General features: G+C 36.6%; 110 protein-coding genes and 2 pseudogenes (1 of these 112 running past the window's edge). 75 read left to right on the top strand and 37 right to left on the bottom strand.

Annotation, left to right across the window (positions count from 1 at the left end; translation table 11 throughout):
* Positions 1-90: the 3' end of a rod shape-determining protein RodA gene (gene rodA, locus BLS89_RS03005; protein ID WP_092736055.1), read on the top strand. The gene continues 1140 nt to the left of window position 1, outside the view; 90 of the gene's 1230 nt are visible here — the last part of the coding sequence; its start codon lies beyond the left edge, outside the window; the stop codon is at positions 88-90.
* A gap of 352 nt (positions 91-442) precedes the next feature.
* On the opposite strand, the gene BLS89_RS03000 is transcribed toward rodA, so the two are convergent.
* The 6 genes from BLS89_RS03000 to BLS89_RS02975 form a co-directional block, all read right to left on the bottom strand.
* Complete coding sequence (locus BLS89_RS03000; protein ID WP_092736032.1) at positions 443-937, bottom strand: DNA-deoxyinosine glycosylase; 495 nt, start codon at positions 935-937, stop codon at positions 443-445.
* Positions 938-1015: 78 nt separating this feature from the next.
* Complete coding sequence (locus tag BLS89_RS02995) at positions 1016-2251, bottom strand: bifunctional folylpolyglutamate synthase/dihydrofolate synthase (protein ID WP_092736031.1); 1236 nt, start codon at positions 2249-2251, stop codon at positions 1016-1018.
* 10 nt (positions 2252-2261) lie between these two features.
* On the bottom strand, positions 2262-3218 hold the full coding sequence (locus BLS89_RS02990) for a hypothetical protein (protein WP_092736030.1): 957 nt from the start codon (positions 3216-3218) through the stop codon (positions 2262-2264).
* A gap of 1 nt (position 3219) precedes the next feature.
* A complete protein-coding gene (locus tag BLS89_RS02985; RefSeq protein ID WP_092736029.1) occupies positions 3220-3621 on the bottom strand; it encodes an ExbD/TolR family protein in 402 nt (133 codons plus the stop codon).
* A gap of 9 nt (positions 3622-3630) precedes the next feature.
* Positions 3631-4302: a MotA/TolQ/ExbB proton channel family protein gene (locus tag BLS89_RS02980; RefSeq protein WP_092736028.1), complete on the bottom strand. Its 672-nt coding sequence runs from the start codon at positions 4300-4302 to the stop codon at positions 3631-3633.
* A gap of 39 nt (positions 4303-4341) precedes the next feature.
* Positions 4342-4797, bottom strand: a complete 456-nt coding sequence (locus BLS89_RS02975) for a hypothetical protein (protein ID WP_092736027.1) — start codon at positions 4795-4797, stop codon at positions 4342-4344.
* 245 nt (positions 4798-5042) lie between these two features.
* Between BLS89_RS02975 and BLS89_RS10395 the strand changes: the two genes are divergently transcribed.
* The 23 genes and pseudogenes from BLS89_RS10395 (at position 5043) to BLS89_RS02860 (ending at position 27260) form a co-directional block, all read left to right on the top strand.
* Positions 5043-5366 carry a hypothetical protein gene (locus tag BLS89_RS10395; RefSeq protein WP_143017714.1) on the top strand — a complete coding sequence of 108 codons (324 nt, stop codon included), beginning with the start codon at positions 5043-5045 and terminating at the stop codon, positions 5364-5366.
* Between the two features lie 209 nt (positions 5367-5575).
* Positions 5576-7627, top strand: a complete 2052-nt coding sequence (locus BLS89_RS02965; RefSeq protein WP_092736025.1) for a TonB-dependent receptor — start codon at positions 5576-5578, stop codon at positions 7625-7627.
* Positions 7628-7644: 17 nt separating this feature from the next.
* A complete protein-coding gene (locus tag BLS89_RS02960) occupies positions 7645-8592 on the top strand; it encodes a hypothetical protein (protein ID WP_092736024.1) in 948 nt (315 codons plus the stop codon).
* 287 nt (positions 8593-8879) lie between these two features.
* Positions 8880-9233 (top strand): transposase, encoded by a 354-nt coding sequence (locus BLS89_RS02955; protein ID WP_092736023.1) that lies wholly within the window; start codon positions 8880-8882, stop codon positions 9231-9233.
* Between the two features lie 325 nt (positions 9234-9558).
* A pseudogene (locus tag BLS89_RS02950) lies at positions 9559-9816 on the top strand (transposase); the annotation flags it as partial.
* A gap of 196 nt (positions 9817-10012) precedes the next feature.
* Positions 10013-11926, top strand: a complete 1914-nt coding sequence (locus BLS89_RS02945) for an acyltransferase family protein (RefSeq protein ID WP_092736022.1) — start codon at positions 10013-10015, stop codon at positions 11924-11926.
* Positions 11927-12222: 296 nt separating this feature from the next.
* Entirely contained in the window at positions 12223-12759 is a 537-nt protein-coding gene (locus BLS89_RS02940; RefSeq protein WP_092736021.1) for an IS1096 element passenger TnpR family protein, read from the top strand.
* Positions 12760-12846: 87 nt separating this feature from the next.
* A complete protein-coding gene (locus BLS89_RS02935) occupies positions 12847-13410 on the top strand; it encodes a hypothetical protein (protein ID WP_092736020.1) in 564 nt (187 codons plus the stop codon).
* 125 nt (positions 13411-13535) lie between these two features.
* Complete coding sequence (locus BLS89_RS02930) at positions 13536-14168, top strand: peroxiredoxin (protein WP_092736019.1); 633 nt, start codon at positions 13536-13538, stop codon at positions 14166-14168.
* 50 nt (positions 14169-14218) lie between these two features.
* Positions 14219-14524 (top strand): thioredoxin family protein, encoded by a 306-nt coding sequence (locus tag BLS89_RS02925; RefSeq protein ID WP_092736018.1) that lies wholly within the window; start codon positions 14219-14221, stop codon positions 14522-14524.
* 15 nt (positions 14525-14539) lie between these two features.
* Positions 14540-14791 carry a DUF6952 family protein gene (locus BLS89_RS02920; protein ID WP_092736017.1) on the top strand — a complete coding sequence of 84 codons (252 nt, stop codon included), beginning with the start codon at positions 14540-14542 and terminating at the stop codon, positions 14789-14791.
* A 449-nt stretch (positions 14792-15240) separates the two neighbouring features.
* Positions 15241-16200: a PhoH family protein gene (locus tag BLS89_RS02915; protein ID WP_092736016.1), complete on the top strand. Its 960-nt coding sequence runs from the start codon at positions 15241-15243 to the stop codon at positions 16198-16200.
* A gap of 22 nt (positions 16201-16222) precedes the next feature.
* On the top strand, positions 16223-17074 hold the full coding sequence (locus BLS89_RS02910) for a diacylglycerol/lipid kinase family protein (RefSeq protein ID WP_092736015.1): 852 nt from the start codon (positions 16223-16225) through the stop codon (positions 17072-17074).
* Between the two features lie 67 nt (positions 17075-17141).
* Positions 17142-18338: a C1 family peptidase gene (locus tag BLS89_RS02905; RefSeq protein ID WP_092736014.1), complete on the top strand. Its 1197-nt coding sequence runs from the start codon at positions 17142-17144 to the stop codon at positions 18336-18338.
* 492 nt (positions 18339-18830) lie between these two features.
* Positions 18831-19685 carry a polyphosphate kinase 2 gene (gene ppk2, locus BLS89_RS02900; RefSeq protein ID WP_092736013.1) on the top strand — a complete coding sequence of 285 codons (855 nt, stop codon included), beginning with the start codon at positions 18831-18833 and terminating at the stop codon, positions 19683-19685.
* A gap of 20 nt (positions 19686-19705) precedes the next feature.
* A complete protein-coding gene (gene ppk2, locus BLS89_RS02895) occupies positions 19706-20521 on the top strand; it encodes a polyphosphate kinase 2 (protein WP_092736012.1) in 816 nt (271 codons plus the stop codon).
* Positions 20522-20692: 171 nt separating this feature from the next.
* Positions 20693-21331, top strand: a complete 639-nt coding sequence (locus tag BLS89_RS02890; RefSeq protein WP_092736011.1) for an OmpA family protein — start codon at positions 20693-20695, stop codon at positions 21329-21331.
* Between the two features lie 105 nt (positions 21332-21436).
* A complete protein-coding gene (locus tag BLS89_RS02885; protein ID WP_092736010.1) occupies positions 21437-22825 on the top strand; it encodes a dipeptidase in 1389 nt (462 codons plus the stop codon).
* 54 nt (positions 22826-22879) lie between these two features.
* Positions 22880-23281, top strand: coding sequence for a hypothetical protein (locus BLS89_RS02880; RefSeq protein WP_092736009.1), 402 nt, complete (start codon positions 22880-22882; stop codon positions 23279-23281).
* A gap of 22 nt (positions 23282-23303) precedes the next feature.
* Entirely contained in the window at positions 23304-24011 is a 708-nt protein-coding gene (locus BLS89_RS02875) for an SDR family oxidoreductase (RefSeq protein ID WP_092736008.1), read from the top strand.
* Between the two features lie 101 nt (positions 24012-24112).
* The gene (locus BLS89_RS02870) at positions 24113-24859 is read left to right on the top strand and encodes an electron transfer flavoprotein subunit beta/FixA family protein (protein ID WP_092736007.1); all 747 of its coding nucleotides are present in this window, start codon (positions 24113-24115) and stop codon (positions 24857-24859) included.
* Between the two features lie 39 nt (positions 24860-24898).
* On the top strand, positions 24899-25846 hold the full coding sequence (locus BLS89_RS02865) for an electron transfer flavoprotein subunit alpha/FixB family protein (protein ID WP_092736006.1): 948 nt from the start codon (positions 24899-24901) through the stop codon (positions 25844-25846).
* 133 nt (positions 25847-25979) lie between these two features.
* Positions 25980-27260 (top strand): MFS transporter, encoded by a 1281-nt coding sequence (locus tag BLS89_RS02860; RefSeq protein ID WP_092736005.1) that lies wholly within the window; start codon positions 25980-25982, stop codon positions 27258-27260.
* Between the two features lie 210 nt (positions 27261-27470).
* On the opposite strand, the gene BLS89_RS02855 is transcribed toward BLS89_RS02860, so the two are convergent.
* Positions 27471-28124: a YceI family protein gene (locus BLS89_RS02855; protein ID WP_092736004.1), complete on the bottom strand. Its 654-nt coding sequence runs from the start codon at positions 28122-28124 to the stop codon at positions 27471-27473.
* 242 nt (positions 28125-28366) lie between these two features.
* On the opposite strand from BLS89_RS02855, the gene BLS89_RS02850 reads away from it, so the two are divergent.
* The 5 genes from BLS89_RS02850 (at position 28367) to BLS89_RS10915 (ending at position 33301) form a co-directional block, all read left to right on the top strand.
* Positions 28367-30958 carry a TonB-dependent receptor gene (locus BLS89_RS02850; RefSeq protein WP_092736003.1) on the top strand — a complete coding sequence of 864 codons (2592 nt, stop codon included), beginning with the start codon at positions 28367-28369 and terminating at the stop codon, positions 30956-30958.
* Positions 30959-31035: 77 nt separating this feature from the next.
* On the top strand, positions 31036-31473 hold the full coding sequence (locus BLS89_RS02845; RefSeq protein ID WP_092736002.1) for a hypothetical protein: 438 nt from the start codon (positions 31036-31038) through the stop codon (positions 31471-31473).
* Between the two features lie 23 nt (positions 31474-31496).
* Positions 31497-32504, top strand: coding sequence for an aspartate-semialdehyde dehydrogenase (locus tag BLS89_RS02840; protein ID WP_092736001.1), 1008 nt, complete (start codon positions 31497-31499; stop codon positions 32502-32504).
* A 37-nt stretch (positions 32505-32541) separates the two neighbouring features.
* Complete coding sequence (locus tag BLS89_RS10920; RefSeq protein ID WP_245688802.1) at positions 32542-32811, top strand: patatin-like phospholipase family protein; 270 nt, start codon at positions 32542-32544, stop codon at positions 32809-32811.
* A gap of 1 nt (position 32812) precedes the next feature.
* Positions 32813-33301, top strand: a complete 489-nt coding sequence (locus tag BLS89_RS10915; protein WP_245688800.1) for a patatin-like phospholipase family protein — start codon at positions 32813-32815, stop codon at positions 33299-33301.
* On the opposite strand, the gene BLS89_RS02830 is transcribed toward BLS89_RS10915, so the two are convergent.
* Positions 33291-33713 carry an NUDIX domain-containing protein gene (locus BLS89_RS02830; RefSeq protein ID WP_092736000.1) on the bottom strand — a complete coding sequence of 141 codons (423 nt, stop codon included), beginning with the start codon at positions 33711-33713 and terminating at the stop codon, positions 33291-33293. The genes BLS89_RS10915 and BLS89_RS02830 overlap by 11 nt on opposite strands.
* Positions 33714-33749: 36 nt before the next feature.
* On the opposite strand from BLS89_RS02830, the gene BLS89_RS02825 reads away from it, so the two are divergent.
* The 11 genes from BLS89_RS02825 (at position 33750) to BLS89_RS02780 (ending at position 46068) form a co-directional block, all read left to right on the top strand.
* On the top strand, positions 33750-34670 hold the full coding sequence (locus BLS89_RS02825; RefSeq protein WP_092735999.1) for a hypothetical protein: 921 nt from the start codon (positions 33750-33752) through the stop codon (positions 34668-34670).
* Positions 34671-34717: 47 nt separating this feature from the next.
* Positions 34718-35695, top strand: coding sequence for a polyprenyl synthetase family protein (locus BLS89_RS02820; protein WP_092735998.1), 978 nt, complete (start codon positions 34718-34720; stop codon positions 35693-35695).
* Positions 35696-35783: 88 nt separating this feature from the next.
* Entirely contained in the window at positions 35784-37718 is a 1935-nt protein-coding gene (gene gyrB, locus BLS89_RS02815; RefSeq protein WP_092735997.1) for a DNA topoisomerase (ATP-hydrolyzing) subunit B, read from the top strand.
* Between the two features lie 215 nt (positions 37719-37933).
* Positions 37934-38284, top strand: a complete 351-nt coding sequence (locus tag BLS89_RS02810) for a hypothetical protein (protein ID WP_092735996.1) — start codon at positions 37934-37936, stop codon at positions 38282-38284.
* A 2-nt stretch (positions 38285-38286) separates the two neighbouring features.
* Complete coding sequence (locus BLS89_RS02805; RefSeq protein WP_092735995.1) at positions 38287-39009, top strand: hypothetical protein; 723 nt, start codon at positions 38287-38289, stop codon at positions 39007-39009.
* Between the two features lie 49 nt (positions 39010-39058).
* A complete protein-coding gene (locus tag BLS89_RS11275; RefSeq protein ID WP_092735994.1) occupies positions 39059-39880 on the top strand; it encodes an RHS repeat domain-containing protein in 822 nt (273 codons plus the stop codon).
* A gap of 239 nt (positions 39881-40119) precedes the next feature.
* Positions 40120-40272 carry a hypothetical protein gene (locus tag BLS89_RS10560; protein WP_176763227.1) on the top strand — a complete coding sequence of 51 codons (153 nt, stop codon included), beginning with the start codon at positions 40120-40122 and terminating at the stop codon, positions 40270-40272.
* A gap of 238 nt (positions 40273-40510) precedes the next feature.
* Positions 40511-41221: a UMP kinase gene (gene pyrH, locus BLS89_RS02795; protein WP_092735993.1), complete on the top strand. Its 711-nt coding sequence runs from the start codon at positions 40511-40513 to the stop codon at positions 41219-41221.
* Positions 41222-41280: 59 nt separating this feature from the next.
* The gene (gene frr / locus BLS89_RS02790; protein ID WP_092735992.1) at positions 41281-41835 is read left to right on the top strand and encodes a ribosome recycling factor; all 555 of its coding nucleotides are present in this window, start codon (positions 41281-41283) and stop codon (positions 41833-41835) included.
* A gap of 262 nt (positions 41836-42097) precedes the next feature.
* Positions 42098-45589, top strand: coding sequence for a glycosyltransferase family 117 protein (locus tag BLS89_RS02785; protein ID WP_092735991.1), 3492 nt, complete (start codon positions 42098-42100; stop codon positions 45587-45589).
* Positions 45590-45714: 125 nt separating this feature from the next.
* Complete coding sequence (locus BLS89_RS02780) at positions 45715-46068, top strand: BlaI/MecI/CopY family transcriptional regulator (RefSeq protein ID WP_092735990.1); 354 nt, start codon at positions 45715-45717, stop codon at positions 46066-46068.
* A 31-nt stretch (positions 46069-46099) separates the two neighbouring features.
* Here the strand turns inward: BLS89_RS02780 and nhaA are convergent, their stop codons facing one another.
* The 3 genes from nhaA to BLS89_RS02765 form a co-directional block, all read right to left on the bottom strand.
* Complete coding sequence (gene nhaA, locus BLS89_RS02775) at positions 46100-47299, bottom strand: Na+/H+ antiporter NhaA (protein ID WP_092735989.1); 1200 nt, start codon at positions 47297-47299, stop codon at positions 46100-46102.
* A gap of 4 nt (positions 47300-47303) precedes the next feature.
* Positions 47304-49514, bottom strand: coding sequence for a RelA/SpoT family protein (locus tag BLS89_RS02770; protein ID WP_092735988.1), 2211 nt, complete (start codon positions 49512-49514; stop codon positions 47304-47306).
* Positions 49515-49790: 276 nt separating this feature from the next.
* Complete coding sequence (locus tag BLS89_RS02765) at positions 49791-51710, bottom strand: ABC-F family ATP-binding cassette domain-containing protein (RefSeq protein WP_092735987.1); 1920 nt, start codon at positions 51708-51710, stop codon at positions 49791-49793.
* Positions 51711-51989: 279 nt separating this feature from the next.
* Here BLS89_RS02765 and BLS89_RS02760 point away from each other — a divergent pair, with 279 nt between their 5' ends.
* From BLS89_RS02760 to BLS89_RS02745, 4 genes are read left to right on the top strand one after another with little or no spacing between them, the layout of a single operon-like run.
* Complete coding sequence (locus tag BLS89_RS02760) at positions 51990-53978, top strand: KUP/HAK/KT family potassium transporter (protein WP_092735986.1); 1989 nt, start codon at positions 51990-51992, stop codon at positions 53976-53978.
* 11 nt (positions 53979-53989) lie between these two features.
* Entirely contained in the window at positions 53990-54463 is a 474-nt protein-coding gene (locus BLS89_RS02755; RefSeq protein WP_092735985.1) for a Fur family transcriptional regulator, read from the top strand.
* Positions 54447-56204, top strand: coding sequence for an OstA-like protein (locus BLS89_RS02750; protein ID WP_092735984.1), 1758 nt, complete (start codon positions 54447-54449; stop codon positions 56202-56204). Before BLS89_RS02755 ends, BLS89_RS02750 begins: the two co-directional genes overlap by 17 nt.
* 46 nt (positions 56205-56250) lie before the next feature.
* Positions 56251-56763, top strand: coding sequence for an SPOR domain-containing protein (locus BLS89_RS02745; protein WP_092735983.1), 513 nt, complete (start codon positions 56251-56253; stop codon positions 56761-56763).
* 236 nt (positions 56764-56999) lie between these two features.
* Here the strand turns inward: BLS89_RS02745 and BLS89_RS02740 are convergent, their stop codons facing one another.
* Positions 57000-58922: an outer membrane beta-barrel protein gene (locus BLS89_RS02740; RefSeq protein ID WP_092735982.1), complete on the bottom strand. Its 1923-nt coding sequence runs from the start codon at positions 58920-58922 to the stop codon at positions 57000-57002.
* Between the two features lie 1150 nt (positions 58923-60072).
* On the opposite strand from BLS89_RS02740, the gene BLS89_RS10555 reads away from it, so the two are divergent.
* Positions 60073-60225: a hypothetical protein gene (locus BLS89_RS10555; RefSeq protein WP_176763226.1), complete on the top strand. Its 153-nt coding sequence runs from the start codon at positions 60073-60075 to the stop codon at positions 60223-60225.
* Between the two features lie 81 nt (positions 60226-60306).
* A complete protein-coding gene (locus BLS89_RS02735; RefSeq protein WP_092735981.1) occupies positions 60307-60819 on the top strand; it encodes a DUF2480 family protein in 513 nt (170 codons plus the stop codon).
* 10 nt (positions 60820-60829) lie between these two features.
* On the opposite strand, the gene coaD is transcribed toward BLS89_RS02735, so the two are convergent.
* Together coaD and BLS89_RS02725 are read right to left on the bottom strand one after the other, a co-directional pair.
* Positions 60830-61288 carry a pantetheine-phosphate adenylyltransferase gene (coaD, locus tag BLS89_RS02730; protein WP_092735980.1) on the bottom strand — a complete coding sequence of 153 codons (459 nt, stop codon included), beginning with the start codon at positions 61286-61288 and terminating at the stop codon, positions 60830-60832.
* Positions 61289-61300: 12 nt separating this feature from the next.
* Positions 61301-62296, bottom strand: coding sequence for a D-alanine--D-alanine ligase (locus BLS89_RS02725; RefSeq protein WP_092735979.1), 996 nt, complete (start codon positions 62294-62296; stop codon positions 61301-61303).
* 217 nt (positions 62297-62513) lie between these two features.
* On the opposite strand from BLS89_RS02725, the gene BLS89_RS02720 reads away from it, so the two are divergent.
* From BLS89_RS02720 to BLS89_RS02705, 4 genes and pseudogenes are all read left to right on the top strand, one after another.
* Positions 62514-63023 (top strand): ferritin, encoded by a 510-nt coding sequence (locus tag BLS89_RS02720; RefSeq protein WP_092735978.1) that lies wholly within the window; start codon positions 62514-62516, stop codon positions 63021-63023.
* Between the two features lie 117 nt (positions 63024-63140).
* On the top strand, positions 63141-64634 hold the full coding sequence (hutH, locus tag BLS89_RS02715; protein ID WP_092735977.1) for a histidine ammonia-lyase: 1494 nt from the start codon (positions 63141-63143) through the stop codon (positions 64632-64634).
* A 362-nt stretch (positions 64635-64996) separates the two neighbouring features.
* Positions 64997-66541 carry a T9SS response regulator signal transducer PorX gene (gene porX, locus BLS89_RS02710; protein WP_092735976.1) on the top strand — a complete coding sequence of 515 codons (1545 nt, stop codon included), beginning with the start codon at positions 64997-64999 and terminating at the stop codon, positions 66539-66541.
* Positions 66542-66669: 128 nt separating this feature from the next.
* A pseudogene (locus BLS89_RS02705) lies at positions 66670-67360 on the top strand (IS1595 family transposase).
* 92 nt (positions 67361-67452) lie between these two features.
* On the opposite strand, the gene BLS89_RS02700 reads toward BLS89_RS02705, so the two are convergent.
* The 10 genes from BLS89_RS02700 to gyrA all read right to left on the bottom strand — a co-directional run bounded on the left by BLS89_RS02700 (position 67453) and on the right by gyrA (position 81894).
* Positions 67453-68499 (bottom strand): Cj0069 family protein, encoded by a 1047-nt coding sequence (locus BLS89_RS02700; protein WP_092735975.1) that lies wholly within the window; start codon positions 68497-68499, stop codon positions 67453-67455.
* A 279-nt stretch (positions 68500-68778) separates the two neighbouring features.
* A complete protein-coding gene (locus BLS89_RS02695) occupies positions 68779-70899 on the bottom strand; it encodes a TonB-dependent receptor (RefSeq protein WP_092735974.1) in 2121 nt (706 codons plus the stop codon).
* 249 nt (positions 70900-71148) lie between these two features.
* Positions 71149-72483, bottom strand: coding sequence for a trigger factor (locus BLS89_RS02690; protein ID WP_092735973.1), 1335 nt, complete (start codon positions 72481-72483; stop codon positions 71149-71151).
* Positions 72484-72643: 160 nt separating this feature from the next.
* Positions 72644-73387, bottom strand: a complete 744-nt coding sequence (gene deoC / locus BLS89_RS02685) for a deoxyribose-phosphate aldolase (protein WP_092735972.1) — start codon at positions 73385-73387, stop codon at positions 72644-72646.
* A 120-nt stretch (positions 73388-73507) separates the two neighbouring features.
* The gene (locus tag BLS89_RS10550; protein ID WP_176763225.1) at positions 73508-73666 is read right to left on the bottom strand and encodes a hypothetical protein; all 159 of its coding nucleotides are present in this window, start codon (positions 73664-73666) and stop codon (positions 73508-73510) included.
* Positions 73667-73682: 16 nt separating this feature from the next.
* A complete protein-coding gene (rpe, locus tag BLS89_RS02680) occupies positions 73683-74333 on the bottom strand; it encodes a ribulose-phosphate 3-epimerase (RefSeq protein ID WP_092735971.1) in 651 nt (216 codons plus the stop codon).
* Positions 74334-74392: 59 nt separating this feature from the next.
* Positions 74393-75259: a sigma-70 family RNA polymerase sigma factor gene (locus BLS89_RS02675; protein ID WP_092735970.1), complete on the bottom strand. Its 867-nt coding sequence runs from the start codon at positions 75257-75259 to the stop codon at positions 74393-74395.
* Positions 75260-75353: 94 nt separating this feature from the next.
* Positions 75354-77888, bottom strand: a complete 2535-nt coding sequence (locus BLS89_RS02670) for a heavy metal translocating P-type ATPase (protein WP_092735969.1) — start codon at positions 77886-77888, stop codon at positions 75354-75356.
* Between the two features lie 79 nt (positions 77889-77967).
* Positions 77968-79350, bottom strand: a complete 1383-nt coding sequence (locus BLS89_RS02665; protein ID WP_092735968.1) for a tetratricopeptide repeat protein — start codon at positions 79348-79350, stop codon at positions 77968-77970.
* Positions 79351-79371: 21 nt separating this feature from the next.
* Complete coding sequence (gyrA, locus tag BLS89_RS02660; RefSeq protein ID WP_092735967.1) at positions 79372-81894, bottom strand: DNA gyrase subunit A; 2523 nt, start codon at positions 81892-81894, stop codon at positions 79372-79374.
* 135 nt (positions 81895-82029) lie between these two features.
* On the opposite strand from gyrA, the gene BLS89_RS02655 reads away from it, so the two are divergent.
* Entirely contained in the window at positions 82030-82338 is a 309-nt protein-coding gene (locus BLS89_RS02655; protein WP_092735966.1) for a DUF4286 family protein, read from the top strand.
* A 54-nt stretch (positions 82339-82392) separates the two neighbouring features.
* Here BLS89_RS02655 and gap read toward each other — a convergent pair whose 3' ends face one another.
* The 3 genes from gap to BLS89_RS02645 all read right to left on the bottom strand — a co-directional run bounded on the left by gap (position 82393) and on the right by BLS89_RS02645 (position 84936).
* Positions 82393-83397 (bottom strand): type I glyceraldehyde-3-phosphate dehydrogenase, encoded by a 1005-nt coding sequence (gap, locus tag BLS89_RS02650; RefSeq protein ID WP_092735965.1) that lies wholly within the window; start codon positions 83395-83397, stop codon positions 82393-82395.
* 543 nt (positions 83398-83940) lie between these two features.
* A complete protein-coding gene (locus BLS89_RS10545) occupies positions 83941-84090 on the bottom strand; it encodes a hypothetical protein (RefSeq protein ID WP_176763224.1) in 150 nt (49 codons plus the stop codon).
* Between the two features lie 9 nt (positions 84091-84099).
* The gene (locus tag BLS89_RS02645; protein ID WP_092735964.1) at positions 84100-84936 is read right to left on the bottom strand and encodes a 1,4-dihydroxy-2-naphthoyl-CoA synthase; all 837 of its coding nucleotides are present in this window, start codon (positions 84934-84936) and stop codon (positions 84100-84102) included.
* A 240-nt stretch (positions 84937-85176) separates the two neighbouring features.
* Here BLS89_RS02645 and gldJ point away from each other — a divergent pair, with 240 nt between their 5' ends.
* The 3 genes from gldJ to BLS89_RS02630 all read left to right on the top strand — a co-directional run bounded on the left by gldJ (position 85177) and on the right by BLS89_RS02630 (position 89587).
* Positions 85177-86790, top strand: coding sequence for a gliding motility lipoprotein GldJ (gene gldJ / locus BLS89_RS02640; RefSeq protein WP_092735963.1), 1614 nt, complete (start codon positions 85177-85179; stop codon positions 86788-86790).
* 60 nt (positions 86791-86850) lie between these two features.
* Positions 86851-88125 (top strand): UDP-N-acetylmuramoyl-tripeptide--D-alanyl-D-alanine ligase, encoded by a 1275-nt coding sequence (locus BLS89_RS02635; RefSeq protein WP_092735962.1) that lies wholly within the window; start codon positions 86851-86853, stop codon positions 88123-88125.
* 139 nt (positions 88126-88264) lie between these two features.
* Entirely contained in the window at positions 88265-89587 is a 1323-nt protein-coding gene (locus BLS89_RS02630) for a dihydrolipoamide acetyltransferase family protein (protein ID WP_092735961.1), read from the top strand.
* A gap of 70 nt (positions 89588-89657) precedes the next feature.
* Here BLS89_RS02630 and BLS89_RS02625 read toward each other — a convergent pair whose 3' ends face one another.
* Positions 89658-90203 (bottom strand): TlpA family protein disulfide reductase, encoded by a 546-nt coding sequence (locus tag BLS89_RS02625; protein WP_092735960.1) that lies wholly within the window; start codon positions 90201-90203, stop codon positions 89658-89660.
* A gap of 276 nt (positions 90204-90479) precedes the next feature.
* Between BLS89_RS02625 and BLS89_RS02620 the strand changes: the two genes are divergently transcribed.
* A complete protein-coding gene (locus tag BLS89_RS02620; protein ID WP_092736054.1) occupies positions 90480-91025 on the top strand; it encodes a SanA/YdcF family protein in 546 nt (181 codons plus the stop codon).
* On the opposite strand, the gene lipB is transcribed toward BLS89_RS02620, so the two are convergent.
* From lipB to BLS89_RS02590, 6 genes are all read right to left on the bottom strand, one after another.
* Positions 91022-91744: a lipoyl(octanoyl) transferase LipB gene (lipB, locus tag BLS89_RS02615; protein ID WP_092735959.1), complete on the bottom strand. Its 723-nt coding sequence runs from the start codon at positions 91742-91744 to the stop codon at positions 91022-91024. The two genes, BLS89_RS02620 and lipB, sit on opposite strands and share 4 nt — an antisense overlap.
* A 14-nt stretch (positions 91745-91758) precedes the next feature.
* Entirely contained in the window at positions 91759-92568 is an 810-nt protein-coding gene (map, locus tag BLS89_RS02610) for a type I methionyl aminopeptidase (protein WP_092735958.1), read from the bottom strand.
* A 15-nt stretch (positions 92569-92583) separates the two neighbouring features.
* Positions 92584-93015: a BT0820 family HAD-type phosphatase gene (locus BLS89_RS02605; RefSeq protein ID WP_092735957.1), complete on the bottom strand. Its 432-nt coding sequence runs from the start codon at positions 93013-93015 to the stop codon at positions 92584-92586.
* Positions 93016-93151: 136 nt separating this feature from the next.
* Positions 93152-93994 (bottom strand): T9SS type A sorting domain-containing protein, encoded by an 843-nt coding sequence (locus tag BLS89_RS02600; RefSeq protein ID WP_092735956.1) that lies wholly within the window; start codon positions 93992-93994, stop codon positions 93152-93154.
* A 118-nt stretch (positions 93995-94112) separates the two neighbouring features.
* Entirely contained in the window at positions 94113-95165 is a 1053-nt protein-coding gene (gene thiL, locus BLS89_RS02595) for a thiamine-phosphate kinase (RefSeq protein ID WP_092735955.1), read from the bottom strand.
* Positions 95166-95171: 6 nt separating this feature from the next.
* Positions 95172-95666, bottom strand: coding sequence for an acyl-CoA thioesterase (locus tag BLS89_RS02590; RefSeq protein WP_092735954.1), 495 nt, complete (start codon positions 95664-95666; stop codon positions 95172-95174).
* 483 nt (positions 95667-96149) lie between these two features.
* On the opposite strand from BLS89_RS02590, the gene gcvP reads away from it, so the two are divergent.
* The 10 genes from gcvP to BLS89_RS02540 all read left to right on the top strand — a co-directional run bounded on the left by gcvP (position 96150) and on the right by BLS89_RS02540 (position 107231).
* A complete protein-coding gene (gene gcvP, locus BLS89_RS02585) occupies positions 96150-99008 on the top strand; it encodes an aminomethyl-transferring glycine dehydrogenase (RefSeq protein ID WP_092735953.1) in 2859 nt (952 codons plus the stop codon).
* Between the two features lie 313 nt (positions 99009-99321).
* Positions 99322-99702, top strand: coding sequence for a 30S ribosomal protein S12 (rpsL, locus tag BLS89_RS02580; RefSeq protein WP_018675299.1), 381 nt, complete (start codon positions 99322-99324; stop codon positions 99700-99702).
* 25 nt (positions 99703-99727) lie between these two features.
* Positions 99728-100204, top strand: a complete 477-nt coding sequence (rpsG, locus tag BLS89_RS02575) for a 30S ribosomal protein S7 (RefSeq protein ID WP_092735952.1) — start codon at positions 99728-99730, stop codon at positions 100202-100204.
* Between the two features lie 6 nt (positions 100205-100210).
* Complete coding sequence (gene fusA, locus BLS89_RS02570; protein WP_092735951.1) at positions 100211-102328, top strand: elongation factor G; 2118 nt, start codon at positions 100211-100213, stop codon at positions 102326-102328.
* A 19-nt stretch (positions 102329-102347) separates the two neighbouring features.
* Entirely contained in the window at positions 102348-102653 is a 306-nt protein-coding gene (rpsJ, locus tag BLS89_RS02565; protein WP_092735950.1) for a 30S ribosomal protein S10, read from the top strand.
* A 1054-nt stretch (positions 102654-103707) separates the two neighbouring features.
* The gene (locus BLS89_RS02560; RefSeq protein WP_092735949.1) at positions 103708-104109 is read left to right on the top strand and encodes a hypothetical protein; all 402 of its coding nucleotides are present in this window, start codon (positions 103708-103710) and stop codon (positions 104107-104109) included.
* A gap of 77 nt (positions 104110-104186) precedes the next feature.
* Positions 104187-104774 (top strand): PD-(D/E)XK nuclease family protein, encoded by a 588-nt coding sequence (locus BLS89_RS02555; protein ID WP_221403645.1) that lies wholly within the window; start codon positions 104187-104189, stop codon positions 104772-104774.
* Positions 104775-104786: 12 nt separating this feature from the next.
* Positions 104787-105602 (top strand): PD-(D/E)XK nuclease family protein, encoded by an 816-nt coding sequence (locus BLS89_RS02550; protein WP_092735947.1) that lies wholly within the window; start codon positions 104787-104789, stop codon positions 105600-105602.
* Between the two features lie 137 nt (positions 105603-105739).
* Positions 105740-106576 (top strand): RecA family protein, encoded by an 837-nt coding sequence (locus BLS89_RS02545; RefSeq protein ID WP_092735946.1) that lies wholly within the window; start codon positions 105740-105742, stop codon positions 106574-106576.
* A gap of 4 nt (positions 106577-106580) precedes the next feature.
* Positions 106581-107231, top strand: coding sequence for a hypothetical protein (locus tag BLS89_RS02540; protein WP_092735945.1), 651 nt, complete (start codon positions 106581-106583; stop codon positions 107229-107231).
* Positions 107232-108131: 900 nt separating this feature from the next.
* Here BLS89_RS02540 and BLS89_RS02535 read toward each other — a convergent pair.
* Positions 108132-108698 (bottom strand): ORF6C domain-containing protein, encoded by a 567-nt coding sequence (locus BLS89_RS02535; protein WP_176763223.1) that lies wholly within the window; start codon positions 108696-108698, stop codon positions 108132-108134.
* A complete protein-coding gene (locus BLS89_RS02530) occupies positions 108688-109080 on the bottom strand; it encodes a hypothetical protein (RefSeq protein WP_092735943.1) in 393 nt (130 codons plus the stop codon). Before BLS89_RS02530 ends, BLS89_RS02535 begins: the two co-directional genes overlap by 11 nt.
* A gap of 84 nt (positions 109081-109164) precedes the next feature.
* On the opposite strand from BLS89_RS02530, the gene BLS89_RS02525 reads away from it, so the two are divergent.
* The 6 genes from BLS89_RS02525 to BLS89_RS10540 are packed head-to-tail and all read left to right on the top strand — an operon-like array spanning position 109165 to position 110881.
* Complete coding sequence (locus tag BLS89_RS02525) at positions 109165-109374, top strand: hypothetical protein (RefSeq protein WP_092735942.1); 210 nt, start codon at positions 109165-109167, stop codon at positions 109372-109374.
* 3 nt (positions 109375-109377) lie between these two features.
* Positions 109378-109611 (top strand): antA/AntB antirepressor family protein, encoded by a 234-nt coding sequence (locus tag BLS89_RS02520; protein WP_092735941.1) that lies wholly within the window; start codon positions 109378-109380, stop codon positions 109609-109611.
* A gap of 2 nt (positions 109612-109613) precedes the next feature.
* Complete coding sequence (locus BLS89_RS10385) at positions 109614-109772, top strand: hypothetical protein (protein WP_245688798.1); 159 nt, start codon at positions 109614-109616, stop codon at positions 109770-109772.
* 3 nt (positions 109773-109775) lie between these two features.
* The gene (locus tag BLS89_RS02515; protein ID WP_092735940.1) at positions 109776-110384 is read left to right on the top strand and encodes a BRO-N domain-containing protein; all 609 of its coding nucleotides are present in this window, start codon (positions 109776-109778) and stop codon (positions 110382-110384) included.
* 18 nt (positions 110385-110402) lie between these two features.
* The gene (locus tag BLS89_RS02510) at positions 110403-110735 is read left to right on the top strand and encodes a hypothetical protein (RefSeq protein ID WP_092735939.1); all 333 of its coding nucleotides are present in this window, start codon (positions 110403-110405) and stop codon (positions 110733-110735) included.
* A complete protein-coding gene (locus tag BLS89_RS10540) occupies positions 110732-110881 on the top strand; it encodes a hypothetical protein (RefSeq protein ID WP_176763222.1) in 150 nt (49 codons plus the stop codon). The genes BLS89_RS02510 and BLS89_RS10540 overlap by 4 nt, the downstream gene beginning before the upstream one ends.
* A 30-nt stretch (positions 110882-110911) precedes the next feature.
* On the opposite strand, the gene BLS89_RS02505 is transcribed toward BLS89_RS10540, so the two are convergent.
* Positions 110912-111211 carry a hypothetical protein gene (locus BLS89_RS02505; protein WP_092735938.1) on the bottom strand — a complete coding sequence of 100 codons (300 nt, stop codon included), beginning with the start codon at positions 111209-111211 and terminating at the stop codon, positions 110912-110914.
* Between the two features lie 173 nt (positions 111212-111384).
* Between BLS89_RS02505 and BLS89_RS02500 the strand changes: the two genes are divergently transcribed.
* The 4 genes from BLS89_RS02500 to BLS89_RS02485 are packed head-to-tail and all read left to right on the top strand — an operon-like array spanning position 111385 to position 115301.
* Positions 111385-113430 carry a hypothetical protein gene (locus BLS89_RS02500; RefSeq protein ID WP_092735937.1) on the top strand — a complete coding sequence of 682 codons (2046 nt, stop codon included), beginning with the start codon at positions 111385-111387 and terminating at the stop codon, positions 113428-113430.
* Positions 113431-113441: 11 nt separating this feature from the next.
* On the top strand, positions 113442-114335 hold the full coding sequence (locus tag BLS89_RS02495; protein ID WP_092735936.1) for an AAA family ATPase: 894 nt from the start codon (positions 113442-113444) through the stop codon (positions 114333-114335).
* Positions 114332-114949: a hypothetical protein gene (locus BLS89_RS02490; protein WP_092735935.1), complete on the top strand. Its 618-nt coding sequence runs from the start codon at positions 114332-114334 to the stop codon at positions 114947-114949. Before BLS89_RS02495 ends, BLS89_RS02490 begins: the two co-directional genes overlap by 4 nt.
* Positions 114950-114959: 10 nt before the next feature.
* Entirely contained in the window at positions 114960-115301 is a 342-nt protein-coding gene (locus tag BLS89_RS02485; RefSeq protein ID WP_092735934.1) for a hypothetical protein, read from the top strand.
* The last annotated feature ends 42 nt before the right edge of the window (positions 115302-115343 follow it).

The following is a 115343-nucleotide window of genomic DNA, read 5'->3' as shown; positions in this document are numbered from 1 at the left end:
AGCTACGGCGGAAGTTCGCTTTTGGCATTCTCTATAATGACTGCCATATTCTTCAAACTTAATTATAGCGATAAGAGAAGTTTGATGTAATTATAGAAAAATAATCCCTCCGCCTCTCAATTTTATTCAATTAGAATATTCTAATAAACAAGGGATTATATTACCTTAATACACAACAATTTACAATGTGTGTAGCAGATTATTTCTTATCATCTACAGCATTATTCTATTCATATTAAGTTCTCTTGTATAACCACTATACTGATCATTATAGTATAGGTATAAGTTTAATGCAAATACTACTAAAAAGTAAAAAAGGGTTGAAGCTATTATTAATTATTTTCGTTTTTTTTCATTTTTATGAGTTTGAAATAATTTACACGACTAACTAAAAATTAAACCAAGAAGCCAACCTAAAATTAGCTTTTACCTATAACAAAAGTTATTTTATATAATCCTTAATGACGCTCCATTCTCGTTTTTTATTATCATACGGAACTGCATGTGCAGATGAAGTTGAAGGAAGTGAGATAATAGAAATATTAGAATTTTCAGGAAATATTTTATTCAGTAATTTAAAAGATTTTTTTCCATTACAAAAAATGACTTTTATGGTAGGATGCTCTTCCAAAAAATTTAAGATACTGAAATTATAGTTTTCATTTTTAATATCTTTATCGAGACTACTACTACGTTCGCAAGAGTCTATGATATCCCATAATGCAATATGATACCGTTTCAAAAGCGATACTCTTTCTCTGTAATCAGTAGTAAAATTTTCATTAAAAAGCTCAAATATCAATTTCCAGAAACAATTACGCGGATTTGCATAATACTGTTGCTGTTCTAACGATTTATTCCCTGGAATAGACCCTAATATTAGGATTTGAGAATCATTGCTTACTATTGGATCAAATAAAGAAATACGATTATTCATTTTCTAAAAATAGTTTTAACATTAAATTAACATTACAAATCTACTAAAAATTCAAATCTATTACAAATACTTATTTGATTATTGTAAAATTCCCAATAATTCTCCTACCACAAAATTGCTGCCGCCCACAAAAATCATCTCAGAATCTTTACAATGTTCTTTTGCCATTTGGTAACCCTCTGCTACGCTATCCAAAATTTCAAACGATATCCCCGCTTCCGAAAGTAAATTTAGATAATCTTTAGGATGACGACCTCTGTTAATCTTTGGTTTTACAAAATAGAATTGTGCATTTTTCGGTAATATTCTCAATACTTGGTCTATTTTTTTGTCTTCTACAAAGCCTAACACTATATGCTTGTACTGTGGTAATTCTTCCAATTGAGAAAAAACTTGTTCCAGTCCGGCTTGGTTATGTGCCGTATCACAGATGAGTAAAGGACTATCCGATATTTTTTGCCATCGTCCCATAAAACGGGTATTCTGCTGAACCCTCTGCAACCCTTGTTCCAAAGCATCCGAAGAAATACCGGTACCTTGCTTCCTCAGTATCTCTACAATCCCCAACACAACACGCTTATTTTTCTTTTGGTAATGCCCTTTCAGGTCTGTTTCCAAATTACATTTTAGTTCCGAAGCATCAATAAATTGAGCATTCTTTTCGGCAGCCGTTTTTTGTATAATATCTTTTACGGCAGGGTTTTCGTCTCCCGAAACAATGGGAATTTCGGTTTTAATAATACCGGCTTTTTCTTTTGCTATTTCCTCTATGGTGTTTCCTAAAATATTCTGGTGGTCCAATGCTATATTGGTAATGGCACAGACCATAGGCATAATGATATTAGTAGAGTCGAGCCGACCGCCTAATCCCACTTCTATGATAGCGAAATCCACCTTTTGCTCCAAAAAATAACAGAATGCCATCACCGTAGTAAACTCAAAAAAAGACGGACGAATGTCCTGTGGCAATGTCTTCAGCCTTTGGATAAAATCATAGACAAAAGATTGGTTAGCATTTTTACCATTTACCTTTATTCTCTCGGTGAAATCCACCAAATGCGGCGAATTATAAAGCCCTACGCTATAGCCCTGCTCCTGCAATACCGATGCAAGCATATTACTCGTAGAGCCTTTGCCATTAGTCCCCGCAATATGAATCATTTTCAGGTTTTTCTGTGGGTTTCCAAAAAAATCACAAAGTTTTCGGATATTATCCAGCCCGGGTTTATAGGCTTTCTGACCATCCACTTGGTAGTTTGGCATTTGTACAAAAAGCCAATCGAGAGCTTTTTGATAATCTTCTTTACTAAGCATTTACTGATTTTTAGAATGTTATCTGATAGACACCTTTGGAGAATGTATTGGCTTTTTCTGCCTTTACATAATATTTTACCCAGCCCACGGAAGTAGAAACGATACAAGGGTCTGAAACACCGCCTATTCTATGTGCAGAAACCACATTGCCGGCTTTGTCCACCGTATAAAGTATAGAGATAGTCCCCGAGGCTTTGCATTGATGGTTAGGCTGTGCTCCGCCCTTGCCCATAGTCCCGGGAATGAATTTGAGCAATTTGCGGTCCACCCCTATTTTGCTATCACCATTACCTCTGCCTCCCAATGGGTCTCCTGCATTACCATCACTTTTACCTGTGCCTTGTCCTCCCTTAGTCTCTCCTTTTCCTTTGAGCAGATTACCTATCGCTGCATTGCCGCGTCCGTCTCCAGTACCGTTTTTAGAAGTAAAATCTTTAGATGCGGCTTTTGGCTTTGCCTTGTCGGATTTGGCACCTGTAGTCTTGGAATCAGAAGCTGTATTTTTAGATGATGTTTTAGCTTTCGCAGAAGACTTAGTTTCTTTTTTTACAGATGATTCTTTCTTGGTATCGTCTGCCTTTGAAGTTTTATGTTTTGGATTATTTCCGGTAACTACCGGTGTTTTTAGAGGAACTTGTTTTTCAGGCTGAGCTTTTGGTTTAGAAGGTGCCGGCTCTGGCTTTACTACCTCCGGTGCTGTGGGTTTTACCTCTTCTTTAGGTTCTATTATCGCCTCAGACGAAGCCTGGCTTCCCTCTTGTGGTTTGGGTTCTTCCTCACCGCTGCCATTTTGATTATCCCCAAAATTAATGAGCATAGTAGAAATAACCTCTTCCTTTGGAATATCCCGAGTAAATTGATAGTAATACAAAATTAAAAACAAAAGAAAACTGATAAGAAGTGTAAGGACAACACTCTTGATACGGTCTTTATTTTCAGCCGATTTATGTTCTACTGCGTAGTTCATTCTATTGGGTCTCTTCTACTGTTGCTATGGCAATATTGTATTTGTGTTTTTCTGCAATATTCATTATGAAAACGACATCTTTATGTTTGGCATCTCCATCTGCACGAATGGTAAACGACGGATTTTTATCGTCTTTAAAGGTATTAACCAACACATTTTCCAAGTCTTCCGGTGCTATCTCTTTATCCTTAATGAAAAACTTACCGTCTTTACTTATCGTAACGGCAGCAGGATCTTGAGCAGAAGCATCCGATGCTGATGCCTCCGGAAGTTTTACTTCTATAGCACTCTGGCTGATGGCGGAAGAAGTAATCATAAAAAAGATTAGCAATAAGAATATAATATCCGTCATAGACGCCATACTAAATTCTGCACTTACTCTATTTCTTCGTTTCAGTTCCATGGTGCGGGATTATAGAGGTTTGTTCAATGTATCCAAAAACTCGTTTGCATGTGTCTGGATTTTTAGTACTAATCTATCTACTTTCGTTACCAAAATATTATAGAAAAAATAAGCCGGTATCCCTACGAACAACCCCACCGCAGTGGTTGCCATAGCCGTATAAATACCTGATGCCAAGAGTTTTGGACTTACCGTCCCCATAACATTTGATATCTCAAAGAACGCCATTATCATCCCTACTACCGTTCCCAAAAACCCCAGCATAGGGGCAGCTCCGGATGCCGATGCCAAAATATTAAGATTTTTCTCTAATCTTGAAACCTCTATCTGCCCTTGATTTTGCATCGCATTACTGATATCGCTTATAGGGCGTCCTATTCTGCTAAGTCCTTTTTCTATCATACGGGCTTCAGGAGAATTGGTGATTTTACAGAGATCCACAGCTGCTTCTATTTTGCCTTCATAAACAAAGTCTTTGATGTTATCAATAAAATCAGACGGCGTCTTTGATGCTCTTCTGATAAAGAAATACCGTTCAAAAAAAATATAAAGTGCCAAAATCCCCAACAAAAATATCGCACTCATAACGACACTGGAAACGATCCCTCCTGAAAATAATATATCCCACAAGGAAAATATATGCTGCGTGGTCTGGCTAACGGTTTGTGCTTGTAATTCCATAATAAACAATGTTGTTTTGCTATATGCGTTATTAAAATATTATTCCTCTATATCTATTATTTCTTCTTTGAAATGGCATTTTAGTTTGAATGGGATAAGCTCTTCGGAGCCTGTATAGAAATCCTGTATCTTACCGCTCCATACCACTTGCAAAATGCCTTCTTCATTTTTGGTAAAGCACAACTGGTTCTCATAGATTTCAGCTTCCTCATCATCAAATAGATTTACGACAGTATAGTCTTCTCCGTCATCTGGGACAGTAACAGTTTGTCCCTCCAACTTTTTATTTTTCAGCGGAAAGTCTGTAATTGCAAGAGCAATCTGAGGAAAATTGTATTGCAAAGAGTCATCCTCCACATGGTCCAAATCATCACTAGTACCCACTTCTACCTCAAGATGAGTTTCATTATTGCTAAAAATAGCTTTACAATAAGAATTTACGATAAAGTACTTCAGAGTCTCATCAGGGTGATAGATTTTTAAAATCCCTTTCATTTTTTTAATTAAATAAAATATTTTATTTTTCCATTAAACTTACAGAGCAAAGATAAAAGTTTTATTTGATATGACTATGTTATATTTTCAAAAAAAAATTATACCTAATTTAATAATGTGTTTTAAGAAATCCCCCTAATATTTTTTTTCGCCAAATTATAGGTTTTATAAAAATAAAATTTATAAATTTGTGGCGTTACTTTATGAGAAAATATCGTTTTATAAAAAATAACTTTTGCTTAGTATTGCTCGCATTACTGGTGAGATTGTTTTTTGATGGTAGCGATGTCTCTCTAAAAGAAGTTTACTTCAATAATACAGAGGTAACAACAATCACAAAATTAGACAAATGTTCTTTGGGGCTATGCCATCACCATAACGGGCATTTTAGTAGGGCAAAAAAAGTCTATAAAATAGTCTATCATTTTTCTCCTTATGTATTACCTAACTACATAAAGAAGATTAAGAGCTTTAGCAACGGCGTACAAAATGTTTCATTCGCTATAGAGACTTTTTTTTCGTCTAAATCTATTCTATCAAAAACCTATAGGGGACCTCCTTCTTTGTAGACTTTTTTACATACAATATACTTTACTGCTAAATTTTTATTTTTCTCTTTTGATATATTTATATTTAAAGATTTGTTCTGTAGTAAAACCTTTTTTTGTATGATAAATCGTATAAACATTTTTTCAATTAATAATTGCAGACAATGCTTTTGTAATGCTGTGTAGCGTTTCATTAGGCTTTTGTGAAAATTTAACTTAATAATCTTTACATGAACTTTATAAAAAACTTACTTCTGATATTTTCAGGGTTACTATCTTTTTGTTTTTATTCGCAATTACCCAAAAACAAACTAATAGACACCGTTCTCATAGAAATAGAACGCCCAGCAGAGAATATCTTAAAGTATAACAATTCAAAGCAGTACACAGGCGGAAGCTTGGCAGATGTCATTAGTTCCCAAGCTGGAATAGGAATTGTACAATCCGGAGCCAATACCTCCAAACCAATCATAGAAGGACTAAGAAATAATAGGATTCTTGTAATTACAGACGGGGTACGGCTGAGTGGGCAAGATTGGTCCGATCAGCATACTACAGAGGTAGATATGTCTGCTTTTCGGAATATTAAAATTATAAAAGGAGCTAAAAGTGTACGTTATGGTGCTGGAGCATTGGGTGGAGTTATTTTATTAGAACCTAAATCTCTATCTTTTACTGACAATTTTAGAGGAAATATCAGTCTTTCTGGTAGTTCTAATGATGGAAGAACATTGCTAAATTCCTTTCTACAAGGAAGTTTTAAAAATAAATGGGCATGGCAGGTGCAGCAAAGCTATCAGCGTTCAGGAGACTACAAAACCAGCGATTACTATGTTAATAACACAGGGCTCAAACAAAATAACATCTACATTGCACTAGGGTATAAGAGTAATACTCTGAAAGCCAAACTATCGGCAAGCCGATTTACTCTGGAAAACGGCGTATTTTATGGTTCATTAAACGGAAATATTGAAGATTTTAAAGACAAAATATTATTAGGTCAACCACCTGAAATCAATCCTGCATCTTACAATATCAAACCTCCCAAACAAAATGTGGAGCACTTAATATTAAAATCTGAATTTGATGTTAAATTAAATAACCAACATACCGTAGAACTAAATTACAACATTCAGAAAAACATTAGGAAAGAATTTGATATCAGGAGATTGGACAAAACCAGCGTCCCTACTCAAGACATGCGGCTTGTATCTCACTCGTTAGAAGGGATTTGGCATTATGATATAGATGAAAATTTTCATACCAAAGTAGGTTTGCAATATCTTTATCAAAACAATTATAATATTCCCGGTACCGGTGTGGCCCCTACAATCCCAAATTACAAACTGAATAATTATGCCTCTTTTGTAATATCAGAATACCAGCGACCTAAATGGAGGGCTTCCATAGGGCTGAGATATGACCATAGAACTACCAATGCTCTCGGCTACGACTGGCTGGGACAGCTATATGGTAGCAAAAGAAATTTCTCTAATATATCTTACAATGCTGTATTTAACTATCACATTAGCAATCACTGGCATTATTTAATTGATTTTGGTATGGCCTGGCGTAGTCCGGAACCTTACGAATTATATGTCAATGGGAAACAGCACGGAATTCCTATATACTATATCGGAGACAAAGATTTAGACTCCGAGAGAGGAATGAAAATCAGCAATAAATTAGAGTACAGAACTCCTTCTTTTGGTTTTGTAATTTCAGGTTTTGTACAGCCTATCAAGAATTATATTTATCAAATTCCTGGTCAACGATACTTATATCTATTTTCGGGACCAACAGCAGTATTTAAAACCTTACAGACAGACGCTTTCTTCAGAGGTGGAGATTTATCCTTAGATTGGAAGCCTACTAATAGAATAAGTTATACTGCAAATACAGCTATCGTATTTGCAAATAACTCTAAAACAAATGGATACCTCCCTATAATACCTCCATTTTCTCTATATCAGAATATAAAATGGGATATTCCTTCTTCTGTACTCAATAAGTTTTATATCTTACTGGAACATAAGTATTTTGCAAAGCAAAAGAGATTTGACCCATCACTTGACCTTATCCCCGATACACCCGACGCATACCATTTATTTGGTACTCAGATAGGGGCAGAGCTATACTACAACAGGCGGAACACTTGTGCTTTTATGCTAAAAATAGATAATCTCACTAACCAACTTTATAAAAACTATACCGACCATTTCAGGTATTTTGTTCATGGCAAAGGCTTGGACATTCAACTTAAAACAACAATTAATTTTTAACCTTATATTTTTTTATTATGATTAAAACAGTTTCTTTAAACAAAGTTTTAGCAGCGCTTCTTTTAGTGCTGAGCATGTTCGGACTACAATCTTGTAGCCGAAACGATGATCCCGTTACTCCTACAAACGAAACCACAGACAAGGGACACGATGAATGGGAAAAAGTGGAATTTATTTTCAAAGAAGGACACCTGCACGGGCGTAATTTCCACGGAGATCCAGACTACCCAGAGTCTGTAAAATACTTCAACAGAAGCCAGAAAATCACTTTCTCCCGCGATGCTAACGGCGAAGTAAAAGCCAATAGAAATGAGCCAATCTATTTATTAGGCGGGAACTCGTATGCTATCATCATCAATTATTACAACACTAAAGGAGAACTGATGAATAAAGAGTTTGTAGAAGGCGATATGGTGAAAATCCACCAGCACTTCTTCTATGCAGAAAATATAAAGGCTACTAAAAAGGAAGCAAGTAAAGCCCCTAATTCACTTTATCTCTTCGACTATGTATACAGAGATACAGACCCTTATGATTACAAGCAAGAGGGTTTAATCAAAAATCTAAGAAAGAGAACTTGGGACCCTTCTAATCCGGAAGGAGAAGATCCGGTAGGATTAAAAGGATACATAACTATTCCTAATAAAACTTACCGTCAAAAATTTGATTTAAAAGTGATTTTAGCACACTTCAAAGTAGAGAACAAACTGAATAAAAACACAAAAAAACCAGAACCATACAAATTTAATGACAAGCCGGCACCTGGAATATATGCTACAGATCTTTCTTTAAAAATTCCAATAGTAATATACTCTACTATTGATTTTCAAGAAACTGAAGAAAAGAAAGAAAATGATTTCTTCCCTGATGCAGCAGAAGCATTCCATACAACCGTAGATGAGATTAAAAAAATGTATGATTTAATCTTCGAATTAGACTCAGAAGGCAGCACATTTTGGTTGTAATAAATAGATACAAAAACACTCTATTTAAATATTGAATAGAGTGTTTTTTATTTAGTATGTATGTCGTCAAACTAAAGTTTACTGAGGCAAATATAGTAAACAATTAAATAAGTCCCAAACAATAAATTAATTTTCGTTGATTTAAAGTATTTATTTTCATTTGTTTTCTTAGTTTTAAGATTTGATCTTGTCTACTGTAAATCGTCAGCAAAAAGTTTACCAGTTTAGGTTAAAAATAGTATAGTTAAAAAAAAGAAAAAACTAACTTTACAAAAACCACTTAGCACATGGTAAAAAAAACAAACAAAAAGCTTATCAAGGAAGTTCGGCGTAACACACGCCAAGTGTACAATGCAGAACAAAAGATTTTAATCGTCATGGAAGGCTTGCGTGCAGAGCTCAGTGCAGCAGAACTGTGTAGAAAATATAGCATCAGCAAAGCCACTTATTACAAATGGAGCAAAGAGTTCATTGAAGCAGGAAAGAAACGTCTTTCGGGTAACGAAACAAGAGAAGCTACCAGTGAGGAAGTCAAAGATTTACGCAGAAATACCGTATTGAAAGAGTCTTTGGCCGATTTGGTTATTCGTTATGATATTGTAAAAAAAGCTTACATCTGTTGGATTAACCCCTCAACTTAAAAAATATATGAGACTAACGGCAGAAGAAAAGGCAGAGATTATAGAGGTGGTAAAAAACTCTGAATTAATCGTTAACAGGGCTTTAAAGCAATTAGGCATTCACAATTAATAAATTTGTGTGCAATATTACAACTCGCAAAGATATCACGAAGCTTTAAATAATTTAACCTCTGAAGATGTTTACCTAGGTAGACAAGACCAAATCTTAAAACTAAGAAAACAAGTGAAAATAAATACTTTAAATCAACGAAAATTAATTTATTGTTTGGGACTTATTTAATTGTTTACTATATTTGCCTCAGTAAACTTTAGTTTGACGATGTGCACTTCCTATATTGATATATCTAATTATGTTGAAATATACGTGACTGAAAAATCAAGCAAAGAAACCACAAAAGAAACTTTGCGATGAGTTCATATATTTATAAGTAATGCGAAACGAAACTTGTTAGGTAATTACCATAAAATCAAAGGCAAATATCTTCAATTATACTTAAATGAATTTGTATATAAGCTAAACAGGCGATATTTTGGAGAACGATTATTCGATAGGGTGATTATTGCTGCTATAACAGAAAATTAGGTATAAAAACGGATATTCGAAAATAATATTAACTAAATACAAAAAAGCATACCTTTATATTCGCAAATAAGCAACAAATTAAAAAAAAAAAAAAAAAAAAAAAAAAAAAAAAAAAAAAAAAAAAAAAAAAAAAAAAAAAAAAAAAAAAAAAAAAAAAAAAAAAAATCATTTTAATAAAAACCTCCAAACAAAATCTATGAATTTCAGAGAAGACATCAATGGATTAAGAGCATTTGCAGTAATTGCCGTAATGATTTTTCATTTTAACGAATCCTGGCTTACCGGAGGATTTGCCGGCGTGGATGTGTTTTTCGTTATTTCCGGATTTTTAATGACCAAAATCACGCTCAATGGAATAGAAAAAGAAAACAGCATTTTTCTTTTTCTGAAAAAATTTTATGCCGCCAGGGTAAAAAGAATTGTTCCGGCATTGCTCGTTTTGGTAATATTGCTAAGCGTAACAGCATTTTTATTCTTCGAACCATCAAGAAATTTATTGCTCTCTTCTCAGGGAATTCCTGCGTTAGGATTTTTCTCCAATTTTTATTTTTGGCAGCACAGCAACGGCGGCTATTTCGCTACTTCCCCTTCCGAAAAGGAACTGCTCCACACTTGGTCTCTATCGGTTGAGTGGCAGTTTTATATGCTGTATCCTTTTATAATTTGGATTGTGAGTAAATTATTCAAGAAAAAACAAATACGCCGGGTAATTTTAGCTCTAACCATTTTGGCTTTGTCCGTTGGGCTCATAATAGCCTATAATACCGTAAACGCAGGGTATTTTGTACTGCCTACCCGTATGTGGGAAATGATGGTGGGAGGCATAGCCTTTTTATTTCCTTGGAAGATGTCTTCCCCTGTAAGAAAATCGGCAGAATATATAGGAATAGGGCTTATGAATGTTTCTTTTTTCATAATTTCCAGAGATTTTGTATGGCCCGGGATCGGAGCTTTACTTCCTGTTTTTTCTTCATTTTTAGTTATTCAGGCGGCGAACAATTCTTCGTGGATTACTGCAAATCCGGCAGTCCGCTATATAGGGAAATGGTCTTATTCTTTATACCTGTATCATTGGCCTATTGTAGCTTTAAACAATTCCTACCACTTGGAAATGAGTTTTTGGATTTATCTATTTTTAAGCTTTGTTTTCGGAGCAGCTTCTTATTATTTGGTAGAGCAAAAAAAGTGGAAACTATGGCTTATTGCAGTACTGTGGGGTGTTACCATTTTGGGATTATATGCCTCCAAAAGAACCGGAGGATTTAAATTCAGGATTCCCAAAGAAGTTCTCTACCAAGATAATCCGAGAGGAGTAATTAAACCGGATGGAACCCAATACACAAATATGAAAAAGTCCGTTGTAGGCGGTGCCGATTTCTCCAACTACGACTATATGATAGTTTCTGACAGCTACGGACAACAATACGCCCGATTCTTAGACGAAAATCATATAAAAACACTTACCTGGTTTTCTCGCAATTGTATGAAACTACCCCACTACTCGCAAGCAGTTAAAAGAGACGGCGGAGTATTTCAAAAAGAATGTGCAGAATGCTATCCCTCTTTGTCAGCAGACTTAAAAGCAAACACTCGACCTGTCTTGTTCATATATTCGTGGGACTCTTATCATCTTAGACAAAAAGATGATTTTAGCAGCTACCCTGTTACATACAAAGAAAATAAAAAGAAATATCTCGATATATTGGAAAAAGAATGGGATGAGATCATTGCCAATCGTCCAAATCCTAAATCCTACAATATTTACTTTGTAGGCGTTCCGAATAAACCAGGCTTCCCCGTAAGAAGAAGACAGATAGAGGGCTGTCTGCCGCTGAGCCGCCTACTTTTCGGAGAATGCCCCCGCGAAGTAGAAGAAAAACCTCTTGACATCAATAATGAAATGAAATCTTTGGCAGAAAAATTCGCTAAGAAATATTCCAACATTTACTACATAGACCCCGAGGAATCCCTATGTAAAAATCACAAATGCAAAGTACTGATAAACGGGCATCCGGTATATGAAGACATACATGGGCATCTTTCCCATTATGGAGCAGAATACATAGGAAAAAATATCATGGATCAAGTCAGAAAAAATGAAAAAAAATAATCCTGCCGAAAAGTGAAAAGTCATATAAAGCCGAGTAAAAATCCTCTGATATCTCGATAGTAAAATTATTTAACAACAAAATAAAACTTTAGAATGTTTCTATTTTTTCAAAGTCGGCATAACTGTATTTTTCTCTTTACTTAAAGTGTATGAATCAATTAGAAGATTTTACACAAAATAAACCCTCTGATAAAACTCAAATTTTAAAACTAAAAACAAAAAAAAATTTTCATCAAACATCATTTGTTTTATATTTGCCGAAAATTTAGTGACCAAAAAATTAAAATTATCATTTTATGATTTACAAAATCAGAGTAATTTTAGATTCAAAAGACAATGTCTTCAGAGACATAGAAATTAAGGAGAAGCAAACGCTTTGGAATTTGCACAATGGAATAAGAAGTGCGTTTAGTTTACAGGAAGATGAGCTTTCATCATTTTACTTTTCGGATGATGAATGGACGGAAGGAAGAGGAGTCCCTTTAGAGGACATGTCTGATGAAGGCGACGGCGAAGTGATGTCTGATATCTATATGTCTGAAGCATTTCCTGAAAAAGGAAGCAAGATGCTGTTCAAATACGGTTTTTTGGATTTGTGGGAATTCTATTGCGAGCTTTTGGATATTCAGAAAGAAAAACCCTCTGTCAATTACCCGATTACCGTGTTCAGATATGGAAAGGTACCTTTGAAGGCCCCTAAGAAAAGTACTCAGAATATACCTCATATCCCTTTGGATTTTGATGACTTCGAGAGTGAAAGATTTGATGATTTTGAAAACTTTAGCGAAGATGATTTTGAGGAGCATAGTAACTATATAGATGATGATGAATAAAAATCTCTAAATTCCATAAAAAATCCTTTCATTCTAAAATGGAAGGATTTTTGCATTAGAAAACTATAATCAAGTAAAATAAAAACTATGAAAAATTTTACATTAATATTATCATCAATATCTCTTTTGAGTATAAGTGCTTGTTCACCCGGCAACGACTTATCCCAAAGCAAAGCACAGTCTATCATAGAATCTTATATAGAAAACAATCCCATCTACGAGACCGGAAATTTTGAAACCGATAAGCTCAAATTAACACTAAACAAAGAAAAAGATAAAGTAGAAGAACTCCAAAACCTCATCAACGAGGGCTATATAAAATTATTGCAAGAGAAAAAAAGAAAACAATTCTTATCCCGTGACAGCGTCTGGATAATACAGCCTTCACTTACAGAAAAAGCCCTACCCTATGTGGTACAGCAGAATAAAAACTACACCAAAGTCGTTACCCTCAAATATAAACTAAACAGAAACAAAGATTTAATTTTTAATTCCAAAGGAAAATCTACAGCTACTTGTACAGTAATTTTGGATAAAGAAAAAACACCATTTTATAAGTTCGGAAAAGACAAACAGCCGCAAAGCAATTTTATCACAGAAGAATTTAAGCTGAAATACAATGAGAAGGAAGGTTGGTTTATTCGGAAATAATCATATCTATCCATTGAGAAAATAATTTTAATATATAGATTTTATCAATCGTATTTTTTACTTTTGATTGATAATAGCACTGTATCTTTGCAAAAGAAAAATTAACCCATAAAATATAAATCATTATGTCATTAGTAGGAAAACAATTTCCAAACATCACAGTAGACGCCATTACAGAGATGGGCGACAACCTAAGAATCAACGTATTAGAAGAAGCTACAAAAAATAACCAAAAAGTGCTTTTGTTCTGGTATCCTAAAGATTTCACTTTCGTATGTCCTACAGAGCTTCACGCTTTCCAGGAAGCTGCCGAAGAATTCAAAAAAAGAAATACTATCGTGATAGGTGCGTCTTGCGATACAAACGAAGTTCACTTTGCTTGGCTTAACACTCCAAAAGATAACGGCGGTATAGAAGGTGTTGCTTATCCGCTTTTAGCAGATACGCATAGACAGCTTGCCAATGCATTGGACATTGTGGATCAAGATTTTGATTACGATGATGAAGGCAACGAAACTCTTTCCGGATCAAATGTAACTTACAGAGCGACTTTCCTTATCGACGAAACCGGAAAAATTTTTCACGAAAGCGTAAACGATATGCCCCTAGGCAGAAATGTAAAAGAATTTTTAAGACTGATAGATGCCTATACCCATGTACAAAAACATGGTGAAGTATGCCCAGCAAACTGGGAAGAAGGTAAAGAAGCAATGAATGCTGACAGAAAATCCACTGCAGAATATTTAGCTAAACATTAATCTATATCGCGGGGAGTGATTCCCCGTTTTTTTCACTAAAAAACAATAATATGTACCAAGAAATTACAGAAGATAATCTGCACAATATCATCAATGAGAATGATAAAGTAATGGTTCAGTACGGTGCTGCATGGTGCGGAAACTGCCGTATAATGAAGCCTAAGTTCAAAAAATTAGCCTCTGAAAACGATAGCGTCCCTTTCATCTATGTAGATGCTGAAAAATTTCCCGAAAGCAGAAAATTAGCCAAAGTGGATAACTTGCCTACTTTTGCAGCTTTCAAAGGCGGAAATCTCGTAAATCAAGTACAGACAAACCAAGCAGAAAGCCTAAACACTCTTTTCAAGGAGCTATAATTAAATCTATCAAAAATGAAATTACCAATTATAAGACAATTTTATCAAAATAATTCCTCTGAAGATTTAGAAAAAACATTAGATGTTTTGGAATCTTTCACAGAGTTCAGAGGAGTTTCGGATGAAGAGCTTAATATAGTAGGCGAAATGATTACAAACATTTGCGGTGCATTGGAAGTTCATAAAAGCGTAGCCAAAGGACAACCTGAAAAAGACGCCTTGAATGGTTTTGCTCAAAAAGTAATGGGCTCTATCGACAGAGCTTAATTTTATAAAAGCCATTTATAAATCTACTAAACGCTTTTTCTATGCATATTATAGACATTATATAATAGCAATCCGAAAAACAATATTGAATAGTAACTCGACGACAACAGCTGCTTATTTCTTAATACAACCATTGGTAAAAGAATGAACAGACAGATTGATTTTTAATCCTCTATTTTTGAGTTTTCTATTCCCAAAAAACAATCCGTTTTTATATTCGGATTGTTTTTTTGTTTAAGTTACCCCTGCAAAGAGCGTCAATAATAAAATCATCAGCTGCAATAAAACGCTCCTATAAACCACAAAAAAGAGCAAATTAAAATTACGCCTAAAAGTGATGGAAATTAGTAAATCCAACATAAAGAATATACAGCCAAAAAGTTTGAAAAATTATTTATAACTTAGCAGATATTATTTATAGAGATCTGCTCTGCTAATATTTTGATGATATGGAACTAACTTACGAACTTTCCGATATTGATGTAAAATTATTTTATGGTACTCAAAACCAGTTTTTTAATCTAATAAAATCTTCTTTTCCTACACTAAAAATAACAGGAAGAGACCACTTTGTTTTTGCAATGGGAAACCCGGAAACTCTCGAAGTACTAAAAGAAAAATTAGACAGTATTGTTAGTTTTATATCTAAATACAATGCCATTACGCTAAAAGATGTAGAGAGTATTCTCAGTATAAAAGATGAAAGCGAAAAACAGTTGGTTTTTGACCAAGATATTATCGTAAAAGGCGTTAATGGCAAAGTAATAAAAGCAAAAACCACAAATCTGAAAAAACTCACCAAAGAAAGCGAGAAAAAAGACATGGTATTCGCTATAGGTCCTGCCGGAACGGGAAAGACTTATACCAGTGTTGCCTTAGCTGTAAGAGCATTGAAAGAAAAACAAGTCAAGCGGATTATACTCACAAGACCCGCCGTAGAAGCAGGAGAAAGTTTGGGCTTTCTGCCCGGAGATCTTAAAGAAAAATTAGACCCTTATCTACAGCCTCTTTATGATGCTCTTAGAGATATGATTCCTCACGAGAAACTGGAAAGCTTTATAGAGAAAAGAGTGATAGAAGTAGCTCCATTGGCGTTTATGAGGGGGCGGACTTTGGATAATGCCTTCGTTATTCTCGATGAGGCACAAAACACCACACACGCTCAGATGAAAATGTTTCTTACTCGTATGGGAATGAATGCAAGGTTTATAATCACAGGAGACCCCAGCCAAGTGGATTTGCCACTGAAACAAAAATCAGGGCTGAAAGAGGCGATGCGTATTCTGAAAGATGTGAAAGAAATAGGTTTTGTAAACCTTGATGAGTCTGATGTGGTAAGGCACCCTGTCGTTAAAAAGATAATTTTGGCTTACAATGATGAGGAAAAACGCCAAAGAGACGAAAACTAATAAAATGAAATATACTTTGTGAATGGAGAAAACAGCCTTTATCATCAATCCCTTTTCTGCAAAGAAAAATCACAAACCTTTTTTGGACAGTCTTCTGAAGAGAGTTCCCAATGCTTTATATTACATTTCGGAGTCCATAGAGGGGACAGAACAGTTCATCAAAAACAATATGGAGCATATAGAAACCTTCGTAGCTGTGGGAGGAGACGGAACTATTTCCAATATGGCAAAAAGCATCATTAATACCGATAAAATTTTGGGAATTTTCCCTGCCGGTTCGGGGAATGGATTTTCCAACGAAACCAATTTTAGTAAGGATATAGACCAGCTTTTGGACAAGATAAAAGCGAATAAAACTCGGAAAATAGATACACTTATGATTAATGATAAGTTTTCTATTAATGTTTCGGGAACAGGATTTGACGGAGAAGTAACAAAAGAATTCGAAAAAACTTCCAGAGGATTTTTAAACTATATAAAGGTTTCTATAAAAACTTTTTTTAGCTACAAACCGATTAGAGCGGATTTTAAGACGGCGGCATTCAAGCCTTATAGCGGGGAATATCTTATGCTTAACTTTGCTAATACAAGGCAGTTTGGGAATAATGCCTATATCGCGCCACAGGCAAGTAAGAGCGATGGGAAGGTGGATATCGTTTTGGTGAAAAAGTTTCCGATTTACTATTCACCGCTGTTTGCCATTAGGATGTTTACTAAAAAATTAAAGTCCGACCGCTACATTACTTTTCTTCAAGCATCGGAGGTAGAATTTTCGGTAAATACTGAGAATTGGCACATAGACGGAGAATACAACAAGCTGCCGTCACCGATAAAAATAAAAGTATTACCAAAAAGTTTGAGAATATTAATATAAATTTTGTAACTTTCGCTCTATATAAAACACTTATCAAACAAAGAAATAATTTAAACTATAAAATCTTATGAGAAAAACTAAAGTCGCTATTCTAGCATTTTTATCTTTCGGAGTGATGGGATTTGCACAAGACAATCTTATCAAAAAAATTCAAAATAACAAATCGGATAAAGCAGGTTTTGAGTTCACTGTAGTGAAAGAAAATGGAGTCACTTCTGTAAAAGACCAAGGTAACTCCGGTACTTGCTGGAGCTATTCTGGAAACTCTTTTTTGGAATCTGAAATGATAAAAGCCGGTAAAAAACCGGTGGACTTAGCAGAAATTTTTACAGCAAGAAATTCTTACCATGACAAGGCTTATCTTTATGTTCTAAATGGTGGTGCTATCAACTGGGGAGACGGAGGCGAGCTTCACGATGTGGTAAATATGTATGCAAAATATGGGGCTGTACCGCAGTCTGCATATACGGGGCTTGTTTTAGGACAAAAAAGAAATGATTTCACAGAGATGCAAGCCATTTTAAAATCTATGCTTGAAGTCTATGTAAAAAATCCTTCGGGAAAAATTGCTCCAAACTGGATTTCAAATATAGATGCCATTCTGGACGACTACTTAGGCAAGTACCCAAGCGAGTTTACTTATAACGGAAAAAAATATACCCCAAAATCTTTTGCCAAAGAAGTAGTAGGACTCAACCCATCTGATTATGTAGAAATTTCTTCTTATAAAGGCTATCCTTTTTATAAAAAATTCGTTTTGCCTGTGGGGGACAATTGGAGCCACGAAAGCGTTTGGAATGTACCAATGGAAGACCTTACCAAAATCATTGATTATGCTTTGATGCACGGCTATACCGTAGGCTATGCTACCGATGTTACAGAACCTTATTTTTCATATAAAAACGGGGTAGCCTATGTACCAGACATTGATTTGGACAATATTACACGCGAAACGAGAGCAGAGCTTTTTACAGAGCCAAAACCAGAGAAAAAAATCACGCAAGATATGAGACAAGAGGCTCTTGAAAATCTTACAACCACAGACGACCACGGTATGCAAATCGTAGGATTAGCAAAAGACCAAAATGGAAAAGAATACTATATGGTAAAAAACTCTTGGGGAGCTACCAATGATTATTCCGGATACCTCTATGTCACCAAAGCTTATGTAATGTACAAATCTACCGCTATTCTGCTAAATAAAGGCGGAATACCTGCAGACATACTTAATAAGCTAAAACCAGATACCAACATAGGTCTATAACAAATTAAGAATAGTTAGGACCAACTTAAATAGTACCTGCATTCAGATTATATTTAAGCGTTGCTAATCAACTGTAAAACAAAAAGACGCTTAGAAAACTGAATGCAGGTATTTTTGCAAAAAAGCCCAAAACATCTTTAGAAAAACAAGAGATTAAAATAATGCATTTAGGGATTCGATTCATATCTAATAAAATTATCCATAACGATAGCAACACTGATATTAGGCTTAAAACAGTAATTTGACACCACCTATAAATAGTAACAAAAACATATTTCTATCTTGTACTATTAACACTAAAAAGCCTTTACTTTTCATCAATATTTAATACCTACAAACATTCTTGATAACAAAGACTAATAAGCAGACATTCTAACAAAAACCAAATTCACTTTTCTCCATTTCCTCCCAGTACTGATAAATATCATATAATGCTAATGCTGTGTTTTATGAAAAAGTTGTAATTTTATACAAGGAAATAAATCTTTTTTTATGATAAAAATTTCGGACTTAGAAAAAATGAATGACAGAGGTGAGCTGATGAATTACCTCTACAAACACAGAGCTGAAAATCCAAAATTTGACTCACTTATTGAAAAAGTAGAGTACGAAGAAGAGCTCAAATTACTACAAGCTGAACTCGTAAACCTCCAAAATTGGATTAAAAATAATGGTAAAAAATTAGCCATTATCTTTGAAGGTAGAGATGCCTCCGGAAAAGGAGGAACCATCAAGCGTTTTGCAGAACACCTTAATCCAAGAGCTATGAGGATCGTTGCCCTGAACAAGCCTACAGAGGTAGAGCGTGGACAGTGGTATTTCCGCAGATACATCAAAGAACTGCCTAATGCAGGTGAAATGGTATTTTTTGATAGAAGCTGGTACAATCGTGCCGTAGTAGAGCCTGTAATGGGATTTTGCACCCAAGAACAATACGAAGAATATATGGTACAAGTCCCGGAATTTGAGCATATGCTTTACGAGTCCGGTACTCATATTATCAAATTTTGGTTTTCTGTAAGCAAAGACGAGCAATTAGCACGCTTCAATAGCCGTCTGCAAGACCCTCTCAAGAAATGGAAATACAGTCCTGTAGATGAAAAAGGACAAGAGCTTTGGGATGAGTTTACCTTCTACAAAAATCAGATGTTCTCCCGTACTCACAATGCTTTCAGTCCTTGGGTTATCGTAAAATCGGACAACAAGAAAAAAGCAAGATTGGAAGCCATTAGGTATGTACTGAGCCAGTTCAATTACGACGACAAAGGGAAAAACGAAATCGCACTAAATCCTGACCCTACTGTGGTGCAGAGATATTTCAGAATGGTAAAACAAATCGATTTTTAATTTATTTAATGTATTAATGTATGGAAATTTCTAAAGAACAACATCATAAACTAAATAGTAAAAAAGGACTCTACGCCTTATTACAAAACCAGACTCTGGCACCCGAAAAAGCATTGCGTCTCATTAAATACGAAAAAAGATTAGCAAAACTACAAGAAGAATTGATAAAAATGCAAAACTGGGTAGTCGCTAATAAAATGAAAGTAGTCATCATCTTCGAAGGTAGAGATGCCGCAGGAAAAGGCGGTGCCATAAGGAGAATCACAGAGCATCTAAATCCGAGAGAACACAGAGTGGTAGCCTTACCGAGACCCGATGAAACAGAGCAAGGACAGTGGTACTTCCAAAGATATATCAATCAACTACCAAAATCCGGAGAGATTGTATTCTTTGACCGCTCTTGGTACAACCGTGCTGTGGTAGAGCCTGTAAACGACTTCTGTACTCAAGAAGAATACAACATCTTTATGGATCAAGTGAACGAGTTTGAAAAAATGCTCGTAAATTCAGGAATTATTTTGCTTAAGCTCTATTTTTCCATATCAAAAGACGAACAGAAAAAACGCTTTGCAGACATCATCAATAATCCTCTGAAAAAATGGAAATATAGCCCCGTAGATGAAAAAGCATTAGAGCTTTGGGATAAATACACCGAGTATAAAGAGAAAATGTTTATGGTTTCGGATACAGATTTAGCTCCTTGGAAAGTATTAAAAGCCAATAAAAAATCCAAAGCAAGAGTAGAAGCCTTAGAATACATTTTAAACAAAATCCCTTATCAGGTGAAAGACGATCAAGTCATTTCCCACCAAGAAATAGAAGATATAGATGAATAATTGCATAGAAAGCCGTTCTTTTTTGCACGGCTTTCTTTTTTTAATTCTACCTATTAGATGCTTTTATGCTGCCTGCAATTATTTCTAACACAAAGACATGGAGTAAAAACATTGAGAAATGTTTGGAACATATATAGTAAAGTTAGTAATTTTGGGCATAATTTTTGAAAAATGAAAAAATATTTTATAGCAATTGCAGTAGCTACTTTAGCAGTTTCTTGCCAAAAAATCCAACCAGAAGGAAACAAATCCATAATCAAAATGGAGCCGAACGAGACAAACTATATGGATTTAGAACAAAAATCTTCAAATGAAAAAGCTTCCCACTCAGAAGCCTCCAACGAAGAAGTAAACATAGACCTTAATGGGCAAGCTATCAAAGCTTTCAAAGGTGGGTTAGAAGACTCTGTCGTTTCGTTTCTTAAATCCGGAGCTTACAATACAGATACAGAAGACCAACTGAAAAACCAATGGTTTAACTTTGATCAAATTAACTTTAAGGTAGGCTCTGCAGATCAATTATTATCCGGCCAACAGCAAATTCAAAATCTTGCAGCTGTACTGAAAGCATATCCCAATGCCAAAATAAAAGTAGGAGGATATACCGATAAAACAGGGGACGAAACAGCCAACGAAGCATTATCCCAAAAAAGAGCAGATTTTATTAAATCTGAACTCACAAAAGCTGGCGTAGGTGCCCAAGTAGTATCCGCAGAGGGCTATGGAAGTAAGTTTGCTAAAGTACCTGCCACCGCTTCTAACGAAGAGAGAGCGTCTGACAGAAAAATGGCAATAAGATTTACGAAATAATAAATTCTAAAATACGAATCACATATGCTTCACAAATTGTGGAGCATATTTTGTATTGCATTTATCCAAATTTTATTACCTTTACTCAACCAAAAAATATATTCAATGTTAGAGACTCAAAATTACATCAAAGAAAACAAACAAAGATTCTTAGAAGAATTGATAGAACTTTTGAAAATCGCCTCTGTAAGTGCTGACCCTGCCTACAAAAATGAGGTTTTGGATTGTGCAGAAGCCGTAGCAAAACACTTAAAAAATGCAGGTGCAGACCAAGTGGAAATATGTACTACACCGGGAAATCCTATTGTTTTTGGGGAAAAGATTATTGATAAGAAACTCCCTACTGTTTTGGTTTACGGACATTATGATGTCCAGCCTGCCGATCCAATAGAACTCTGGAAGAGCGGTCCTTTTGAGCCTGTTGTAAAAAAGACCGAAATACACCCCGAAGGTGCCATTTTTGCACGAGGTTCTGCCGATGACAAAGGGCAGTTTTTTATGCATCTAAAAGCCTTTGAAGCAATGATGAAAACCAATATCCTGCCTTGCAATGTAAAATTCATCATTGAAGGAGAAGAAGAAGTAGGCTCTGTAAGTTTAGCCGGATTCTTAGAAGAAAATAAGGAGAAATTAGCCTGCGATGTTATCCTTATTTCAGACACCAGCCTCTACAATATGGAGCAACCTACCGTGACTACAGGGCTAAGAGGACTCAGCTATGTAGAAGTAGAAGTGGAAGGCCCTAATAGAGACCTGCATTCCGGTTTGTATGGTGGAGCTGTGCCAAACCCTATCAATGTCTTATGTCAAATGATTGGCAGCTTGATTGATGACAAAGGAAGGATTACCGTGGAAGGATTTTATGACAATGTAGAAACAGTATCCGATGCTGAACGCACTGAAATGAACAAACTAAAAGATAACCCCGAAGCTTATAAACAAGAAATAGGGCTAAAAGGATTACAAGGCGAAGAGGGCTATACCACTCTCGAGAGAACCTCCATCCGCCCTACACTGGATGTAAACGGCATATGGGGAGGCTATACCGGAGAAGGTGCTAAAACCGTAATTCCATCCAAAGCCTTTGCTAAAATTTCGATGAGGCTGGTTCCTTACCAAACTCCTGAAGAAATTACCGGAAAATTTGTAAATCATTTCAAAAAAATTGCACCGGACAGCGTAAAACTAAAAGTAACACCTCACCACGGAGGTATGCCTTATGTCCTTAAAAGCGATGCTCCTGAATTTTTAGCCGCTAAGAAAGCAATGGAAAAAGCCTTTGGAAAGGAAGTGTTACCATTCCGAAGCGGCGGAAGTATTCCTATCACTGCTTTATTCGAGCAAGTATTAGGTGCTAAATCCGTATTGATGGGCTTTGGACTAAGTACAGATGCTATACATTCACCTAATGAACACTATGGATTATCCAACTTCTACAAAGGTATAGAGAGTATCCCTTATTTTTTTAAATATTATACAGAATTAAAAAAATAAATTCAAATTTAATATTACATCACAAATATGTGGGATAATATTTATAAATAAAAAATGAAAAAGAATATTATTTTATCTCTAATCGGACTAATATTATTGACGGCTTGTAAAAATAACCACCCCAAACCTATTATTGGAGGAAACAAAGACGAATACGGGTGTTTAACTTCAGCAGGACAAACATGGAGCGAACTTAAACAAAGCTGCATTCAAGTTTTCAATGAAGGCAAAAGACTTAATCCTATTGACCATAAAGAAAATACCGCTACAATCAGTGCTTTTGTCCTTTTTAACGATGACCATTCAAAAGCAGAATTATTTTTGCCAGACGAGCATAATATTATCTTGGATAAAGTTTCGAATCAAATTTACCAAAAAGGCGAGGTTAAGTACGATAAAAAAAACGGTATGCTCTACCAGAAAGGTGTCGCGACTTACCAAAAAGAAAGAAAATAATTTTAACTATTAAACTAACATTATGAACTTAGAAAATAAAGTTGCTTATATTACAGGAGGAACCAAAGGAATCGGATTCGGCATTGCCGAAGTTTTAATTTCCAAGGGTATAAAAGTAGCTGTAAGTGGAAGAAATAAAGATGATGCAGAGAAGGCAGCCCGCCTGTTATCCAAAGATGGAACAATGGCCCTGGGCATCGCTTCTGATGTTAAGAATTTTCAAAACGAAGCAGAGGCTGTTCAGCAGATTACAGATAAGCTTGGGAGGTTAGACTTTGTTATTGCTAATGCAGGACTTGGCTATTTCAAGCCGGTAGATGAAATGACTTTGGAAGAGTGGAACAATATGGTGGATACCAATCTTACCGGAGTTTTCCACACACTAAAAGCCTCAGTAGAGGAACTCAAAAAAACGAAAGGCTACTTCATTAGTATTGCGAGTTTGGCAGGGATCAACTTTTTCGAGAATGCTTCCGGCTACAATGCTACAAAATTCGGTGTGGTAGGATTTACCCAGGCGGCAATGCTTGATTTAAGAAAATATGACATTAAAGTTTCCACCATTATGCCAGGATCGGTAGCATCTCACTTTAATGGAAATATCCCGTCTGAAAACGACAGCTGGAAAATACAACCCGAAGATATAGGAAATGTTGTTTTAGACTTATTAGAAATGAACCCAAGGGTTCTGCCAAGCAAAATAGAACTCCGCCCATCCCGCCCCAAATAAATAAATTTCTATGCAAAGAATAATTTGTTTTAGAAAAGATGATATACAGGATTATTTTTTTTAACTAAATTAGCAAAAGATAAAAATTTAAAATTCTTAATATGAAAATATTAGTATGTATCAGTAGTGTTCCGGATACTACTTCAAAAATTAACTTTACGGCGGACAAATCTGCTTTCGATAAAAATGGAATTCAATGGGTAATCAATCCCTTAGATGAATTTATGCTTACTAAAGCTATTAAACTGCAACAATCCCACGGTGCCAAAGTAACCGTAATAAATGTAGGAGATGCTTCCACAGATGCCGTGATAAGAAAAGCACTGGCAATAGGTGCAGACAATGCTATAAGAGTAAATACTGAAGCCAAAGACTCTTTCTCCACAGCCAAAGAAATAGCCAATGTAGTACAAACAGAAGACTATGATTTAATCTTATGCGGCAAGGAATCCATAGATTACAACGGGGGTGCCGTACCAGGAATCCTTGCACAGCTATTGGAATGTAGTTTCGTAAATGCTTGTGTAGGTCTTGAAATAAATGGAGAAGAGGCTACTGCCGTGAGGGAAATAGACGGAGGAAAAGAAACTGTAGTCGTAAAACTTCCTTTGGTAGTAGCAGGACAAAAAGGTTTAGTGGAAGAAAAAGAACTTATCATCCCTAATATGAGAGGAATAATGTCTGCCAGAACCAAACCTCTTAATATAAAAGAACCAATGGGTGCAGAAGTAAAAGTAGAAACGGTATCCTTTGATAGTGCTTCGCCGAGAGCTGCCGTAAAACTCTTTTCTCCAGATGATTTAGACGAATTAGTAAGGGCTCTTCACGAAGAAGCAAAAGTAATTTAGTCTCATCCATAAGTTTAATTTAAAAACAATAATAAAAAAATGTCAATATTCGTATATGCAGAAAATATAAATGGAGGATACAAAAAAGCAACTTTCGAGGCCGTATCTTATGCCAAATCCATTGCTGTGAAAACGGGAGATAAAGTAGTTGCTGTGAGTATTAACCCCATAGAGGCATCAGAACTACTATACAAATATGGTGCAGATAAAGTAATCCATATAAAAGACGAAAGTCTAAAAAATTTTAGTGCCAAAGCAATGGCAAAAGCTATTTCGGAAGTTTTTGAAAGTGGTATAATTATATTTCCTCACACTACAGATTCCTCTTCGGTTGCACCTATCCTTTCTGTAATGAAAAATTATGCGTTAATCACAAATGTTTTAGACATCCCTGAAAATACATTTCCATTCCAAGTAAAAAGAAAAGTATTCTCTGGAAAAGGATATATGTATGCTAAAGCCGGCACGCAGGGAGTTGTCCTTACTATCTCTCCGAATGCGTTTGGCATAAAGGAAAACTCTGTTTCCGGCATCGAAGAAATAAAAGAGCTTTCTATTTCTAATGAAGAGACCAAAGTCATTAGCCAAGAACAATCTATGGACAAATTGGACCTCAAAGAAGCAGAAATAGTAGTATCCGCAGGAAGGGGTATGAAAGGCCCTGAAAACTGGGGAATCATAGAAGATTTAGCAAATGTTTTGGGAGCGGCTACCGCTTGTTCCAAACCCGTATCGGATATCGGCTGGAGACCACACACAGAGCATGTGGGACAGACAGGGAAAGCCATTGCACCAAATCTCTATATCGCGGTAGGCATATCCGGAGCCATCCAGCATTTGGCAGGGGTTAATAGCTCCAAAACCATCGTAGTCGTGAATAACGATCCGGAAGCACCTTTCTTCAAAGCAGCAGACTACGGCGTGGTAGGAGATGCGTTCCAAGTGGTACCGGAGCTTACAGCGAAAATAAAAGCACTAAAAGGCTAATTTTAATCATAAAATACAGAAAAAGCACTATCCTAATCTTTGTGATAGTGTTTTTTTTATATATTTGTGCTAATGAATAGCGCATACACTTTAATGGTGTATTAATTTTAGAAATAATACTAAAAACTATATTATGAATATAAAAATAAAGCTTACGGTACTTAATTTTTTACAATTTGCAGTATGGGGGGCATATCTTACTTCTATGGGAAATTATTTAGGTTCTATAGGTTTAGGTTCAAATATAGGAATTTTTTACGCCATTCAAGGCGTCGTTTCTATCTTTATGCCAGCGATTATGGGAATTATTGCAGACAGATGGATCCCTGCCCAGAAATTATTGGGGATTTGTCATTTAGTAGCGGCAGGTTTTCTTGTTTCTGCAGGTTATTACGGAATGCAAACGGGTGAAAATGTAGAGTTTTCTAAATTATTTTTACTTTATTCATTATCCGTAATGTTTTATATGCCGACCATTGCATTATCTAATTCAGTAGCTTACAATGTTTTGGTGAATAATAATTATGATACGATAAAAGCCTTTCCGCCCATAAGAACCTTTGGGACTATTGGTTTTATTTTTGCAATGTTATTAGTAGATTTCTGTGGTTTTCAAGGTAGTTATGTACAATTTTACATATCTGGAATTTTTGGTCTTTTATTGTTTTTGTATTCTTTTACTTTACCGAATTGTCCAACCAATAGCAGTAGCGAAAAGAAGAGCCTTTCTGATGCGTTTGGATTAAAAGCATTTAGTTTGTTCAAGAACAAAAAAATGGCTGTATTCTTCATTTTCTCTATGCTTTTAGGGGTTTCCTTACAAATTACAAATGGCTATGCAAATCCTTTTATTTCGAGTTTTGAGAAAATACCGGAATATGCTGATACTTGGGGAGCACAACATGCCAATGCCCTTATTTCGTTGTCGCAAGTTTCGGAAACACTTTGTATCTTACTTATTCCTTTTTTCTTAAAGAAATTTGGGATAAAAAAGGTAATGTTAATGGCAATGTTTGCATGGGTGCTTCGTTTCGGTTTTTTTGCTTTGGGAAATCCGGGTAGTGGTGTAATGTTATTTGTTCTTTCAATGATAGTTTATGGTGCTGCATTTGACTTTTTTAATGTTTCGGGTTCGCTTTTTGTAGACAAAGAAACGACTAAAGATATTCGTTCTTCGGCACAAGGCGTTTTTATGATGATGACGAATGGTCTTGGAGCGACTGTCGGAATGCTTGGAGCAGGAGCTGTAGTAAATCATTTTGTTTTTTCTAAAACAGATATAACTGAGCAAATAGCAGGTTGGGAAACTTCATGGGCTATTTTCTCAGCTTATTCTTTTATAGTAATGATTCTTTTTGCTATTGTGTTTAAATACAAACACAATCCCAATGAAATAAAAGAGATAGGGCATTAAAACAAAAGCTTTTCCGTCTAAAGAAAACGATATCCACTACCTTTATAGATAGCTGTAAAATTGGTATTATTACCTGCTTAAATGGTCAAAACCTGTAATATTCAAGAATTAAAATTTCATAAAAAAATTGGGAAAGGATAACATATTCCCCTTTCCCAATTTAATTGTTTGCTTTATCCGTCGTAATACTTACTTAGGATAAACTATCTTTTATTTTTTATGAGCTTTTATGCTTACCTGAAGAGTGATTTCATTTTTTATCACCATATCTTTCATTGGAGACTTGAAACTTACGCCAAAATCCTCTCTGTTGATATCCGTAGGCTCTGTATTTAGAGAAACTTCATCATCAGAAGTTGTTACATTTGCATTAACTTTCAATGGTTTTGTCACTCCTTTTATAGTAAGATTTCCTTCTAAAACCGTATTATAATCTCCGCTACCTTTTTCCACTTTAGTAATTTCGTAAGTAGCCGTAGGATGCTTCTCTACACCGAAGAAATCATCACTTTTAAGATGATCGTCTAATTTTTGTGAATGCTCTGCATCATCAATAATATCTTGATTATGAAGAGATTTAACATCTGCTACGAAAGTACCGCTTTCCAGCATTCCATCTTTAATAGTGAGCTCTCCGCTTTGTAATTTCACATCTCCGTAGTGGCTTGTATTATCAGATTTCATTACCTTATAACCCTTCCACTCTATTTTACTTTCTACGGTATCTACCTCATAAACTGTACCATCTTTAGTAGTAGATACGGTATTGGACTCGCTAACCAATTTTTTATCTTTGCTACAAGATACCAAACATATTAAACCTAATGACGAAACAACCGCCAGACTAAATAATCTCTTTTTCATAAATATAATTTTATTTGCCCAAAAGTAATAAAATTTACGGTAACTACAAATAAAATTTCAGCTTTTTCTTTAGATACGAACAACAAAGAAAAAACCATATCTGATTTCAAAATAAATTAACCACGATACCCCCTCAATAGAAAACACTTTACCATATATTAACAAAAATTAATATAATTTTTTCTATAAATATTTTCAATTATTTTACGAAATTTGGGGCGATAAAAACTTAATGAAATCTTATGAAAGTTAATTTTACTAAAAAGACAGCACTCACAGCATTAGTGACGCTATCTACTGCTAGTGTTTATTTTGCTCAGAATGTTAAAGATTCTTTGCCAGAAAAGTCTAAAGACATTAAAGAGGTGGTTATCACTGGAGTAGCTGATATCGCTAAAGACCGAAAAACTCCCGTAGCAGTTTCCAACATAAAGGAAGCTCAGATTGTACAAAAATTAGGAAATCAAGAGTTTCCAGAAATTTTAAACACTACACCTTCTGTATATACCACAAAATCAGGTGGAGGATTCGGTGATTCAAGAATCACAATCAGGGGGTTTGACCAAGAGAATATTGCAGTACTCATCAATGGAGTTCCTATAAATGATATGGAAAATGGTAGAGTATATTGGTCTAACTGGGCAGGTCTATCAGATGTTACTTCCGATATGCAGGTACAGAGAGGACTTGGTTCTTCAAAATTGGCTATTGCATCCGTAGGAGGAACTATCAATATTCTTACGAAAGCTGCAGACAAAAGACAAATGGGAAAAGTAATGGTAGGGATAGGTAACGACGGTTATCTGAAGTCTCTATTTTCCTACAATACCGGTAAAACAGATAAAGGCTGGTCTTCTTCATTCTTAATGAGTAGAACTGCTGGTAGTACTTATGCAGATGGAACTAAATACGAAGGATACAATTACTACTTCGCTTTAGGCTTTCAACCGAATAAACAACACGATTTCCAATTTACCATCACAGGTGCACCACAGTGGCACAACCAAAGATCTTCTTCTGTTAAAATTTCAGATGCTATAAAATACGGAGGCACAGAAGACACTCCTAATAGAAGATACAACGCAGACTGGGGATACATTACCGGTTCAGACGGTATTGCGAGAGAATATTCTTTTAGAAAAAACTACTTCCACAAACCTATTTTATCCCTCAACTGGGACTGGAAAATATCCAGAACATCTAAACTCGCTACTGTACTCTATGCTTCATTTGGTAGAGGTGGTGGTACAGGTGATTTAGGAGGAGCTTGGACTGGCAATTTCAAACTTGATTCTAAAAAAGGAACTTATTCACCTATAATGACCTATGCATCGACCTTTAGAAATACTCAAGGCCTCTATGATTTTGATGCGATAATGGCTTACAACCAAGGTTACGATATGTCTCAATATGGAGTAGCCTTAAACCCTACACCTTATAATGCAGGAGCTTACCAAAATGTCATAGCTCCTGATGGAAGTACAGTAAGGGTTACTAGTGGTATCCTAAGAAGAGCGTCTATCAACTCCCACAACTGGTATGGTATCTTATCAAACTTTAGCAATAAAATAAATGATAATCTCAGATTCTCAGTAGGAATCGATTCTCGTTATTACAAAGGCTTCCACTACAGAGTAATAAGTGATTTTTTGGGTAATAATTCTTATACTGATTCATCTAATAAGAATATAAAAGCACCTAATATTATTTCAAATTCCTTCTCTACAGCCCCTAAATGGAATGCATTTGGTACCAAAGTAGATCCTGTAAAAGACCGTATCATATATTCTAACGACAGCGTTGTAAAATGGATAGGTGGATTTGGACAATTGGAATATTCTAACGAAAATTTATCCGCTTTCGTTCAAGGGTCTATCTCCGATCAAGGCTTCCAAAGAATAGATAGCTTTATGCTTCAGGGAGATACTTCAAAAGGAACAGACACAACTACAAAAACGAAATATCTTATCGGATACAATATAAAAGGTGGTTCCAACTTGAATATTGATAGAAACAATAATATCTTCGTAAATATAGGATATTATTCCAGACAACCATTCTTTGAGGCCGTTTATTTAAATAACACAAACAATGTTAATCCTGAACTTAAAAACGAAAAAATATTTTCAATAGAGTTTGGATATGGTTTCCGTTCTTCTATATTTAACGCCAACTTGAACTTATATAGAACAACTTGGAACGATCAGTTTAGAAGAGTTTCTTGGAATGATAATAGCGGAGCTCGCTTTACTGCAAATCTATTAGGACTAAACGAAATTCACCAAGGATTAGAGTTTGACTTTGATGCAAAACCTACTAAAATAATTCATTTTAATGGAATGTTTTCCATAGGTGATTATCACTATAACAATAATCCTACTGCCTATGCTTTAGACGACCAAACAAACCAAGTTATCAGCAAAAATACATTAGAAATTAAAAATTCTAAAGTAGGAAACAAAGCCCAAATGACTGCAAGTCTTGGTACCTCTATTCGTCCAACCAATTGGTTTAGCTTTAATGCAACTTACAGATATGCAGATAATCTTTACTCAAACTATGATCCTACAAGGGGTGGTGAGGCTATCAAACTTCCAGACTATGGATTATTAGATTTAGGGGCTAACCTTAAATGGAAACTTACAGCAAGACAAGAGTTTGTACTTAATGCCAATGTTTATAATGTGCTTGACAAAGTATATATCTCTGATATGTATACTAATATAGCAGCCGATGCAGATGCCTCCAAAAACTGGAACGGTATCAACAAAAACAACCTTGTTTACTTCGGATTTGGCAGAACATGGGCGGCTAGTCTTTCTTTCACATTCTAATAATTTAAAGTTTATAGTATTTTATAATCCTGGCGAAAAATAGTCAGGATTTTTTTATCTTTGTACAAATTTTTTCTATGGAACAAATAATATTTCATGCCCACGAAGGCTTTGCTTATCTTATCATTTTAGCAATTGCTCTATTTTTAATTGCACTATTCACTGTGATGTTCAGCTACTCTGGTAAAATTACCAAACAACTGAGAAAATCTACATTGATCACGATGATTTTGTTTCACACTCAGTTTTTGATAGGATTATTGATGCTGTTTGTAGCATCCCCTTTTATGAGTATCGTAAAATCTTCAGGAATGGGTGAGATTATGAAAACTGGAGTCTATCGTTTTCAGTATGTAGAACACCCTTTCTCTATGCTTGTGGCGGCGATACTTATGACGATTGTTAATAAAAAAGTAAAATCAAACGAAAGACTAACGCTTAAAATCGTTTTCATTGCTTTATTAGCCATTGCTTTAGTTATGATGATGATGCCTTGGTCAAAATTATTTCCTTAACCTTAATTAAACCTTAACACAAAATGAAAATCGCTGTAGTAGGAGCTACTGGAATGGTAGGACAAGTTATGCTAAAAGTTTTGGAAGAACGCCATTTTCCGGTTACCGAGCTTATACCTGTAGCATCAAGCAAATCCGTAGGAAAAACCGTTTCTTTCTGTGGTAAGGATTATCAAGTTGTTTACTTGGAAGAAGCTGTTAATATGAAACCTCAGATTGCTCTTTTCTCAGCAGGAGGAAATACTTCACTGGAATACGCACCTAAATTTGCCGAAGTAGGGACTTTTGTGGTGGACAACTCTTCCGCATGGCGTATGGATCCTGATAAAAAATTGGTAGTCCCTGAAATTAACGCCAATGTATTGACGCCAAATGACAAAATCATTGCAAACCCCAATTGCTCTACGATCCAGCTAGTAATGGTACTAAACCCTTTACACAAAAAATATAAAATCAAACGCGTAGTAGTATCCACTTACCAATCGGTTACAGGAACGGGGAAAGCCGCAGTAGACCAGCTCAATGGCGAAATAGAAGCCTCTGTAACAGGTAAAAAAACTATGGTAGAAAAGATATATCCTTACGAAATTTTTAAGAATGCTCTACCCCACTGCGATGTTTTTTCGGATAACGACTACACGAAAGAAGAGCTAAAACTAATGCGAGAGCCTATAAAAATTATGGGAGACGACTCTTTCCGGCTGACCGCTACCGCCGTTCGTGTACCTGTACAAGGGGGACATTCCGAAAGTGTGAATATAGAATTTGAAAATGATTTTGAACTTGACGAGGTGAAAAATATACTCTCTGCTACCTCCGGAGTCGTGCTTCAAGACGATATTACGCAAAACCACTACCCTATGTCTCTCTATTCCGAAGGAAAAGATGAAGTTTTTGTGGGCAGGATACGCCGAGATTTCTCTCAGCCCAACACTCTTAATTGCTGGATTGTAGCGGACAACCTTAGAAAAGGAGCGGCTACCAATGCCATTCAGATTGCCGAATATTTAGTAAAAGAAAAATTTGTATAATCATTATTTTTAAGACTATTTTCTTTTAAAATATATAATGGGTAAAATAGGCATTGTATTTTCCGGTGGCGGTATCAAAGGCTTGGCACACGCCGGTGTCTTAAAATTTTTGGAAGAAAAAGCCATTTACCCTGATGTCATTTCTTGTTGTAGTACTAGTTCTATAGTAGGAGGACTTTACGCTATTGGGAAAAAACCGGAAGAAATATTGGAGTTTTTCAAATCTATTTATTTTTTCCATTGGAAACATTCTGCTTTCAATATCGTCAAAGGTTTTTTCCAATTATTTAATCCCTATTTTCGATGAAATGACAATTGGAATGCTCGGCAAAACGATAAAAATAGTAGCTACAGAAATAATTACCGGCGAACAGAGGGTTTTCGGTAATAAAGCTCAAGTCGTAGATGCCATCATTGCCTCTTGCTCCATACCGGGGATAAGTACTCCATATAGAATTAAAAACGAAATATTCTGCGATGGAGGCGTACTCAATAACTTCCCTGCCGATATTATCGAAAAAAATTGCGATAAGCTAATTGGGGTATATGTATCGCCGCCCCAAGATATAAAGCCGGAAGACCTTAACAGTATAAAATCTGTTACAGCAAGAGCTTACGAACTCATATCCCACCGAATAGTGTCTTATAAATTCACCTATTGCGATTGGTTCATTACCTCCAAAAAACTTTGTCAATACGGTACTTTTGAAAGGAAAAATCAGCGGCTAGAAGAAATCTTTGAGATAGGCTATAATATTGCCAAACAAACTTTTGAGGAAGAAATATTTAAGGATTAAATCTCTCTTTCAATAGCTGAAACACTCTTCTGTCTATGGGTAATGTAAAAGGATTATCGCCCTCCAGAGACTTCCAAAGTACTTGCTTAATGCTGCTTTCCACTATCTTTAACATTGATAAATCTTCTACTTCTACGATATAATAAACCGTGAGCAGCTGCTCATTATTCCGAAACTTAGAAACAAGAAAATCTTCTTGCGTGTAAAAATGTTCTTTAATGGTAATGCTTAAGTTAAGTTCTTCTCTAAACTCCCTATGAAGGCAGTCGTGCAAGCCTTCTCCATACTCCAATCCGCCACCGGGTAACTTTATCAATTGTCTCCCTACATAAATTTCATCCAAAACCATCATTTCCTTATACCCATTAAGACAAATTCCATAGACTCTTATGTTGATGCGATTGATATCCATATTGTTTATTATTTTTGTGACAAAGTAAAACAAATTATGCTAAAAAAATACCATCCTCTGACATTAATTTTACTATGCCTTGTTTCTGTTATTTCGTGCAGCAAACCGCTTTATTCTTACCAAAATAATATACCTTACAGAACAGACCGCCCTCAGCAATACAAATATCTACCTCTAAAAAAGTACCTCTGCTCTCCCCTGCCTTACAAGCTCCGAGAAAGCTCCGGATTAACGATATTCCACCAACAGCTATTTTCTTTCAATGATAGTGGAAATGCCTCGGATTTGTTTGTCATTAACACAGAAAACAATACTCTGGAAACCATTAAAACCAACGCAGATAATAACGACTGGGAAGCCATTTCTGCTAAAAATGACACGCTATACATTGGCGATTTTGGAAATAACCTAGGCAATAGGAAAGACTTGGCAATATATGTTTTTCCCTATCAACAGGGTGAGTCTTGGCATTATTCCAAAAAAATCCCCTTCTACTACCCTACTCAAAAAGATTTTACACCCCGAAACATCAATCACAACTACGATATGGAAGCTATGGTGATTCATCAAAACGCTGTACAGCTCTTCTCCAAAGAATGGAAAAGCTATGATGTAACCCATTACGAATTATCATTAAACAAAACCAATAACCGCCCTGCCACTGTATTAGAAAAATATCATCTGGGCTATGCCGCTACTGGTGCTGCTTACCACGACAGCAGTCTCTATATCGTGGGCTATACCAAATTAGGTGCTATGTATCTGAGTATATTTAAGGAATCCTCGCCAAACAGATTTTTTAAAAACAAACCTCAAAAGTTCTATTTGGGTTCTGCACTTAGCATAGGACAAATAGAGGGCATAGCGGCTTCCGAAAAAGGACTCTTCCTATCCTGCGAAAAATTTAGGACTATCCCTGCATCTTTATACTTTATTCCTTATATTCAATTAAAATAATCTATATTTGCATAGACGAAATTTTGAACCCAAACCATAAATAGAAAGTGGCGAATATCGTAGAAGAAATAAAAAAGCCTATCAATAGTGAAATGAAACTTTTTGAACAAAAGTTTTACGAATCTATGCAGAGTAAAGTCCCGCTACTGGATAAAATAACGCGTTTCATCGTAACGACAAAAGGAAAACAGATGCGCCCAATGTTCGTATTTCTCTGTGCGAAACTTACAGGCGAAGTTACCGAAAAAACCTACCGCGGTGCTTCTATGATAGAGCTTATACACACAGCCACTCTGGTACACGACGATGTGGTAGATGAGAGTTTCAAAAGGCGAAACTTTTTTTCTATTAATGCCCTTTGGAAAAACAAAATAGCCGTGTTGGTGGGTGATTACCTCTTGTCCAAATCGGTTCTTCTTTCTACCGATAACAACGACCTTGATTTACTATCCGTAATATCCCGCACCATAAAGGAAATGTCCGAAGGCGAACTTTTGCAATTGGAAAAAGCCAGAAAATTAGACATTACCGAAGAGGTGTATTACGAAATCATCAGGCAAAAAACAGCTACTCTCATCGCTGCTTGTTGCGAAATAGGCGTTCTGTCCGGAAGTAAAGACCAAGCCTTAGCAAAAAAAATGCAAGAGTTCGGTACTTACACGGGAATGGCTTTTCAGATTAAAGACGACCTATTCGACTACCTAAGCAAGAATGTGATAGGAAAGCCCGTAGGTATAGATATCAAGGAGCAAAAAATGACGCTTCCGCTAATCTATACTCTAAAAAATACTGACGAAAAAAACAGGAAATATTATTTCAATACCATAAAACGCCACAATAATAATCCCGATCGTGTAAAAGAGCTTATTGATTTTGTGAAAAAATCAGGAGGATTAGACTATGCCATAGGGGTAATGAAAGACTTCCAAACCAAAGCAAAAAATATCCTTAACGAATTTCCAGACAGCGATGCTAAAAAGGCATTGAACCTAATGCTTGACTATGTCATAGAGCGAAAATTTTAGGTCTAAGACCATACTGCGACTATAACATTTTTTAACATTATCAATTCATCTATTTTTAGTATCTTTGTCATTGTAAATAAATTTTAAGATGAGTAAAAAACAATATACCGCAAGTAGTATCCAGTCTTTGGAGGGGATAGAGCATGTGAGGCTGAGACCCTCTATGTATATAGGTGATGTAGGCTCCAGAGGGCTTCACCATTTGGTTTATGAAGTAGTGGACAACTCTATAGACGAGGCATTGGCAGGCTACTGCGATACCATTACAGTTACAATCCACGAGGGAAATTCTGTAAGTGTAAAAGATAATGGTCGAGGTATCCCCGTAGATTTTCACGAAAAGGAACAACGCTCTGCCCTTGAGGTGGTAATGACCAAAATAGGTGCCGGAGGTAAGTTTGACAAAGATTCTTATAAAGTATCCGGAGGACTTCACGGTGTAGGGGTTTCGTGTGTGAATGCTCTTTCTACAAGCACTATTGCAACCGTTTATAGAGACGGAAAAGTATATCAACAAAAATATTCCAAAGGGAAAGCATTAGACGATGTACAAGTAATCGGAGAAACTACCGAGAGAGGAACAGAAGTGTTCTTCCAGCCCGATGATTCCATCTTTAACGAATTGGTTTACAATTATGATACACTTGCTACAAGACTAAGAGAATTAGCGTATCTCAACAAAGGGATTAGCATAACCATTACCGACGAACGAAACAAAGACGAAAAAGGAAATTTCATAACAGAAACCTTTCATTCCGAGGGCGGACTAAAAGAGTTCGTAGAGTTCCTTGATGGCAACAGAGAAGCCATTATGGAAAATGTAATCTGTATGGAGGGCGAAAGAGACGATATCCCTGTGGAAGTAGCAATGAGGTACAACACTTCTTTCAACGAAAATCTGTACTCGTATGTCAATAATATCAATACCCACGAAGGAGGTACTCACCTGACAGGTTTCAGAAGAGCACTAACAAGAACTCTGAAAAAGTATGCAGACGACCTCGGACTTCCTCAGAAAGAAAAAGTAGAAGTAACGGGTGATGACTTCCGTGAGGGGCTTACCGCTGTGATTTCCGTTAAAGTAATGGAGCCGCAGTTTGAAGGACAGACAAAAACCAAGCTCGGAAACTCGGAAGTATCCGGTGCCGTAGATAAAATAGTAGGCGAAATGCTTACAAACTTCTTGGAAGAAAACCCAAATGAAGCCAAACAAATTGTACAAAAAGTAGTCCTTGCCGCTAAAGCCAGACAAGCCGCTAAAAAAGCCCGCGAAATGGTTCAGCGGAAATCCCCTATGGGAGGAGTCGGGCTGCCAGGTAAACTTTCGGATTGTTCTTCCAAAGACCCATCTATTTCCGAAATATTCCTCGTAGAGGGAGACTCTGCCGGTGGTACGGCAAAACAAGGAAGAGATCGTCTTTTCCAAGCTATCCTGCCTCTAAGAGGTAAGATTTTGAATGTAGAAAAATCGATGCTTCACAAAGTCTATGACAACGAAGAAATAAAAAATATCTATACGGCATTAGGCGTAAGCGTAGGTACGGAAGAAGATAGCAAAGCCCTCAATCTTAGCAAACTCCGCTACCACAAAATCGTAATTATGACGGATGCGGATATAGATGGCTCGCATATTTCTACCCTTATCCTGACTTTCTTCTTCAGATATATGAAAGAACTGATAGAGCAAGGCTATGTCTATATTGCATCTCCGCCACTCTACCTTCTCAAAAAAGGAAACAAAAAAGTCTATGCTTGGAACGAAAAAGACAGAGAAGAAAAAACTTTAGAAATGTCTCCGGATGGCAAAGGTGTAGAAGTACAACGCTACAAAGGTCTTGGTGAAATGGACCCCGAACAGCTATGGGAAACTACCCTAAACCCAGAAAACAGAATTCTGAAACAAGTAAATATAGAAAATGCAGGGGAAGCAGACCGTATATTTTCTATGCTAATGGGCGATGAAGTTCCACCAAGACGAGAGTTTATTGAAAAAAACGCTATCTATGCAAACATAGATGCATAAGCTCTAAATACAAAAAAAATAGTAATACGGCTCCTGATTATTGAGCTGTATTTTTTTTATACCTTTGTATAATAGTAATATAAACTCCTTTAAATAGGTACTACTCACCCAACATCGGAAATTACATTAGCCAAGACCCTATTAGACTGGCAGGAAATAACCCTACGCTGTATGCGTATGTTTTCGATAGTAACTCGGAGGTTGATGTTTGGGGGTTGGAGTGTTGGAAAACAGCCAAGGAAAATTATTGGAAAGCAAAGTATGCTGAAGAAATGTTAAATACAACAGGGAAGTATTCGCCTAATAATTTAGCTTTAATGAAACGAGGAAATGCCCCCAGAATGAAAGTTGAGGTGTCTGATGCTTTAGGATATAAGAAAATTGTTGATATTCCTATTGAATTACATCACACAAATTTGCCTCAAAGATTAAATACTCCGAAAGTTAATGAAGCATGGAATTTGACAGAAGTTACGCCTTGGGGGCATGCGAGTATGGACTCTTATAGAAAATTAGGGAATAATTTTAAATTGGTTCGAATTATCAATGGTACAAATTCTTGGTAAATATGGAAATCAACAACATAGTAAATGGATTAAAGCATCTCTCAGAAGGACTTTTTAAGCCCGAAGAATGGATTAATTGGTGGGAGCAAAATGACAACCTTGTTAAATTATTTTTACCGCCGAGATGGTATTTAAAAATCAAGCCTAAGATGTCTCAAGGATTAGTCGGTGCTACATTAATATCCCAAAATGCTGCTCGTGAATATTTGAAATCTATAAATCAACCTTATAACGAAAGTCCGCATATCAATTATGCAGAGGAATATAGGAAACAAATAGACCTAATTTCTTTAGAGTATGACAAATGTAATCTTAATGACTTTGATTCAAAATTTTTTAGATTAAAGCAAACTTACCCTGTTTTCTTCGTCTCAATGAAAAAACATCTGTCGAAAAATGATATTGTGGAAAATAATTTAGCCGAAGACAACTTAGCTTCATCATATTTCTATAGATTATTACACGAAGATGTGCTTACCTTTTTTTACTGTATTTCACAACTGAAAATGGAAAATACTTTTATTGGGGTTAATATGTTAGAGTTGCGGGGAGAATATATTAAAATCGGAGAATTATGGTTGAATAGTGATGGAGACGAGCTATATATCAGACCTCACGAAAGTGCCGTATATTTTCACGATATAGGTAAAAACGAAATGTATATTTTGAATAATTCATTTTATTTATTTGTTGAGAATGATTTGAGTAAATTTATTTCTAAATAAATATATGCAAATCTTTTCCTAAGCGAATATATAAATAACCCGACACTCTATGCGTATTGGCAAATCCGGACAGTTGCTCAAAGATGAGGACTATTTCTATCATTATGACGGAGAGGGCAACCTCATACTCAAAAGCAGACGGGATTTGACTGCTGTTGAACATAGCAAAGAGCGTACAGGCTGGCTCTCTTTCGGTAGTTCGGAGAAGAAAAAGTCGGAGAACTTGTATGCTTGGCAGGCAGGTGATACCGCCTACGAGTGGTATGGTAACGGTATGCTCAAAAGCGTGAGGACGCCCGAAGGCGAGACCGTCAGGTTTGAGTATGATGCCTTGGGACGAAGAATGCTCAAGGAAACTTACAGCACTTGTTACCGTTATGCTTGGGATAATAACGTGCTGTTGCACGAGTGGCATTATCCAAGAAGGGAGCGTCCGAGAAAGCGGCAGGATGAGTTGGAACGAATTGTCTATGAGGACAAGGAGCCCTATACGCATATGACCACTTGGGTGTATGATGGCACGAGTTTCACCCCTGTTGCCAAATTGACCGATGAGGACAGTTACAGCATCGTGCAGGACTATATGGGTACTCCGATACAGGCTTTTGACAGCAAGGGAAATGTGGTTTGGGACTGTGTTTTGGACATCTATGGAGATGTGCTTGAATTGCGTGGAAACAGATGTTTTATCCCATTCCGTTATCAAGGACAATATGAGGATGAGGAAACTGGGCTGTATTACAACAGGTTTAGGTATTACTCACCCAACATCGGAAATTACATTAGCCAAGATCCTATTGGTTTATTAGGAGGATTGAATACCTATACATATGTGAAAGAGTCAATAGGTTTGTTGATATATTTGGGTTAGCTGACTTTTATGTCACAGAAGGTGGAGTTATAATTCCATCAAAAGGTTATAGATATATGCCGAGTGATGCCTCATATATAGAAAATTTGAAGAAAACAATGGAGATACCAGCCAATCTAAATGGAACATATTTTTCATTTGATAAATAAGATTCATCTAGTATAGCTAGTTCAAAATTACAAGTCCCACACGATGCTGCTATTCGAGGTAGCTTTGATACATTACAAATAATAGATGATGTGAGTGTTCCTAAAGGCAATTGGGGAAAGGCAGATTGGTATGAACCTATAACAAAAGATTTTATGGAATTTGGAGAAGGAGGAGCGACTCAGGCAATAACAAGCAAACCTATAAAATTAGATGACATTGTTGATATAAGTAGTTGTAAATAATATTATTATGAAAAATCTTCCCCCGTTTGCAAGTAAACTTGATTTAGAAAAATGTATAGATGTTGTAAAAACTGAGGCAAAATTACAAAACTTAAATTTTAAAACTTCGAAAGACCTCTTTTATCAATGCGTCACATTGGTTGGTTGAATATGCCCTACTATCAACACACTTATTTTTTTAAAGATTTATCAGTTAATTCTTATATTTGCATCAACGAAAGATAAAATCTTAGTAAAAATGAAATACAAAAGAATATTACTAAAGCTAAGTGGAGAGGCTCTAATGGGGAATCTCCAGTACGGAATAGACAACGAAAGACTCAATATCTACGCCGCAGAAATAAAAAAAGTGGTAGACGCTGGCTGTGAAGTTGCCATAGTAATAGGAGGAGGAAATATATTCCGAGGCTTGGCTGCTGCAGCAAAAGGTATGGACCGAGTACAGGGCGACTATATGGGAATGCTCGCTACAGTAATCAACGGAATGGCCCTGCAGGGAGCATTAGAAGACCAAGGAGTGAAAACCCGACTCCAGTCTGCGATAGAAATGGACAAGGTAGCAGAGCCGTTTATCAAAAGGAGAGCGACAAGACATTTGGAGAAAGGTAGAGTGGTCATCTTTGGAGCAGGTACGGGAAACCCTTATTTTACTACGGATACTGCCGCTACGCTTAGAGCTATAGAAATAGGCGCAGATGTAATCCTGAAAGGTACTCGCGTAGACGGAATCTACGACAGCGACCCCGAGAAAAATAAAGATGCCGTGAAATTCAACAGCATATCCTTTGAAGATGTGTACAAAAAAAATCTCAAAGTAATGGATATGACGGCGTTTACTCTCAGCCACGAAAACAAACTGCCTATCATCGTTTTTGATATGAACAAAAACGGAAACCTCCTGAAAGTAGTAAACGGCGAAGAAGTAGGTACTTTGGTTAATAACGAGTAAACCGCCTATCCACCTTGAAACAAATAGAAATGTGTAATTTATCAAACTATCAATATACAATGGAAGAATTAAATTTAATAATGGATAATGCCCAGCAGGAAATGAATGCCGCCATCAAACATTTGGAACACGCTTTCCTTAAAATCCGTGCAGGGCGTGCATCTACTACTATGGTACAAGATGTAATGGTTGAATATTATGGAAGTATGACGCCCATCAACCAAGTGGCAAATATCTCTATTCCGGATGCTATGACGATCTCTATACAGCCTTGGGACAGAAATGCTTTGAAAGATATAGAAAAAGCTATTGTAAATGCAAATTTAGGCTTTGCACCTTCCAATAACGGAGAAGTTATTATTCTAAATGTTCCTCCCCTTACCGAAGAACGAAGAAAAGACCTTGCCAAACAAGCAAAAGCAGAATCTGAACAAACTAAAATAACGGTGAGAAATGCAAGACAGGAGGCAATGAAAGAACTAAAAAAATTAGAAGGAATTTCTGAAGATGTCATTAAAGACACAGAAAACGATATCCAGGAGTTGACCAACAAATATATCACTAAAATAGACGAACACTTCAAAGTGAAGGAAGAAGACATTATGAAAATATAAACTTCTAAGACTAAAACGATAAAAAAGCTGCCGAGTGCAGCTTTTTTTATACCTTGCTTATACATAAAAACAGCCAAAAAAAATTCTTGTAAAACAAACTTTACTCGAATAGAAAAATCCGCTGAAAAATTAAATGAAGAAAAAGATTTTATGCCCTATTGTCAAAAAAACAGATGGGGATATTTTTCGCTTATAAAATATCTTAGCCTTTTTCTTTTTCAAATAAACTAAAAACACTACTTTCGCATAAACTTTTTTCAAGATGAAACATTGGAATTTTAAGCAATGGAATACCGCTGCAGGCTGGGGCGTTTTTGCTATTGCTCTCATTACCTATTTATCGACAATAGAGCCTAATTTTAGCTTTTGGGATTGCGGAGAATATATTTCTTCTTCCATAAAACTACAAGTAACACACGCTCCGGGTGCCGCATTTTTTCAGTTGATGGGAGCCCTATTTGCTATATTGGCGTTTGGCAATCCTCTGCATTACTCTATGGTTATCAACTCTATGTCTGCCCTCTGCAGTGCTCTTACCATATTGTTTTTATTCTGGACAATTACCCATTTGGTACGGTATCTATTTCATAAAAAATCTGATGAAGTTACCTCTCGAGAACAATTGATCATTTTGCTTTCAGGAGCCGTAGGAGCTTTAGCCTTTGCCTTTTCAGATACCTTTTGGTTTTCAGCCGTAGAGGGAGAAGTATATGCGATGTCCTCTATGTTCATCGCTGCTATCGTTTGGCTCATTACCAAATGGGAAAACGAAGCCTACTCCAAAGATAACGAAAGGTGGATTATCCTTATTTTCTTTCTTGTAGGGCTATCTGTAGGCGTGCATATGATGTGTATGCTGTGCGTTCCTTGTATCTGTTTGGTATATTATGCCCAAAAATATAAGTTCACATGGAAGTCGTTCATTATTGCCAATCTGATTACATTAGGGGTATTGGGCATTGTATTTAAGGGAATTTTTCCGTTTATTATGACGGTATTTGGGAAAACCGAGATTTTCTTTGTCAATGGCTGGGGAATGCCTTTCCATTCAGGGACTATTATTGCATTTTTATTGCTGATATTAGTTGGCTATATTCTTATCCATTACTCCAGAAAATCTAAGAGCCATATTTTCCAAACGGCTGCATTATCCGTTATCTACATGGTTATCGGCTTTTCTTGCTGGCTTGTGATTCCTATCAGAGCAAATGCCAATCCACCTATCAACCTCAATAATCCCGATAATGCCATTGGTATGCTGGATTATTACAACCGTGTTCAGTATGGGGACTGGCCTACGCTGTACGGACAAAATTACACCGCTTATTTGGACTGGAACGGACTGGAGAAAAATGAAGACGGAAGTCTAAAAACCGTAAAAACAAGCGATATCTACGAAAAAGATGAAAAAACCGGACGCTATATAGATCTGGGAGATAGGTTTGATTATGTCTATAATCCGGCTCAGGTGAGCTTTTTGCCAAGAATGTTCGCCCAAGATAAAAGCGTCATTTCTAATTATATCTCGATGTACGGTGCACCGGATTTTACATTCAACGATAACGACGAAGATTTGGCCAATAGCCAAGAAGCTCATCAATATTATCAAGAACTTAGAAAAAAATATGACGATAAAACCATTACGGTAGATGATTATTATCAAGCCAAAAAGTACCATCTCATCAATGTGAAAAAGCCAAGTCTGTGGACGAATTTGGATTATTTCATCACATTTCAAAACAACTATTATTTTACCCGATATTTACTTTGGAACTTTGCAGGAAGACAAAACGACTTGGAAGGTAGTATGGAGAATACTAAAGGAAACTGGATATCAGGTATCCCTATTTTAGACAACTATCTCTACGGCGACCAAAGTACTCTACCCGCTAAATACAGAGATTCAAGCAGGGTATATTTCTTCTTTCTGCCTTTGATTTTAGGTCTTCTCGGGTTTTTCTTTCAGCTTGACAAAGATTTCAAAAGATTCTATGCCTTTTTATCATTGTTTGTACTCACAAGTTTCGGTATCGTATTCTATACGGGCGTAAAACCTTTTGAGCCAAGAGAAAGAGACTATGCGATGGTAGGCTCGTTCTATGCATTTGCCATCTGGATAGGAATAGGTGCTGCGGCTGTATTGTATTTCGTAAAAAAACAAATTAAATCCAGGACTAAAACACCTCTTGCCGCAACAGGAGCATTATTACTCCTAATCCCTGCAATGATGGGATTCCAGAACTATAATTCTCACGACAGAAGCCAATGGTACACCTCTTATGATTATGCATACTCTACACTGAATGATTTGCCCAAAAATGATATTCTTTTCACTTACGGGGATAATGACACCTATCCGCTCTGGGCGATACAAGAAACGCAAAATTTCCGCGACGATGTAAAGGTCATCAACTACGAGCTTCTACCTACTCCTTGGAATATAGACCAAGTAAAACGCAGAACTTACAATGCTATGCCCGTACCTCATTCTCTCAATCACGAAGATTACAGAGACGGGACTAATGAGCAAATCTATCTAATGACCCCAGACGACTGGAAAAGCATTATACAAACTCTCAAAGAAAATCAAATACCGGAAACTTCCATCGCAGGATTTCAGAAATATATTACCCAAGATAGTATGACGCTAAAAGATGCGATGGCTTTCCTGAAAAAAGACTCACCACAGAAAGACTTTGTAAGAAGATATGTATTCGGAGAGAATAAATACAAACGCTTTAATATTCTTCCGGTAAACAAATTCATCCTTCCGGTAAATGTGGAGAACGCTGTAAAAACAGGGATCATCAAGGCAAAAGATGCACCTCTTGCAGTTAAGCAAATCACCATTAAATACGATGAAAGCACTTTGTTTAAAGGAGATCTGATGATGATGGACATCTTAGCTCATTTTGATTGGAAACGCCCTATCAACTTCTCTTCCGGAGGAATAGGCTCTCCTCAAAGTGTATTTTATCTCAATGACTATCTGCAATATGACGGCTTTAGCTACCGTCTTGTGCCTATTAAAACAAAAGGTGATGACCAAGGCAATATAGGCAGAGTAGATGCAGATGACCTCTACCATATCATCAAAGGATTTAGATGGGGTAACTTCAAAGACCCGAATGTTCATTACAACGAAACCAGCACTTCCAATATCATTGGATATAGAAATTCGGCAAGTAGAGATGCCATCGCTTTAGCAGAAAAAGGCGAACGAAAAAAAGCCCTCGAAATCTTAGACTTAGCCTCTAAAGAAATACCGGATACCATATACAACGACCCAAGAACACTTAACTCTATGATCTATGCCTACATAGTGGCAGGCGATGAGAAAAAAGGATTGGAAATAGCAGATAGGCTCAAAAAGAATATTCTTGCAGAGTACGATTATTACAACTCGCTATCCCCGAGAGACCAAAGATTGGAAAAAAGCCCTATGACAGTACAGCCTCTACTCTACTCTCTCGTAGTATCTTCCGTTACAGATGCTTACAAAAAAATAGGCAAGAAAGACAAGGCTTACGATTATTTGGTGTCTTCTATCAAGACAATAGATGTCCGTTTTGATAAATTTATCAAGCATCTTAAAACTTTGGATAAAGAACAAGCATACCACGAATCTGAAAATGTGCAGAAAATCACACCGTTCTACCAATACTTATTTCAAGTAATGGATAACTACGATACCACCTATGCCAAAGACAAATCGGCAGAAATCACCAATGCCGTAATAAGAGCAACGGAATAAATAACATTAACGACTATCACTAAAATTGCCATTCGGAAATTCTGAATGGCAATTTTCTTTCAGCAAAGTCATCATACTCTAAAAGTAATTTCGTACCTTTATAGCAGTTTTAATATTAAACTCTTATGACAACACTTACAGAGAAAGAAGAAGAAATAATGTTACTAATATGGAAATTGCAAGGAGGATTTCTCAGAACAATCTTAGACGCTTTCCCAGAGCCAAAGCCTCATCAAAATACCGTTTCTACCTTTCTGAAAATATTAACCGATAAAAAATTTATAAGTATAGAAAACCAAGGCAGAAAGTTTTTCTACAAAATAGAAATCTCTAAACAAGAGTACAGAATATTCTTACTAAAAAACCTCTTGACTGATTATTACGAAAAAAACGAGGGCTTCCTGCTACTCAAAAGGCTAAAAAAAGAAGGCTATGTCTCTAAAAAAGATGTAAAAAAAGTGTTTTTTAAAAGTAAATAGTTCTACGCTTTAGATAAAGCCTCCTATCTCTCTAAAAATTTTTCATTCTTTCTCGGTAATCCGAAAGTTTTATTTTTCTTCTTGAGAAAATTTTCAAACACTGATAGCCCACTACACCGGATAAAAACGAAGCAACCAAAATAGCAAATTTGGCTTCTTCCTGAACCTCTATATTTTCCCTAAAAGACAGCAGCGAAATAAATATCGACATTGTAAAACCAATTCCTGCCAATAGCCCACTCGAAAGCATTAGAGGCCAGTTGCATTTATGAGGCAGAGTACTTATTTTCAGTTTTACAGCAATGAACGAGAATAAGTTAATCCCTATCATTTTACCAAACATAAGCCCTAAAACGATTCCATAACCGAAGTTAGAAAAAAGCCCGTCCACCATACCACTTTTAAGTGCAATATTCGTATTGGCTAATGCAAAAATAGGCATTATTACATAGTTTACCGGAGTCTGAAGCATCTCTTCTAATTTCTCTAACGGAGACGATATTTCCCTAGACTCGTTAGTCGGAATAGTAAATGCAAGCAATACTCCGGAAATCGTAGCGTGAATACCGGAATGGTGTATAAAATACCACAAGAATAGCCCTGGTATAATATAAAAGACAAGAGGTTTTACTTTTAGACGATTGAGCAGAATAAGGAAAATTAAAATTCCCAATCCTACACCCAGATATTCCCAATGAATTTCCTGTGTATAAAATATTGCAATAACCACGATAGCCCCTAAATCGTCCACTATAGCTAAAGCCGCCAAAAATATCTTCAAAGCCGCCGGTATCCTCCTCCCTAACATTGATATAACCCCCATACAAAAAGCTATATCTGTAGCCATAGGAATAGCCCAGCCGTTTTGATATTTCGTACCTCCATTGAATAGCCAAAATATAATAGCAGGAAAAACCATACCCCCCAAGGCTGCAAATATGGGTAAAGATGCCTTGCTAAATTCTGAGAGCTCTCCTTCCATCAGCTCCCTCTTTATTTCCAATCCCACCAATAAAAAGAACACCGCCATCAGCCCATCATTGATCCAAGTAGAAACCGAGTAATTCAAATGAAAATACTCCGTCCCTATATGTGTATCAAGCAAATCCTGAAAACCTTTGCCTAAGGAAGAATTAGCCGTCATAAGAGAAACAGACACACACACCATCAATAAAAAACCTGTGGACTTATTACTATTAACGAATTTTCTAAAATATTTTGTAATAATCATAATTTTATATTCTTTTTACTTTAATTATACCTTCTATTTTCGCAAGCTGCTTGATGGTTTCTTCAAGCTGTTTTTTACTTTTTACTTCCAAAGTAACTTGCCCGCTGCAAATTCCATCGTTGGATTCCAAAGAAAAACTTTTCATATCAATATTCATAGCATTTGTAATAATTTTGGTAATATCATTGAGCATACCTATTCTGTCTAAGCCCTCCACAAAAATTTTAACTCTGTTGCTAAAGTTTTCCGAATTCACCCATTTAGCTATAAGTACGCGATAGTCGTAATTTGCCCTAAGGTTTATAGCGTTGGGACAATTGTCATTATGTACCTTGATGCCCTCTGATATGGTAATGAACCCGAATATTTTATCTCCCGGAATCACCGAGCAGCATTTCGAAAAAGTATAATTCAACTTTTCCTCATCTCTGCCAAAAACGATAAGATCTAAATTTTCATTCGTAGATTCGGAATCTTTTTTTATGCTTAATTTGTTAGAGCTTTTTTTAATTTTTTGAATTAATGAACTGAAAAGGCTCTTTCCTTCTGCATATCTTTTGAGGTCGCCTACATCAAGGTTTCCATTCTGGAAATTCAGGAACAACTCTTGGGAAGTTTTTAGGTTTAAAAATTTCTGAAGTTTATTAACTTCCGTTTCGCTAAAATTGATTCTAAAATTTCTAAGTTTTCTCTGTAAAATTTCTTTTCCTTCGGCTACCCTTTGGTTTTTCTCAGAGTTGAGTGCATTCTTTATTTTAGACTTAGCCTTCGCCGTAACCACTATATCCAACCAGTCTTGTTTGGGTTTTTGGCTGTTTGATGAAATAATTTCTATTTGGTCACCGCTATTCAGTACATAGCTTATGGGCATTAGCCTGCCATTGATTTTTGCACCCAAGCATTTCATTCCCAAATCAGTATGTACTGCAAAAGCAAAATCCAAAGCAGTTGCATCTTTAGGCAAAATCATTACTTCTCCCTGAGGCGTAAACACAAATACTTCTTTTGAGTAGAGATTAAGCTTAATATCGTCTAAAAGCTCATTAGTAGTCATTCCCTGCTGATTTTCAAGAACTTCCCTTATTTGTGTTACCCATTGTTCAAAATTGGTATCATCACTATTTTTCCGGAAGCCTTCTTTGTACCGGTAGTGTGCTGCCACTCCTTTTTCTGCTATTTCATCCATCCTCTCGGACCTTATTTGCACTTCTATCCAGCGGTTGTGAGGTCCTAATACAGTCAGGTGGAGACTTTCGTAGCCAGTCGAGCGGGGGTTGGTAATCCAGTCTCTCATTCTTTGGGGATTTGTTTTGTAGTAATCTGTTACGATAGAGTAAATTTTCCATGCCAAAAACTTTTCGTTTTTGGCATCAGACTTATAGATGATTCTTATGGCGTAATTATCATAAACTTCCTCAAAGCTAACATTTTGTTTAAGCATCTTCCGATAAATAGAGCTTATAGCTTTGGTTCTTCCCTTAATGCTAAAGTTGAGCCCTTCCTCCTTTATTCTATCCGAAATTTCAGCCTTAAATTCGTCGAGATACGCTTCTCTCTGTTCTTTAGCCGTAGAAAGTTTAGATGCTATTTCTTTATATATTTCGGGATTATTATATTTCAGGGATAAGTCTTCTAATTCGGATTTAATGTTGTACAGCCCAAGACGATGTGCCATAGGGGCATAGATATAAGCCGTCTCCGAAGCTATTTTCTTTTGTTTATCCGGACGCATACTATCCAGTGTTCTCATATTGTGTAGGCGGTCTGCAATTTTCACTAAAATCACCCTGAAATCATCAGACAATGTAAGAAGAAGTTTTCTGTAATTCTCGGACTGGACAGAGATATTTTGGTTATTCATCACCGAAATTTTCGTTAGCCCATTCACAATATTGGCAATCTTTTCACCGAAAAGCTTTTTGATATCCTCGTAGGTATAGTCACTGTCTTCTATCACATCGTGTAATAAGGCACAAGCTATAGAAGTAGCCCCAAGACCAATCTCTTCTGCCACTATCTTTGCCACTGCGATGGGATGATAAATATAAGGCTCACCCGTTTTTCGCCTTTGGTTTTTATGGGCATCCAAAGCAATATCAAAGGCTCTTCTTATCAATTTATTCTGCTCCTCACTCAAGGTACGATAGGTATTCGATATAAGATCTTTATATCTTGCGGATATCTCTTTGTTTTCCTGTTCTATATCGTAAGTCATATTACTAAAACCTTTTCACTGCACGAATTTAAGAAATGAAATGTATCCCTGCCAATATCAAAGCTAAAAAATACTTAAAACCGTTGTTGTACATCAATTTATCTCTTAAAGCATCTTATTCCGATTGATTTTTATAATGTCCTACCTCACTTTTAAGGATATTTTCACAGATGTACAATCCACAAAATATTATCTACACCAGATAAAACAAGCCTTAAGAAAGCCAGCATACACGCTTACAATAATAGGACTACAAAAACCACCTTTACTCTTCTGCTAACTTAGTGTATCCAGCTGTTCAGACAAGATTCCCCATTCCTGCATTATTTCTTCCAGTTCGGATTGCAGGGTGTTGTACTTTGCTAGCTCTTCCTCTGTGGGATTGGTTTTAGCAAATATACCTTCCAATCGGGCAATTTCTATTTCGTAATCTGTGATTTTCTCCTCTACTTTTTTCAGTTTGTTCTGAATATTTTTTTGTTCTTTACTGATAAACTGAGGCTTGGCATTTTCCTCTTTTATAATCTTTTTATCCTCCTTTGGTTCAGATAATTTTGCTTTTTCCATAGAGACCTCCCTCAAACTTTCTTTCTGGCGGTACTCCAAGTATTCATCAATATTCCCTAAAAACTCTTTCATTTTTCCGTTTCGGAACTCGAATATCTTATCGCAAAGCCCCTGCAAAAATTCCCTATCGTGCGAAATCACGATAACCGTCCCCTCAAAGTTCTGAAGTGCCAATTTTATAATCTCCTTAGACTGAATATCCAAATGGTTGGTAGGCTCGTCCATAATGAGCGTATTGAATGGTCTCAGCAGTAATTTACAAAGAGCCAAACGATTTCTCTCCCCTCCTGAAAGCACTTTAGTCTTCTTAGTAACTGCATCTCCCTGAAAAAGAAAACTTCCCAGCAGATCTCTCACTCTCGGGCGAGTTTCTTCGGTAGCGGCATCTTCGGCTTCTTCCAAAACCGTTTTATTAGGATTAAGCACTTCTTCTTGATTTTGAGCAAAATAGCCAATATTCACATTATGCCCCAAAGACCACGAACCGGTATAGTCTTTTATCTCCCCTGCAAGGATTTTAGCCAAAGTAGTTTTCCCTTGTCCGTTCTGCCCCAGCAAAGCAATTTTCTGCCCACGCTGAACAAAAAAATTGACATCATCAAAAACCTTTTTGTCTCCATAAGATTTTCCTAAATTCTCAGCTTCAAAAATGACTTTCCCCGGAACGATACTTTGCACAAAACGGATATTAAACTTAGAAACATCTTCATTGTCAATTTCTATGCGTTCTATTTTCTCTAATTTTTTAATGAGTGATTGTGCAAAGGAAGCTTTTGTAGCACTTGCCCGAAACCTATTGATATTATCCTCCATCTGTTTGATTTCGGCATCTTGGTTTTTCTTTGCTTGTTCCAGTTTTTCTCGGCGTTCAGCCCTTAGATTAAGATATTTGGTGTAATTGGCTTTGTAGTCGTCTATTTTTTTATTATTGATATCAAAAGTACGATTGCAAACTGCTGTCATAAACTGTTTATCGTGACTCACGAGAACAATGGCACCAGGGTAATCCTTCAAAAAATTTTCCAGCCAAATAATAGACTCCATATCCAAATGGTTGGTAGGCTCGTCTAAAAGCAGAAGGTCGTTTTTCTGCAAAAGAAGTTTCGCCAGTTCTATTCTCATTCGCCAGCCTCCTGAAAATTCATCTGTGATTTTATCGAAATCTTCAGCCCTAAAACCTAATCCCAAAAGCACTTTCTCCATATCTCCTTCCAAATTGTAGGCATCGTGGTGGTGAAGTAAGTCATTCAGTTCGGTCATTCGGTGGATGAGCTGGTGATACACTTCACTTTCGTAGTCTGTACGCGTCGCCAGCTGGTGATTTACCTCGTCTAATTCGGCTTTCATAGCATTGATTTGCTCAAAAGCCTGCATCGTTTCATTCCACACCGTTCTTCCCTTTACAAAATCCAAATCTTGCTTCAGAAAACCTATGCTGATATTTCCCTCCGGTACTACATCGCCTTCATAAAAATTTATTTCTCCCGACAGCATCTTTAGAAGCGTAGATTTCCCTGCACCGTTTTTCCCTACCAGACCGATTTTATCCTCCTTTTTAATCGTAAAATTAACATCTCTAAATAGATAATTCCCCGAATGGTGTAATCCTAATCCCTGAACTGAAAGCACTTTATTGTTTTTTTATGTTAAAAATAATAAAGTGCAAAATTAAGCATTAAACATATGCCGACAAAAAGTTTGTATTAACAATAATTATTTAGATTACTTTAAGTACGATTCTATTCCCAATTCTACAAAACATTAAGTTCTACGGACTCCCATAAAAGCCTTCTACACACAAACAACAACTGACTATCAAAAACTTACAATCATACTCATTCAATTAAACAATCATTAACTTTTATTTATGAGGATTTTAGATTAAATTTGCGGACAAAATCATTGCTTATGTCAAATTATCAAGACGGGGCTGTTCATCTTGACACTAAAAAACTAACCTTTATTGGGGTTATCGTATCATTAGGGATTGTATTTGGAGATATCGGAACATCGCCTCTCTATGTGATGAAAGCTATTGTAAGTGCCAGACACGGCGGCGGACAACTTCCTTTTGATGAATATATAGAGGGGGCATTGTCTTGCGTAATATGGACTCTGACAATCCAGACCACAATAAAATATGTACTAATATCCCTAAAAGCCGACAACAAAGGCGAAGGTGGTATATTGGCATTGTTTTCAATCGTTAAGGAATTCAAAAAAAAGTGGCTGTATTTGGTGGCTATAATAGGGGCATCTGCCCTCGTAGCAGACGGTGTGATCACTCCTTCCCTTACGGTAATGTCTTCTATTGAAGGGTTGCAAATTTATAATCCTCATACACCTGTTGTTTTCATTACTTGTATTATTTTAGTAGGAATTTTCTTTGTTCAGCAGTTCGGTACGGCTTCCATTGGGAAGTTTTTCGGACCTGTGATGATGGTTTGGTTTGCTGTACTTGGTATTACTGGCTTTGTATATCTTATTCAAGATTTCAGTATTCTGAAAGCATTCAACCCCTATCTTGCTGTAAAGCTAATCATCAATTCTCCAAGTGCCATTATAATCTTAGGAGCTGTATTTCTTTGTACTACCGGAGCAGAGGCATTGTATTCCGATCTTGGGCATTGTGGAGCAAAAAATATTAGAGCAAGCTGGATATTTGTAAAAGTAATGCTTATTATCAACTATTTAGGCCAAGGCGTTTGGATTTTACAAAACAAAGAATTGTCATTAGGAGGTAAAAATCCTTTTTTTGCCATGATGCCGGATTGGTTTGTAGTACCTGCCGTCATCTTAGCTACGGCTGCGGCTATCATTGCCAGCCAAGCTTTGATTACAGGGGCATTTACCATATTTTCCGAAGCTATGTCTCTCAACTTTTGGCCTATTCAAGAAATTGACTACCCTTCCGGAGTAAAGGGACAAATGTATATCCCAAAAATCAATTGGGGATTACTATTATTCTGTTTAGTGGTGGTATTCTACTTTAAGGAGTCTAACAAGATGGAAGCAGCCTACGGTCTGTCCATTACCATTACCATGCTGATGACAACAATTTTATTAGGCTTCTATCTCGTGAAACAGCGTACAAAAAAATATGTGATAGGTCTTTTCTTATTTGTTTATGTCGTAATTGAGTTGGGATTCTTTAGTGCCAATATTATCAAATTCGAAGAAGGAGGTTGGATAACCGTCGTATTAGGAGGTTTTATCGGAATATGTATGTACGCTTGGTTTAATGGTAGAGCTATTAAAACTAAGTTTATTAAATTTGTAAAGCTTAAAAATTACATTTCCACCATCAAGGATATGAAATTAGACGAGACCATTCCAAAATATGCTACCAATTTAGCTTTCTTTAGCCGTGCCAAAAATGATGAAGATGTAGAATCCAAAATCATCTATTCCATCATACGCTCCCAACCTAAACGTGCCGACCACTATTTCATTCTAAATATTATTAACAAAGAAGACCCTTATTCTTTTTATTATAATATAGACGAGGTTCTTCCCGGAACTATTTATAGAATCAATTTCCATTTAGGATTTAAAGTGGACAGACGAATTAACGATTATTTCCAAGATGTGCTAGACGATATGATGGAGCAGGATATAATACCCAACCGAAGCAGTCACCCTTCTCTAAGGAGCCACAATGTACCACCGGATTTGAGATATGTTATTATAGATAATATTTATATCAATGATAATTTATTGACAGTTAAAGAAAAAGTAATAATGAATGTTTATAACTTTGTAAGGAGATTGGGTAGCGATGATTTTACCGCATTCGGATTGGCCACCCACAATGTTGCAGTAGAATCCGCTCCGCTAATGTATACCCCTATCGGAGACCGCCGCATTCAGCAGAAATCAATTAATTCCAAAAAATAAAACGAGATATTATGGATAATGATAATCACTTAGACAAGCACCTTGATATTATAAAAGATGTTCTAAAAAATTATTTGCAAGAAAATAAATTCAGAAATACTCCGGAAAGATACACTATATTGGAGGAAATATACAAGCTGGACCATCACTTCAATGTAGATGATTTGTACCTCAAAATGATCCAAAAAAAATATCAGGTAAGTAAAGCTACGATTTACAACACTATTGAAATCTTTTTGGATGCAGGGCTTATCCGTAAGCATCAATTTGGAGAAAAAACCAATTCTTCATCTTCTTACGAAAAATCTTATTTCGACAAACAGCACGATCATCTTGTGATTTACAAAAAAAATTCCGATAAGGATATAGAAGAAATAGTTGAATTTTGTGACCCAAGAATACAAGGAATAAAGGACTCCATAGAAGAGATTTTTGGGGTAAAAATAGACAGCCATACGCTGTATTTCTATGGTCATAAAAAGTAAAATATTTTGGCTCATTTTTCTTATCGGGCTGGGCATTCAGGTAGTAGCCCAGTCTAATAAAGAACAAAAACGCCCAATTGCCAAAGATCCTTATTTCAAGGTTTCGGAACAAAAAAACAGCCCTGAAGTCAATGAGAAAATCCGTCTCGTCCATTCAGATTCGCTTTCTCGAAAGCCTGATGATTTTGAGGGGAATCCCGTTTTTTACGGCAATGTAAAATTCGAGCATAAAGGGGCTGTACTTACAGCGGACAAAGTCATCTTCTACCAAGAAGATAATTTTGTAAAAGCTATTGGCAATGTGATTTTGGTGACGGCTGACGGCGACCGCCTAACCTCAGACGAAATGGAATACGATGGTAATACCGAAAAAGGTATTGCAAAAGGTAATGTAGTCCTTACAGACCCAAAACAAACCATTAAAACCGAAACACTTTACTACGACAGAGTTCCGAATACTGCTTATTTTAACTCCGGAGGAACGATATACAACGGGAAAAATACCATCTGGACGCAGACTGCCACTTATTTCATTAACACAAAAGTGGTAGATGTAACCGGCAATGTACGAATCGATAACGATAAATACCGACTTGAAGGCAACAATATCCAGCAAAATCAAAATACCAATGTGGCTGTATTTTCCGGATCAACGAGAATCATCAACAAAGAAAATCCGTCTAACTATGTCTATACCGAAAAAGGGCGGTACCTAATGACGACTAAGGAAGTCTATTTGGAGAAAAATTCAAAAATATACTACAACGGCAAGACTCTTGCAGGAGACCAGCTTTATTTCAACCAAACGACCGGTTTTGGAAAAGGTGAAGGCAATGTAACATTAGACGCCCCCAATGAAAACCGATACATAAAGGGCGGATATGGCGAAATCTTTGAACATCAAGATTCTGCAATGATTACCAAAAATCCTTATGCCGTAAAAATATTCAAAACAGATTCGTTATACTTCGGTGCTCAAAAAATCATTACCTACCAAAAACCAGACAGTACAGGCTCTAAGAAGAGTTTCGTAAAAGCCTACAAACAAGCCAGAATTTTCAAAACAAACCTCCAAGGAAGAACAGATTCTATTAGTTATAACGAAACAGAAGCCGTTATACACGCCATAGGCAAACCTATTTTCTGGAGCGGAACCAAACAGATATCAGGCGACACCATTAGAACATACCTTAATAAAAATGCAGATTCTGTAGATTCTATCCGCGTGATAGGACACGCTTTCGCTATTAGTAAAGCCGATTCATTAAATATGAAAGATGAATTTAATCAAATCAAAGGAAAATCTATGACGGCTATTTTTGAAAACGGAGAAATCAAAAGAGCTAAGGTTCTGAATAATGCCCAGTCCATAACCTATGTGGATTCTGAAAATAACAAGACCAAAACAATGGATAGAATAGGACTGGCATTATCCACCTGCGGAGAAATAAAAGCCTTATTTGAAGAAAAACATCTGCAAATCGTGTCTTGCAATATAGGGGCACAAACGGACATACACCCTATGAGTATGGTTCCAAAAGAAAAGAGATTTTTCCCGGACTTTAATTGGAATACCAAAGACCGTCCTAAAAAATGGACCGACATATTCTTAGACACCCCCGGATATCCCAAAACTCAATATATATCCGATGATAGCCTATACGATAAAGCCTTAGAAATCAAGAAAAAATCAGAAGAAAAAGAAATGTCTAAAAAACCTCACCGTAAACATAAAGAATAACACTTCCCTTTGGAAAGATTTTATTACTTTTGTAAAAATTTTAGAAATGAAAAGATTTTTGTTAGCATTCTTATTTATCATCAGCGATACATTATTATCCCAAGCCCAGACCATAATATCACAAAAAGATTCTGTAAACGGCTATACCATGACTATGGATAATAGAATAGCCTCTCTTCTGAACAAACAAGAAAACAATTGCAAACAAAACTCTTACAAACAAAACCCCAACAATACCAATAACAATATCGTTTCTACCAGTAAAAGAACATTATCCAAAACCAATATTTGCAGACAGCATCCAAGATTATTAGGCTACAAAATTCAAATTGCTATGGTAAAATCTAAATCTGATGCCGATAAAATCACATTAGATTTTAGAAAAAAATTTCCTTATATCAAAGTTTTGCAGGACGGTTCTATGAGGCCTTATTATAGAGTATTGGCGGGGAGCTATTTCACGCCGAAAGACACCGAAAAAGACCTAAAAAATATCAAACGCTCATTTGGCTCCGCTGTAGCCATTAAGTATATGATTTTTTGCGTAGAAGCATTATAAAATTAGCTTTGTCCAAGCATATTTAATAAATTACGACTTCATTTCATTATTCCTAATTAGAGAGATAAAGATGACAATTAACTACTAAAAAATACTTATTGTGTATAATATTTAACATTTTCCATACATTTCATAATTCCAACTATACTCATCAAAATGCTCAAATACAATAAATATTAGGAAGAAATCTATTTTTCCATTACATAATCCAATACTCTTCTGATCAGATCACAACATCACTTTGGTAAGATATCATTATTTATATTCATTAGATTTTTGCTATCAGATCTAAAATTCTTACCAAAGTTGTAAGACAAAGATAGAAGTAACATTCGAGATGGTGAATAGCTATTATTTTTCAGTAAATTATGGTTCTGATCGGGTATTAAGAACTCTCTTTTATAATCATTATCCAAGATATTTCGTAGTGTGATTCTAGCGTATACCTCTTTCGCTATACTGCGAGAAACACTAATGGAAATGTCAGGTTTTATTTTCACAAAATAATTAGCTTGGTAGTTTTTATTTCTATAATCAGAATCGATAGATAGGTTATAGTTCTCAAAAAAACGACCATTCACCGATAGCCCTGCTATATGATATTTGTCTCTCATTTCAAAATTTTGAAAAGTAGATTTTATAAACATCAATCGATAGTAGCCATTTATACTAAAATTCTCAAATAATGGATAAGAAAAAGAAAAATCTAAACCTTTTTCTTCACTATTAATATTTACTATTCTATCTACCAATTGATTATTTTCTATATAGCTAAAAGTATTGACCTGATCTTTATTTTTCTCATAAATTACACCTAAAGACAGACTTCCTTTTTTGATTTCTGGGGAAACAGATACCGATAAAAAATCTGTTTTTTGAGGCTTTAAATACGGATTTGTATATACTATACTACCATTATTTTCTTGATATATACCACCAGATAGTGAGTAAATATTGGGATTATAAACCTGTCTTCTATACATCGCCTCTATTTCTAAATTATTAAATGTCTTTACCGCTCTCAAATAAGGCAAAAAATATTTGTTTTCGCTAAAATTATCACGATATATTTGGTATCTAAAACTTGATGAAAGTGATAATCCTTTTAGTATATTTAAATTGGAAGACAAAATAATATTATAGACTTCTTGGTATTTTTCTCTTTTGTTTATTACATTGGCAATGGTATTTTCAGCCTCAAAATTACGATGCGTATAGACAAAGGCAAGCCCCAAATTTCCTTTTGCGATTTTTTTATTTAAAACCGGGCTTATCGCAAGTTCCCTAAATGTCTGCATAGAATTGCTATTCAAAGAATTGGAATAATCGTTTTTATTGATAATAAAATCTGAATTAAGCTTAAAAGAATATTTACCAAATTTCTTATCATACAAAAAATTAGAATTATAAGAATCCATATTCATACCATTATTTATCACATTGTTATCACTTTTATTATCTTCATTTATTCCAGAATAAAAAAACTTAAAACTAACAGACTGCTTATCATCTAAATGTTGCGTTACACTAAATAAATTAAACGACTGATGAAGATTTCTATCTAAATTATAATTTGTAATAGAGTTGAGATAACTTTGAAATATTCTACCATAATTACTATTCCAAAGATTATTATGTGAAAAATTAATGAAAGTTTTTTGCTTTTTTAAAAACACACCTGCTCCTTCATTAAAAAACTCTTGCCCTATGCCATTGCTCACATCTAAATAGCCATTGACCCCCATTTTTTCCCGATATTTCACATTCATTGCTAGCATACCCTCACCAGTAGAGGGATCTATATAATTATACAAAATTTCTATACCTGATATGCTTTTTATAGGGATATTACTTATCTCGTCCATCGTGGATTTTACTCCATTCAAGAGAAAAAGCTCTATTTTTTTTCCTTTATAAAAAAGTGTCTTACTATTACTTGCCGCCGTTACATATTCCACACGAGTAATTCCATCAGAAAAATTGGCATTTTTCACAAATCTGCGATTATCTATACGATAAGACGCTTTCTCCGAAGTATTTTTCAATTGTTTTATTACCACAGTGTCTATTTCCTTTTTGTAAAGGCTATCCTTTACTTGTGCATATAGAAAACTACCACAAATGGCTACCATAATAAGACTGATAAATTTACTTTTCATTAGGGTAATATTAGATTATATATAAAATTAAAGATAATAAACAAAAAAAATAGATTAAATAATATATGTACTCCCCAATTTTAATTTTTGTTGTTTAATTCTTGCAAATATATATATATATTTAAAAAACAAAAAATTATATATTTTTTTTATAATACACCTCATTTACAATATTTTAAAAAACATTATTCTCTTTTTTTATCTAAATTCACTTACTGTTTTTATCCTATCCACAACCAAATATTCAATTTCAATAAGCATTTAGTAATATGAAAGATATGAATATGTCTACAATCAATATTTTCTATCCTAAAAGATTTTACTAATAAGCCTTATCCATTGATCTTATATTGATATAGACCGATATTTTTACAGATGCCTTTGAAGCTACTCTATCTAATGATAAAATATCTGTAACTAAAAAATTATAACAAAAAACCCATTCTATAAAATAATTAAAGGACCCTAAAACTTCCGAAAGATGCCGAAAAAGACCTAAAAAATATCAAACCCTCATTCGGTGTTCGATTGTAGCCATTAAGCATATAATCTTTTACAAGGTATTATATAATTACCTTTATTAAAGAACATTTAATAAAAATACAATATCATATCTTAATTTTTTCTACAAAAAAAACACCGTATATAAAAATTATACTTATAATTGATATTACTTACTATAGAACAACTTACGAAGAAGCGTACGATTGTGCTGCGAAAAAGATCAGATATTTAGCTATGGCTTCAGTTCAAGATCAAGACGAGATTAATTAATAGATAAATGAAAAATATTTCGCTATAAATTATCATTCAACGAGAAATACAATTCTATTTACTTTATTTTTCATAATTATAAAATTAATACCCAAGTGTTTTATTATTCTTTCAAAAATATCAATACACATCTGGAATATCAGCTCATAATAGACAATAATCTTTCTGAGTGGAAAATGACAAAGAATGCAAAAAGGGAAACTGATTTAAAAAAACTGGAAATATCCCTTTTATAAACTATAATGGCATTTTTACCTGAAAGACAAAATATTAACACAAAAAATTTTGGTAAAGGATACCCCCACAATAAAATGGGAAAAGACCAACCTAAAAAAAGTTATTAGAAAACCCCGCACTATTTACCAGAAAAACATTTATGAAAAACAACAACAAAGGAGTAACGATGTACGATAGCCAAAGAAAAAAAATGTCAGGGAAAGAACTATTCGATAGAGTAACCAAAGAAGCCGAAGACTTCCGAAAAACCCACAACAATCCCATAGAGAAAAGAATGACTTGGATAAGATAATCATTATCTTTAAACTCTATTAAAATTTCATTCAATAAATCCGAACTCTCATTATATTTGTAGTCTCTAATCATTGAAAAAATGGAAAAAGAATTTGAAATAAAAAATAAAGTAGCCACAAGCGGATTGATAAACTTCGACTTGTCCGACCTCATTCCCAAAGGAAAAAGAATAGGAATAGACCTAAAAGACTTCCTATACGAGGGGCTTATCCTTAAAGAAAAAGATTTTCGCAATAGCGTGGCAGAGTTGTCAGCAGAGCTGTATCAGGACGCTTTTGTCTATGTCTATAACTCCGCAGATGCCATTGTACCGCTGTGGTCTTACTTCTTGATCACCGCCAAGCTCTCCCCCGTTACCCAAAAAATAGTTTTCGGAACGCAACAAGATTTGGAAACAATACTCCTCCACGATGCCATTAAAAATTATGACTTTTCGGACTTTGAGGATAAGAGAGTTTTGGTAAAAGGCTGCTCGGACAAACCAATACCGGAAAATGCCTATATAGAATTGGTAGAAAGACTACTCCCTATCGTGAAATCGTTAATGTTCGGTGAAGCGTGCAGCAATGTCCCTATATTCAAAAAGAAGTAAAAAGTAAAAACTAAACCCTTACCGCATCCGGAACCAAAAGTCTGTAATTACCTCCGTGCCCAATGATTTCCCGCACTATACTGCTACTGATAAACGATTTCCCCGAAGAAGTCAGGAGAAAAACCGTTTCCAATTTCTTATGAGCAATGGTTCTATTGGTATGTGCAATGGCTTTTTCAAACTCAAAGTCTGCCGGATTTCTAAGCCCTCTTAGAATAAACTGGGCATTCTTCTCCATGCAATAATCCACTGTAAGCCCTTCGAAAGAATCAACCTCTACATTATCAAACTTTTTTACAGAATCCAAGATAAACTCCATTCTTTTTTCAAGAGGAAACATATATTTTTTTTGAGAATTGTGTCCGATGGCAATTATCAGTTTATCAAAAAGCCCCGAAGCCCTCTCTATAATATCATAATGCCCAAGAGTAATCGGATCAAAAGACCCCGGAAACACTGCAATTTTCATTTTTATCTTTATTTAGTGTTTATTATTTTTTGCTAATGCCTTCTCCACTTCATTTCCGCAAAGGTCTTTTATAGAAATTCCATAGATGCCTGCCTGCTGCGGCAATATACTTGCAGGAGAAAATCCCGGGTTTGTATTCATCTCGAGCATATACGGCACTCCGTCTATAATGATAAATTCACTACGAGAAAACCCACTCATATTAAGTGCTTTATAGGCTCTTTTGGCAATACATTCTACTTTTTCCTTTGTGCTATCGTCTAATCGTGCCGGCGTAATCTCTTGAGACTCTCCGTTGTATTTTGCATCAAAATCAAAAAATTCGTTTTCCGAAACAATCTCTGTGATTCCCAAAACTATCGTTTCTCCTTGATAGTCCAGCACGCCTACCGAAACCTCTGTCCCTTCCAAGAATGCCTCTATAAGGACATCGTCATCTTGTTCGAATGCTCTTTCTATAGCCGCATTCAACTCTATTTTTTCGTTTACCTTAGACGCACCTAAAGACGATCCGCTTTGGTTAGGCTTCACAAATAGAGGAAGACCGAGTTCTTTTACGATATCATCTTCATTATAGCAATCTCCTCTCCTAATATAAACACTCTTTGCCGAAGGAATATCGTATTTAGAAAGTACTGCCAAAGTATCTTTTTTATTAAAAGTTAATGCGCTGGCATAGAAAGAACAGCCAGTATATCTCTGCCCAATCATATCCCAATAGCCCTGCATCAGTCCATTCTCCCCTGGTGTACCGTGTATCGTATTAAAACAAACATCAAATTTAATAGACGCTCCGCTTGGCAATGTTGCGGAAAAATCACTTTTATCAATAGGATACCTTTGCCCATTTTCATCGACAAAAAACCAACCTTCTTTCAGAATATGAACTTTATAAACCTCGTAAAGACTGCGGTCTAAAGAATCAAATATCAACTGTCCACTCTTTAGAGAAACCTCATACTCATCGGAAAAACCGCCCATTACTACGGCTACACTTTTCTTTGACATTGGTAAATATTTAGTCCTGCAAATGTAAAAATTTTGAAGGATAATTCATTATTATTTTTTATAGATATTCTAATTTAGCATTCAAACATAATCCCACAGCCCATTTTGAAATCCAGCAACACTTTATGTATATTTACAATAAAAAAAAATTAGCACACGCTCTTTACACGGGATACTTTATTCAGTATTTTTGCATCATATTAAATATTATACGATTATGATTAGTGAAAAAATAGAAAAATTGCTAAACGAGCAAATCGCAAAGGAACAATATGCTGCACAATATTATTTGGCTATGGCAGCTTGGTTTTACACGCAGGATTTAGACGGTATTGCAAACTATTTCCGTGTACAGGCTAAAGAAGAATTGGCACACGCCGATAAAATTTTTGATTTTATCAATAACATTGGCGGTACTGTTATTATGTCCAAAGTAGATGCTCCGCCTCACGATTTCAAAGATGCTGTAGATATTTTTGAAAGAGCCTTAGCACACGAAAAAGAAGTTACTAAAAGTATCTTCAATATTTATAAAACAGCTAATGATGAAGAGAACTATGCTACGGTTTCTTTTCTCCAATGGTTTATCAACGAGCAGGTAGAAGAAGAGGCAAGTGCCTCTCAACTTTTGGTAAAAATCAAAATGGTAAAAGACAACAATTCTGCTCTTTTCCTATTTGACCAAGAATTGGCACAAAGAAAATTACAAGATACTACAGCTGAATGATCATCAAAATATTGATTTACAATTATTTTAGTTTTCAAACAAAAAGTTCTACTTTATTTTTTTAGGTAGGACTTTTTTTATTATCATTGAAATCATTAACCAAAAATCTTAAAGATTATGCTTATCTACGGAATAGACCGCTTTAGTATAGATGATATTTTAGCTATCGCTCAAGGAACGAAAAAAGCAAAACTTAATAAAAAAAGCAAAACTCAAATCCTGAAATCTCAAGACGATGTTGCTCAAATAGTAGCATCAGACCGCACTGTATATGGTATCAATACAGGATTTGGGCCACTATGCGATACGAAAATCTCCAAGGAAGAAACGGCACAGCTGCAGCACAACCTTATCATCAGCCACGCTGTGGGCGTAGGGAAACCAATTGATAAAAAAATATCAAAACTGATGATGATTGCAAAGGTACACGCCCTATCCAAAGGATACTCAGGGGTTTCCTTAGAAATGATAGAGAGGCTTATCTTTATGATTGACAAAGACATCATCCCCGTAGTACCAGAACAAGGCTCCGTAGGGGCTTCAGGGGATTTGGCTCCGCTGTCGCATTTAGTGCTTCCGCTTATCGGTTTAGGTAAAGTTTGGGACAAAGATACCCCCACAGATACAGCACCTGTACTAAAAAAACACGGTATAGAGCCTCTAAAATTAGGGCCAAAGGAAGGACTCGGACTCATTAACGGAACGCAGTTTATCCTCGCTCACGCCATAGTCGCTTTAGAAAAAATGAACTATCTGCTAAACCTGGCAGACCTCTCGGCAGCGATGAGCATTGAGGCTTACAGAGGCTCTAAAAGTCCTTTCAAAAAAGAATTGCATAAAATAAGACCTTTCCGAGGCAGTAAAAAAACGGCATCAAGAATGCTTAAACTTCTCAACCATTCGGAGAATATGAAAGCCCATGAAAATTGTAATCGTGTGCAAGACCCCTACTCTATGCGATGTGTGCCCCAGGTACACGGTGCAAGTAGAAACGCCTACGAGCATCTGAAAGAAATGGCAGAAACGGAACTCAATTCTGTAACGGATAACCCTATCGTCCTCAGTGCCGAGGAAAGTGTCTCCGGTGGCAATTTCCACGGACAGCTGATGGCGTTACCATTAGACTACGCTACATTAGCCGCCGCTGAACTGGGGAATATTTCGGATAGACGAAGCTACCTCCTTTTAGAGGGAAAATTCGGATTGCCAAGACTCCTTACCGAAAGCTCCGGACTCAATTCTGGTTTTATGATCCCACAGTATACTTCAGCCGCTTTAGTAACCGAAAACAAAACACTCTGTTTCCCTGCTTCGGCAGACTCTATTCCCACCAGCTTAGGGCAAGAAGACCATGTTTCTATGGGCAGTATCTCCGGCAGGAAGCTCAATAGAGTTTTGGACAATCTCGTGAATATCTTTGCCATAGAGCTTATGTTTGCCGCTCAGGGAATAGAATTCCGCCGTCCTGCAAAATCTTCGCTTATTATAGAAGAGGCAATTGCGCTTATTCGTTCGGAAGTACCAAAACTTGAGGACGACCGCCTCATCGGGGAAGATATTCTGAAAATCGCCGAGATGATTAGACAAAGAAAATTCAAGGTAGAGGTTTAGGCTTATAGCTGAATCATATTTAGAACCTGTTTAAATTTTAATCAAATCTTTTTCTTTCACGGACGCACCCTCTTGGGCTTGTGCGGGTGATCGCGTGAGAAATAGAAGTGGAAATCCTTTTTGCTCGTGCCTCACAAAAAGATTGCAACGGATAGCCCGACGGCAAACCTGCGGTTGGCAAACTTGGCGGACTTGGCGGTCGGTAGACTTGGTGAGGGATGCCGATATGCCCCAAAAATAAAAAAAATATACTCCTGAATGCGGGTTTAACCAAATTTAACTTTTTTTATCTTTAATTTAGAGGACAAAGTGAATAGTTTGGCTATATCTTTGCTTATACAAAAATAGAAAAACAATCTGTAATGGCAGGAAAAATTCTATGGATAGATGACGAAGTGGATATGCTGAGACCACACATTGTATTTTTGACAAACAAAGGATACCAAGTAACCCCAGTCAACAATGTAAATGAAGCCTTGGAAATCATGAGTCAAAAGAAATACGATTTGGTTCTCTTGGATGAGAATATGCCCGGTATATCCGGACTGGAAGCCATTCCTATGATTAAACACAAAGACAGCTCCGCCAAAATCGTGATGGTTACCAAAAGCGAGGAAGAACAGATTATGGAACAGGCCATCGGTTCGCAGATTGCAGATTATATACTGAAACCCGTTAATCCCAATCAAATTCTGCTTTCGCTGAAAAAAAACCTTCAGAGTGATGATCTGGTGGAACAAAAAACCAAACTAGAATACCAGCAGGAATTTCGAAATCTAAGCCTTGAAGTATCGTATATTAGAAGCTATGAAGAATGGGCAGATTATTACAAAAAAATCATCAACTGGGAAATTAAATTTGATAAAGTCTTTGATAACGAATTCAAAGACCTTCTTCAATCTCAAAAAGAAGAAGCGAATATACAATTTGCCAAATTTATAGAGAAGAACTATGAAGACTGGCTCAATTCCAACGAAAAACCGCTGATGAGCCATACCTTGTTCAAAGAAAAAGTAAAGCCGGAAGTTCAGAAGGAAAAAGTCCTCCTCCTGATGATTGATAATCTCCGCTACGACCAATGGCGTGTGATAGAGCCACTGTTCACCAAGTTCTATAACAAAATCTCGGAAGACTACTATTACAGCATTTTGCCTACGACGACCCAATACGCTCGGAATGCCTTTTTCTCGGGATTACTACCCTCTGAAATCGAGAAAAGATTTCCAAACAAATGGTTCAATGATAATGAAGAAGGCAATAAAAACGACTACGAAAGAGATTTCCTCGAAGACCAAATGAAAAGGCTTGGGCTGTCTTCTAAGTCTATGAAGTATGTAAAAATACTCAATGCCGATTTTGAAAAAAAAACCCTTGACGACTTTCAGCAGATAAAGAAAAATGATTTGGTGGTTATTGTTTATAATTTCATTGACATTCTCTCTCATGCTAAAACGGACAACAATATTGTAAGCCAATTTATTAGAGACGACCAAACTTTTCGTTCGCTCACCTACAATTGGTTTGAAAATTCATCATTGATGAAAATCATAAAACTCGCTGCCGAGAGCGGGTACAAACTCGTGATAACTACCGACCACGGAACCATATATGTAAAAAAACCAAGCAAAGTAGTAGGAGATAAAGAAACCTCTACCAACATACGCTATAAAACAGGCAAAAGCCTAAACTACGACAACAACGATGTGTGGGCTATAACTGCTCCAGAAAAACTCTTCCTCCCAAAAGGGAACCTGAGCAGTAAGTATATTTTTGCTAAAAACAACATTTTCTTAGCTTATCCTAAAAACTACAACCACTATGTCAATTATTACAAAGATACCTATCAACACGGGGGTATTTCTCTGGAAGAATGTATCATCCCGATAAGTATTTTAGAACCTAAATAATTTGTTTTTTTGTTTTCATAATTTATTTGTTTTTACTAAGCGGAGAATCGTAATTTCTCCGCTTTTATTTTAATTTTGCTTCAAGATAATTTAAGAGGACTTATAACTTTGTAAATCATTCTTAATCAATGAAAAATAAGTATATTGTCTGTTCAAGAATTTCTGAAGCAAAATTTAGAGAAATTTTAATTCTATTTTGTATTGATATTGAAGCCCAAAAAGTAAGTGAGATTACCGGTGTTTCACGCCCAACTATTAATAAAATGTTTGATAAAATAAGAGAACTTATTGCAGAAGAATGCGAAAAAGATTCATCACTTAGAAAAGATGAAATAGAACTTGACGAGAGTTATTTCGGAGCCAAACGAGTTCGAGGAAAAAAAGGAAGAGGTGCGAAGGGCAAAATACCTGTTTTTGGCAGGTTAAAAAGAGAAGGAAAGGTATATCTCAAATTATAAAAAAACTGCTCAATGGCTGAGATACTGCCTATTATAAAACAAAATGTAGATAAAGAATCAACGCTTTATACGGACGGATTTAAAACCTACGACGGACTTGCTGATTTTGGATACAAGAAGCATTATCGTATTAAACATAGTGATAATGAATTTGCCTTAGGGAGGAATCATATCAACGGAATAGAAAACTTTTGAGGGACTCTGTAAAGTAAGATTATCTCGATTTAGAGGTATTCATAAGCATAAGTTTTATTACCATCTAAAGGAATGTGAATTTAGATATAACAATAGAGATAAAAATTTATATCTTTGTTTATGTAAATTGATACGAAATAATCCTCTTAAATTATCTGAACCATAAAATAATCAACCTCTGCAAACAAAAAAATATAGGCAACTAAAAAGCCACCTATATTTAATTTCTTCAATGATAGAATAAAATACTGCCTCAAACTATCCTCTTTGCTCTACTCTGCGAACAACCTCGTTTGCAACCACTTCTTGAATTCCTTGATCTAAATGGCTAGTGAAACCTACGCAAGAGCAGTTTATTTCTCCTAATACATAAGTATCGTTTCCATCTTTGTCCCAATCCAACATAAAATCTGCAGTCCAAATCAATGGGACCTCCTGTTCTCCTAATTTTTGGGAGATAATAGGTAATGTTTTATTAAACATATCCATTAGATTTTGCCAATCTTCAGGTTTATCGTAAGTATACTTGGCTCCGGAGAACAATGTTGCCGAGAAAGCATCCTCCGTATCTGCCGGTTTTTTGTGAACCACAAAGATAGGCCTAGAGCCCACCATCAAAATTCTGATTTCTCCCTCTTTAATTCTCGGCATAAACCTCATATCTACCAGCATACCATTGTCGCCCACAATGTATTTCTCGCACATCGTCATAAAATCTCCCAAAGTATTATACTCCACATGATTATCCACTGCCTCGGTACATTTCAGCTTGGTATCCAACGGAATACTATCTCCCGGATTATACGAGATTTCATCAGCGATTTGCACTCTCCAAATCCCCTCTCCCGTACTTCCTCTGTTTTGTTTTAACACTCTCTCCCCAAAAGACAAACTCTTTGGAAAAGTATCTCTAAATGTTTTAATGTCATAATACGCATAGGTATCATCCGGTACCAAACTGGTGTCTGCCAACTTCACTAAAGCATCTTTTGCTCCGAAATTGAGCATCGCGTCTGGAGAAGACATTCCTATAAGCCCTGCTTTAGTCAGTTCTTTCAAAGTATTGAAATACTCTTTTTCTCCATTTGGAAGGTTTCCCGGATTGATGCGGCTGATATATGCATCAAACTTATCTTTCGCATAGTCCAAGATGACATCTTTCCATTCATCTCGGAAGTAGACTACTTCACAGCCCCACCCTTTCGCCTTTATGGCGTTGAGAATAGGCATTGTATCTTTTCGGTGCCCGTCAATCCATTTGTCGGAACCACCTTCTGCTTCAAAAATTACAATGTTCTTTTTCATTTATACATAGATTTATATTGTTTCTTTCATGTATTTAGAAATTACCTTTCGTAAAAATAATGATAATTAACACTACACAAATTTAACAAATTAAATCCGATAAAAAATATGATTTAAAACATATAATATAAATTAAACCATACGGAACATTAAATCTAAATAAAGACTTTTAATTAAACACACAAAGCCTCCCACAACCAAAACAAAGTGTTTTTCACAAAAAAGCGGTTTATTTTTAGATTATTTTCAAAAACAAACCGCTTTTATTATGATTTAATATTACTCAAACTTAACACTTACCCCAAACATAAAATTGGTCCCTGCTTGAGCAAAGTAATATGGCGTAGTCCCATAGACATAGCCGTTACTTACATAAGATTTGTCAAATAAGTTATTCACCAAAAGATTAAAATCAATACTTGTTCTATGCAGATTGAGTGTATATTTTGCATTAAAATCCGTAAGGGCATAATCTCTAAGTTTATAATTTTTATTTTGCGTATTATCCAGGTATTGCTTACCTATAAACTGCTGAGTAATACCTAATTCAAAATTTTTGAACGGCTGGTACTGCAATCCCAAATTCCCTATAAAATTCGGGGATAGTGCTATATCCGTATTGCTAAGTACAATCGTTTTTTTGTTTTCATCTTGGGCCTCCAAATGTTTTATTTTATTTTGGCTAAGCGTAGCATTCGCCGTCAAACGCAAAGACGACGACAATACGGCTTCGGTACCCAATTCTATTCCCATACGATGGCTTTCAGGTACATTCATTTGCACAAAATCTCCCACATCATTAATTACCCCGGAATACACCAGTTGATTTTTGTAATCCATATAATAGGCATTGGCAGTAAAAGATATGTCCTCCCAAGATTTTTCTAATCCTAATTCCCAATCATAAAGTTTTTCCTGCTTGGCATCTATATTATTTTTGAATGTATCTCTATTGGGTTCTCTGTTTGCCACTGCAAAAGAAAAATAAACTTTCCCATTTTTTAGTCTGTGGCTTACGCCTACTTTAGGATTAAAAAAATTCCATTGTTTATCAAGGTCAAGCCCCTCATCATCTCCTGCTGTCAAAATCTTAGTATCATAACTAATTTTTCTTAGTTGTAAATCTCCGAATAAATTCCATTTATTTAGTTTCAAAACAGCCTTTGCAAATCCCGATACTTCATTCTTCAAAGAACGATTGCGATAATATTCGTGTTCCACAATGTTTTTGAACTTTACGCCCGACACATTGCCATAATGCCTTCCGTAATATTGGTTTGCCACCAACCCGAAATTAAGCTCCATATTCTCCAAATGCCCGTAAAGTGTAGAAACAAGACCATAGAAATCGTTATTCAGCCATTTATCCCTGATGAAATCATCTCTTTTCACCTCGTTTCCATTGACAACCAAGTTAGGAAGATTGTATTTAGAAAATTTTTTATCTTGTTTGTAATTTCTATAATATCCTTTTCCTTTCGTGTAATGCAGAGTCGTTTCTAATCTCCAATCATTATTTAGTTCTTGTTTCCAAAGGAATTGGTAATGATTCTGGCGATAGTTGTCTGTCTCATTATCGTAGTAGCCTATTATTTTAGACCAATCTTCATTATAAATAGCACCACAGCTATTAGCTTTCCTATTAGTTGCCATAGTTTCCGCATCTATACCATTCCACGCTTGATAGGTTTTTTCTTTTCCGCCAAAAGCCATCAGCCTCAGCATTGTTTGGTTTCTTTGGAAAAGTGCCGTAACATTATAAGAATCAAGATTGGAAAATGCACGATCTATATATCCGTCAGAATGTATTTTGGTGTATCTTGCCATTATAAACAGCTGGTTGTCCAGAAACTGTCCGCTGCCCACTTCTGCCGAGTATTTATAAGTATTAAAAGAGCCATAGCTGTCATCTGTTTTTACATAAAATTTTTTACTCGGTTCTTTTGAAATAACATTTACACTCGCACCAAAAGCAGAAACACCATTAGAGGAAGTACCTACCCCACGCTGGATAACTACTTGAGAAGCAGAACTCACTAGATCCGGCACATCCACGAAGAAAGTCCCCTGCGACTCCGAATCGTTGTAAGGTACTCCATTCATTATCACATTGATAGAAGTTCCCGCAGTACCTCTAATCCTGAAGCCTGTGTACCCCACCCCGTTTCCGGCATCGGAAGTCGTGATAACGGACATCTGATTTCTAAGCAAAATAGGTAAATCTTGCCCCAAATTCTTTGACTTCAAATCTTTATCAACATTGATAATTTCCTTAGAGACAGGCAGTCTCTTGAGTAGTTTGATTTCTTCCACATCTGTCGTTCTTGTGGAATCCTTTGGCATCTGCTGAGCCAAGCAAAGTGAGCTTACGAAAAGCCCTGAAAAAACAAATCCTTTCATTCTTATAAATTTTTAAGGTTAAAATTTAGTTTGAATAAAAGGGGTACAATTATACAATGCTCCCGATGAGCAAAAACTCCCTAAACAGCATTACCTGTTCCAGGTTCATTGGGTATAATCTCAGCCTGTTACAGCACCCCTTAAATTTCGCCTGCAAAAATAATACTTTTACTGACATTAACAAAAAAAGCTGGTCAAAAGACCAACTTTTTGTTCAACCTAAAAAATCAAAAACCATGAAAAATACAATTATTCTTCTATTTTTTTCATAAAATCATCGTGAGATATTTTCTCTTCTTTTTTAGCCGCTTTCTCTAAAATCACATCTCTAAGTTTAGCCATCGCTACTTCCGAAGAAATCTGTCTCACTTGCTCTTGATTTTTCATCATTTCCACAGCGTATTTCTGCACCTCTTCATCGGGCAAATGATGAATTCCATAGATAGCAAGCTGATTTCTTACCAACTGTTCTGCTTGTGAAAGAAGATCTGTATAGTCTATACTTACTCCATTATCACTAATCAGTTTACTTTCTATCACTTGATATTTTAAAGCATTTTTTTCTGCTGCATAAACTTCTTCAGCTTGTTCTTTAGTATTGATATTTTCATTAGAAAACATAAGCCATTTTACGAGAAACTCTTCCGGAAGTTTTACTTCTTCTTTTTCCGTAATCTGCTCCAAAATCTTATTTACAAAGTGAATATCTGCATTTTGCTGGAAATACTCATCAAGTTCAGATTTCACTTTAGCTTTAAGCTCTTCTTCAGATTTTATTTCGCCTTCTCCATAGACTTTATTAAAAAGCTCTTGATTTAGCTCTGCAAGGTTCAATTTGTAAATATCCTTAACCGTTACTGACAATTTATCGTGATGAAGATGCTCTGCTTCGTCTTTTGAGAAACCTAATTGCTTAGCTAAATTCTCGTCTTTCTGAATATCCTCCTTAGAGATTTCCAAAGATTCGTCTTTTTTTAGTTTTTTTACCAATTCAAAAGCCTCTTTGGTTTCTTTGCTAACAACTACATTTTTCGGTGGATGATTATGAACACCCTCTACGTCTTCTTCCACTACTTGTTTTACTTCCAAAGCTACGTAAGAATCCTTGGTTGCTTTATCCTGCTCTTCTCTATCCGCAAATCTTTTTTGCATATTTTCTATGCTCTTCCCTACTTCTTTTTCTCCTGCTTCTACCTTATAATGAGGAGCTTCATATTTAGATAAATCTATACTAAAATCAGGCTCATATCCTATTTCGAATGATATTTCTATCTGCTCTTTATTTGTATCCAGCTCCTCTACAGGCACAGGAATAGGACGCCCAATCAATCTTATTTTATTTTCTGTAATATATTTGTCCAATCCCTCAGAAACTTGCTTGTTAATTTCTTCATAGGTAAGTCCTCCTTCGTACTGACGACGAATCATTCCAAGAGGTGCTTTCCCCTTTCTGAAGCCTGGTATGTTAGCATTTTTAGCGTAGTTAATCAATTGCTTTTCAACTTTGTCTTTATAATCTTTTTTGTCCAAAGTTACCGTAAGCAAAGCGCTTACTTCATCGTGATTTTTACTCGTAACCTTCATTAATTGATATTTTTATTATCCGACAAAAGTAAAAAAAAAATGTTTATTTTTAAAGTATATTTATCAAAAAATATTGCCTATGCCCCGAGCAGATGGTTTTATACCTACTCTAAAGCACCTAAAATATTGTTATTTGCTTAAAAAGTTAATTAAATAAAGTTTAATACCCTCCTATTTTTCCGTCTCCTTTTACTAAAGCCATAGCAGAAGAAGTACCTATTCTTTTTATTCCCATTTCTATCATTTTCTTGGCATCTTCCGGAGTTCTTACGCCTCCTGCTGCTTTTACGGGAAGTTTTCCGGCATTATCCAGCATTATTTTCACTCCTTCAAAAGTTGCTCCGTTTGGTTTTCCGTTTTCGGTTTTGTAGAAGCCTGTGGAAGATTTCACAAATATTTTCGCCAAATCTTCGGACTTGAAATTTTCTTCTGCCCAAGTGGATAAGTGTTTTGTCAAGTCTGCAATTTGAATATCGTTCAAAGCGGCAATTTCAATAATCCATTTAGCTACTTTATTGTGGTCAAGGCACAATTTTGTCCCTTTCACAAATTCCTCTTTTACGAGATGGAGATTCCCTTGAAGATATTCTTTATAATTCACTACAAAATCCAATTCATCAGCACCATCGCTTATTGCCTTTTCAGCTTCTGTAAGTTTTTCGGTTACAGAGTTTATACCTTCAGGAAAACTGATTACAGTTCCTAAAAGAACTTTGCTATTTTTTTCATTTAAGTATTCTCTTATTTCTTTTACAAAATTGGGACGTATCATTACTGCGAACAGATTGTTATCTATGGCTTCATCGGTAAGTTCTATTACCTTTTTTTGGGTTTCTTGCAATGTTATTCCTGCTTGTTCAGGAGTTTTCAGATAAGTAGAATCTAAATAATCTTGTATGTTCATTTTGTTTGATTTTTTTTATAATTAGAAATTGAATTGCAAAGTTAGCCTAAAAATTTAAGTATTTTGGACTAATCTTTCTCTTACAATGTTTTTTTATTTGATATAATCATCGCTTATGATTCAGCTAAAACAGCTTTTAATAGATTCTGCACCGAAATAAAATACAGCCAGCCACATTAGCCCTTTAATGGTAAAGAAAGTCAATCCTAACCAACCTACTCGTGCAAACCATTTTTTCAAGTTAGACTTCTCTTGAGGATTGTGGTTTTGGTTATTCATCTTATTGTGGTTCTATTTAATATTTCAACTGTCTGATAGTTTCTTCCGGTGTAGGGGACGAGAATACAGCATTCCCTGCGACTAAAACATCGGCTCCTGCCTCAAAAAGGAGAGAGGCATTCTTGGTATTTACGCCACCGTCTATTTCTATTAAGGCTTTAGAATTATATTTTTCAATGAGTTCCTTAGTTTGTGTAATTTTTTTGTAAGTATTCTCAATGAATTTTTGTCCTCCAAACCCAGGATTTACGCTCATTAGCAATACTAAATCTACATCAGAAATAATGTCTTCCAGCATTGCCACAGACGTAGAAGGATTGAGAACTACCCCAGCCTGAGCACCCTTATCCTTAATGAAAGAAATGGTGCGATGCAGGTGAATGCAAGCCTCGTAGTGTACAGAAACCAAATCTGCACCTTGTGCAATAAATTCTTCCACATATTTTTCCGGCTCTACAATCATCAAATGTACATCTATAAATTTTTCGGCGTGTTTTTTTATAGTTTTCAAAACAGGAAATCCAAATGAAATATTAGGGACAAAGCGTCCATCCATTACATCTACATGAAACCAATCGGCATCACTTTTGTTAATCATTTCAATATCTCTTTGCAGATTTCCAAAATCCGCCGAAAGCATAGAGGGAGCTATTCGTTTAATTTTCATCAATATTTTTTTAATGTTTTATGAAAAAAGGATAACGGAATATCCGCTACCCTTATAGATTATTTACCTAAATAAGATTTTAGAATTTTGCTTCGAGAGTGGTGTTTCAGTCTCTTTATAGCTTTTTCTTTAATCTGACGGACACGCTCTCTTGTGAGGTCAAAAGTTTCGCCTATTTCCTCCAATGTCATAGGGTGTTTGCCGTTTAACCCAAAGTAAAGACGCACCAAATCTGCCTCCCTCGGCGTCAAAGTTTGAAGAGCTCTCTCTATTTCAATCTGTAAAGATTCCAACATTAAGTCTTTATCAGGGCTTGGCGATTCTCCCGAGCGAAGCACATCATAAAGATTGGAGTCTTCTCCCTCTACCAAAGGGGCATCCATAGAGAGGTGTCTTCCGTTGTGCTTCATAGATTCTTTAATGTCTTCGGCACTCATTTCCAAAACCTCCGATAGTTCCTCTGCAGAAGGCGGTCTTTCATTCTCTTGCTCTAAATGTGCATAAGCTTTGTTAATTTTATTAATAGAGCCAATTTTATTCAGAGGAAGCCTTACGATTCTGGACTGCTCTGCCAATGCTTGGAGAATAGACTGGCGAATCCACCACACAGCATAAGAAATAAATTTAAACCCTCTGGTTTCATCGTACCGTTTCGCGGCTTTCATTAACCCAAGGTTTCCTTCGTTGATAAGATCCGGAAGCGAAAGCCCTTGATTCTGATATTGTTTAGAAACAGAAACTACAAAACGAAGGTTGGCTTTTATTAGTTTTTCCAAAGCTACTTTATCACCTGCTTTTATTTTCTGTGCCAGTTCCACTTCTTCGTCGGCAGTGATGAGATCTACTTTGCCTATTTCTTGCAAATATTTATCCAAAGAAGCTGTTTCTCTGTTGGTTACCTGTTTTGTAATTTTTAATTGTCTCATTGTCTTTGTAAATTTTTATATTATACGAATTCAATCTTCAAAAGGTTACAAATTTTTTTGTTTAATTTGAAAATAATCAACAACCACCTTATTATCAATTATTTAATTTTACCTTATTTAATCTTAATGAGTTTAAAATAACTGACACAGAACTGAAACTCATTGCCAAAGCTGCAAACATAGGACTTAGTAAAATCCCAAAAATAGGATAAAGTAACCCCGCTGCGATAGGAATGCCCACAGCATTATAAACAAAAGCAAAGAATAAATTTTCTTTAATGTTTTTTATCAAATTCCGGCTTAGTTTTAGAGCTTTTGTAATGCCGTTGATATCGCCTTTTAATAAAATAATATCGGCACTATCTATGGCAATGTCCGTACCTGTCCCCATTGCTATTCCGATGTCTGCCTGTGCAAGGGCTGGTGCATCGTTTATACCGTCTCCTGTCATTGCAACTTTTTGACCTTGCATTTGTCGTTTTTTTATTTCGTCCATTTTATCTTTCGGCATACATTGAGACTTATAATATTTTATGCCCAGTTTCTCAGACACGGCTCTGGCTGCGGCTTCATTATCGCCGGTCATCATCACGACTTCTATGTTCTTTTCGTTAAGGAAATTTAGGGCTTTTTTGGCATTGGATTTTACAAGGTCTTCAAAACAAAATAAAGCTAATACCGTATTGTTTTTAACTAAAAAAGATTGCGTAAAAGCTTGATTTTCAAAACATTGAATTTTACTTCTTATACTATCTGTAAAAATATGATGCTCATCAATAAAAGCTTGATTAACAAGGGCGTACTTTTCATGGTTAATAACTCCTGTAATGCCTTTTCCCGCGATACTTTCAAAGTGATGGACTTTGCTAATTGTTATTTTTTGTTGTTTAGCCTTTGCTATAACAGCTTTGGATAAAGGATGGGTATCATTTTGGTTAAGAGCTGCGGCAATGGCAATGGCTTCTTGCTCGGAAAATCCCTCTGCGGTAATGATTTCAGCCAGAGTAGGTTTGCCTTCTGTGAGCGTGCCTGTTTTATCCGTTATGAGAACATCAATATTGTTCATCTTTTCCAGAGCTTCTGCATTTTTGATTAAAACACCATTCCTGGCTCCTTTGCCTATACCTACCATCAGGCTCATAGGCGTAGCAAGCCCCAAAGCGCAGGGACAAGCCACAATAAGCACCGCTACGGCATTCATTACCGCTAAACTCAACCGGCTCTCCCCGCCAAATATATACCATAAAATAAAAGTAAGCACAGAAATTGAGACAACTGCAGGAACAAAAACTTTTGCAACTTTATCGGCTAATTTTTGAATTTGGGCTTTGCTCCTGCCGGCATCGTTTACCATTTTTATGATTTGGGCTAAAAGCGTTTCGCTGCCTACCCTTTCGGCTTTCATCAGGAAGGAATGCTTTTCGTTCAGAGTACCGGCTATTACCTTGTTATTGACTTGTTTTTCAATTGGGATAGGTTCTCCGGTAATGCTGCTTTCATCAATCAAAGCACTCCCCTCTGTAATGGTACCGTCCACCGGAATTTTTTCACCTGCTTTCACTCGGAGGATATCTCCTTTTTTCACTTCAGAGAGGGGAATCGTATGTTCTTCATTATCCCTAACAATATGTGCTTCGGCAGGCGATAAACTCATTAGTTTTTTGATGGCATCACCGGTCTTTTTATGAGCTTTGGCTTCCATTACCTGGCCAATAATCACAAGCGTGATAATAACACAAACAGACTCAAAATAATAATGATTTACCTTATTTTCAAACTCTTTCGGAAGACTCTCTGGGAATAAAAGAAGTGCTAAACTAAATAAAAATGCAGCTGCTACCCCCAAACCAATGAGACTGAACATATTTAGATTCATGGTTTTGTACGAAACCCAAGCTCTCTTTAATAAAAACCACCCTGAATAGAAAATAACGGGTAAGGACAATGCCAACTCTATCCAGCCTTTCAGCAAAGGATCAATGTTATAATGGACAAACATTCCGCCCATAGATAGGATAAAAACAGGGATTGTAAAAATAATAGCCGTGATTAGATTTCTCTTCAGGATTTCAAAGTTATCGTCTTTCGCTTCTTCACCGGCTATTGGAATTTGGACAAGGTCCATACCGCAAACAGGGCAGCCTACATTAGAGTCATATACTTTATCTCCCTCGCAAAACATAGGGCAGTAGTACTTTCCGGTATTGTTTGCTGTGTATATTTTATGCTGATGGTGTTCATGGGTATGCGTATCTTTGGCTTGTGTTCTCTCTTCTATCGGGACAAGGTACATATTGCAGACGGGGCATCTTTTACCTTGCTGAAAATAGACTTTACTTCCTTCGCATTCCATAGGGCAATAATATACGGAACTGGGCGACACTCGGTCTTGCGGCGGAATATAATCCGTATTTTTTGGGGCATCGGGGTCTTCTAAAATATAGCTGCCTGCTTTTTTCAATGCTTTATTGATGGAAGCTAAATCAATAGACTTTTCTGATTTTAGAGTAACCGTTGCCTCCTCCAAATTTACGATTGCAGTGAGTTCTTTTATATTATTAAGTGTTTCGGATATTTTCTTTTGACAGCCGCTGCAAGTCATTCCCAAAACACGATAAGTTTTTTCCATTTTACTGATAAGTTTATTGCCACAAAAAGCCGCCTCAGAATATGAAAGGACAGCTTTTATTTATTGTTTATTTTAGAGTTTATTTTTCCAAAGATTCTTCTACTTTTTTCATTTCTTTGAATTTATCCTCTTTGTGTAAAGACAGATAAACACCTTTTAGCAATGAAACAATCTCTTTGTTTTTCGGTTCCAAAGAATACCATTTTTCAAGGTAAGGAAGTCCTTTGGCAAAGCGTTCGCGTCTTTCTTTCAAGATTTTGTTGAATAAATCCATATTCTTGCTTTTTCTCGCTGCTTCGGCCTGGTTTATAGCCTTGCTGTCATCACCTTGCATATAGACATTATAGAAAATACCTTGCAGGGCAGGGATATAATTAGGATCTACTTCCAATGCTTTTTTGAATGCATTCTCGGCATCACCAAACTTAGAATCGTCTTTACTGTAAAGAACTCCGAGATTATACCAGCTTACTTTATCGCTTGGGTCTTGAGCTACTTTTTGCTGTAACGATTGCAAGAACTGCTCTGTCTTTCCGGCTTTGAAGTAAGCTGTCCCTTGCAGGTCTAATAAGATACTATTCTGTGGAAATTTCTGTAAGCCTTTGTTGATAATAGTAAGAGCATCGTCATATTTTTCGGCATCTACCAAAAGCCTTGTAGTTGTTTCGTAGAGTTCTTTTTCTACGCTTGGCGTCGTTTCTGTTTTGAAATCAGAATATCCGGAAGAGGTACCGAGTTTACTTAGCATATCGTAAGATTTTTTATCTAAGTTTACTATTTGCCCATCTTTATCTTTGGCTTTATATTGTGTAGTTACGCCCGTATAGCCGGAGTTTATGAGGTCTGTGTACATCTTGATTGCATTCTCTTTATCATTTGCCAAAGCATAGTTGAGAGCACTATAGTATTTATAAACTTTATCAACATTCCCTGTTGCTTTGAGCAAATTATACACTTCTAAATATTTGTCGGCTGCTTTAGCGTAATCCTTATTCTTATAAGCAGTGAATGCTGCATCTCCTGTTGCCTTCAGCAAGGGGTTGATCAGTGCATTTACTTTATCTAAGGTTTTTGGTGAATAAGTGTCTTCGCTTAGCCCGCTTAATCCGCTTTTTCCAGCAGCTTCCTTACCTACGAAATAGACCCTGTCTCTATTGGCATTTTTACCTTTATAGATTTTTTCTTTTCCTAAATCTATAATTTTGGAAAGCATATCAGCACCTTCCAAAGTTTTATTGGATTTAAGAAGTGCCGTACCTTTTGCAAAATAATATTCTTCCAATAGACTTGGTTCCAGAAGGCTTAGGTCGTTATTGATTTCAGAGTCAGCCTTTGCAAGTTCTGTATTCACATCGGCGATATTGCCACTTTGTGCAGCGTCAAAAGCTCTATGTATTTCTCTTTTTTGAGCGTATCCCATAACCATTGAAAAAACGGCTACGCTTAAAATTACTTTTTTCATATTGTTTAATTGTTTTTAATTTTATTCATTATTAGTTTGTTCTTCAGCTTCGGTGTTTTCGGCAGTTTCGCTGTCTTCTGTTTCTTCTTCTACTTTTTCAGCTTCTACCTTAGCTACGGCGGCAATCTCATCGTTATTTTTAAGATTGATAAGCCTTACCCCTTGTGTATTTCTACCCATTACCCTCATATTATCTACAGACATTCTGATGGCCACTCCGGACTTGTTGATAATCATCAAGTCATTGCCATCTACGACAGATTGGATAGCGATGAGATGACCTGTTTTTTCGGTAATGTTTAGAGTAATAACCCCTTTTCCACCTCTGTTGGTCACACGATAGTCTTCCACCGCCGTTCTCTTACCATAGCCTTTTTCGGATACCACAAGAACGGTTTCGTTTTCAATATCATTTACAACTATCATACCGATAACTTCGTCATTATCCTCCAATGAAATACCTCTTACTCCGATAGAAGTTCTACCCACAGCTCTGGCTTTTTCCTCAGGGAAACGGATGCATTTACCGTTTTTGGTGGCAATCATTATTTCAGAATTTCCGTTGGTAAGTCTTGCACCGAGTAGTTGGTCGTCTTCCCTAATTTCAATGGCATTGATACCATTGGTTCTTGGACGCGAGTAAGCTTCGAGAGTGGTTTTTTTGATGGTACCATTTTTAGTAATCATTACCACATACATTTGTTTCACATACGCCTCGTCTTTCAGGTCGTTGGTTCGGATATAGGCTTTTATTTTGTCATCCGGTTCTATATTGATGAGATTTTGTATCGCCCTTCCTTTAGCCGTTTTGGAGCCTTCCGGAATTTCGAATACCCTTAGCCAGTAGCATTTTCCTTTTTCGGTAAAGAAAAGCATATATTGGTGATTGGTAGCAGAGACTATGTATTCCAGGAAGTCTTCGTCACGGGTAGAAGCTGCACGGTTTCCTACGCCGCCACGGCTTTGCGTTTTATATTCGGATAACGAAGTTCTTTTGATATATCCCGCGTGAGATATGGTAAGCACGACATCTTCGTTAGGAATAAAGTCTTCTATGGACATTTCGCCGCCTGAATAATCAATTTCAGTTCTTCTTTCGTCTCCGTATTTTTCTTTAATTTCCAGAAGTTCATCTTTAATGATTTGGTAGCGTCTTGGTTCGTTGGTTAGAATGTCTTCTAAGTCGTGGATTAAATCCATTATAGCTTTATACTCTTCACGGATTTTATCCAATTCCATTCCGGTAAGCCTTGCCAATCTCAAATCAAGAATGGCTTGTGCTTGAATTTCGGAAAGTTCAAACTCTGCCATCAATCCTTCTTTTGCCATCTGCGGCGTTTTGGAATTTTTGATGATAGAAATCGCCAGGTCAAGAGAGTCTTCTGTGGCGATGACTTTCATTAGCCCTTCCAAAATATGAGCTCTTTCTCTGGCTTTTTTGAGCTCGTATTTCGTCCTTCTGACCACAATTTCGTGGCGGTGTTCCACGAAGTGAGCGATAATATCTTTAAGGTTAAGCTGCTGAGGTCTTCCTTTAACCAATGCAATATTATTGACACTAAACGAAGTTTGCAGAGCGGTGTATTTGTAAAGCAAATTGAGCACCACATTAGGGATAGCATCGTGTTTAAGCTCGTACACAATACGCAGACCTCTACGGTCTGATTCATCTCTGATGTCGTATATTCCGGTGATTTTCTCATCTTTTACCAATTCCGAAGTACGGGAAATCATTTCTGCCTTATTTACTTGGTAAGGAATTTCTGTAACGATGATGGCATTTCTATTATGCACCTCTTCAAAATTAACTTTTGCACGCAGGACAATTCTTCCCCGCCCTGTGTGGAATGCATCTCTCACGCCGTCGTATCCGTAGATGATACCTCCGGTAGGAAAATCCGGTGCGATAATGTGCTTCATCAGCTCATCGATCTCAATCTCTTTATTATCAATATAAGCACAGATAGCATCTACACTCTCCGAGAGGTTGTGCGGTGCCATATTAGTCGCCATACCCACAGCAATCCCCGAAGTTCCATTAACTAAAAGATTGGGAATTTTTGTAGGCAATACGGTAGGCTCTTGCAGACTATCGTCAAAATTATTTTGAAAATCTACGGTTTCCTTATCGAGGTCGGATAAGATTTCATCGGATATTTTTTTGAGTCTTGCCTCGGTATAACGCATTGCCGCAGGCGGGTCGTTATCCATAGAACCGAAGTTTCCCTGCCCATCTACCTGAGGATACCTAAGACTCCACGGCTGTGCCATACGCACCATAGCATCATATACAGAGCTGTCACCGTGTGGGTGGTATTTACCCAATACATCTCCTACGATTCTGGCAGATTTCAGGTGTTTTTTATTAGAAAAAACATTTAGTCCGTACATTCCGTACAAAACCCTTCTATGAACGGGTTTCAGCCCATCTCTCACATCTGGTAAAGCTCGAGATACGATAACCGACATAGAGTAGTCAATATAAGATGACTTCATTTCATCAACAATGTTGATGGGGATCAATCTTTCTCCTTCTTTATGCATAATTTTATTATTATTTGATAATCAGAAAGATAAAATAAATTTAACTTCTTTTTATCTCTCCAAAAAATATTGATGGGCTAAATTACAAAAAAAATACCGATTTTTGTCTTAAATAAGTCATAAAAATCGTTAATAATGAGTTTACTTAGTGTTACTTTTCATTGTGAAAACAATGCACTTCCGAAGTGGGAAGCTTATATGAGTGGAGAAATGATTTCTCGGGTAGAAAAATGGGGACACTCCTATATTATATCCGAAGTGGAAACAGAAATGCTGCAAGAAGGAAAGAATTTTAATATTTTGTTAGATTTTAAATCCCCTATTGAAAGAGAATCTTTTTTGAATGATTATTTTGCTGATTTTGCGGAAAGTATTAAAGAAACATTCTCCGATAAAGTAATGATTTTTGTAACCATATTAAATTCTAAGAGGAGAGGGAACTAATAAAAAAAGGCAACTCTAAGAAAGAATTGCCTTTTAACTTTACCTCATAATCGCTTATAGAGAAGCAGAGTGAAGTAATAAATCTGTCAGTTTATTAGAATATCCTGTTTCGTTATCATACCAAGATACTAATTTAACAAAATTAGGAGACAGCATAATTCCGGCACCTTTATCAAAAATAGAAGTTCTCTTGTCCCCCACAAAATCTTGAGAAACAACAAGATCTTCTGTATAGCCTAAAATATTTTTAAGCTCTCCTTCGGAAGCTGCTTTAATTGCCGCACAAATTTCATCGTAAGAAGCTGCTTTTTCGATTCTTACAGTCAAATCCACTACAGAAACATCGGCGGTAGGAACTCTGAACGACATACCTGTCAATTTACCGTTAAGAGACGGGATTACTTTCCCCACAGCTTTGGCCGCACCGGTAGAAGACGGAATAATGTTTAATAGAGCTGAACGCCCGCCTCTCCAGTCTTTCATAGACGGTCCGTCCACAGTTCTTTGTGTAGCAGTAGTTGCGTGAACAGTAGTCATAAGTCCCTCTACAATACCAAAGTTATCGTGTACCACTTTAGCCAAAGGTGCTAAGCAGTTTGTCGTACAAGAGGCATTAGAGAATATTAGCGTATCATTAGTAAGATCTTTGTGATTTACTCCCATTACAAACATCGGCGTGTCGTCTTTAGACGGTGCAGACAATACGACTTTTTTCGCACCGGCATTGATGTGGGCTTGAGCTTTTTCTTTTGTAAGGAAAAGACCTGTAGATTCCACGATGTACTCAGCACCTACTTCATTCCATTTTAGGTTGTTAGGGTCTTTTTCTGCGGTTACACGGATTTTTTTTCCGTTGACTACAAGGTTATTTCCTTCTACAGAAACTTCCCCATTGAATTTCCCGTGTACAGAGTCGTATTTCAGCATATAAGCCATATACTCTGCGTTGATAAGGTCGTTAATCCCAACAACTTCGATGTTGTCTCTTTCCATCATCGCGTTGAAAACTAAACTCCCAATTCTACCGAATCCGTTGATTCCTACTTTGATTGTTGACATTTTTGTAATAATTTTATGTTGATTAATTTAATTAAAATTCACTCTTTTTTTCAGAGCATAAAATTACGGAAAAAAAATAATATCACTAAAATAATATTCAGTCTCTTCTAAACAAAATATTAAAACATTAAATATCAATAAAATAAACAATATTATTTTTTCATCATTATTTACAAATTTCTATATCGCAGTATTACATAAAATTGCAAATAAGTCAGGAGAAAATCCCAAAAATTATTAGAATTATCATCTGATACAGATGGATCTCATCATCCTGAAATGTCTACTTATCTTTTTTGACCTTTGTCCCTATCTATATTTTTCATTTTGTAAAACTCCGTGTAAAAACAATCAACTCATAAATATTGGATTAAATGCTTTTTTACCTCCTCGCCTATTGCTTTGTCCCCCTTTTCATATCGCCAAATCATTTGCCCCATAAAATAGAAAGACAATATTATGCTCTTCATAAAGCCTTGCTTTCAGTTCATTTCCCAGCCGACTAAGCTACCCCACAGTATGATCTTTCCGCCTATTTCTAAATTAAAATATTGACCTCTCGGACACCGCCATCGTAGTACCTCCATGAAAATACCACTTCAGATAATTTACCCATCCTCCTAAAACGCCATCGTACTCGCCATAGTTAACACTACCCCAAAAAACAAGGCATTGGTCATATCTTTTATTCAACAATTACATTTAGGATATCCATTGGTCATCCCCAAAGTTTGGTTTTCTTTTTTCTAAGAAAGCGTCTCTCCCCTCCTTCGCCTCATCTGTCATATAAGCCAATCGGGTAGCTTCTCCTGCGAAAACTTGTTGCCCTACCATACCATCATCGGTGAGGTTCATTGCAAATTTAGACATACGGATTGCCGTCGGTGATTTAGCCAAAATCTCTTGTGCCCATTGGTACGCAGTATCTTCCAGTTCTGCGTGCGGCACTACGGCATTTACCATTCCCATTTCAAAAGCTTCCTGAGCCGAGTAATTTCTGCCCAAAAAGAATATCTCTCGTGCCTTTTTCTGCCCCACCATTTTCGCTAAGTAAGCAGAACCATAGCCTCCGTCAAAACTGGCGACATCGGTATCGGTTTGTTTGAAAATCGCATGCTCTTTGCTAGCCAAAGTCAAATCGCAAACCACATGGAGAGAATGCCCGCCCCCTACAGCCCAACCCGGAACCACAGCTATCACAACTTTAGGCATAAACCGTATCAACCTCTGAACTTCCAATATATTGAGTCTATGTCTGCCGTCTTCACCCACATAACCTTTTTTACCTCTTGCCCTTTGGTCTCCGCCACTACAAAACGCCCAGCCGCCATCTTTGGGACTTGGCCCCTCGCCGGTGAGAAGCACTACGCCTATTGAAGAATCTTCGTAAGCGTCATAAAAAGCGTCATAAAGCTCTGAAGTCGTTTTAGGGCGAAAAGCATTACGTACTTCGGGTCTGTTGAACGCAATTCTCGCTACACCGTTACATTTTTTGTAAGTAATATCTTCGTATTCTTTTACAGTTTTCCAGTCAATCATAACATTAAATTTTGTCGTAAAAATAGGAATATTTTTTCACACTACTCTCATTAGAGCTAAAAAACACAAATTTATCTTTATCTCAAAGACAATAAACTCAATTAATTTTCGTTCTTTCAAAAAAAACTTACCGTTCTATTTTGTAAAGTAGAATAATTTATTTTTCTTTGCGGATTGAATGTGAATCATTTTTCAATGGTAAAACCATTGTGTGTTTATAAATTATAAAGATAAAATCAGATGAAAAAACTGAAAGTATTTTCATTATTCGTAGTAAGCTCCTCCCTTGTATTAGTAAGCTGTGGGGGCAATAATACTAAGAGAGGCGGCGGAACCAGAAAATTCGTAAGCCAAACCGGATGGAAGCCCAACGATGCCAAAGGATGGTTCTTCTCCGGAAAACAACAAAAGCCAAAGGCATGGCCAGGAATGGTCTATGTGCAAGGGGGTACCTTCACAATGGGGGAAGTAAAAGACGATGTGATGCACGACTGGAACAATACCCCGCACAGAATGCAGGTAAGTTCTTTTTTCATAGGCGAAACCGAAACCACCAACTACGACTATCGCTCGTATGTCACTTGGCTTAAATATGTATTCCCGCCTTCCGATCCTCAGTTCAAAGATGTTTATAACGGTGCTTTGCCGGACACATTGGTGTGGAGTAATAAATTATCCAGAAACGATTATTCCGAAACCTATTTCCGCTCTCCTCAGTTTGATTACTATCCTGTAGTGGGAGTCTCTTGGCTACAAGCATCTAGATACTGCGAATGGCTTACAGACAGAGCCAATGAAAAAGCATTGATGGACCAAGGAGTCATCTCCAAAGATTTGTATGTAAACTCCAATAACAATCAGGGACAAGCTTCTTTTACGCTTGATAAATATAAAGCCAATGACCCTGAAATGAAGGCTTACATCAATGAACAAAGACTTAAAAAATCTTCGGGAATAAAAACCACCAACCAGAGAATATTGGCAGTTAATAGAAATGCCACTTCGGGAATCGTAACGAAATTTAGACTTCCTACAGAGGTGGAATGGGAATTTGCCGCTTTAGGTCTTCAAAAAGACAGAAATTATAATCTTTACAAAGGTAAAACCCCTGTCATTGGTAACATTAGAGGAAGAAAAGGAAGAAATAAAGGAATGTTCCTCCAAAACTTCAAATACGGACAAGGAGACTATTCCGGTGTAGCAGGCTGGAATAACGACGGCTCTGCAATGACTTCCGATGTAAAACAATACCCTTCTAATGACTTAGGTCTGTACGATATGTACGGTAATGTAGCAGAATGGACAGCCGATGTTTACAGACCTATCATAGATGAAGATGCCAGTGATTTTGATTATTACAGAGGAAATGTTGTCCGCAAAAAAGTAAGAAATGCCGACGGCAGCTACGAGAAAGTAGACCCAGCACAAATAAAATACGATACTTTGGCAGACGGCAGACTTATTTATAAAAATCTACCGGGACACTACAAAGAAGAAGTAGTAGGAGACTATAGAAATTACAGAGACGGTGATTACAGCTCTTCCCTAAACGCTTACAACGGAAAAGTCCCTGATAGTGCACAAGAAGCTAAATACAATATGTATAATTCGCCGCGTATAAAATTCTATGTTGATTCTAAAGGCAGAGTGGTCTTAGAAAAGGATAAAAAAATGAGAACCAGCGAAGTTACCAATACCGTAAAGGTAGTAAAAGGAGGCTCTTGGAAAGATGCTGCTTATTGGCTGGATCCGGGACAAAGACGCTACAAAGAAGAAAGCAAAGCTTACAATTGGATCGGATTCCGTGTGGCTCAAGATGCTAAAGACAATGCAAACAAAAGATCAAAAAGATAACTTTTATCTTAATTTTCACAATCCTTTCCTTAATTGGAAAGGATTTTTTATTTTTGACTTATGAATATACAAGACTTCTATCAGATTTACACGAAGGCCAACAAAGTTACCATAGACAGTAGAACTATTGAGCCTAATGACCTATTTTTTGCCTTTTCGGGGGAGAATTTCAACGCTGCTACTTTGGCTGATTATGCCATACAAAAAGGAGCTTTAGCCGTAATCGTGGAACAAAAAGAATTTGAAAATCCACAGAAAAATATTTTCTATACTCCCTCTACCCTAACCTTTTTACAAGAATTAGCTAAATACCACAGAAGACAGCTATCTATCCCCATCATTGGACTAACCGGCAGTAATGGAAAAACAACCACAAAAGAACTTATAAGTGCTGTATTGGCAGAAAAATTTAATGTACAGTACACCAGAGGAAACCTAAACAATCATATAGGCGTGCCTCTCACAATACTTTCTATAAAGCCAGAGCATCAAATTGCCGTAGTGGAAATGGGTGCCAACCACCAGAAAGAAATAGAATTTTTGTGCGAAATTTCTATGCCAGATATCGGCTATATTACAAATTTTGGCAAGGCTCACTTGGAAGGTTTCGGAGGGTACGAAGGCGTCATCAAAGGAAAATCGGAATTATATCAATATCTTATTGCTCACAAAAAAATGATTTTGATAAATGATAATGATAAAATACAAGTAGAGAAATCTCAAAACTATACCCAAATCCTACACTTCGGAGACCTAAACTCCGATTATCACTTTGAACTATTCTATCAAGGCCATAATGTAGGAATTGTTTATCAAAATTCATCAGCTCTATCCCAGCTTACCGGAGTTTATAATTTCACAAATCTCTCTGCTGCGGTAGCTTTGGGACTACATTTCGGAATTGACTTTGTTCTTATAAAAAAAGCAATAGAAGCCTATACACCTACTAATATGCGTTCCCAAATCTTAACCCAAAATAATAAAACTTTGGTTTTAGATACCTACAATGCAAACCCTAGTAGTATGACAGTTTCGCTGGATAACTTTTCCAAATTTGAAGGAACCAAAACCATTATTATCGGAGATATGCTGGAACTAGGAGAAGCCTCCGAAGAAGAACACCGCAATATACTCGAAAAAGCCAAATCTCTAAACTTTGACCTCATCATTACTGTAGGGAAACATTTTAAGAAAATCAATCATTCTACCACCGCGTTTAATGATACCAAAGAACTCTCGGAATACCTAAAAACAAGCCCTATTCTTTCTAAAAACATTTTGCTGAAAGCTTCGCGAGGCATTGCTTTAGAAAGAATATTGGAAGATATAAACTAAAACCAATGTAGCTTAGCTTTTCAGACAAATTTATTTTGTTTTAATTTAGCCCAATATACTCATACCGAATAAATAGAAAAAATACTTTGTATAAAACCAACAAAAATTTTACCTTTGTTGAAATTCAAAAAAAAGCAAAATGGCAGAATATAAATTATTACTTCCATCAATGGGAGAAGGCGTTATGGAAGCGACTATCATCTCTTGGCTCTTTAGCGAGGGAGACATTGTAAACGAAGACGATAGTGTGGTAGAAATCGCTACCGACAAGGTAGATTCTGATGTACCGACACCTGTTTCGGGGAAAATTGTGAAAATATTAAAACAAAAAGATGAGGTCGCAAAAGTAGGCGAACCTATTGCCATCTTGGAAACTGACGCAGAAAACAGCGACACAGAGGAAACTCCGCTAGAAAAACCTTATGTACAAGCAGAAAAGACCACTACTCCTGATCAAGAAACTAAACAAACAATAGAAGAACCTTTCAACCAGCCAAAAGTAGAGCTTTCAGGTGATTTATATTTATCGCCTTTGGTAAAATCCATTGTTCAAGAAGAAAATATATCAGAAATAGAGCTTCAATCCATAAAAGGAAGCGGATTAGATGGCAGAATTACCAAAGAAGATATTCTGGAATTTGTGGCCAATAGAAAAACCAAGCCGGCTGTACCGAGCCATACTGTAGAAGCCCCTAAAGCAGAGACTAAAACCAATGCTCCTACTGCTCCTGCAGCCACAATCAGTGTATCCGACGGTGATGAAATTATCCAAATGGACAGAGTACGGAAAATCATCGCTGATTCTATGGTGAGAAGCAAACATACCGCTCCTCATGTCACTTCGTTCATAGAAAGTGATGTAACTAATGTAGTAAAATGGAGAAACAAACATAAAAACAGCTTTATGCAAAGAGAAGGCGAAAAACTTACTTTTATGCCTATTTTTGTAAGAGCGGTAGTAAAAGCTATCCAAGACTACCCGATGATAAATGTCTCTGTAGATGGTGATAAAATTATTAAAAAGAAAAATATTAACATCGGTATGGCAACGGCTCTGCCAGACGGAAACCTCATTGTACCAGTAATTAAAAATGCTGACCAGCTGTCTTTGAGCGGCTTGGCAAAAGCCATCAACGACTTAGCTCACCGTGCAAGAAATAAGAAACTAAGACCAGAAGATACACAAGGGGCTACCTATACCATCTCTAATGTAGGAACTTTTGCCAATCTAATGGGAACGCCTATAATCCCACTTCCTCAGGTGGCCATCTTAGCGATTGGAGCAATTGTGAAAAAACCGGCTGTACTAGAAACACCGAATGGAGATGTAATCGCAATAAGGCAGAAAATGTTTATGAGTCACTCTTACGACCACCGAGTAGTAGACGGCTCCTTGGGAGGCATGTTCCTAAAACATGTCCACGACTATCTGGAAAATTGGGATTTAGACACCGAAATATAAATCTAAAAAAAGAGAGCTTTAGAATTAAAGCTCTCTTTTTTATTGATGGTAGAAGTTTCTTTAAGATTTTTTATTCAAATTCTTTGAATAGCTTTTCCATATAGTCTTTGGTCATACTGCCTACCACTTCTTCGGATTTGTCGCCCTTTTTCATTATAGTGAAAGGGATAGAACTACCGTCCCACTCTTTGAAATTTTCTTTGAAAAAATCAGAAGGAAAATCCTTACCATTATAAGTATATACTTTGCCCAAAAGTCCGTTTTCTTTAGCAAAATCCTTTACTTTGGTATCCCAATCTTCTTTTTCATCAAGACTTATAAAAGTGAATTTCACAGGTTGGTCTTTCAGTTCTTCTATTTTCTCCTTAAAATGAGGTATTTCAGCCATACAAGGACCGCACCATGTTGCAAAGAAATTCACCACATAGAGCGTATCCTTACTTTTAGGATTAAGGAGCTCTCTAAGATGCCCTGTGTTCACTTCCTTAATTTTTTCGGAAACAAGCGTGTTTTCGGCTTGGGTTTCTGTACCGGCAGATATTTCCGTTGTCGTTTCTTTCTTTTTACACGCGACCACTGCAAGGGCAATGCATAATCCCAATAATGTTTTTTTCATAAATTTTATTTAACTTTGTTGTTAATGAATAGTTTTTTCGGAGGTATAACTTCCGAATTGGACGGATAAAGATAATTCAAAAATAGCAACCAGCCAAAATTTATTTTGAAAAACACACCGAAGTACTTGAAAATAAAATAAAAAAAAAATAATAATAATTAGTGATTCTATTGTTTAACTATTTCCTACATTGACATTAACAGCATTTGAATTTTGAAACGAATACTCAACATATTTAATTACTTCTCCCTTTTTGCAGAACTGGGACTTCTGATGATGCTGATGTCCAACATCTGGGTTTACAACCTTACCCATGGGCGTACTTATACCAAAGTAAGCCGGATACCGGCGAGAGAAACAGCTTTGGTATTAGGTACTTCGCCAAAGATGAAATCCGGTGCAGCCAATCCTTATTTTACGAAAAGAATGGACGCCGTAGCGGCACTATTCCATTATGGTAAAATTCAAAAAATTATTGTGAGCGGCGAGAAAAGCCCCCATTATGACGAGCCTTTCGCGATGAAAAACTATCTTATCTTTAACGAGGGTATTCCGGAGCATGTCATTATCGAAGACCCAAAAGGGTTCAACACAATCAGCAGCATCAAAAGGTGCAAAAGCCACTACCACGCCAATAATGTTATCATCGTATCTCAAGGGTTTCATAACCTCAGAGCGTTGTTTTTTGCGAGAAACCTCAATATGAATGCACTTGCCTTTGAAGCCGAAGATGTATACCGCCCCAGAAGCTATTACAGGAACCATTTCCGTGAATTTTTAGCACGCGTAAAAGCTGTAATATACTTTATAATAGGAGTTTAGATAAACTCGGAGCCAAATACTTCGGTGAAATGCTTTTTAATTTTAAGCTTTACTTCTTCCATCTCTTCCGGAGTAAATGCTCTCTCCAACTCTCTTTTGAGAGAGGTAACGGATTTATCCTTTATACCACAAGGAATAATGTACTCAAAATATTTAAGATCCGTATTTACATTGAGTGCAAATCCGTGCATCGTTACCCACTTAGAGGTCTTTACACCCATAGCACATATTTTTCTTGCAAAAGGCGTTCCTACATCCAGCCATACGCCGGTCTCGCCTTCGGAGCGTTCTCCTTTGAGTCCATATTCTGAAATAACACGGATGATAACCTCTTCCAGACTCCTCATATAAGCGTGAATATCTGTTTTGAAGTTATCCAAATCAATAACAGGGTAGCCTACAATCTGCCCAAATCCGTGATAGGTAATATCTCCACCCCTATTGGTTTTCACATAGGTAGCATTGATTTCTTTAAGTTTTTCATCATTGATAAGCATATTATGCTCATCACCGCTTTTCCCGATTGTATAAACATGCGGATGCTCTACAAAAAGAAAGTAGTTGGGCGTAACCTCGTAGATACCGTCTTTTCTGTCTCTATTTTTTAGTTTCAGGTCAATGATTTGTTTCATCATAGACTCTTGATAATCAAAGGCAGGCATATAATCCATCACCCCCAAATCCTGAAACTTAATTTTTTTATTTAACTGCGGATTCATTACTATGTACCAAATTAAAAATCTGTGATAAACGGTTCTTCTTCATTACTATGAATGCCAAGTGCCTCGTAGATATATTTGAAAGTGGACAGCAGTACGGGTTTCCCTTTAATGATACATACATCGTGCTCAAAGTGTGCAGATGGTTTGTTGTCTCTCGTGGTAATCGTCCAGCCGTCATCGTGCATGATTACCTCGTGTGTACCAAGGTTGATCATAGGCTCTATGGCTAATGCAATGCCATCTTTCAAAACCTTACCGCTGCCTTTCCTGCCATAGTTCGGTACTTGAGGGTCTTCGTGCATCACTCTGCCCAGCCCATGCCCTACAAGCTCTCTCACTACACCATAGCCGTGGGCTTCACAATAATTCTGTATTGCCGCAGAGATATCCCCCACGCGTTTGCCTCTTACACATTGCTCAATACCTTTATAGAGAGATTCTTTGGTAATTTTCAGTAGCTTTTTAATTTCAGGTGCTACCGTTCCTACTTCAAAAGTGTAGGCATGGTCACCATAAAATCCGTTCATCAGCACGCCGCAATCTACAGACAAGATATCGCCGTCTTCTATGGGGTTATCGTTTGGAATGCCGTGTACCACTTGTTCGTTTGGCGAGATGCAAAGCGTCTTCGGGAAATTATAAAGCCCTAAAAACCCAGGTATCCCTCCATTATCGCGAATAAATTGCTCTGCGAGTCTATCCAAATGATTAGTCGTAACACCGGGCTTTATTTCCTTTGCAAGCATTCCCAATGTTTTGGATACCAGCTGGGCACTTTCCCGCATCAGCCTTAGTTCTTCTATGGTTTTTAGCTTAATCATATACTCTCTTAATTTTTAGAATCCGAAAAATCTTCTTTTTTCTTTTTTAAGTTTAGAATAAGCAAGGACCTCTTTCCCCTCTACTCGGAACTCTATTTTCTTTTTAATGATATTATACACCTCTCCCCACCCTGGGAAACCGCCAAGATTACGGTCATCAATGAATAAATCGGCATCTATTTTTCGGCTTTGGGTTTCGTGGTCGAATACTTCACCTTCGAAACTGGAATTGACAGCATAAAACTCTATCCCATTTTTTCTGCAAAATTCCACCGCTTCGTCCAATGTTTTTCCGCTTCTGTAAGTCCATAATATAAGCCTATACCCTTCTGCCTGCAATCTCTTCAATGTCTCAAATGCGAAGGTTTTAGGTTTGCCAATCCCCGGATAGGCGTCTTCTACAATAGTCCCGTCAAAATCAATGGCTAATTTTTTATTACTAATCATTCGTCTTTCTTGTTATAAGTTGATTATGCAAATATACGAAATATTATGATTAGCCCTTTCGCTAAAAACGGTATATAATAAAACAAGGTGCACCACTACGGATACACCTTGTCTAAAATATCAAGTACAATTATCGTTATTTCTTAACGATTTTTTGAGAAACGCTTTTGTTGTTTACAGAGCCTGATACGATATAAACTCCTTTTGGAAGAGAAGATAAATCCAAAACAGAACCTTCTGAAACTTGAGCAGACTTAACCGCCTGTCCATTAGCATTAAAGATAACTACATTAGATTTAGCTCCGAAAACTAATTTGTCAGATACTACTGTATTTTTAACTAAATTAGCTGTTTTAGAAGTTAATTCATAAACCCCTAATTTTCCACCTTCTAATTTGATATCATCAATATCAATGTTATAGTCTGCACTCTTTCCTACTTTTATTCCAAAGAAGTTTCTACTATTATCAGAGAAATTGATACCCTCAATACCACTGATATCAAGTGTAACTTTTACCCATTTACCTTTTGTATCAATAGTCCCATTATAATTATTCTTCTCAGATGATGATAAATTTTTATCCTCACCTTCTAAATCACCTAAATTGAAGGCTTTATAGGTTTCATCATCAGCAGTATAAACATTTATAGATAACGATTTACCAGTAGTTTTCCCTTTTATCATAAAAGTCAACTTATCCGCCGTTTCAGCATTAATAGGACTACCTTTACCCCCTAATACAGAGAACAAATACAAGTTTTTTTTAAGCTGTTTTTCTGTCGTAAAATTTAATGAATTAGTTCCATTCACTCCTGTACCCACACCTTGTTTAACCTCCTTTAAAGCCTTATTTTCTCTCAAAGCTTCAACAAATTCGTCCCAATTTTCAAAATCCGAACCTGTAAAAGCGTTCGCTTGTTGAGCACTCATTGTAGCTGTCATTGCTGAGATAGCAATCAAAGAATAAATTTTTTTCATTTTTTAAATTTTTATATGTTTAACTCGTTGCGAATTTACGAATAAAAGTAAACAGATAAAAGTAAAATGAATTAATTTTTATTAACATTGATTTCTATCATAATATCAAACATTGTTTTCACTTTTTAAGAAAAGCGTCCCAGCCTTGTGCCGTGAGCGGAACCAACTGTCCGCTGCCTCTCAGCACGAGATGATTTCCCTGCTCTTGCTCCACAGCGTGGCCTATAACTGTAAAATCAGGGTGGTTTTTTATTTTATCATAATCCTCCGGACCGATAGTAAATAGTAGCTCATAATCTTCTCCTCCGTTAAGAGCAGCTGTAGATGGATTGAGATTAAACTCTCCAGCAGTAGTGATTGTGAGCGTATCCAAAGGAATTTTTTCTTCATACAATCTAAATCCTACTTTGCTTTGGTCGGACAAATGCAGCGTCTCCGAAGCTAAGCCGTCGGAAATATCAATCATAGCAGTAGGTTTTACCTTTAATTCCTCTAAAATCTTTTTGATATCCGTACGGGCTTCGGGTTTCAGCTGCCGCTCTAAAATATAATCATATCCCTCCATCTCTGGCTGCATATTGGGATTTGCAAGAAATACAGTATGCTCTCTCTCTAATATCTGAAGCCCCATATAAGCCCCCCCTAAATCTCCGGTAACCACCAGTAAATCATTTGGTTTCACACCGTCTCTTTTGATAATTTCGGTTTCTTCCCCCAAGCCTATAGCCGTAATACTTAGGACTAAACCGCTATTGGAGCTTGTTGTATCTCCGCCTATCAAATCTACATTATAGTGTCTGCACGCCAATGAAACCCCTTGATAGATTTCCTCAAAAGCCTCTACAGGAAAACGATTGGAAGCCGCTATGGAAACCAATATCTGGGTAGGCACAGCATTCATCGCTGCAATATCGCTAAGATTCACCACAACAGCTTTGTAGCCCAAGTGCTTGAGAGGCACATAGCCAAGATTAAAATGAACACCCTCTGCTAACACATCGGTGGAAACCACTATCTTTTTATTATTAGGATCAATGACAGCCGCATCATCTCCTATCCCCAATCGGGAAGAAATATTCTTTAGCTCAAATTTTTCCGTAAGGTGTTTTATAAGCCCAAACTCTCCCAACTCCGAAACAGGAGTCAGCCGTTTTTTTTTCTCTTCCAACATTATCAATTACTTTAGAAATTTAGGATCTATATTTTCCGGTCTAAAAGGCAATCCCTTTATATCATCTCTTGTTAAAACCTTTGTATTATCTGTTTTGTATCCCTCCAAATTTCGGATTACATCATCAGGCGGCGTTGTACTTTTCCTCAGCATTGTATCTATCCACACGCCCAAAACTTCTGCCGTAGCACAGTGCGTACCGTCCGAAAGATAGAACTTATGCGTAAAGGCATAAATCCCGCCGTCTTCGGACAATCCGGAAACCTCCAAAGACACATAGATCGTCTGGTCTGCATAGATTTCCCTGAAAAAAGAATAACGCTCGTGTAGCAGTACAGAACCTATCCCCCAACGATTGAGCTGTGCCAGTCCCATTTTATGTTTATTCATAAAACCCATACGCGTCTGAGCACAATACTGCACATAAGCCGAGTTTGCAAGATGACGATTGGCATCTATATCGCTCCACCTCACTTCAAATTTATAATAAAATACAGACATTTATTTAAGTTTAATTATTAAAGCCCAAAAGTAATAAAATAAATTTTTAAGCAAAGGAAGAATAACATTTTTATTTTCACAAGTACAAGCCATGAAAACTCATAAAAAACAATCACTTAACAACTTAAACAAAATCAATATCATAACCTGCACTTGAAACCAATTTCCAAACTGCTCTACCTCCGATTTTCAATATCTCTTTTTAATAAAAACCATTCGAGAAAAGCCCGAATATATATACATCTGAATAACGACATTCTCCCCTATTATAAAATAAAGTTTCAAAAAAAAATATAATTAAAACCGACCTTAAAAATTTCAAAAGACCATTAATTCTTCTTATCATCAAAAATTGCGTAGCAACAAAGAAGATAGCGAGGTACTGTTTGACAAAAATCTGCCAGAGTATAAATTTACATTGTGAAATATAAGAAATTATCGTATTTTTACAACCGTTAAAAAGTAAAAATAATTTTTGATAATATGAATACACAAGCCTTTGTAAACCGCCACATAAGCCTCAATGAAACCGATAAGCAGGCTATGTTGAAAAAAATCGGAGTATCTTCTTTGGAAGAACTTATCGACCAGACTATCCCTTCAAGCATTAGAGCAAAAAAAGATTTAAGCATTTCAGAACCTTTATCAGAGTACGAAATGCTTTCTCATTCTAAGGCTTTAGCTGCCAAAAATTTACTTTTTGATAATTATATTGGTTTTGGTTATCACAATGTGATTTTACCTTCTGTGATCCAGCGTAATATATTGGAAAACCCAAGTTGGTACACGGCTTACACCCCTTATCAGGCTGAGATAGCCCAAGGGCGTTTGGAGGCTTTGCTCAATTTCCAGACCGTAGTTTCGGACCTTACAGGATTTCCATTGGCCAACGCCTCTCTACTCGACGAAGGAACAGCCGCGGCAGAAGCAATGCATATGTTCTTTGAAAATAGAACTAAGGAACAAAAGAAATCCGGTGCTAATAAGTTTTTTGTATCGGATTTGGTATTACCTCAGACTATTGCTGTCCTCAGAACTAAAGCTGATGGCCTTGGGATAGATATTGTAGTAGGCAACCACGAGGCGCATAATATTGATAACTCTTTCTTTGGTGCTATTTTGCAGTATCCTGGTAAAAACGGAGTGGTTTTAGATTATACTTCTACTATTTCAGAATTTAAATCACACAATCTACAAGTAGTCGTAGCGTGCGACCCAATGGCATTGGTAAGACTGAAATCCCCTGCAGAGATGGGGGCGGATTGTGCGGTAGGAACTACGCAGAGATTTGGTATTCCTATGGGATATGGCGGACCTCACGCTGCATTTTTTGCTTGTGTAGAAAATTACAAAAGAGATATCCCCGGAAGAATTATAGGGGTGTCTCAGGATATGTATGGCAAAAGAACCCTAAGAATGGCACTTCAGACGAGAGAACAGCATATCAAGAGAGAAAGAGCCACTTCCAATATCTGTACGGCGCAGGTACTTCTTGCGGTAATGGCAGGGATGTATTGTGTATATCACGGCGCTGATGGGCTAAGAGATATTGCTGATAGAATTCATTACAAAACCAATGCACTGCACGATGCACTCAGACTTTTAGGCTACGATACGGTGGACGATTATGTTTTTGATACGGTGAAAATCCGCCTGAGCGAAGACGAGAAAAAACTTCTAATGATACTGATGCAAGGGCAGAATATTAACCTTAATTACTTTTCGGAAGGTATCGTAAGTATTTCTCTAAACGAAGCGACTACGGAAGAAAAACTTCAGAAACTGTTAGATGCTTTTGCTAACTTTAAGGCAAAACAAAGTTTTAGGATTGACATTAAGGAAAATTATTCCATTCCGAAAGAACTTTTAAGGACAGATGAAATTCTGAAAAATGAAGTTTTCAATAAATACCATACCGAAACGGAGCTGATGAGATACATTAAGCGATTAGAGCGAAAAGATTTATCTCTTACACATTCTATGATATCGCTTGGTTCTTGTACAATGAAGCTCAATGCGGCTACGGAGATGTTGCCACTATCTTGGGCAGAGTGGGGAACCATGCATCCTTTTGTCCCTACGGAGCAGGCAGAAGGTTATCAGTTGCTCATCCGTGAATTAGAAAAAGATTTAGCCGAGATAACAGGTTTTGCAGGAACTTCTCTTCAGCCAAATTCTGGAGCACAAGGGGAATATGCAGGGCTAATGGTCATTAGAGAATACCATAAATCCCGCGGAGAAGGACATCGTAACATTGTCCTTATTCCACAGTCTGCACACGGTACCAATCCGGCTTCTGCGGTAATGGCAGGTATGAAAGTGGTAGTGGTAAAAAATTTGGAAGACGGCGAAATAGATTTCAACGACCTTAAAGCTAAAGCAGAGCAGCATAGTGAAAACCTCGGAGCGGCGATGATTACTTACCCTTCTACTTATGGCTTTTTTGATGATAATGTAAGGGAGATTACCGAACTTATTCACCTGCACGGCGGACAGGTCTATATGGACGGAGCCAATATGAATGCCCAAGTAGGATTTACCAGCCCGGGGCTTATAGGTGCAGATGTATGCCATCTAAATCTTCATAAAACCTTTGCTATTCCTCACGGAGGCGGTGGTCCCGGCGTAGGCCCGATATGTGTGGCTAAGCATTTGGTACCGTTCTTACCTTCCAATCCTAATATAAAAGTAGGAGGCAGTGAGGCGATAGATGCCATTTCATCAGCACCTTATGGTTCTACACTAGTACTCAATATTTCTTACGCATACATTAAAATGTTAGGTGCGAAAGGTTTGAAGAAAGCCACCGCACACGCTATCCTTAACGCTAATTATCTGAAAGACCTGCTAAAAGAGCACTTCCCTATTCTTTACAGTAATAAAAATGAAAGAGTAGCCCACGAGTGCATTGTAGATTTTCGTCAATTCAAATCCTTGGGAATAGAGGTTGTCGATGTCGCCAAGCGTCTCATGGACTATGGTTTCCACGCTCCTACGGTGAGTTTCCCTGTAGCAGGAACACTGATGGTAGAGCCTACGGAATCCGAAAGCAAAGAAGAGCTAGACCGTTTTGCCGAAGCTTTAATCAACATTAAGAAAGAGATTGAAGAAATAGAAAGTGGTAAGGCTGATGCTAAAAATAATGTCCTTAAAAATGCACCTCATACGGAACAAGTCGTGATTTCCGATACTTGGGACAAACCTTATTCCAGAGAAAAAGCGGCTTATCCTCTGGAGTGGGTAAGAGAGCGGAAATTCTTCGCCACAGTTTCCAGAATAGATGAAGCTTACGGGGATAGAAATCTTATATGCACCTGTGTACCGATAGAAAACTATATTTAATTATAATTTAAGTTAAAGGAGTAGAATTATATTTAGTTCTACTCCTTTTTTTATTTACAAAAATTATGGAGGTTACTAAAAATATGTTCCGAAGCGTATTCGGATATATACACTGCATATGTTTTTATGATTGACTCTAAAAGACCATACGCTACGAAAGCAGTTAGAATTAAGAGAGCTTTATGGAATGTATTCAATTTTCTATTAACCGGTGCAATTATCTACCTGACAATAAATTTAATACAATAATCTTTTGCAGTTTGAAATAAAATAGCTACATTTGCGCCTTGAAAAAATAATTAAAAGCAATTAAATGCCTACTATTCAACAATTAGTAAGAAAAGGAAGAGCCACACTTGCCAAGAAGAGCAAATCGGCTGCTTTGGATTCTTGTCCACAAAAGAGAGGGGTATGTACTAGGGTATATACCACAACACCTAAGAAACCAAACTCTGCACTTAGAAAAGTAGCAAGGGTAAGGCTTTCTAACGGTAAAGAAGTAAACGCTTATATCCCGGGCGAAGGACACAATCTCCAAGAGCACTCGATAGTATTGGTAAGAGGCGGAAGGGTGAAAGACCTACCGGGAGTTCGTTATCACATTGTTCGTGGTGCTTTAGACACTGCAGGAGTTAATGGAAGACTTCAGCGGAGATCTAAATACGGTGCCAAAAGACCTAAAGACAAAAAGTAATCATTAAATTTTAAGAAACAGAACAATGAGAAAAACGAAAGCGAAAAAAAGACCGTTGTTACCAGATCCAAAATTTAATGATCAATTGGTAACGAGATTCGTGAACAATCTAATGTTAGATGGTAAGAAATCTATAGCATTTAGAATTTTTTATGATGCCTTAGATATTGTAGAAACCAAAAAAGGAGATAACGAAAAATCTTCTTTGGAAATTTGGAAAGATGCCCTAACTAATGTAATGCCTCATGTAGAAGTGCGTTCAAGAAGAGTCGGAGGGGCTAACTTCCAAATCCCGATGCCAATTAGAGCGGATAGGAAAATCTCTATGGCGATGAAATGGCTTATCAAATATGCAAAAGCTAGAAACGATAAGTCTATGGCTCAGAAACTGGCTGCAGAGATTATTGCCGCGGCTAAAGAAGAAGGTGCAGCCGTTAAGAAGAAAACGGATACTCACAAAATGGCTGAAGCTAACAAAGCATTTTCACACTTTAGATTCTAATAAGAAATGGGAAGAGATCTTAAATTTACTAGAAATATTGGTATCGCGGCTCACATTGATGCCGGTAAAACGACAACCACAGAAAGAATCCTGTTCTATACAGGAAAAACCCATAAAATCGGAGAAGTACACGAAGGTGCTGCTACGATGGACTGGATGGAACAAGAGGCAGAAAGAGGTATTACAATTACTTCTGCTGCGACAACTTGTACATGGGTATTCCCAAGACACGAAGGAAAACCAACTGCCGATGCCAAAGAATATCACTTCAATATCATTGATACACCGGGGCACGTAGACTTTACCGTAGAGGTAAACCGCTCCCTTAGAGTATTAGACGGATTGGTATTCTTGTTCTCTGCAGTAGATGGTGTAGAGCCTCAGTCTGAAACAAACTGGAGACTTGCAGACAACTACAAAGTTGCCAGAATGGGGTTTGTCAATAAAATGGATAGACAAGGTGCAGACTTCCTTAATGTAGTAAACCAAGTAAAAGAAATGCTTGGCTCTAATGCAGTACCAATTGTACTTCCAATAGGTGCTGAAGAGGATTTCAAAGGAGTAGTAGACCTTATCAAAAACAGAGCTATTATATGGCATGATGAAACCCAAGGAGCTACTTTTGATGTTGTGCCTATCCCTGATGAGATGAAAGACGATGTGCTTCAATACAGACAAAATCTTGTAGAGGCTGTAGCAGAATACGACGAAACTCTATTAGAAAAATTCTTTGAAGATCCTGATTCTATTACAGAAGAGGAAATCAATGAAGCATTGAGAAAAGCAACAATAGACCTATCTATCATCCCGATGACTTGTGGTTCTTCTTTCAAAAATAAGGGTGTTCAGTTTATGCTTGACGCTGTTTGTAGATATTTACCTTCACCTTTGGATAAAGACGATATTAAAGGAACAGACCCTAATACGGATAAAGAAATTTCAAGAAAACCAGATGTAAATGATCCTTTCTCCGCATTGGCGTTTAAGATTGCTACAGACCCATTTGTGGGAAGATTAGCGTTCTTTAGAGCTTATTCCGGTAGATTAGATGCTGGTTCTTATGTCCTTAATACCCGTTCTGGAAACAAAGAAAGAATTTCAAGAATCTACCAAATGCACGCCAATAAACAAAATCCTGTAGAATATATTGAAGCAGGAGATATTGGTGCGGCAGTAGGTTTCAAGGATATTAAAACAGGAGATACTCTTTCTGACGAGAAAAATCCTATCGTTTTAGAATCTATGATTTTCCCTGATCCGGTAATCGGTATCGCGGTAGAACCAAAGACAAAAGCAGACCAAGATAAATTAGGAAACGCCCTTGCCAAACTTGCCGAGGAAGATCCTACATTCCAAGTAAAAACAGATGAGGCATCCGGACAAACTATTATTTCTGGTATGGGAGAGCTTCACTTGGATATTATTGTCGACCGTCTGAAAAGAGAGTTCAAAGTAGAAGTAAACCAAGGACAGCCTCAAGTAGAGTACAAAGAAGCTCTTACCGCTACAGCCAACCATAGAGAAGTTTATAAAAAACAATCCGGTGGTAGAGGTAAGTTTGCAGATATCGTATTTGAAATCGGACCGGCTGAAGAAGGAAAAGCTGGATTGGAATTTATCAATGAAATCAAAGGTGGTAACATTCCTAAAGAATTTATTCCTTCGGTAGAAAAAGGATTCAAAGAGGCGATGAAGAATGGTCCTTTGGCAGGATTCGAGGTAGAAGCAATGAAGATTACCCTTAAAGATGGTTCGTTCCACGCAGTAGACTCCGACCAACTTTCTTTCGAATTAGCAGCTAAGCTTGGTTTCAAAGCGGCTGGTAAAGCAGCAAAAGCTGTAATTATGGAGCCTATTATGAAACTAGAAGTAGTAACTCCGGAAGAATACATGGGGGATATTGTAGGAGACTTGAATAGAAGAAGAGGTACTATAAACGGTATGGATGACAGAAACAATGCTAAGGTAGTAAAAGCATCTGTTCCACTATCTGAAATGTTCGGTTATGTAACTTCTCTTAGGACTTTATCTTCCGGTAGAGCAACTTCTTCTATGGAATTTGAGAAATATGAACCGGCTCCTCAGAATATCGCTGAAGAGGTTATAGAAAAAGCAAAAGGATAATCTTTAAAATCGAATTAAAATGTCACAAAGAATCAGAATAAAACTAAAATCTTACGATTATAATTTAGTAGACAAGTCTGCTGAAAAAATCGTGAAAACAGTAAAATCTACTGGTGCTGTAGTGAATGGACCTATCCCATTGCCTACACATAAAAGAATTTTTACAGTACTAAAATCTCCGCATGTGAATAAAAAAGCAAGAGAACAATTCCAACTTTCTTCTCACAAAAGATTAATGGATATCTACTCTTCTTCTTCTAAAACTGTGGATGCCCTAATGAAGTTAGAACTTCCAAGTGGCGTAGATGTAGAAATTAAAGTATGATCATTACTTATCATAAGACGAAAGACCGTTCTCTAAAGAGCGGTCTTTTTTAATCCTTTTTTGAAATATAAAATATTATAATTTCGCACAAAAAAAGAGATTGCTTAAAGACACAAGCAGTCTCTTTTTTATTTTCTTAACTTAAAAGACCTCTTTTGTCGTTCTGGCAAGATATCTTTGTAGGGTAAAATGAAATGTTAATGAAATAAAAAAATTCAGCCTGCAGACGATATGTCGTTTTTTTCTTATCGTTGTCAAAAATAAATTAATAAAAAGAAGCTAACATTTAAACGACATACAAAAGCATAAAATACTTACCATTATTTCATTCGGCTAAATCTGGTAAATTTAAACTAAGAGATGAAGTGTAATGGGCAAGAGCAAAAATGCTCCCTTCACAGGGACGCAGGCTGTTTTTTCCTATTTTCATCTCAGGCTTACCAGAGCCCACAACCGAATAATATGGACAAAAGCAAGTACTGTGTCCTTTTTGTTTAAGTAAAAATGAACCAATAAAACTATGAATGTATTATGGTACAAAAACAGGAACCGCCCCCAGAGAAGTTTTAGAAATCGTGAAATTGTAAACTAAATATTAATCTATATTTTTTTCAATTATGAAAGACAACTTAAAAATAATGCACAATTTAGATATGAAGTATAACTTAGAACTTAAGTATTACTCGGAAAAATTGTTTTTTAAAACAAAAAAAATCAAACGCCTAAACAAAGTGAGTAAAAGCACGCATTAGACTCTTGAAAAAACATCAATAATCAACGAGGAAGGACTAATTATTTCTGAGACAATACAAGGCTGCAACGATAAGCTTAACCTAAATAACATATTAAGAAAATTATTTACCTACAACGCTCAAAATAAACTTGAAAAAATTGATATCTTTGTTACAGAAAACATTAGAGATGTTATTATGTCTTACTCGAAGAAAATATACCCCACAGCCCCCAGAGAGAAATAAATGAACGATTTTTCTCTGAATACTTCTACGAAGTCCTTTACTACAAAAATGGAGATTTAGACTATACAGAAACTTTTATGAAAGCACCAGAAAAAGATATATTAATACTCAAAAAAATTTATTATCAACCCGGACAGGAAATGACAACATCCCCGGAGGAGGACGGACTATTATTAAGTCGAAAATCCACATACAAAGAAGGTGCTCGTAAAAAGAGCTATATTCTCAATTATGACGATTTTGGACATATAATTTTTGAAGAACAAGAATTAAAAGATAAAATTACGGAGAGAAACTACCATGATACAGATACTTTCAAAAATACATACGACTCAAAATTAGTATACTGTCTAAATGAACAAGATAATAAACTGACCATTTTTGAGTACAACGGAAAGCAAGACTTAGCCAAAGAATCAGTATTAAGAGATGGAATAGCTAATTTTGAAACAACTTACGCTTATGAATATTACGAATAAAAAAACATATACCAATAGAAAAAATTAAAAATTTACTCAATCAGGTGATCATCATAAACAAGAAAAACAATGAGTTTTTGGACATCTTAGGCTATCGTTTTAACATCTTTAGTTTATTGAGGGTAAATCATTATGAGAATACGCATTCAAGAATTATTGCGGAATTTTTAAATCCTACGGGAACCCACGGATTGCAATCCAAGTTTTTGGAATATTTTGTTGAAATGTTAAAAAACAAAGCTAATGCTGAATTTTTAAATTCTACAAAAACACATGACTTGAAATCTAATTTTTTGGAGCGTTTTATTGAAACATTAAAAAATAAAGCCGATACTGAATTTTTAAATTCCGACGAAGCAAACAAATCAAAATCCAAAATATTGAATAGTTTTATTGAGTCTTTAGAAATCAAAACTAACACCGAATTTTTAAATTCTAATGGAATATACGGATTAAAAGAAAGTATTGACGAAACATTAAAAAACAACTCTGAATTGTTAAATTGCAATGAAATGTGTGAATTAAAATCTAAAATTAGGAAGTGTGCTAACGATATATTAAGCGATATGCTTACCCTTGCAAATTTTAACCATCAAAAAGCGAAAGTTTATACAGAATATTCAACCGAGCACGGCAGAATGGATATTGTAATAGAAGATGATTAAGATAATTTCTTTATCATTGAAAATAAAGTTTATGCCGGAGACCAAGATAAGCAACTTGTAAGGTATGATAGGTATGCAAATAATAAAAAGCAACATCTCTTAGCATACCTCACTCTTTTTGGTGATGATACCAGTGAAAACAGCTGTAAAGAAGACGGCAAAGAAGTTCCTTACTTGCGTATTTCATACAAAGAAGACATCATTACTTGGCTTGAGAAATGTGTAGCCATTTCCTCTCGGTTTCCTTTGGTAAGAGAGACACTCGTTCAATATATTAATCATTTAAAAATTTTAACCTATCAAGACATAAACACTAAAAACGAGAAAGAGATAATTGAGTATCTCAGCGAAAATATAGAACCTGCTAAAAATATCCACCAAAACTACGATAAGGTTTACGATTACCTTACAGAAAAATATTTTAATCCTAATATGGAAAAATTTGCCAAAGAAAAAGGATTGAAGTATGTATTTAATGGTAGCAAAGAATACTGTATTGATTTCTATCTAATAAAAGATGATTGGGATAATAATTATTGGATAAAATTCCACTATGATAGAGATAGAGATAGAAAATACCATTATGGGCTTTGCAAACATGAAAACTACTCAATTACAGACGAAAAAAGACAAAAATTATTAGATTTTATTTCAGGAACTAATAAACCTTCTTCAGACGATTGGTATCCTTTCTATTTCAATCTTGATTATCTTTCCGTTGAAAGATGGCAAGAAGAGATTATTAACAACAGTGATAAGTTTTTCAAAGATTGTACAGAAAGAATAGAGGAAATACTTTTGGCACTTAAAAAGGCAGGAATGGACTAATAACTCACTATAAAACAAAAACTTAAATACTGTAAAAAGAGATTATTCCAAAAAAATAATCTCTTTTTTTATTTTGTTTATCTAAAAGACCTATTTTGTCCGACCCCGTAACAAATTTTGCGGAAAACTAAAATTCAATGCAGAGCATTATTCGGCTGAAGGATATAAAAATTCCGGAGAAAGAACTATACGAGCTATTCAAAACCGCCACGATTTTGGATCATCTTCTTTCTTCCCACTGCGGACTGCCCAAAGGCGTAAACTATATGCTCATCGGAGATCCGGTAGCCGGCAAAACCACCGTTGCGCTGGATATGGTGGCGAATATCATCAGAAACCACCCTCGTATAAAAGTTTTGTTCATCAGTGCAGAGATGAATGAAATTGACCTCTCTATTTACCTTGAGCGTTTCAGCAAATTTGGGAACATCCCTACCCTCTTTGTAAAAAGCGATATTACGCAAAACACCCATTACCACAAATACATTCAGTCCATACTGGACGAGGGCTGGGATATCGTTTTGATAGACTCTTTTTTGGAACTTCAGGGCATCATAAAGGAGGAAGAAAGCATCACCAACAAGACGGCGGAAAGTTGGCTGTTAACCCTTATCAAAAAACATAACATCGGGAAAAACAAAACCGAAAAAAACATCTCGTTCATCACCATTCAACAGGTAACCAAATCGGGGGCTTTTGTCGGTTCCAACAGATTAAAACATATGATTACGGCAATGATGGAGCTACGACTGACCAATACCAAAAATCCGTTTTCGGACAGATACATTATATTCTCTAAGCACCGCCGTGGCGTTGTAGGGCAAAAGCTTTACTACGACCTTTCTTGCGAAGAAAACATCTGGTACGACGAAGAACGATACCATAAAGGCATCGAAATCAATCAAATGAATAAAGAAGCCAAAAAACAAAACTTCGAAATGTTCAAAAACTTTAGCAATTTATTTAAATCTTGATATTATGGAAAATTACAACGATATTAAAACAACCCTTATCAATCGTCCCATCATCGCCAATCAGGTGGATTTGCAAAACATACAATTGTTGGACGACAATACTTTGTCTGTAGAAGGAATTCCCATTGCATCAACGGAAAACACCATCCATACCATTCAGGAAATGGGAAAACTCACCAACCGCCAAAGAGATTTAATCCAAAAACACGGCGGTGCGGAAGAAGAAATCGCCGTTAATAACTACTTCAATCAGGCAAACGGCAAAATCCTCGGCAAGAAAATTCTACTCATCGGCAATGAAGAAAGTAAAAGTATCGTTTCGGCTTTTCCGGTAGAACAAGAAATTATTCCTTATGAACTTTCTTTCAAACTAGTAGAGGAAATCATTGCAAAATTCGATATGAAAATAGAGTACATCGACTACAATTCCTACGGAATATTGGAAAACGGATTTACCATCCGCCATGACTTCAAAAGACATCATCGATTTCGGCGGAGAGGAGTCCTTTCAGTTTGGGTTTTGTCTAATTGTAAATTTGGTAGGCATTACATTGAAAATCCTTCAAAAAAGAATCGTCTGCGAAAACCTTTCCGTAGGCTCTTTCTACAAGGAAGTTTACCGCATAAGCGCACTCAATACCAGAGAATGGGCTAATCTTTTCGAGATACTCTACACCCTCTCGGGTAAAAATTACATCCCTTATAATTTTGAGCAAAGAATAAATACGGCACAGTACCGGGCATAAAACAAAAAGGGCAAAATAAAAAAGGCGGGTAAAAACACCAAAAGGCCTATTAACAAAGGGATTGAAAGCCTAAAAGGGTAAAAGGATAGAGAAATACCAAATGTGTAAAAACTACTATTTACTACCAGTGAAATACCACTAAAAACACAAATAAAAACACTATAAAAAGCTCTAACTACCGTTGGGGCTTTTTGTTGTGCTCAGAAATACGCAATACCCCATAAAACAAAGCTAATGACACGAATAAACAGTCGATGATTGGATTGCTAAAAGTACGGTTTTTAGCCGCGCAATAGTGAGAGTGCATTTTACCCCTAAAAATACCCTTTTAAAAGTTGGGGGGACATTTGGGGGGACATTTGGGGGGACATTCTCAAATATATTTTAACGGATTGAAATATATTAAACGCTCAGTAGATAGCTATTTTTTACACAAAATAAAACATTTGAGTATATTTAGGGACACGGTAAAAAGAAGCCAAGTTGCACATATATAGCTGTTAAACAATGTTTTATATCCTTAAAAAGCAAAACTTCCTATTAAAAATACGTTCTCGTATCTGTTTTTTTTTATACTTTTGTCCAAAATAAACACGAATGATTATTACCTACTTTAAAGCTATATTTGTAATAGGGATAATAAGTGCTATAGCGTTTGCGTTTATCAGGCGCTATGAAAATATGTTAATATCATTTATTCTGATATTGGCTTCTATTATTACGATATACCTTATAAAAAAAGAGCAAAAGTTGGATAGATAAACCCTAACCTATTAATATACACTACCCATAGATTAGGCTCTGTTTTTCTACTTTTTCCTCTTAGCCATTATTTTTTTGTACAGGTTGTTGAGCCTTGTATCACTTAAATCTTTTAGGCTTAATAATGGTGTCTTTAAACCTAAAACTTCCGTAGCAAAAGCAAGTTTTTCATCCCTTGACATTCCTAATTGTGTTGCTCTTGCATTGATTGCTTTATATTGATTTTTTCTCCAAGCATCATTATCTCCTCTTCTTTGTTTGGGTTTACCTAAATATGCTATCCTTTTTTTAAGATACTTAATGGCATCTTCGTAATCTTTTTTGGGTAAAACTTGGTATGCAGATACTTTAAATTGCTTTTTAAAAAGTCCCCACTCTCTTTTATACAATTTAGGTCTACTATCAGTATTGGTATCAACGGATGAAACCATTCTTACAAGTTCATCTATATGAGACTTTATTTCAAATTGTTGCTCCGTTGTTATATGCTCATCAGGATCATGAATGACTTTAGTTCTGTTATAAACTTTCTCGGTTTTTATAACATTTCCATTAAAATCTCCACCAATTTGAATGTTATTGTTCCCTTTAATTTTTTGATTATTACTTTCCACTAGATAAAATATTTATGAGTTTATTGATTTGTTCGTCTTTTTCTAATAATCTTTTATTTAGTTCTTTTATCTCTTTTTTCAATTGAAGAATGGTCTGTTTGCTGTCTCCAGTTTCAATATTAGAGCCGATACCCGCCATAATATTACCATCTCCTTTTATTTTTTGGTTATTATTTATTCCAGCCTTAAGCATTTCGCCTTCGCCTGTAAGTAACCACAGCGGATTGATTTCTGGATAAGATGAGAGTATTTTCTCTATTTTAGATGCTCCCACATCCTTTACCTTATCTAAAAAACCGTTAGAAAGTCCTGTTTCTCTATAAAAAATACTTTTATTTATATTTTTTAACTCTATGATTTTCAGTATTCTATCAACTATCATTAAAAATATTTTAGATTTTATACTATTTATTACTTGATATTTAGATTATTTACTATATATTTGCATTATCAAAACATCATAACAATGACAAATGTAAAGAATTTTAGCGAGATTGTTCGTATTTGCGAACAGAAAAAACAGACTGGCGATATCCAGACGCTTTCCAAAATGTTTGGATATACCACAGATGCTATTAGAATGAGGCTTACAAGAAAAGACAAAGCCACCTACGAGGCTCTATACGAAGTGATAGATGCAAGGGAAAATTTAATACAAAAATATCAAAATCAGTAAATTATGAACAATTTAATCAAAATCACAGAGAAAAACGGAGAAAATACCGTGAGTGCAAAGGAGCTACACCAATTTCTTGGAAGTAACGAGCAATTCGGGAAATGGATTAAAAGAATGCTCGGTTATGGTTACACGCAAGGTGTTGATTATGAAACGTTAGCCCTTTTAGTCCCAGCGGGTGAACATAATAAAACATGGACAAAAGTAATCAAAAAAGAGCGAAACACAATGCTATAGCTGTGAATAAAGTCGCTGAGAAATACGGCTTTACACCAAGATATGTAAGAATGTGCCTAAAAGGAGACCACAAGGGTATAATGCCTGACAATATTATCAAAGATTATAAAATGCTCTGTAGAGAGTTTGAACACGCAATACAAAAAACAATAAATCAGTAATATATGAGCAATTTAATTACACACCCACAATTTGGGGAAATTAGAATTAAGAAGAAAAAAAACGAAGTATGGTTTTGTGCAAAGGACTTATGTACTCTTCTTGAAATCCAAAACCATAGAGATACTTTAGCGAAATCATTAGATGAAGACGAAAAGGGGGTAGAAAAAACTTACACCCCTGGTGGGTACCAAAATTTACTTTATGTAAACGAAAGCGGTCTCTATACAATAATAATGAGAAGCAACAAACCCGAAGCTCGCAAGTTCCGCAAGTGGGTAACTTCGGAAGTGTTACCGAGTATCCGCAAGTATGGCACTTACAGCACCGACCCAAAAATTATGAACCGTGCCAAAGCCCGTGCCGAACAAAAAGTAGTAAAAGCGATGCTTTCGGAGGTGGGGAGTCATCTATCGCGTACGGACATTAAACTGGTAGCCAAGCAATGCCGCACTACAGAATGGCAGGTAGAGAAAGTGCTAAGAGGTGAAATAAAAGACACCTATATGCTCCAGCTCCTCTACGCCCGAAGCACAGGCAACAAAATACTGGAAAGCCAATTTTACACTGCCAGCGGAGCCCAAAAACTAATGGACGAACTTAAAAAACGATAACAGTTAAAATTTAAAACAATGAAAACAAGGAAAATCACACAAGCAAGCGAGTTAGAGATAGGAAAATATTATAGAGATGGGAATTCCTATTATTATGTAACAGGGCGTACAGAAGCCCCTCAAGGCTCTTTTCTCAACGCTATATCCTTTACATTCGATGATACTATGATTTTAGATGTGAGCACGCCATATATAGAGGAGATAGTAGAGGGTGGGAACTTTGAGGAAATAAACAGGGATTTGTTTATGAGCATATTTGAGCATTTCAAAGTGGAAAAGAAAAAAATAATATTACTCGAAATGGAAAGCTTAGCATTAGCAAACTTGAAATTAAAAAACATAAAACTATGAAAAAGACTATCAAGAAATTAGCACACCGAGTATTAAAGTACCGCCATAGTGCTGTGAGCTTCATCTTTGCAGATATGGTAGTAGCTGAAGAATGGATACTCTTCGGAAGATTCACAATATCAAAGACTTTTAAAACATTGAAATAATGGAAATAAATATAGAAATTACGCTTAGATTTAGTCATCCTCAGCATCTCGAAGGAGCTCATCAATCACAGATTTCATCTCCAAAAGAGCAAAATGAATTTTTGAAGGCTGATAAAACACGCTTTCGTTCTGAGTTAATGTCTCGTGCGTTTTCTCGTATAAGGAATGATAGTATTTGGACTTCAAATTGGCTAACTCAGCCTTATTCAAAACCACGGACGACACCTCCCAAAATGCTTTAGTAAGGGTTAATAGATGGACGGTATTTTTAGCTTGTTCTAAAAATAAAGTGTCAAAATTATTTTTCAACTCTTCAATATGATTATTCATATCACTATAATTTTTGATTAGACACCGTAAATATAGTGATTCCCTCCCGACAGGCAGGCATCGGGGTTCAAGCCCCCGACGGGAACAAAGGTCGGTATACCGACAAATAAAACCTTAAGCAGTAAGCATAAAGCATAGGGCTTTAATTATAAAAAACAATATAAAATAAAAAAATGCCACACCTCTGGGGAAACATATTAGTCGTAACCGTAGACGAGCTGGTGCCTAAGTATTACAAGACTTATGACGCGCTGAAAAAGGCTATACAAAGGTATAGCAAGCTCCCTTACGGCATTAAGAAAGTTCAGTCCGGAGGTAACGGCAGACGGTTGCTTATCAATTTTGAAACGCTGCCCAAAGCAATGCAGGACAGCATAGGTGATCCGCGCAAGATGAAGCATCCGCTGCTGCATTATTGGGAAGTAAACAGCTTGGCAACGGCGTATTACACCACTTTTGAGTTTGAGGACGGCACGCCGCTGAAGCAAAATTTTATAGACGAGTATATTACCAATGCCAGCGTGCTTATTGCGCTTAAAAACCTAAGAGATTACAGGCTTTCGCTTCGCGGAGGAAAGAAAGCAGGGGTAATGAAAACACTCTGGGAGGACTTAATCACTTTTAACGATATACTTCCGAAAATCCACCTGCAAGGGCACACGATGAATGTGAGCGAAAGGCATTTTGTAAGGCTATTTAAAGCGTTTTTAAACGGCGATGAAAACCACTTTAATTTTTCCTCACTGATTTCTAAAAAACTTCGGAACAACCACGCAAGGGTAATGACCGAGGAGATGATAGAGCTGCTCAACGCAATGTTTGCTGGCCAGGACTACAAACCTACGCGTACGGAAGTGGCGAACAAGTACTTTGGATTTTTGGAGGGGAATGTAGAGGTTGTCAATCACAGCACAGGCGAGGTTTACGAGCATACCGACCGTAGAAAATACAGAGAGATTTCTGAAAATTCCATCATTGCATGGTTAGGAAAATGGGAACACAGAATAGGTACTCACGCTAAACGAAGCGGCAACCGGCAGGAGCTGCTCTCGCAATATATCCCTTACCACTCCTTAGAGAAAGTGAAAGAAGCGGGCGTTCTGATTTCTATTGACGACCGCCAGCCGCCGTTTTTCTACGACAAAGGCAAAAGAATGTGGTTCTATATGGGCATTGATTTGGGTTCCGAGGCTTGGGTTACTTGGGTTTATGGCGAAAGCAAAGAGGGGCTTATCCTTGAATTTTACCGCCAAATGGTACGAAACTACACCGAATGGGGGCTTAACCTGCCCCTTGAATTAGAATGCGAAAGCGCGCTGAATGCCAATTACAGGAATACTTTCCTAATGAACGGCGCCATGTTTGACCGCGTGAGGATAGAAGCCAACAAAGCAAGAGCTAAGCATATAGAGCGGTACTTCGGTAAGCTCCGCTATGAGTTTGAAAAAGAAAAAGAGGGCTGGCTCGGTCGTCCGTTCGCAAGAAAAGAGGACAACCAAAAAGGTGCCGGTGCAGACATTATCCTGCCAAAGGAAACCATCATCCGCAACAGCCTGTACGACATACAGCGGTGGAACAATATGGAGCATTCTCGCTACAAAGGCAAAACCCGCTGGGAGGTGTTCACAGAGATGCAGAGCAAGGACACGAAACCCACCAACTGGCGCGCCATTCTGCCCCATCTCGGCAGGGAAACCGTTACGAGCTGCAACGCCGGCATCGTGAAATTCAGAAGTTCCGAATATCTGTTGGGCTTGGGAGGCGAAATATGCACCGGCGAGGATTTAATAAGGCTGATGAAATATGTGGAGGGCAGAAGCTTCAAGGTCTACTGGCTGGACGGCAACGACGGCGGCGTGCTGAAAGCGATGATTTGCCACGATGATATGATGCTCTGCGAGCTTATCCCTAAACCGACATACAGCCGTGCCTACCACGAGATGGACGATGCAGGGCGTGTAAACCGCCAAATAATGAGTGCTTACGAAAACACGGTTACAGGCTTTATGTGTGAGCGTAAAAACGACATAGACCGCCTGAGCGTGATAGACCGAAGGAGCAAAATGCTCAATCACAAATTCGTTATCCCGGGCTTGGAGGACTATATACCGGCATCGGAACCGGCAAACATTATAGAGATAGAAACGGAAGAGCAAAAAGACCCCATACCGGCACAAAACGGCAGACGAAGCAAATCACTATTTAGCAATTTTAATTAAAAAAAAGAATTATGAATATTTCAAACGAACTAAGAGAAGCCATAGCACAGGCGATGTTGACTAACCGTGATAATTACGGCGGTTCGGCAGAGGCTTACGCTAAAACCTTGGGCATCAGCGGTGCGGTGTTTTCACGGCTCAAAAAAGGCGAACGCAAGGGCTTACTGTCCGCTACGCAATGGATGAACATAGGCAGGAAATTGCAGGTAACTATTGGTAAAAACACTTGGAAAGCGGTGGAAACAGATGTGTATTTGGAAATACGCGACGACTTCCAGTTTTGCCAGCAAAATGCCAAATCTTTAATACTGGTGGATGACTGCGGTATCGGTAAAACTTATTCGGCTAAAATCTTGATTTCGCAAATGTGCAATGCCTTTTACATAGATGCCAGCCAGCACAAAACGAAACGCAATTTTATCAAAGCCTTAGCCCGTGAAATCGGGTGCGGCACGGATGGTACTTTTACCGAGATATTGGAAAACATCAAGTACTATATCAATGCCTTGTCGGGGTGCTTTATCTGCATAGACGAAGCGGGTGATTTGGATTACCCGGCATTCTTGGAGCTGAAAGGGCTTATCAACGGAACGGCAGGCAACTGCGGCTGGTATATGATGGGCGCTGACGGACTGAGGGCTAAAATAAAAAGGGGTATCAATAACCACAAGGTGGGCTACCGCGAAATTTTCGACCGTTTTTCGGCGGAGTTCAGAGGCATTACCCCCGATGAAAAATCGCAGAAATATGAGTTTTACGATAAGCTACTGCGTGATGTGGCTGCCGCCAATATGAGCGACAAAAGTAAAGTGAGCCAAATCGTAAAGCAATGCTTGGCAAAAAACAGCGATAAAATCAAATCGCTGAGGTATTTGGAAACCATCATAAAAACACAGGCGGCATGAGGACAATATCGGTAAAACAGGCTTACGCTAAACGATTCAGCAAGTTTGAATTTTCGGAAGAATGGCAGGAGCTGATGGGTAATCCGGAAAAGAACGGCGGCTGGATAATACAGGGCAAGGAAAAACAGGGCAAAACCACCTTTGCACTCATCTTGGCGGAATACCTTTCTCATTTTGAAAAAGTGCTGTATATCTCTGCTGAGGAGGGCATCTCGGACAATATCATTGCCACGATGAAGCGGGTGGGTATTTCGGAGAAAAACAAAAGTATTAAGCTGCACGAGTACGAGAGTTTTGAGGACTTACAAAAGCGGTTGGAAAAACGCAAATGCGAGCGGATAATCTTCATTGACAACTTTGCGGTGTACCGTGATGAGATGACTAAAACGGCAGTTCAAAAACTGCTGAGAGACCACCCCGCCAAGCTGTTTGTGTTCCTAAGCCACGAAGAAAGGAACCTTCCGGACACGGCAGTGGGGCGGTTTTGGCGGAAGCTCTCTAAAATTATCGTCCGGGTGGAAGGGCTGAAAGCAACTATCACAGGACGGTGTCCCGGCGGCGAGTATATCATCAACGAAGAAAAAGCAATGATGTACCATGGTTTAAACCTTTAATTAAAACATTATGAGAAATATACTACACGAAACACTTGCACTGGATAGCATTTACAGACTGCTATCATTAGACGAAAGAATTACTATCCACCGGAGAATAAAGGGGCTTCCGGATGAGCTTAGCTTAAGAGCCGAAAGGGTAATTTTTTGGGTAAGCGATAACAACTGGAGAGCCCCAAGTATCCGCTACGGAGATGATAGACTGCTTTACTATTGGGACGAAAGGACAGGCTGGAATCCAATAGAGAAATACCAAAAGAATAACAAGAAAATAACAACAGAACTCAAAAAAATAAAAAATGAATTTACAAGAACTAACAACAGAGCAGCTTTCCGCAGAGCTAAAGCGTAGAGAACAAGAGAAAGAAGCTAATAGGAAAGCTTACAAAGATTT

This window comes from Riemerella columbipharyngis (genome assembly GCF_900101995.1).
GTDB lineage: Bacteria > Bacteroidota > Bacteroidia > Flavobacteriales > Weeksellaceae > Riemerella > Riemerella columbipharyngis.
The sequence above is the reverse complement of the archived record's forward strand: the minus strand, read 5'-3'. Positions and strand labels throughout refer to the sequence as shown.

What these genes read in the sequence shown, in the direction of transcription:
- porX (WP_092735976.1), top strand. Translation starts at nt 64,997, where the DNA reads ATGGCAGGAAAAATTCTATGGATAGATGACGAAGTGGATATGCTGAGA.
- BLS89_RS02675 (WP_092735970.1), bottom strand. Translation starts at nt 75,259, where the DNA reads ATGAGACAATTAAAAATTACAAAACAGGTAACCAACAGAGAAACAGCT.
- BLS89_RS02935 (WP_092736020.1), top strand. Translation starts at nt 12,847, where the DNA reads ATGAAAAATTTTACATTAATATTATCATCAATATCTCTTTTGAGTATA.
- BLS89_RS02875 (WP_092736008.1), top strand. Translation starts at nt 23,304, where the DNA reads ATGAACTTAGAAAATAAAGTTGCTTATATTACAGGAGGAACCAAAGGA.
- pyrH (WP_092735993.1), top strand. Translation starts at nt 40,511, where the DNA reads ATGAAATACAAAAGAATATTACTAAAGCTAAGTGGAGAGGCTCTAATG.
- BLS89_RS02910 (WP_092736015.1), top strand. Translation starts at nt 16,223, where the DNA reads ATGGAGAAAACAGCCTTTATCATCAATCCCTTTTCTGCAAAGAAAAAT.
- BLS89_RS02505 (WP_092735938.1), bottom strand. Translation starts at nt 111,211, where the DNA reads ATGAATAATCATATTGAAGAGTTGAAAAATAATTTTGACACTTTATTT.
- BLS89_RS02620 (WP_092736054.1), top strand. Translation starts at nt 90,480, where the DNA reads ATGCTGATGTCCAACATCTGGGTTTACAACCTTACCCATGGGCGTACT.
- BLS89_RS02940 (WP_092736021.1), top strand. Translation starts at nt 12,223, where the DNA reads ATGATTTACAAAATCAGAGTAATTTTAGATTCAAAAGACAATGTCTTC.
- BLS89_RS02500 (WP_092735937.1), top strand. Translation starts at nt 111,385, where the DNA reads ATGCCACACCTCTGGGGAAACATATTAGTCGTAACCGTAGACGAGCTG.
- BLS89_RS02655 (WP_092735966.1), top strand. Translation starts at nt 82,030, where the DNA reads ATGAGTTTACTTAGTGTTACTTTTCATTGTGAAAACAATGCACTTCCG.
- ppk2 (WP_092736012.1), top strand. Translation starts at nt 19,706, where the DNA reads ATGGAAATTTCTAAAGAACAACATCATAAACTAAATAGTAAAAAAGGA.
- hutH (WP_092735977.1), top strand. Translation starts at nt 63,141, where the DNA reads ATGCTTATCTACGGAATAGACCGCTTTAGTATAGATGATATTTTAGCT.
- BLS89_RS11275 (WP_092735994.1), top strand. Translation starts at nt 39,059, where the DNA reads ATGCGTATTGGCAAATCCGGACAGTTGCTCAAAGATGAGGACTATTTC.
- BLS89_RS10555 (WP_176763226.1), top strand. Translation starts at nt 60,073, where the DNA reads ATGAAAAACAACAACAAAGGAGTAACGATGTACGATAGCCAAAGAAAA.
- BLS89_RS02930 (WP_092736019.1), top strand. Translation starts at nt 13,536, where the DNA reads ATGTCATTAGTAGGAAAACAATTTCCAAACATCACAGTAGACGCCATT.
- BLS89_RS02695 (WP_092735974.1), bottom strand. Translation starts at nt 70,899, where the DNA reads ATGAAAGGATTTGTTTTTTCAGGGCTTTTCGTAAGCTCACTTTGCTTG.
- frr (WP_092735992.1), top strand. Translation starts at nt 41,281, where the DNA reads ATGGAAGAATTAAATTTAATAATGGATAATGCCCAGCAGGAAATGAAT.
- BLS89_RS10920 (WP_245688802.1), top strand. Translation starts at nt 32,542, where the DNA reads ATGGGTAAAATAGGCATTGTATTTTCCGGTGGCGGTATCAAAGGCTTG.
- BLS89_RS02645 (WP_092735964.1), bottom strand. Translation starts at nt 84,936, where the DNA reads ATGATTGACTGGAAAACTGTAAAAGAATACGAAGATATTACTTACAAA.
- BLS89_RS02980 (WP_092736028.1), bottom strand. Translation starts at nt 4,302, where the DNA reads ATGGAATTACAAGCACAAACCGTTAGCCAGACCACGCAGCATATATTT.
- rpsG (WP_092735952.1), top strand. Translation starts at nt 99,728, where the DNA reads ATGAGAAAAACGAAAGCGAAAAAAAGACCGTTGTTACCAGATCCAAAA.
- BLS89_RS02855 (WP_092736004.1), bottom strand. Translation starts at nt 28,124, where the DNA reads ATGAAAAAGAGATTATTTAGTCTGGCGGTTGTTTCGTCATTAGGTTTA.
- gcvP (WP_092735953.1), top strand. Translation starts at nt 96,150, where the DNA reads ATGAATACACAAGCCTTTGTAAACCGCCACATAAGCCTCAATGAAACC.
- BLS89_RS02920 (WP_092736017.1), top strand. Translation starts at nt 14,540, where the DNA reads ATGAAATTACCAATTATAAGACAATTTTATCAAAATAATTCCTCTGAA.
- rpsL (WP_018675299.1), top strand. Translation starts at nt 99,322, where the DNA reads ATGCCTACTATTCAACAATTAGTAAGAAAAGGAAGAGCCACACTTGCC.
- rpe (WP_092735971.1), bottom strand. Translation starts at nt 74,333, where the DNA reads ATGAAAATTAAACGAATAGCTCCCTCTATGCTTTCGGCGGATTTTGGA.
- BLS89_RS02530 (WP_092735943.1), bottom strand. Translation starts at nt 109,080, where the DNA reads ATGATAGTTGATAGAATACTGAAAATCATAGAGTTAAAAAATATAAAT.
- BLS89_RS02670 (WP_092735969.1), bottom strand. Translation starts at nt 77,888, where the DNA reads ATGGAAAAAACTTATCGTGTTTTGGGAATGACTTGCAGCGGCTGTCAA.
- BLS89_RS02635 (WP_092735962.1), top strand. Translation starts at nt 86,851, where the DNA reads ATGAATATACAAGACTTCTATCAGATTTACACGAAGGCCAACAAAGTT.
- BLS89_RS02625 (WP_092735960.1), bottom strand. Translation starts at nt 90,203, where the DNA reads ATGAAAAAAACATTATTGGGATTATGCATTGCCCTTGCAGTGGTCGCG.
- BLS89_RS02630 (WP_092735961.1), top strand. Translation starts at nt 88,265, where the DNA reads ATGGCAGAATATAAATTATTACTTCCATCAATGGGAGAAGGCGTTATG.
- BLS89_RS02690 (WP_092735973.1), bottom strand. Translation starts at nt 72,483, where the DNA reads ATGAAGGTTACGAGTAAAAATCACGATGAAGTAAGCGCTTTGCTTACG.
- deoC (WP_092735972.1), bottom strand. Translation starts at nt 73,387, where the DNA reads ATGAACATACAAGATTATTTAGATTCTACTTATCTGAAAACTCCTGAA.
- BLS89_RS10540 (WP_176763222.1), top strand. Translation starts at nt 110,732, where the DNA reads ATGAAAAAGACTATCAAGAAATTAGCACACCGAGTATTAAAGTACCGC.
- BLS89_RS02840 (WP_092736001.1), top strand. Translation starts at nt 31,497, where the DNA reads ATGAAAATCGCTGTAGTAGGAGCTACTGGAATGGTAGGACAAGTTATG.
- BLS89_RS03000 (WP_092736032.1), bottom strand. Translation starts at nt 937, where the DNA reads ATGAATAATCGTATTTCTTTATTTGATCCAATAGTAAGCAATGATTCT.
- BLS89_RS10915 (WP_245688800.1), top strand. Translation starts at nt 32,813, where the DNA reads ATGACAATTGGAATGCTCGGCAAAACGATAAAAATAGTAGCTACAGAA.
- BLS89_RS02605 (WP_092735957.1), bottom strand. Translation starts at nt 93,015, where the DNA reads ATGATTAGTAATAAAAAATTAGCCATTGATTTTGACGGGACTATTGTA.
- fusA (WP_092735951.1), top strand. Translation starts at nt 100,211, where the DNA reads ATGGGAAGAGATCTTAAATTTACTAGAAATATTGGTATCGCGGCTCAC.
- BLS89_RS02760 (WP_092735986.1), top strand. Translation starts at nt 51,990, where the DNA reads ATGTCAAATTATCAAGACGGGGCTGTTCATCTTGACACTAAAAAACTA.
- BLS89_RS02860 (WP_092736005.1), top strand. Translation starts at nt 25,980, where the DNA reads ATGAATATAAAAATAAAGCTTACGGTACTTAATTTTTTACAATTTGCA.
- BLS89_RS02985 (WP_092736029.1), bottom strand. Translation starts at nt 3,621, where the DNA reads ATGGAACTGAAACGAAGAAATAGAGTAAGTGCAGAATTTAGTATGGCG.
- BLS89_RS02785 (WP_092735991.1), top strand. Translation starts at nt 42,098, where the DNA reads ATGAAACATTGGAATTTTAAGCAATGGAATACCGCTGCAGGCTGGGGC.
- gldJ (WP_092735963.1), top strand. Translation starts at nt 85,177, where the DNA reads ATGAAAAAACTGAAAGTATTTTCATTATTCGTAGTAAGCTCCTCCCTT.
- lipB (WP_092735959.1), bottom strand. Translation starts at nt 91,744, where the DNA reads ATGAATCCGCAGTTAAATAAAAAAATTAAGTTTCAGGATTTGGGGGTG.
- BLS89_RS02495 (WP_092735936.1), top strand. Translation starts at nt 113,442, where the DNA reads ATGAATATTTCAAACGAACTAAGAGAAGCCATAGCACAGGCGATGTTG.
- BLS89_RS02750 (WP_092735984.1), top strand. Translation starts at nt 54,447, where the DNA reads ATGGTCATAAAAAGTAAAATATTTTGGCTCATTTTTCTTATCGGGCTG.
- BLS89_RS02975 (WP_092736027.1), bottom strand. Translation starts at nt 4,797, where the DNA reads ATGAAAGGGATTTTAAAAATCTATCACCCTGATGAGACTCTGAAGTAC.
- BLS89_RS02525 (WP_092735942.1), top strand. Translation starts at nt 109,165, where the DNA reads ATGACAAATGTAAAGAATTTTAGCGAGATTGTTCGTATTTGCGAACAG.
- coaD (WP_092735980.1), bottom strand. Translation starts at nt 61,288, where the DNA reads ATGAAAATTGCAGTGTTTCCGGGGTCTTTTGATCCGATTACTCTTGGG.
- BLS89_RS02885 (WP_092736010.1), top strand. Translation starts at nt 21,437, where the DNA reads ATGTTAGAGACTCAAAATTACATCAAAGAAAACAAACAAAGATTCTTA.
- gyrA (WP_092735967.1), bottom strand. Translation starts at nt 81,894, where the DNA reads ATGCATAAAGAAGGAGAAAGATTGATCCCCATCAACATTGTTGATGAA.
- BLS89_RS02960 (WP_092736024.1), top strand. Translation starts at nt 7,645, where the DNA reads ATGATTAAAACAGTTTCTTTAAACAAAGTTTTAGCAGCGCTTCTTTTA.
- BLS89_RS02845 (WP_092736002.1), top strand. Translation starts at nt 31,036, where the DNA reads ATGGAACAAATAATATTTCATGCCCACGAAGGCTTTGCTTATCTTATC.
- BLS89_RS02780 (WP_092735990.1), top strand. Translation starts at nt 45,715, where the DNA reads ATGACAACACTTACAGAGAAAGAAGAAGAAATAATGTTACTAATATGG.
- BLS89_RS02745 (WP_092735983.1), top strand. Translation starts at nt 56,251, where the DNA reads ATGAAAAGATTTTTGTTAGCATTCTTATTTATCATCAGCGATACATTA.
- BLS89_RS02945 (WP_092736022.1), top strand. Translation starts at nt 10,013, where the DNA reads ATGAATTTCAGAGAAGACATCAATGGATTAAGAGCATTTGCAGTAATT.
- BLS89_RS02490 (WP_092735935.1), top strand. Translation starts at nt 114,332, where the DNA reads ATGAGGACAATATCGGTAAAACAGGCTTACGCTAAACGATTCAGCAAG.
- BLS89_RS02485 (WP_092735934.1), top strand. Translation starts at nt 114,960, where the DNA reads ATGAGAAATATACTACACGAAACACTTGCACTGGATAGCATTTACAGA.
- BLS89_RS02665 (WP_092735968.1), bottom strand. Translation starts at nt 79,350, where the DNA reads ATGAAAAAAGTAATTTTAAGCGTAGCCGTTTTTTCAATGGTTATGGGA.
- BLS89_RS02990 (WP_092736030.1), bottom strand. Translation starts at nt 3,218, where the DNA reads ATGAACTACGCAGTAGAACATAAATCGGCTGAAAATAAAGACCGTATC.
- BLS89_RS02870 (WP_092736007.1), top strand. Translation starts at nt 24,113, where the DNA reads ATGAAAATATTAGTATGTATCAGTAGTGTTCCGGATACTACTTCAAAA.
- thiL (WP_092735955.1), bottom strand. Translation starts at nt 95,165, where the DNA reads ATGTTGGAAGAGAAAAAAAAACGGCTGACTCCTGTTTCGGAGTTGGGA.
- BLS89_RS02600 (WP_092735956.1), bottom strand. Translation starts at nt 93,994, where the DNA reads ATGAAAAAAATTTATTCTTTGATTGCTATCTCAGCAATGACAGCTACA.
- map (WP_092735958.1), bottom strand. Translation starts at nt 92,568, where the DNA reads ATGATTAAGCTAAAAACCATAGAAGAACTAAGGCTGATGCGGGAAAGT.
- BLS89_RS02510 (WP_092735939.1), top strand. Translation starts at nt 110,403, where the DNA reads ATGAAAACAAGGAAAATCACACAAGCAAGCGAGTTAGAGATAGGAAAA.
- BLS89_RS02830 (WP_092736000.1), bottom strand. Translation starts at nt 33,713, where the DNA reads ATGGATATCAATCGCATCAACATAAGAGTCTATGGAATTTGTCTTAAT.
- ppk2 (WP_092736013.1), top strand. Translation starts at nt 18,831, where the DNA reads ATGATAAAAATTTCGGACTTAGAAAAAATGAATGACAGAGGTGAGCTG.
- BLS89_RS02770 (WP_092735988.1), bottom strand. Translation starts at nt 49,514, where the DNA reads ATGACTTACGATATAGAACAGGAAAACAAAGAGATATCCGCAAGATAT.
- BLS89_RS02720 (WP_092735978.1), top strand. Translation starts at nt 62,514, where the DNA reads ATGATTAGTGAAAAAATAGAAAAATTGCTAAACGAGCAAATCGCAAAG.
- BLS89_RS02545 (WP_092735946.1), top strand. Translation starts at nt 105,740, where the DNA reads ATGCAGAGCATTATTCGGCTGAAGGATATAAAAATTCCGGAGAAAGAA.
- gyrB (WP_092735997.1), top strand. Translation starts at nt 35,784, where the DNA reads ATGAGTAAAAAACAATATACCGCAAGTAGTATCCAGTCTTTGGAGGGG.
- BLS89_RS02865 (WP_092736006.1), top strand. Translation starts at nt 24,899, where the DNA reads ATGTCAATATTCGTATATGCAGAAAATATAAATGGAGGATACAAAAAA.
- BLS89_RS02880 (WP_092736009.1), top strand. Translation starts at nt 22,880, where the DNA reads ATGAAAAAGAATATTATTTTATCTCTAATCGGACTAATATTATTGACG.
- BLS89_RS02560 (WP_092735949.1), top strand. Translation starts at nt 103,708, where the DNA reads ATGAAAGCACCAGAAAAAGATATATTAATACTCAAAAAAATTTATTAT.
- BLS89_RS02755 (WP_092735985.1), top strand. Translation starts at nt 53,990, where the DNA reads ATGGATAATGATAATCACTTAGACAAGCACCTTGATATTATAAAAGAT.
- BLS89_RS02540 (WP_092735945.1), top strand. Translation starts at nt 106,581, where the DNA reads ATGGAAAATTACAACGATATTAAAACAACCCTTATCAATCGTCCCATC.
- BLS89_RS02825 (WP_092735999.1), top strand. Translation starts at nt 33,750, where the DNA reads ATGCTAAAAAAATACCATCCTCTGACATTAATTTTACTATGCCTTGTT.
- BLS89_RS02725 (WP_092735979.1), bottom strand. Translation starts at nt 62,296, where the DNA reads ATGTCAAAGAAAAGTGTAGCCGTAGTAATGGGCGGTTTTTCCGATGAG.
- rpsJ (WP_092735950.1), top strand. Translation starts at nt 102,348, where the DNA reads ATGTCACAAAGAATCAGAATAAAACTAAAATCTTACGATTATAATTTA.
- BLS89_RS02850 (WP_092736003.1), top strand. Translation starts at nt 28,367, where the DNA reads ATGAAAGTTAATTTTACTAAAAAGACAGCACTCACAGCATTAGTGACG.
- BLS89_RS02520 (WP_092735941.1), top strand. Translation starts at nt 109,378, where the DNA reads ATGAACAATTTAATCAAAATCACAGAGAAAAACGGAGAAAATACCGTG.
- BLS89_RS02995 (WP_092736031.1), bottom strand. Translation starts at nt 2,251, where the DNA reads ATGCTTAGTAAAGAAGATTATCAAAAAGCTCTCGATTGGCTTTTTGTA.
- BLS89_RS02890 (WP_092736011.1), top strand. Translation starts at nt 20,693, where the DNA reads ATGAAAAAATATTTTATAGCAATTGCAGTAGCTACTTTAGCAGTTTCT.
- BLS89_RS10550 (WP_176763225.1), bottom strand. Translation starts at nt 73,666, where the DNA reads ATGAATAACCAAAACCACAATCCTCAAGAGAAGTCTAACTTGAAAAAA.
- BLS89_RS02905 (WP_092736014.1), top strand. Translation starts at nt 17,142, where the DNA reads ATGAGAAAAACTAAAGTCGCTATTCTAGCATTTTTATCTTTCGGAGTG.
- nhaA (WP_092735989.1), bottom strand. Translation starts at nt 47,299, where the DNA reads ATGATTATTACAAAATATTTTAGAAAATTCGTTAATAGTAATAAGTCC.
- BLS89_RS02735 (WP_092735981.1), top strand. Translation starts at nt 60,307, where the DNA reads ATGGAAAAAGAATTTGAAATAAAAAATAAAGTAGCCACAAGCGGATTG.
- BLS89_RS02805 (WP_092735995.1), top strand. Translation starts at nt 38,287, where the DNA reads ATGGAAATCAACAACATAGTAAATGGATTAAAGCATCTCTCAGAAGGA.
- BLS89_RS02700 (WP_092735975.1), bottom strand. Translation starts at nt 68,499, where the DNA reads ATGAAAAAGAACATTGTAATTTTTGAAGCAGAAGGTGGTTCCGACAAA.
- BLS89_RS02915 (WP_092736016.1), top strand. Translation starts at nt 15,241, where the DNA reads ATGGAACTAACTTACGAACTTTCCGATATTGATGTAAAATTATTTTAT.
- BLS89_RS02740 (WP_092735982.1), bottom strand. Translation starts at nt 58,922, where the DNA reads ATGAAAAGTAAATTTATCAGTCTTATTATGGTAGCCATTTGTGGTAGT.
- BLS89_RS02965 (WP_092736025.1), top strand. Translation starts at nt 5,576, where the DNA reads ATGAACTTTATAAAAAACTTACTTCTGATATTTTCAGGGTTACTATCT.
- BLS89_RS02955 (WP_092736023.1), top strand. Translation starts at nt 8,880, where the DNA reads ATGGTAAAAAAAACAAACAAAAAGCTTATCAAGGAAGTTCGGCGTAAC.
- gap (WP_092735965.1), bottom strand. Translation starts at nt 83,397, where the DNA reads ATGTCAACAATCAAAGTAGGAATCAACGGATTCGGTAGAATTGGGAGT.
- BLS89_RS02590 (WP_092735954.1), bottom strand. Translation starts at nt 95,666, where the DNA reads ATGTCTGTATTTTATTATAAATTTGAAGTGAGGTGGAGCGATATAGAT.
- BLS89_RS02515 (WP_092735940.1), top strand. Translation starts at nt 109,776, where the DNA reads ATGAGCAATTTAATTACACACCCACAATTTGGGGAAATTAGAATTAAG.
- BLS89_RS02925 (WP_092736018.1), top strand. Translation starts at nt 14,219, where the DNA reads ATGTACCAAGAAATTACAGAAGATAATCTGCACAATATCATCAATGAG.